The 114,196-nt window shown below is 55.3% G+C and carries 113 protein-coding genes, 2 tRNA genes, 1 other RNA gene and 1 other annotated feature (2 of these 117 cut by a window edge); of the genes, 64 read left to right on the plus strand and 52 right to left on the minus strand.

Annotation, left to right across the window (positions count from 1 at the left end; all coding sequences use genetic code 11):
• From BFV64_RS09075 to xthA, 6 genes are all read right to left on the minus strand, one after another.
• Positions 1–360 carry the 5' portion of a sulfurtransferase gene (locus BFV64_RS09075; protein ID WP_023338252.1) on the minus strand. Its footprint begins 948 nt before the window's first position, so the window shows 360 of its 1,308 coding nt (coding positions 1–360); its start codon is at positions 358–360; the stop codon falls past the left edge of the window.
• Between the two features lie 73 nt (positions 361–433).
• On the minus strand, positions 434–1,054 hold the full coding sequence (locus BFV64_RS09080) for an ATP-binding cassette domain-containing protein (RefSeq protein WP_023332753.1): 621 nt from the start codon (positions 1,052–1,054) through the stop codon (positions 434–436).
• Positions 1,054–2,583 carry an ABC transporter permease family protein gene (locus BFV64_RS09085; RefSeq protein ID WP_045281789.1) on the minus strand — a complete coding sequence of 510 codons (1,530 nt, stop codon included), beginning with the start codon at positions 2,581–2,583 and terminating at the stop codon, positions 1,054–1,056. Before BFV64_RS09085 ends, BFV64_RS09080 begins: the two co-directional genes overlap by 1 nt.
• Positions 2,556–3,716: an ABC transporter substrate-binding protein gene (locus BFV64_RS09090; RefSeq protein WP_121528309.1), complete on the minus strand. Its 1,161-nt coding sequence runs from the start codon at positions 3,714–3,716 to the stop codon at positions 2,556–2,558. The genes BFV64_RS09085 and BFV64_RS09090 overlap by 28 nt, the downstream gene beginning before the upstream one ends.
• Positions 3,717–3,731: 15 nt before the next feature.
• A complete protein-coding gene (locus BFV64_RS09095; protein WP_069601947.1) occupies positions 3,732–4,415 on the minus strand; it encodes a TVP38/TMEM64 family protein in 684 nt (227 codons plus the stop codon).
• Between the two features lie 6 nt (positions 4,416–4,421).
• Positions 4,422–5,228, minus strand: a complete 807-nt coding sequence (gene xthA / locus BFV64_RS09100) for an exodeoxyribonuclease III (RefSeq protein ID WP_045281792.1) — start codon at positions 5,226–5,228, stop codon at positions 4,422–4,424.
• 433 nt (positions 5,229–5,661) lie between these two features.
• Here xthA and astC point away from each other — a divergent pair, with 433 nt between their 5' ends.
• The 7 genes from astC (at position 5,662) to ves (ending at position 13,369) form a co-directional block, all read left to right on the plus strand.
• Positions 5,662–6,882 carry a succinylornithine/acetylornithine transaminase gene (gene astC / locus BFV64_RS09105; protein WP_023332757.1) on the plus strand — a complete coding sequence of 407 codons (1,221 nt, stop codon included), beginning with the start codon at positions 5,662–5,664 and terminating at the stop codon, positions 6,880–6,882.
• Positions 6,879–7,913, plus strand: coding sequence for an arginine N-succinyltransferase (astA, locus tag BFV64_RS09110; RefSeq protein WP_023332758.1), 1,035 nt, complete (start codon positions 6,879–6,881; stop codon positions 7,911–7,913). Before astC ends, astA begins: the two co-directional genes overlap by 4 nt.
• Positions 7,910–9,397, plus strand: a complete 1,488-nt coding sequence (gene astD / locus BFV64_RS09115; protein WP_069601948.1) for a succinylglutamate-semialdehyde dehydrogenase — start codon at positions 7,910–7,912, stop codon at positions 9,395–9,397. Before astA ends, astD begins: the two co-directional genes overlap by 4 nt.
• Positions 9,384–10,709 carry an N-succinylarginine dihydrolase gene (gene astB / locus BFV64_RS09120; protein ID WP_023332760.1) on the plus strand — a complete coding sequence of 442 codons (1,326 nt, stop codon included), beginning with the start codon at positions 9,384–9,386 and terminating at the stop codon, positions 10,707–10,709. The genes astD and astB overlap by 14 nt, the downstream gene beginning before the upstream one ends.
• A gap of 10 nt (positions 10,710–10,719) precedes the next feature.
• Positions 10,720–11,685 carry a succinylglutamate desuccinylase gene (gene astE / locus BFV64_RS09125; protein WP_069601949.1) on the plus strand — a complete coding sequence of 322 codons (966 nt, stop codon included), beginning with the start codon at positions 10,720–10,722 and terminating at the stop codon, positions 11,683–11,685.
• A gap of 337 nt (positions 11,686–12,022) precedes the next feature.
• Positions 12,023–12,514, plus strand: coding sequence for an ATP-independent periplasmic protein-refolding chaperone Spy (spy, locus tag BFV64_RS09130; RefSeq protein WP_014883470.1), 492 nt, complete (start codon positions 12,023–12,025; stop codon positions 12,512–12,514).
• Between the two features lie 297 nt (positions 12,515–12,811).
• Entirely contained in the window at positions 12,812–13,369 is a 558-nt protein-coding gene (ves, locus tag BFV64_RS09135) for an environmental stress-induced protein Ves (RefSeq protein WP_014883471.1), read from the plus strand.
• On the opposite strand, the gene cho is transcribed toward ves, so the two are convergent.
• Together cho and nadE are read right to left on the minus strand one after the other, a co-directional pair.
• Entirely contained in the window at positions 13,347–14,225 is an 879-nt protein-coding gene (gene cho, locus BFV64_RS09140) for an excinuclease Cho (RefSeq protein WP_014883472.1), read from the minus strand. The two genes, ves and cho, sit on opposite strands and share 23 nt — an antisense overlap.
• 179 nt (positions 14,226–14,404) lie before the next feature.
• Positions 14,405–15,229, minus strand: a complete 825-nt coding sequence (nadE, locus tag BFV64_RS09145) for an NAD(+) synthase (RefSeq protein ID WP_023332763.1) — start codon at positions 15,227–15,229, stop codon at positions 14,405–14,407.
• A gap of 232 nt (positions 15,230–15,461) precedes the next feature.
• Here nadE and osmE point away from each other — a divergent pair, with 232 nt between their 5' ends.
• The 7 genes from osmE (at position 15,462) to chbG (ending at position 21,313) form a co-directional block, all read left to right on the plus strand.
• Complete coding sequence (gene osmE, locus BFV64_RS09150) at positions 15,462–15,806, plus strand: osmotically-inducible lipoprotein OsmE (protein ID WP_010430142.1); 345 nt, start codon at positions 15,462–15,464, stop codon at positions 15,804–15,806.
• Positions 15,807–16,087: 281 nt separating this feature from the next.
• On the plus strand, positions 16,088–16,405 hold the full coding sequence (gene chbB / locus BFV64_RS09155) for a PTS N,N'-diacetylchitobiose transporter subunit IIB (protein WP_014883474.1): 318 nt from the start codon (positions 16,088–16,090) through the stop codon (positions 16,403–16,405).
• Between the two features lie 79 nt (positions 16,406–16,484).
• Positions 16,485–17,843: a PTS N,N'-diacetylchitobiose transporter subunit IIC gene (gene chbC, locus BFV64_RS09160; RefSeq protein WP_014883475.1), complete on the plus strand. Its 1,359-nt coding sequence runs from the start codon at positions 16,485–16,487 to the stop codon at positions 17,841–17,843.
• Between the two features lie 47 nt (positions 17,844–17,890).
• On the plus strand, positions 17,891–18,238 hold the full coding sequence (chbA, locus tag BFV64_RS09165; RefSeq protein WP_014883476.1) for a PTS N,N'-diacetylchitobiose transporter subunit IIA: 348 nt from the start codon (positions 17,891–17,893) through the stop codon (positions 18,236–18,238).
• A 5-nt stretch (positions 18,239–18,243) separates the two neighbouring features.
• Positions 18,244–19,086, plus strand: coding sequence for a transcriptional regulator ChbR (gene chbR / locus BFV64_RS09170; protein ID WP_071819744.1), 843 nt, complete (start codon positions 18,244–18,246; stop codon positions 19,084–19,086).
• 110 nt (positions 19,087–19,196) lie between these two features.
• Positions 19,197–20,552, plus strand: a complete 1,356-nt coding sequence (locus BFV64_RS09175) for a 6-phospho-beta-glucosidase (protein WP_023332765.1) — start codon at positions 19,197–19,199, stop codon at positions 20,550–20,552.
• A gap of 11 nt (positions 20,553–20,563) precedes the next feature.
• Complete coding sequence (chbG, locus tag BFV64_RS09180) at positions 20,564–21,313, plus strand: chitin disaccharide deacetylase (protein ID WP_023332766.1); 750 nt, start codon at positions 20,564–20,566, stop codon at positions 21,311–21,313.
• Between the two features lie 92 nt (positions 21,314–21,405).
• Here chbG and katE read toward each other — a convergent pair whose 3' ends face one another.
• On the minus strand, positions 21,406–23,655 hold the full coding sequence (katE, locus tag BFV64_RS09185) for a catalase HPII (RefSeq protein WP_069601950.1): 2,250 nt from the start codon (positions 23,653–23,655) through the stop codon (positions 21,406–21,408).
• Positions 23,656–23,822: 167 nt separating this feature from the next.
• On the opposite strand from katE, the gene cedA reads away from it, so the two are divergent.
• A complete protein-coding gene (gene cedA / locus BFV64_RS09190; RefSeq protein WP_226862265.1) occupies positions 23,823–24,098 on the plus strand; it encodes a cell division activator CedA in 276 nt (91 codons plus the stop codon).
• A gap of 47 nt (positions 24,099–24,145) precedes the next feature.
• On the opposite strand, the gene tcyP is transcribed toward cedA, so the two are convergent.
• The 3 genes from tcyP to hxpB form a co-directional block, all read right to left on the minus strand.
• A complete protein-coding gene (gene tcyP, locus BFV64_RS09195) occupies positions 24,146–25,537 on the minus strand; it encodes a cystine/sulfocysteine:cation symporter (protein ID WP_014883482.1) in 1,392 nt (463 codons plus the stop codon).
• A gap of 127 nt (positions 25,538–25,664) precedes the next feature.
• Positions 25,665–26,255, minus strand: a complete 591-nt coding sequence (locus BFV64_RS09200; RefSeq protein WP_014883483.1) for a metal-dependent hydrolase — start codon at positions 26,253–26,255, stop codon at positions 25,665–25,667.
• A gap of 100 nt (positions 26,256–26,355) precedes the next feature.
• Positions 26,356–27,027, minus strand: coding sequence for a hexitol phosphatase HxpB (gene hxpB, locus BFV64_RS09205; RefSeq protein ID WP_023332770.1), 672 nt, complete (start codon positions 27,025–27,027; stop codon positions 26,356–26,358).
• 148 nt (positions 27,028–27,175) lie between these two features.
• Here hxpB and BFV64_RS09210 point away from each other — a divergent pair, with 148 nt between their 5' ends.
• Positions 27,176–27,712: a YniB family protein gene (locus tag BFV64_RS09210; RefSeq protein ID WP_014883485.1), complete on the plus strand. Its 537-nt coding sequence runs from the start codon at positions 27,176–27,178 to the stop codon at positions 27,710–27,712.
• Positions 27,713–27,748: 36 nt separating this feature from the next.
• On the opposite strand, the gene BFV64_RS09215 is transcribed toward BFV64_RS09210, so the two are convergent.
• The 3 genes from BFV64_RS09215 to pfkB form a co-directional block, all read right to left on the minus strand.
• Positions 27,749–28,609, minus strand: coding sequence for a fructosamine kinase family protein (locus BFV64_RS09215; protein ID WP_014883486.1), 861 nt, complete (start codon positions 28,607–28,609; stop codon positions 27,749–27,751).
• A 105-nt stretch (positions 28,610–28,714) separates the two neighbouring features.
• Positions 28,715–29,005: a type V toxin-antitoxin system endoribonuclease antitoxin GhoS gene (gene ghoS, locus BFV64_RS09220; protein WP_014883487.1), complete on the minus strand. Its 291-nt coding sequence runs from the start codon at positions 29,003–29,005 to the stop codon at positions 28,715–28,717.
• 103 nt (positions 29,006–29,108) lie between these two features.
• Positions 29,109–30,041: a 6-phosphofructokinase II gene (gene pfkB, locus BFV64_RS09225; RefSeq protein WP_045281796.1), complete on the minus strand. Its 933-nt coding sequence runs from the start codon at positions 30,039–30,041 to the stop codon at positions 29,109–29,111.
• 296 nt (positions 30,042–30,337) lie between these two features.
• On the opposite strand from pfkB, the gene BFV64_RS09230 reads away from it, so the two are divergent.
• Positions 30,338–31,096, plus strand: a complete 759-nt coding sequence (locus BFV64_RS09230) for a DUF481 domain-containing protein (protein WP_045281797.1) — start codon at positions 30,338–30,340, stop codon at positions 31,094–31,096.
• Positions 31,097–31,157: 61 nt separating this feature from the next.
• On the opposite strand, the gene yniD is transcribed toward BFV64_RS09230, so the two are convergent.
• Positions 31,158–31,265, minus strand: a complete 108-nt coding sequence (gene yniD / locus BFV64_RS25300) for a small membrane protein YniD (RefSeq protein ID WP_008500658.1) — start codon at positions 31,263–31,265, stop codon at positions 31,158–31,160.
• A 98-nt stretch (positions 31,266–31,363) separates the two neighbouring features.
• On the minus strand, positions 31,364–31,456 hold the full coding sequence (gene yncL, locus BFV64_RS24140) for a stress response membrane protein YncL (RefSeq protein ID WP_071819746.1): 93 nt from the start codon (positions 31,454–31,456) through the stop codon (positions 31,364–31,366).
• A 321-nt stretch (positions 31,457–31,777) separates the two neighbouring features.
• Between yncL and thrS the strand changes: the two genes are divergently transcribed.
• The 15 genes from thrS to selO all read left to right on the plus strand — a co-directional run bounded on the left by thrS (position 31,778) and on the right by selO (position 45,625).
• Positions 31,778–33,706, plus strand: coding sequence for a threonine--tRNA ligase (gene thrS, locus BFV64_RS09235; RefSeq protein ID WP_014883490.1), 1,929 nt, complete (start codon positions 31,778–31,780; stop codon positions 33,704–33,706).
• A gap of 3 nt (positions 33,707–33,709) precedes the next feature.
• Entirely contained in the window at positions 33,710–34,252 is a 543-nt protein-coding gene (gene infC, locus BFV64_RS09240) for a translation initiation factor IF-3 (RefSeq protein WP_059287945.1), read from the plus strand.
• Between the two features lie 97 nt (positions 34,253–34,349).
• Complete coding sequence (gene rpmI, locus BFV64_RS09245; RefSeq protein WP_001124225.1) at positions 34,350–34,547, plus strand: 50S ribosomal protein L35; 198 nt, start codon at positions 34,350–34,352, stop codon at positions 34,545–34,547.
• 50 nt (positions 34,548–34,597) lie between these two features.
• Positions 34,598–34,954 (plus strand): 50S ribosomal protein L20, encoded by a 357-nt coding sequence (gene rplT / locus BFV64_RS09250; RefSeq protein WP_000124850.1) that lies wholly within the window; start codon positions 34,598–34,600, stop codon positions 34,952–34,954.
• Between the two features lie 117 nt (positions 34,955–35,071).
• Positions 35,072–35,196, plus strand: a sequence feature (Phe leader region).
• Positions 35,077–35,121, plus strand: a complete 45-nt coding sequence (pheM, locus tag BFV64_RS25640) for a pheST operon leader peptide PheM (RefSeq protein ID WP_001386830.1) — start codon at positions 35,077–35,079, stop codon at positions 35,119–35,121. It overlaps the preceding feature by 45 nt.
• Before the next feature lie 62 nt (positions 35,197–35,258).
• Positions 35,259–36,242 (plus strand): phenylalanine--tRNA ligase subunit alpha, encoded by a 984-nt coding sequence (gene pheS, locus BFV64_RS09255; protein ID WP_010426091.1) that lies wholly within the window; start codon positions 35,259–35,261, stop codon positions 36,240–36,242.
• Between the two features lie 15 nt (positions 36,243–36,257).
• The gene (pheT, locus tag BFV64_RS09260; RefSeq protein WP_014883491.1) at positions 36,258–38,645 is read left to right on the plus strand and encodes a phenylalanine--tRNA ligase subunit beta; all 2,388 of its coding nucleotides are present in this window, start codon (positions 36,258–36,260) and stop codon (positions 38,643–38,645) included.
• Between the two features lie 4 nt (positions 38,646–38,649).
• Entirely contained in the window at positions 38,650–38,949 is a 300-nt protein-coding gene (gene ihfA, locus BFV64_RS09265) for an integration host factor subunit alpha (RefSeq protein WP_003857805.1), read from the plus strand.
• A 103-nt stretch (positions 38,950–39,052) separates the two neighbouring features.
• Positions 39,053–40,033 (plus strand): vitamin B12 ABC transporter permease BtuC, encoded by a 981-nt coding sequence (btuC, locus tag BFV64_RS09270; protein ID WP_014883492.1) that lies wholly within the window; start codon positions 39,053–39,055, stop codon positions 40,031–40,033.
• A 33-nt stretch (positions 40,034–40,066) separates the two neighbouring features.
• Positions 40,067–40,618, plus strand: a complete 552-nt coding sequence (locus tag BFV64_RS09275) for a glutathione peroxidase (protein WP_014883493.1) — start codon at positions 40,067–40,069, stop codon at positions 40,616–40,618.
• Positions 40,618–41,373 (plus strand): vitamin B12 ABC transporter ATP-binding protein BtuD, encoded by a 756-nt coding sequence (gene btuD, locus BFV64_RS09280; RefSeq protein ID WP_023332773.1) that lies wholly within the window; start codon positions 40,618–40,620, stop codon positions 41,371–41,373. Before BFV64_RS09275 ends, btuD begins: the two co-directional genes overlap by 1 nt.
• Positions 41,374–41,447: 74 nt before the next feature.
• On the plus strand, positions 41,448–41,912 hold the full coding sequence (locus BFV64_RS09285; RefSeq protein ID WP_014883495.1) for a C40 family peptidase: 465 nt from the start codon (positions 41,448–41,450) through the stop codon (positions 41,910–41,912).
• Positions 41,913–42,288: 376 nt separating this feature from the next.
• The gene (locus BFV64_RS09290; RefSeq protein ID WP_000019445.1) at positions 42,289–43,269 is read left to right on the plus strand and encodes an IS5-like element ISKpn26 family transposase; all 981 of its coding nucleotides are present in this window, start codon (positions 42,289–42,291) and stop codon (positions 43,267–43,269) included.
• Between the two features lie 123 nt (positions 43,270–43,392).
• On the plus strand, positions 43,393–44,115 hold the full coding sequence (locus tag BFV64_RS09295) for an EAL domain-containing protein (RefSeq protein WP_069602475.1): 723 nt from the start codon (positions 43,393–43,395) through the stop codon (positions 44,113–44,115).
• A gap of 67 nt (positions 44,116–44,182) precedes the next feature.
• Entirely contained in the window at positions 44,183–45,625 is a 1,443-nt protein-coding gene (gene selO, locus BFV64_RS09300) for a protein adenylyltransferase SelO (protein ID WP_045281800.1), read from the plus strand.
• Between the two features lie 44 nt (positions 45,626–45,669).
• Here the strand turns inward: selO and BFV64_RS09305 are convergent, their stop codons facing one another.
• Genes BFV64_RS09305 through BFV64_RS09325 form a run of 5 tightly spaced genes read right to left on the minus strand, consistent with a single transcriptional unit; the run spans position 45,670 to position 50,444 of the window.
• Positions 45,670–46,440 (minus strand): 3-hydroxybutyrate dehydrogenase, encoded by a 771-nt coding sequence (locus BFV64_RS09305; RefSeq protein WP_023332776.1) that lies wholly within the window; start codon positions 46,438–46,440, stop codon positions 45,670–45,672.
• A 10-nt stretch (positions 46,441–46,450) separates the two neighbouring features.
• Positions 46,451–47,842 (minus strand): GntP family permease, encoded by a 1,392-nt coding sequence (locus BFV64_RS09310; RefSeq protein WP_069601951.1) that lies wholly within the window; start codon positions 47,840–47,842, stop codon positions 46,451–46,453.
• A gap of 44 nt (positions 47,843–47,886) precedes the next feature.
• Entirely contained in the window at positions 47,887–49,068 is a 1,182-nt protein-coding gene (locus BFV64_RS09315) for an acetyl-CoA C-acetyltransferase (protein ID WP_023332778.1), read from the minus strand.
• Positions 49,069–49,077: 9 nt separating this feature from the next.
• Complete coding sequence (locus BFV64_RS09320; protein ID WP_014883500.1) at positions 49,078–49,734, minus strand: 3-oxoacid CoA-transferase subunit B; 657 nt, start codon at positions 49,732–49,734, stop codon at positions 49,078–49,080.
• A 2-nt stretch (positions 49,735–49,736) separates the two neighbouring features.
• A complete protein-coding gene (locus BFV64_RS09325; RefSeq protein ID WP_014883501.1) occupies positions 49,737–50,444 on the minus strand; it encodes a CoA transferase subunit A in 708 nt (235 codons plus the stop codon).
• Between the two features lie 140 nt (positions 50,445–50,584).
• On the opposite strand from BFV64_RS09325, the gene BFV64_RS09330 reads away from it, so the two are divergent.
• Positions 50,585–51,508, plus strand: coding sequence for a LysR family transcriptional regulator (locus BFV64_RS09330; protein WP_023332779.1), 924 nt, complete (start codon positions 50,585–50,587; stop codon positions 51,506–51,508).
• Here BFV64_RS09330 and BFV64_RS09335 read toward each other — a convergent pair.
• The 8 genes from BFV64_RS09335 to ppsR all read right to left on the minus strand — a co-directional run bounded on the left by BFV64_RS09335 (position 51,475) and on the right by ppsR (position 59,605).
• On the minus strand, positions 51,475–52,254 hold the full coding sequence (locus BFV64_RS09335) for a heme ABC transporter ATP-binding protein (RefSeq protein ID WP_023332780.1): 780 nt from the start codon (positions 52,252–52,254) through the stop codon (positions 51,475–51,477). The genes BFV64_RS09330 and BFV64_RS09335 overlap by 34 nt on opposite strands.
• Positions 52,247–53,239 carry a FecCD family ABC transporter permease gene (locus BFV64_RS09340; RefSeq protein ID WP_023332781.1) on the minus strand — a complete coding sequence of 331 codons (993 nt, stop codon included), beginning with the start codon at positions 53,237–53,239 and terminating at the stop codon, positions 52,247–52,249. Before BFV64_RS09340 ends, BFV64_RS09335 begins: the two co-directional genes overlap by 8 nt.
• The gene (locus tag BFV64_RS09345; protein ID WP_045281801.1) at positions 53,239–54,060 is read right to left on the minus strand and encodes a heme/hemin ABC transporter substrate-binding protein; all 822 of its coding nucleotides are present in this window, start codon (positions 54,058–54,060) and stop codon (positions 53,239–53,241) included. Before BFV64_RS09345 ends, BFV64_RS09340 begins: the two co-directional genes overlap by 1 nt.
• Positions 54,057–55,085 carry a hemin-degrading factor gene (locus tag BFV64_RS09350; protein ID WP_069601952.1) on the minus strand — a complete coding sequence of 343 codons (1,029 nt, stop codon included), beginning with the start codon at positions 55,083–55,085 and terminating at the stop codon, positions 54,057–54,059. The genes BFV64_RS09345 and BFV64_RS09350 overlap by 4 nt, the downstream gene beginning before the upstream one ends.
• 35 nt (positions 55,086–55,120) lie before the next feature.
• Complete coding sequence (locus tag BFV64_RS09355; RefSeq protein ID WP_069601953.1) at positions 55,121–57,103, minus strand: TonB-dependent hemoglobin/transferrin/lactoferrin family receptor; 1,983 nt, start codon at positions 57,101–57,103, stop codon at positions 55,121–55,123.
• Between the two features lie 72 nt (positions 57,104–57,175).
• Positions 57,176–57,364 (minus strand): hemin uptake protein HemP, encoded by a 189-nt coding sequence (gene hemP / locus BFV64_RS09360; protein WP_032636863.1) that lies wholly within the window; start codon positions 57,362–57,364, stop codon positions 57,176–57,178.
• A gap of 208 nt (positions 57,365–57,572) precedes the next feature.
• Positions 57,573–58,619, minus strand: a complete 1,047-nt coding sequence (aroH, locus tag BFV64_RS09365) for a 3-deoxy-7-phosphoheptulonate synthase AroH (RefSeq protein WP_045281996.1) — start codon at positions 58,617–58,619, stop codon at positions 57,573–57,575.
• 152 nt (positions 58,620–58,771) lie between these two features.
• The gene (gene ppsR, locus BFV64_RS09370; RefSeq protein ID WP_014883510.1) at positions 58,772–59,605 is read right to left on the minus strand and encodes a posphoenolpyruvate synthetase regulatory kinase/phosphorylase PpsR; all 834 of its coding nucleotides are present in this window, start codon (positions 59,603–59,605) and stop codon (positions 58,772–58,774) included.
• Positions 59,606–59,940: 335 nt separating this feature from the next.
• Between ppsR and ppsA the strand changes: the two genes are divergently transcribed.
• From ppsA to BFV64_RS09385, 3 genes are all read left to right on the plus strand, one after another.
• Complete coding sequence (gene ppsA, locus BFV64_RS09375) at positions 59,941–62,319, plus strand: phosphoenolpyruvate synthase (RefSeq protein WP_014883511.1); 2,379 nt, start codon at positions 59,941–59,943, stop codon at positions 62,317–62,319.
• A 233-nt stretch (positions 62,320–62,552) separates the two neighbouring features.
• Positions 62,553–63,953 (plus strand): MFS transporter, encoded by a 1,401-nt coding sequence (locus BFV64_RS09380; RefSeq protein WP_069601954.1) that lies wholly within the window; start codon positions 62,553–62,555, stop codon positions 63,951–63,953.
• A 3-nt stretch (positions 63,954–63,956) separates the two neighbouring features.
• Positions 63,957–66,332, plus strand: a complete 2,376-nt coding sequence (locus tag BFV64_RS09385) for a glycoside hydrolase family 3 N-terminal domain-containing protein (RefSeq protein ID WP_069601955.1) — start codon at positions 63,957–63,959, stop codon at positions 66,330–66,332.
• A 5-nt stretch (positions 66,333–66,337) separates the two neighbouring features.
• Here the strand turns inward: BFV64_RS09385 and rprA are convergent.
• Both rprA and ydiK read right to left on the minus strand, forming a co-directional pair.
• Positions 66,338–66,445, minus strand: an RNA gene (gene rprA / locus BFV64_RS09390) — antisense sRNA RprA.
• Between the two features lie 209 nt (positions 66,446–66,654).
• Complete coding sequence (gene ydiK / locus BFV64_RS09395) at positions 66,655–67,770, minus strand: AI-2E family transporter YdiK (RefSeq protein ID WP_014883514.1); 1,116 nt, start codon at positions 67,768–67,770, stop codon at positions 66,655–66,657.
• 200 nt (positions 67,771–67,970) lie between these two features.
• Here ydiK and ydiJ point away from each other — a divergent pair, with 200 nt between their 5' ends.
• The 3 genes from ydiJ (at position 67,971) to BFV64_RS09410 (ending at position 71,714) form a co-directional block, all read left to right on the plus strand.
• Positions 67,971–71,027, plus strand: a complete 3,057-nt coding sequence (gene ydiJ / locus BFV64_RS09400) for a D-2-hydroxyglutarate dehydrogenase YdiJ (RefSeq protein ID WP_045281999.1) — start codon at positions 67,971–67,973, stop codon at positions 71,025–71,027.
• Complete coding sequence (menI, locus tag BFV64_RS09405; RefSeq protein ID WP_014883516.1) at positions 71,024–71,434, plus strand: 1,4-dihydroxy-2-naphthoyl-CoA hydrolase; 411 nt, start codon at positions 71,024–71,026, stop codon at positions 71,432–71,434. Before ydiJ ends, menI begins: the two co-directional genes overlap by 4 nt.
• Before the next feature lie 85 nt (positions 71,435–71,519).
• On the plus strand, positions 71,520–71,714 hold the full coding sequence (locus BFV64_RS09410; protein ID WP_003857766.1) for a YdiH family protein: 195 nt from the start codon (positions 71,520–71,522) through the stop codon (positions 71,712–71,714).
• A gap of 50 nt (positions 71,715–71,764) precedes the next feature.
• On the opposite strand, the gene BFV64_RS09415 is transcribed toward BFV64_RS09410, so the two are convergent.
• On the minus strand, positions 71,765–72,394 hold the full coding sequence (locus BFV64_RS09415) for a helix-turn-helix domain-containing protein (RefSeq protein ID WP_045282000.1): 630 nt from the start codon (positions 72,392–72,394) through the stop codon (positions 71,765–71,767).
• Between the two features lie 69 nt (positions 72,395–72,463).
• The gene (locus tag BFV64_RS09420) at positions 72,464–73,123 is read right to left on the minus strand and encodes a helix-turn-helix domain-containing protein (RefSeq protein WP_045282001.1); all 660 of its coding nucleotides are present in this window, start codon (positions 73,121–73,123) and stop codon (positions 72,464–72,466) included.
• 418 nt (positions 73,124–73,541) lie between these two features.
• Here BFV64_RS09420 and BFV64_RS09425 point away from each other — a divergent pair, with 418 nt between their 5' ends.
• The 6 genes from BFV64_RS09425 (at position 73,542) to BFV64_RS09450 (ending at position 79,528) form a co-directional block, all read left to right on the plus strand.
• A complete protein-coding gene (locus tag BFV64_RS09425; protein ID WP_069602476.1) occupies positions 73,542–74,072 on the plus strand; it encodes a fimbrial protein in 531 nt (176 codons plus the stop codon).
• Positions 74,073–74,150: 78 nt separating this feature from the next.
• Positions 74,151–74,828, plus strand: coding sequence for a fimbrial biogenesis chaperone (locus tag BFV64_RS09430; protein ID WP_069601956.1), 678 nt, complete (start codon positions 74,151–74,153; stop codon positions 74,826–74,828).
• A 45-nt stretch (positions 74,829–74,873) separates the two neighbouring features.
• Positions 74,874–77,402: a fimbria/pilus outer membrane usher protein gene (locus tag BFV64_RS09435; RefSeq protein ID WP_069601957.1), complete on the plus strand. Its 2,529-nt coding sequence runs from the start codon at positions 74,874–74,876 to the stop codon at positions 77,400–77,402.
• Positions 77,403–77,413: 11 nt separating this feature from the next.
• Positions 77,414–78,361, plus strand: coding sequence for a fimbrial protein (locus BFV64_RS09440; RefSeq protein WP_023332795.1), 948 nt, complete (start codon positions 77,414–77,416; stop codon positions 78,359–78,361).
• A gap of 11 nt (positions 78,362–78,372) precedes the next feature.
• Positions 78,373–78,885 carry a fimbrial protein gene (locus tag BFV64_RS09445; RefSeq protein ID WP_023332796.1) on the plus strand — a complete coding sequence of 171 codons (513 nt, stop codon included), beginning with the start codon at positions 78,373–78,375 and terminating at the stop codon, positions 78,883–78,885.
• Position 78,886: 1 nt separating this feature from the next.
• Complete coding sequence (locus BFV64_RS09450; RefSeq protein WP_069601958.1) at positions 78,887–79,528, plus strand: helix-turn-helix transcriptional regulator; 642 nt, start codon at positions 78,887–78,889, stop codon at positions 79,526–79,528.
• A gap of 94 nt (positions 79,529–79,622) precedes the next feature.
• Here the strand turns inward: BFV64_RS09450 and fdhF are convergent, their stop codons facing one another.
• From fdhF to ycgZ, 4 genes are all read right to left on the minus strand, one after another.
• Positions 79,623–81,773 carry a formate dehydrogenase subunit alpha gene (gene fdhF / locus BFV64_RS09455; RefSeq protein WP_069601959.1) on the minus strand — a complete coding sequence of 717 codons (2,151 nt, stop codon included), beginning with the start codon at positions 81,771–81,773 and terminating at the stop codon, positions 79,623–79,625.
• A 181-nt stretch (positions 81,774–81,954) separates the two neighbouring features.
• Positions 81,955–82,233, minus strand: a complete 279-nt coding sequence (locus BFV64_RS09460; protein WP_014883526.1) for a biofilm/acid-resistance regulator YmgB/AriR — start codon at positions 82,231–82,233, stop codon at positions 81,955–81,957.
• A 29-nt stretch (positions 82,234–82,262) separates the two neighbouring features.
• Positions 82,263–82,583 (minus strand): hypothetical protein, encoded by a 321-nt coding sequence (locus BFV64_RS09465; protein ID WP_045282005.1) that lies wholly within the window; start codon positions 82,581–82,583, stop codon positions 82,263–82,265.
• 4 nt (positions 82,584–82,587) lie between these two features.
• A complete protein-coding gene (ycgZ, locus tag BFV64_RS09470; protein WP_008500634.1) occupies positions 82,588–82,827 on the minus strand; it encodes a regulatory protein YcgZ in 240 nt (79 codons plus the stop codon).
• A 340-nt stretch (positions 82,828–83,167) separates the two neighbouring features.
• Here ycgZ and BFV64_RS09475 point away from each other — a divergent pair, with 340 nt between their 5' ends.
• From BFV64_RS09475 to ldtE, 9 genes are all read left to right on the plus strand, one after another.
• Positions 83,168–84,388 (plus strand): diguanylate phosphodiesterase, encoded by a 1,221-nt coding sequence (locus BFV64_RS09475; protein ID WP_014883528.1) that lies wholly within the window; start codon positions 83,168–83,170, stop codon positions 84,386–84,388.
• Positions 84,389–84,576: 188 nt separating this feature from the next.
• Positions 84,577–85,305, plus strand: a complete 729-nt coding sequence (locus BFV64_RS09480) for a MerR family transcriptional regulator (protein WP_014883529.1) — start codon at positions 84,577–84,579, stop codon at positions 85,303–85,305.
• Between the two features lie 314 nt (positions 85,306–85,619).
• The gene (gene sufA, locus BFV64_RS09485) at positions 85,620–85,988 is read left to right on the plus strand and encodes a Fe-S cluster assembly scaffold SufA (protein ID WP_008500631.1); all 369 of its coding nucleotides are present in this window, start codon (positions 85,620–85,622) and stop codon (positions 85,986–85,988) included.
• An 8-nt stretch (positions 85,989–85,996) separates the two neighbouring features.
• Positions 85,997–87,487, plus strand: a complete 1,491-nt coding sequence (gene sufB, locus BFV64_RS09490) for a Fe-S cluster assembly protein SufB (protein ID WP_069601960.1) — start codon at positions 85,997–85,999, stop codon at positions 87,485–87,487.
• 10 nt (positions 87,488–87,497) lie between these two features.
• Positions 87,498–88,244 (plus strand): Fe-S cluster assembly ATPase SufC, encoded by a 747-nt coding sequence (gene sufC, locus BFV64_RS09495; protein WP_063613970.1) that lies wholly within the window; start codon positions 87,498–87,500, stop codon positions 88,242–88,244.
• Positions 88,219–89,487, plus strand: coding sequence for a Fe-S cluster assembly protein SufD (gene sufD / locus BFV64_RS09500; protein ID WP_014883532.1), 1,269 nt, complete (start codon positions 88,219–88,221; stop codon positions 89,485–89,487). The genes sufC and sufD overlap by 26 nt, the downstream gene beginning before the upstream one ends.
• Positions 89,484–90,704, plus strand: a complete 1,221-nt coding sequence (sufS, locus tag BFV64_RS09505; RefSeq protein ID WP_045135082.1) for a cysteine desulfurase SufS — start codon at positions 89,484–89,486, stop codon at positions 90,702–90,704. The genes sufD and sufS overlap by 4 nt, the downstream gene beginning before the upstream one ends.
• Positions 90,705–90,718: 14 nt before the next feature.
• The gene (gene sufE / locus BFV64_RS09510; RefSeq protein WP_014883534.1) at positions 90,719–91,135 is read left to right on the plus strand and encodes a cysteine desulfuration protein SufE; all 417 of its coding nucleotides are present in this window, start codon (positions 90,719–90,721) and stop codon (positions 91,133–91,135) included.
• A gap of 97 nt (positions 91,136–91,232) precedes the next feature.
• Positions 91,233–92,246 (plus strand): L,D-transpeptidase LdtE, encoded by a 1,014-nt coding sequence (gene ldtE, locus BFV64_RS09515; protein WP_014883535.1) that lies wholly within the window; start codon positions 91,233–91,235, stop codon positions 92,244–92,246.
• A 62-nt stretch (positions 92,247–92,308) separates the two neighbouring features.
• Here the strand turns inward: ldtE and lpp are convergent, their stop codons facing one another.
• The 5 genes from lpp to BFV64_RS09535 all read right to left on the minus strand — a co-directional run bounded on the left by lpp (position 92,309) and on the right by BFV64_RS09535 (position 97,171).
• Positions 92,309–92,545: a murein lipoprotein Lpp gene (gene lpp / locus BFV64_RS09520; RefSeq protein ID WP_001082307.1), complete on the minus strand. Its 237-nt coding sequence runs from the start codon at positions 92,543–92,545 to the stop codon at positions 92,309–92,311.
• A gap of 309 nt (positions 92,546–92,854) precedes the next feature.
• Entirely contained in the window at positions 92,855–94,267 is a 1,413-nt protein-coding gene (pykF, locus tag BFV64_RS09525) for a pyruvate kinase PykF (protein WP_069601961.1), read from the minus strand.
• Between the two features lie 7 nt (positions 94,268–94,274).
• On the minus strand, positions 94,275–94,469 hold the full coding sequence (ynhH, locus tag BFV64_RS26120; protein ID WP_418251742.1) for a protein YnhH: 195 nt from the start codon (positions 94,467–94,469) through the stop codon (positions 94,275–94,277).
• A gap of 175 nt (positions 94,470–94,644) precedes the next feature.
• Complete coding sequence (locus BFV64_RS09530; RefSeq protein WP_069601962.1) at positions 94,645–95,790, minus strand: trans-sulfuration enzyme family protein; 1,146 nt, start codon at positions 95,788–95,790, stop codon at positions 94,645–94,647.
• A 10-nt stretch (positions 95,791–95,800) separates the two neighbouring features.
• The gene (locus BFV64_RS09535; protein ID WP_045269474.1) at positions 95,801–97,171 is read right to left on the minus strand and encodes a pyridoxal-phosphate dependent enzyme; all 1,371 of its coding nucleotides are present in this window, start codon (positions 97,169–97,171) and stop codon (positions 95,801–95,803) included.
• Positions 97,172–97,571: 400 nt separating this feature from the next.
• On the opposite strand from BFV64_RS09535, the gene BFV64_RS09540 reads away from it, so the two are divergent.
• From BFV64_RS09540 to BFV64_RS09565, 6 genes are all read left to right on the plus strand, one after another.
• Positions 97,572–98,594, plus strand: a complete 1,023-nt coding sequence (locus tag BFV64_RS09540; RefSeq protein WP_014883539.1) for a methionine ABC transporter ATP-binding protein — start codon at positions 97,572–97,574, stop codon at positions 98,592–98,594.
• Positions 98,587–99,255 (plus strand): methionine ABC transporter permease, encoded by a 669-nt coding sequence (locus tag BFV64_RS09545; protein ID WP_014883540.1) that lies wholly within the window; start codon positions 98,587–98,589, stop codon positions 99,253–99,255. Before BFV64_RS09540 ends, BFV64_RS09545 begins: the two co-directional genes overlap by 8 nt.
• Positions 99,256–99,278: 23 nt before the next feature.
• Complete coding sequence (locus BFV64_RS09550; protein ID WP_003857677.1) at positions 99,279–100,091, plus strand: MetQ/NlpA family ABC transporter substrate-binding protein; 813 nt, start codon at positions 99,279–99,281, stop codon at positions 100,089–100,091.
• 110 nt (positions 100,092–100,201) lie between these two features.
• Positions 100,202–100,411 (plus strand): fumarate hydratase FumD, encoded by a 210-nt coding sequence (fumD, locus tag BFV64_RS09555; protein WP_014883541.1) that lies wholly within the window; start codon positions 100,202–100,204, stop codon positions 100,409–100,411.
• Positions 100,412–100,528: 117 nt separating this feature from the next.
• The gene (locus tag BFV64_RS25730) at positions 100,529–100,696 is read left to right on the plus strand and encodes a hypothetical protein (protein ID WP_014883542.1); all 168 of its coding nucleotides are present in this window, start codon (positions 100,529–100,531) and stop codon (positions 100,694–100,696) included.
• A 145-nt stretch (positions 100,697–100,841) separates the two neighbouring features.
• Positions 100,842–102,248, plus strand: coding sequence for a DUF1996 domain-containing protein (locus tag BFV64_RS09565; protein ID WP_069601963.1), 1,407 nt, complete (start codon positions 100,842–100,844; stop codon positions 102,246–102,248).
• Positions 102,249–102,295: 47 nt separating this feature from the next.
• On the opposite strand, the gene BFV64_RS25310 is transcribed toward BFV64_RS09565, so the two are convergent.
• The gene (locus tag BFV64_RS25310; protein WP_003857665.1) at positions 102,296–102,436 is read right to left on the minus strand and encodes a hypothetical protein; all 141 of its coding nucleotides are present in this window, start codon (positions 102,434–102,436) and stop codon (positions 102,296–102,298) included.
• A gap of 125 nt (positions 102,437–102,561) precedes the next feature.
• Here BFV64_RS25310 and BFV64_RS09575 point away from each other — a divergent pair, with 125 nt between their 5' ends.
• Positions 102,562–103,344 carry an MBL fold metallo-hydrolase gene (locus tag BFV64_RS09575; RefSeq protein ID WP_069601964.1) on the plus strand — a complete coding sequence of 261 codons (783 nt, stop codon included), beginning with the start codon at positions 102,562–102,564 and terminating at the stop codon, positions 103,342–103,344.
• Between the two features lie 72 nt (positions 103,345–103,416).
• A complete protein-coding gene (locus tag BFV64_RS09580; RefSeq protein WP_014883545.1) occupies positions 103,417–104,052 on the plus strand; it encodes a carbonic anhydrase in 636 nt (211 codons plus the stop codon).
• A gap of 28 nt (positions 104,053–104,080) precedes the next feature.
• Here BFV64_RS09580 and BFV64_RS09585 read toward each other — a convergent pair whose 3' ends face one another.
• The 5 genes from BFV64_RS09585 to BFV64_RS09605 all read right to left on the minus strand — a co-directional run bounded on the left by BFV64_RS09585 (position 104,081) and on the right by BFV64_RS09605 (position 108,710).
• Positions 104,081–105,676 (minus strand): FAD-NAD(P)-binding protein, encoded by a 1,596-nt coding sequence (locus tag BFV64_RS09585; RefSeq protein WP_069601965.1) that lies wholly within the window; start codon positions 105,674–105,676, stop codon positions 104,081–104,083.
• 118 nt (positions 105,677–105,794) lie between these two features.
• Positions 105,795–105,871 (minus strand) — tRNA-Val (locus tag BFV64_RS09590).
• A gap of 4 nt (positions 105,872–105,875) precedes the next feature.
• A tRNA-Val gene (locus tag BFV64_RS09595) sits at positions 105,876–105,952 on the minus strand.
• A gap of 153 nt (positions 105,953–106,105) precedes the next feature.
• The gene (gene mdtK / locus BFV64_RS09600) at positions 106,106–107,479 is read right to left on the minus strand and encodes an MdtK family multidrug efflux MATE transporter (RefSeq protein ID WP_069601966.1); all 1,374 of its coding nucleotides are present in this window, start codon (positions 107,477–107,479) and stop codon (positions 106,106–106,108) included.
• 250 nt (positions 107,480–107,729) lie between these two features.
• Positions 107,730–108,710, minus strand: a complete 981-nt coding sequence (locus BFV64_RS09605; protein ID WP_000019445.1) for an IS5-like element ISKpn26 family transposase — start codon at positions 108,708–108,710, stop codon at positions 107,730–107,732.
• 193 nt (positions 108,711–108,903) lie between these two features.
• On the opposite strand from BFV64_RS09605, the gene BFV64_RS09610 reads away from it, so the two are divergent.
• Positions 108,904–109,545, plus strand: coding sequence for a riboflavin synthase (locus BFV64_RS09610; protein ID WP_014883548.1), 642 nt, complete (start codon positions 108,904–108,906; stop codon positions 109,543–109,545).
• A 31-nt stretch (positions 109,546–109,576) separates the two neighbouring features.
• Here the strand turns inward: BFV64_RS09610 and cfa are convergent, their stop codons facing one another.
• Entirely contained in the window at positions 109,577–110,725 is a 1,149-nt protein-coding gene (gene cfa, locus BFV64_RS09615) for a cyclopropane fatty acyl phospholipid synthase (protein ID WP_014883549.1), read from the minus strand.
• Between the two features lie 298 nt (positions 110,726–111,023).
• Complete coding sequence (gene punC / locus BFV64_RS09620) at positions 111,024–112,223, minus strand: purine nucleoside transporter PunC (protein WP_045135091.1); 1,200 nt, start codon at positions 112,221–112,223, stop codon at positions 111,024–111,026.
• 114 nt (positions 112,224–112,337) lie between these two features.
• Here punC and punR point away from each other — a divergent pair, with 114 nt between their 5' ends.
• Positions 112,338–113,249, plus strand: coding sequence for a DNA-binding transcriptional activator PunR (gene punR, locus BFV64_RS09625; protein ID WP_014883551.1), 912 nt, complete (start codon positions 112,338–112,340; stop codon positions 113,247–113,249).
• Positions 113,250–113,266: 17 nt separating this feature from the next.
• Here the strand turns inward: punR and purR are convergent, their stop codons facing one another.
• A protein-coding gene (gene purR, locus BFV64_RS09630; RefSeq protein WP_014883552.1) for an HTH-type transcriptional repressor PurR crosses the window boundary here: on the minus strand, positions 113,267–114,196 show its 3' portion. 96 nt of this gene lie beyond the right edge of the window; 930 of the gene's 1,026 nt are visible here — the last part of the coding sequence; its start codon lies beyond the right edge, outside the window — the gene reads right to left on this strand; its stop codon occupies positions 113,267–113,269.

Genomic DNA, 114,196 nt, shown 5'->3' on the forward strand with positions numbered 1-114,196 from the left:
ATATCCGGCTTTCTCCAGGCGCGCTTTCACCGCCTGGTTGGCGCTATCGTCGCCGTACAGCGCGACAGGCGTCGCAGGCGAAAGCTGATGCTGTTTAGCCCAGCGCGCCAGTTGTTCGTCGCTCATTGCGTCAAGCCAGCTGGCCGCAAGGTTGAGCGCTGCGGGTTCATGCCCGGAAGGACCGCTGAGGGTCTGCGGCCAGCCGTTGTAGAACGCGCTGGCGCGGGTGTCGACAGGCGTACCGTGCTGCGCCTGAAGCTGGGACAGCGTGAGTGAATTGGCCATTTCAGCCGCCTGAGAGGAAAACGAAGCGAGGCCGCAGAGCAGGGCCAGCGCGGTCAGTTGAGAAACACGTTTCATCGAATAACCTGACGTCAGTAAAAGAGGGGGGCATTGTCGTCTCTCCCGAAACGGAAAACATTGCGTTAGCACATTATTGCCAGCGAGAAATCTCAATCACCTCGCCGGCGGGCGGAATATCGTCCTCATCATGGGTGACCAGCACCACCGGAATATTGCGCGCCCGGACGGTGTCAAACACCCAGGCCCGAAACGTCGTGCGTAACGCTTTATCGAGGCGGCTGAAGGGCTCATCCAGCAGCAGTGCCTGCGGTTCAGCGAGCAGGGCGCGCAGCAGACTGACCCGGGCGCGCTCACCGCCGGAAAGGGTTGCCGGGTCGCTGGCGTAACGGTCGCCAAGCCCGGCGGAATTCAGCGCCAGCTCGACGGCTTCCCGACGTGCGCGTCCGGCGATCCGCTCAGGCAACGCCAGCAGCAAATTTTGTCCGACGCTGAACGCGTCAAACAGCAGCGCGTCCTGAAAGAGAATGCCCAGCCCGCGAGATTCGACGGGAAGGCCGTCGCAGCGACGCTCATCGAGCCACAGCTCGCCCCGTGCCTGAAAATCATCTGACAGCGCGCCGACCATCCAGGAAAAAAGGGTCGATTTTCCGCTGCCGGAGGGGCCCATCAGGGTGACGATCTCCCCGCGGGGAACGCAAAAATTGACCTCGCGGAAAAGCGGTTCGATGGTGAGATCCTTTACCTTCAACATTAACGTAATCCCTGACGATAGCGGCCCGCAAGGCGGGAGAAGAGTGAGGCCAGACCGAACACCGTGCCCGTGACCAGCAGTAAACCCAGCGCCCGGTTAGCGAGAACCGGGATGCTGCCCCCGCTGCTGAGCGCGACGGTCTCGGTGGTCAGCGTGGCGAAACGACCTGCGCCCAGCCACAGCGTCGGCATATATTGCGCCATGCTGACTGAAAAACCGGTGGCAAAGGCCAGCAGCGCAGGGCGCACCAGCAGAGGGCATTTCAGCAGGCAGAAGATTTTTGCCCGCCGCCAGCCGAGCGTCCTGGCGGTAAGAATAAGCCGGGGATCGAGCCTTTGCCAGGCCGGTTGCAGCACCAGCAGCATCCAGGGGAGTACCCAGAGCAGATGGCTCCAGAGCACGGCGGCATAGTGCCCGTCGAGGCCCAGATGTAACGCAATGGCATATTGCCCCGTGACCAGCGGTAGCGCCGTGAGCGCGAGCGGTAACCACACCCACGGAGCGCCTCGCTGCGGCCCCCATTCCAGCCAGAGAAAAATGACGATCAGGGCGACAAGGCTCGACAGCAGACCGAAAGAAAGGCTGGTACTCACCGGGCCAACATCGTCCCGTTGGGCCAGCATCAACAGCACCGCGGCGCAAAGTATCCCGCACGCGGGCAGAAATCCGCTGAATACACGCTCTGGCAGGGCGAGATGTGACCTGTGGCGTGCGCCCGTCGGATGTGCAAACGTGCGACGCCACACCTTCCGCAGCCCGTAGCCCAGCGCAGCAAGCGCGGCCAGCAGCAGAAGGAGAAGCAGGCACAGCAGCGTCCCTTTTGCCTGCTGCTGTACGTCTCCCTGGCTCAGCCACTGCCAGGCCAGCACGGCCAGCGTCGGCGGGTTACCGGGCCCGAGAACGATCGCCACGTCCACGACGGACAGCGACCACGCCAGCACCGCCAGCATCACCGCGCCGAGTACCGGCGCGATCGCCGGAAGGAGCAGCCAGTTAAGCGTCTGAAAACGCCCGTAGCCGAAGGTCTGCAGGACAATCTTCTGCGGTGCGAGCCGTTTTTCCGGCAGCACGGCGTAAATCGCCCACAGTACAAACGCGCTCTCTTTGACCGCGAGCGTCAGACCCAGCCCGATGCCGTAGCGGTCATACGGAGGTGAACAGACGGTGCAGACCTGATAAAACAGACCGCCTTCGGCAAACAGCAGCAACGCGCTGGAGGCGAAAGCCACATGGGGCACGGCCAGCAGCCACGGCAGGCGCGTACTGAGACGCCGCCAGCGTTTGCCGGGCCAGAAAAGGGCCACGAGAGAAAGGGCGATAAACAACGCCCCCAGCGTGGCGATAAGCGTTGAAACCAGGGTGGCGATGGCTGCCTGAGGCAATTGTGGGTCGTTCAGCAGCCGCTGCCAGTTAACGACAGAAAATGCCGGAGCAAGCAGCATGGCACCGGCGGGCAGGAGCGGCAGATAAATAATCGCCATCGCCAGCCAGACAAGCCAGCTTAACGGGTGCCGTAACGACGCAGCCATTCCTGCTCCAGCGCGTTAACCCAGGCGGACTGCGGCTCTGCCAGAACCTTCGGCAGCCCCTGCGGCGTATGAGCCAGCAGCTGTTTTGCTTCATCTTCGGGCAACGTTTTCACATCCAGCACGCTCGGGTCACCCCAGATGGCCGGGTCGGCCTTGCGGATTTGCGCCCGCGGTGACAGCAGGAAGTTGGCGACGACTTTTGCGCCAGCGCTTGCGCTGGCATTGGCCGGAATCGCCACAAAATGGACGTTGCCGAGCATCCCGTTGCGAAAACCAAAGCTGTAGCTGTCGGCAGGCAGTTCGCCGCTCGCCACTTTCTGCTGCCCATGCGCCGGGTTAAAGGTCAGCGACAGATTCAGGCTCCCGCTGGCAAGCAGGGTATCCATCCGGGCGGGCGAGGGAGGGAAGTCTTTCCCTTCACGCCACAGCAGCGGGTGCAATTTATCGAGATACGCCCAGAGCGGGGCGGTCACCTGAGCAAAGGTGTCATCGGGTGCTTTTTGCAACGCATCCGGATGAGCCGTGAGCGTCATCAGCAGCTGCTCAAGGAACGCGGTACCGGTAAAATCGGGCGGGCGGGGATAGCTGAGCTTGCCGGGGTTCTGCCTTGCGTAATCCAGCAACGCCTGCGGATCTTCTGGCGGCGTCGGCATGCTGGTTTTGCGGGCGATAAAGGTTAGCTGCGCGCCGCCCCACGGCGATTCCGCGCCGTCTGTGGGAATGGCGAAATCTTCGGTGACAGGTTTGCGGGTATCGACATAGCGCCAGTTGGGCAACCTCTGCGCCCACCCGGTTTGCAGGAGATTAGCCTCTTTTAGCGTGCGGAAGTTTTCGCCGTTGACCCACAGCAGGTCGACCGAGCCATTCGTTTTGCGCCCCGCGGCGGCTTCGGTCTGGATCCGTTTTACCGCATCGGCAGCGTCGGCCAGCGGGACGATTTTAAGGGTAATGGCGTAGTGCGTTTGCATCTCGCCGCTCACCCACTCAAGGTAGCGGTTGACCGCCGGATCGCCTCCCCAGGCGTTAAACCAGACAGTCTGCCCGTTGGCTTGTTGCTGGATACTTTGCCAGCTGTCGGCGGCATACAGGGGGGCGGCCAGCAGCAGGCCTGTCAGAAACGTGCAAAAACGCACACGGCGCATAATGCCTCACTTTTTGAACGAAGAGGTGTAACGGGAATACAGCCAGCGGGTAGCCAGCGGCAATAACCCCAATAGTGTAAAGGCGAAGACCATACCCGGCGACACAATATCGTGCAGCGATGTCACTTTTCCCAGCTCGCGCCCGGCGTTGAGGAAGACAACCGTGGCGGGCAGCATGGCGACCTGGCTAACCCACCAGTAGCGCCTCACCGTGATGCGGGTCACCCCCATCAGCAAATTCACCACAAAAAACGGGAACAGCGGCATCAGGCGCAGGGCAAAAAGATAGGCCGTACCCTCGCGCGCCATACCGGTATTCACCGTATTCATCTGTCGGGCAAAGCGCTGCTGAACCCAGTCGCGAAGGAGATAACGGCTGGCAAGCATGGCCAGCGTAGCCCCGAGCGTAGAGGCAAACGAGACCAGCACGGTGCCTTCCCACAGGGAAAACAGTGTCCCGCCCAGCAGGGTCAGGATCGCCGCGCCGGGAAGCGACAGGGCGGAGAGCGCTACGTAGAGTGCAAAAAAGATCGTTGCGCTCTGCAGCGGCGCGCGGTCGACATAGGAGAGTAACGTCTGCTGGTGAGTTTTAACCCCTTCCAGAGAGAGCGTGCCCGGTGGCAGCATGACAAACGTCAGAATAAATGCGCCCAGAAGGGCGCACAGGAAGAGTAATTTTCGACTGTTCACGCGCGATCAGAGCTTGAATTTAGCCCACACCGGCGCATGGTCCGATGGCTTTTCCATGCTGCGGATATCGTAGTCGATCCCGGTTTCGATGCAGCGCTCAGCCAGCGGCAAGCTGGCCAGCAGCAGGTCGATACGCAGGCCACGGTTGTCGTCAAAGCCTTTTGAGCGGTAGTCAAACCACGAGAAGCGATCCTGGGTTTCAGGGTTCGCATGGCGGAAGGTATCCACCAGGCCCCAGCCCAGCAGGCGTTCCATCCACTCGCGCTCTTCCGGCAGGAAGGAACATTTGCCGGTACGTAGCCAGCGCTTGCGGTTCTCTTCGCCTATGCCGATATCCCGATCCGTCGGGCTGATATTCATGTCGCCCATGATCAGCACCGGATTCTCTTTTTTCAGTTCGGTTGTCAGGTAGTTCTGCAGATCCTGATAAAACTTCGCTTTGGCGGGGAATTTTGTCTCGTGGTCACGGCTCTCACCCTGTGGGAAATAGCCGTTAATGACCGTGATATTGCCAAGTGCAGAGGGCACTTCCGCCATGATGATACGGCGCTGCGCTTCTTCATTGTCCCCGGGGAAGCCGCGACGCACGGAAACCGGGGTTTCTTTAGTGAGCAGCGCGACGCCATAGTGACCTTTCTGACCGTGGTAGAAGACGTTGTAACCCAGTTTCGCGACTTCTTCGAGGGGGAACATGTCGTCGTGAACCTTGGTCTCCTGCAGGCCGATAACATCGGGCTGATGTTGCTCAACAATGGCTTCCAGTTGATGAGGACGGGCGCGCAGGCCGTTGATATTAAAAGAGACAAATTTCATAGTCGCTGCCAGTGCAAGGTGAATAGTGCATGGATGGTAGCAGAATTTGCATCAACTGTTACCGGGTTCGACCAATAACTGCGACAGATAATGCCGGTGGTGCAATATTTGCACCATCCTGACGCGTTTTGCCCCCGGACAGGGCGTAAACGGCCGGGAAATTTCGCGAGCGATCACAATTCCAGAATTATATTTGGCCTTTGCATACTCTTTCTTATTTTCATGCGGCAAAGCGCCGCTTATCGTAAAAATATTCACTTTTTATGCAGTAACAGTGAATAACTCCATATCATAACTCATTGATATTCTGTTGCCTCAACCCGTTTATGCATTTTTATCGCTGGCTGGCACGAAGGCTGCAATCTACATTCACAGTGCAAACACTCAATTATTTAACATTCAAATAACCTTTTATTTACCGGATGAGGTCGCTATGTCTCTGTCAATTACGCGTGAAAATTTCGATGAATGGATGATGCCGGTATACGCGCCGGCGGCGTTTATTCCGGTTCGCGGGGAAGGCTCACGCCTGTGGGATCAGCAGGGGAAAGAGTACATCGACTTTGCCGGGGGGATTGCGGTGAATGCGCTGGGCCATGCGCATCCGGCGCTGCGTCAGGCGCTGAACGATCAGGCCGCGAAGTTCTGGCATACCGGTAACGGTTTTACCAACGAGCCTGCGCTTCGTCTGGCGAAAAAGCTCATTGACGCGACGTTTGCCGAAAAAGTCTTTTTCTGTAACTCCGGGGCGGAAGCCAACGAAGCGGCGCTGAAGCTGGCACGTAAATATGCCCACGACAAGTTCGGTACCCACAAGAGCGGGATTGTGGCATTTAAAAATGCCTTCCACGGACGCACGCTGTTTACCGTGAGCGCGGGCGGTCAGCCCTCTTATTCGCAGGATTTCGCACCGCTGCCGCCGGATATTCGCCACGGCATCTATAACGATCTGCAGTCTGCCAGCGAGCTGATTAACGACACCACCTGCGCGGTGATCGTCGAACCGATGCAGGGCGAGGGCGGCGTGCTTCCGGCGCAAAAAGCATTCCTTCAGGGGCTGCGCGAATTGTGCGATCGCCATAATGCGCTGCTGATTTTCGACGAAGTACAGACCGGCGTCGGCCGCACCGGCGAGCTGTATGCGTATATGCACTACGGCGTGACGCCGGATATTCTCTCAACCGCCAAAGCGCTGGGCGGCGGCTTCCCGATTGGGGCCACGTTGACGACCGATAAATTCGCCAGCGTGATGACCGTGGGCACCCATGGCACCACCTACGGCGGCAACCCGCTGGCGACCGCTGTGGCCGGACAGGTTCTCGACATCATTAACACCCCTGAGGTGCTGAAGGGCGTTAAGCAGCGTCACGACTGGTTTGTTGAACGCCTGAACGCCATCAATGGCAAGACCGGACTGTTCAAGGAAATTCGCGGCCTGGGGCTGTTAATTGGCTGCGAGCTCACCCCTGAGTTTGCCGGAAAAGCTAAACTTATTTCACAGGAAGCGGCAAAAATGGGCGTGATGGTGCTGATTGCCGGTGCCAACGTGGTGCGTTTTGCTCCCGCGCTGATTGTCAGCGAGGAAGAGGTGCAAACCGGTCTGGATCGATTTGCACTGGCGTGTGAAAAAGTGAAGTCCGGGGTGTCATCATGATGGTCATCCGTCCCGTTGAGCGCGGCGATATCGCCGGGCTCATGCAGCTTGCCGGTAAGACGGGAGGCGGGCTGACCTCGCTTCCTGCCGATGAAAAAACGCTGTCGGCGCGCATTGAGCGCGCCCTGCAAACCTGGCAGGGGACGTTGCCAAAAAGCGAACAGGGCTACGTGTTCGTGCTGGAAGATACCGAGACGGGGACGGTGGCCGGGATCTGCGCCATTGAAGTGGCCGTCGGTCTTAACGACCCGTGGTATAACTACCGCGTTGGCACCATGGTTCACGCGTCGAAAGAGCTGAACGTCTATAACGCGCTGCCGACGCTGTTTCTCTGTAATGACCACACGGGTGCCAGCGAACTCTGCACGCTGTTCCTCGACCCGGCGTGGCGCAAAGAGGGCAACGGTTATCTGCTCTCCAAATCGCGCTTTATGTTTATGGCTGCCTTCCGCGATCGCTTTAACGAAAAAGTGGTCGCCGAGATGCGCGGCGTGATTGATGACACCGGCTACTCGCCGTTCTGGGAGAGCCTGGGCGAGCGCTTCTTCTCTATGGAGTTCAGCCGTGCAGACTATCTCTGCGGCACAGGCCAGAAAGCCTTTATTGCCGAGCTGATGCCGAAGCATCCTATCTATACCCATTTCCTTAGCCCGGAAGCGCAGGCGGTGATCGGCGAAGTGCATCCGCAAACCGCGCCAGCTCGTGCAGTGCTGGAGAAAGAGGGCTTCCGCTACCGTAACTATGTCGACATCTTTGACGGCGGACCGACGCTTGAGTGCGATATCGACCGCGTTCGCGCGATCCGTAAAAGCCGCCTGGTAGAGGTCTCTGAAGGTCAGCCCGCGCCAGGCGACTGGCCGGCATGTCTGGTGGCGAACGAAAATTACACCCACTTCCGCGCCATGCTGGTGCGGACTAACCCGAAATGTGAACGTCTGGTGCTGACGGCTGCAGAACTGGATGCCCTGAAATGTAACGCCGGCGATACGGTTCGTCTGGTGCGTCTCTGCCCTGAGGAGAAAACAGCATGACATTATGGATTAACGGTGACTGGGTAACGGGCGAAGGCGAGCTGCGCGTAAAGACCAATCCGGTAGGTAATGAGGTGCTCTGGAAGGGAAATGACGCCAGCCCCAGCCAGGTGGAACAAGCCTGTCATGCCGCGCGTCGTGCGTTTCCGGCGTGGGCAAAACAGCCTTTCGCCACGCGCCAGGCCATTATTGAAACGTTTGCCGGGCTGCTGGAGGCGAATAAAGCTGAGCTCATGCGCATTATTGCTTTCGAAACCAGTAAGCCACGCTGGGAAGCAGCAACGGAAGTGACGGCGATGATCAACAAAATCGCCATTTCGGTAAAGGCATACCATACCCGCACCGGCGAGCAACACACCGAGATGCCGGACGGCGCGGCGACGCTGCGCCATCGTCCGCACGGCGTGCTGGCGGTATTTGGCCCGTACAACTTCCCGGGACATCTGCCGAACGGCCACATTGTTCCCGCACTGCTGGCGGGCAATACCGTTATTTTCAAGCCGAGCGAGTTAACCCCCTTAACCGGCGAGGCGGTGGTGAAGCTGTGGGAACAGGCCGGGTTGCCGCCGGGCGTGCTGAACCTGGTGCAGGGCGGTCGCGAAACCGGTCAGGCGCTCAGTGCGCTGAGCGATATTGACGGCCTGCTGTTCACCGGCAGCGCCGGAACGGGCTATCAGCTGCATCGCCAGCTGGCGGGACAGCCGGAAAAAATTCTGGCGCTGGAGATGGGGGGCAACAACCCGCTGATTGTTGAAGACCCCGATGATATTGACGCCGCGGTGCACCTGACGATCCAGTCCGCCTTTATCACCGCCGGACAGCGTTGCACCTGTGCCCGCCGCCTGCTGGTGAAACGAGGAGCACAAGGGGATGCCTTCCTGAAACGCCTGGTCGACGTCAGCGCACGTCTGGTCCCCGCCGCGTGGGATGCCGATCCGCAGCCGTTTATGGGGGGACTGATTTCCGAACAGGCCGCGCTGAATGTGCTTAATGCCTTGCAAAACCACGTTGCGCGCGGCGCGAAAACCCTGCTGGAACCCAGGCAGGTACAGCCGGGAACCTCGCTGCTTACGCCGGGTATTGTTGAGATGAGCGGCGCGAGCAACGTGCCGGATGAAGAGGTCTTTGGCCCGCTGCTGTGCGTCTGGCGTTACGACGATTTTGATGCGGCGATTGCGATGGCAAACAACACCCGCTATGGCCTGTCGAGCGGACTCATTTCGCCGCATCGCGAGAAGTTTGATCAACTGCTGCTGGAAGCGCGCGCCGGGATTGTAAACTGGAATAAACCGCTGACCGGTGCGGCGAGCACCGCGCCATTCGGCGGCGTGGGTGCGTCGGGTAACCATCGCGCCAGCGCGTGGTATGCCGCGGATTACTGTGCATGGCCGATGGCGAGCCTGGAAACCCCGGCGCTGAGGCTGCCGGAGACGCTCAGTCCGGGGCTGGATTTTAGCGAAGGGGATCGTCATGAAAGCGCGTGAAGTCAACTTTGACGGGCTGGTGGGGCTGACCCACCACTATGCCGGTCTCTCCTTTGGTAATGAAGCCTCGACGAAGCATCAGTTTCAGGTCTCCAACCCGAAACTGGCGGCGAAGCAGGGCCTGCAGAAAATGAAAGCGCTGGCAGATGCCGGGTTTCCACAGGCGGTGATCCCGCCGCAGGAACGGCCGAACGTGGCGGTGCTGCGCCAGCTCGGCTTTACCGGGAGTGATGAGCAGGTGGTCGAAAAAGCGGGCACGCAAACGCCACATCTGCTCTCGGCGGCGAGCTCCGCCTCCTCTATGTGGGTGGCGAACGCGGCGACCGTCGCACCGTCAGCCGATACGCTGGATGGCAAAGTCCATCTGACGGTGGCTAACCTGAACAACAAATTCCACCGCGCCACCGAAGCGGAAACCACCGAGCGCGTGCTGCGCGCTATTTTCAACCATGACGCCCATTTTGAGGTGCATCAGGCTCTGCCGCAGGTGGCGATGTTCGGCGACGAAGGCGCGGCCAACCATAACCGTCTCGGAGGCGACTATGGCGAGCCTGGCGTACAGGTGTTTATCTACGGGCGCGAGGAGGGCGGTCATTCTGCCCCCGTTCGCTATCCTGCCCGCCAGACGCTGGCCGCCAGCCAGGCGGTCGCTCGCCTGAACCAGGTCAATCCTTCACAGGTGATTTTTGCCCAGCAGAACCCACAGGTGATTGACCAGGGCGTGTTCCATAACGACGTGATTGCCGTTTCCAACCGTCAGGTGCTGTTCTGCCATGAGCAGGCGTTTGCGCATCAGGAGAAACTGCTCGCGACACTGCGCGAACGCGTACCCGGCTTTATGCCCATTCAGGTGCCCACGCAGGCCGTCAGCGTGCAGGACGCGGTTGAAACGTATCTGTTCAACAGCCAGCTGCTGAGCCGCGATGACGGCAGCATGATGCTGGTGCTACCGCAGGAGTCACAGGATCATAAAGGCGTCTGGCAATACCTGACGCAACTGGTTAAGGCCGATAACCCTATTGACGAACTGCGCGTGTTTGATCTGCGTGAAAGCATGGCTAACGGCGGCGGTCCTGCCTGCCTGCGTCTGCGCGTGGTATTAACGCCGAATGAAATGCAGGCCGTTAACCCGGCAGTCATGATGAACGAAGCGCTGTTTACCACCCTTAATGACTGGGTGGATCGCTACTATCGCGACCGGTTAACGCAGGCGGATCTGATTGACCCGCAGCTTCTGCGTGAAGGGCGCGAGGCGCTGGACGCGTTGACATCAATCCTGCAACTGGGATCGGTTTATCCGTTCCAGCGCTAAAGGAGTGGGTATGGAAAATTTACTGGCGCTGACCCTGGCCGATAAAATGCCGGAACAGAAAGAGGGGGATGGCCCCTCATTCCGCTGGCGATGGCTGGGGCGCGGGGTGCTTGAGCTGACGCCGACTACCGACAGCGAGCTATCGCTGCTGCTCTCAACGGGCATTCACGGCAATGAAACGGCGCCCGTTGAGATTGTCGATTTGCTACTGCGTGCGTTATATCGCGGAGATATCACCCTTACGTGTCGCGTACTGGTGGTGCTGGGCAATCCGCCTGCGCTGGCGCAAAACAAACGTTACCTGGTGAGTGACATTAACCGCATGTTTGGCGGTCGCTGGTCGCAGTTTCCGCAAAGTGAAGAAACGGCAAGGGCCGCGTGGCTTGAGAATGTCGTGACCGCGTTTTTCTCCACGGCGGGGCCAGTGCGCTGGCATCTTGATCTCCATACCGCGATCCGCGCGTCTTACCATGTGCGCTTTGGCGTGTTACCGCAGCGGAATCAGCCCTGGGATGAAGCTTTTCTGCGCTGGCTGGGGGACGCCGGGCTGGAGGCGCTGGTCTTTCATCAGTCGCCGGGCGGAACGTTTACCCATTTTACCTGCGAACATTTTGCTGCCCTGGCCTGTACGCTGGAACTGGGAAAAGCGCTTCCTTTCGGTGAGAACGATCTGACGCGTTTTGCTCCCACGCATCTCGCGCTGCGGGCTCTGCTCGGGGGAGAGGCTCCCGACCATGAGCATCCGCCCGTTGAGCGGTATCGCGTCGTACAGCAGATCACCCGCCGCAGCGATGCTTTCCAGCTTCATATGGCCGCGCACACCCTGAACTTCACGCCGTTTCGCAAAGGAGTGCTGCTGGCGGAAGATGGGGAAGAACGTTACGAAGTGCAGAAAACAACGGAATATGTGTTGTTCCCTAACCCTACCGTCGCGTTTGGCCTGCGAGCGGGTCTGATGCTGGAAAAAATATCATGAACCTTTCCCCTCTCATCATCCGGGAGGGGAAAATAAAAACGTTTCTTAACGTTTAAAGTGCTGGTCCTTGTTTTGCGGAATATTCCTGGTGAATTGCTTTATTATTCATCTTCACTTCGCTATACTTTTTCGAAATCGCTTTAAATTCATCGTTTTGAATATTTTTTGTTGCAACTCTCCACGCTTTATCCTTATTTCCTCCACATTTGGCGAAAAATTGTTTTGTACACTTTCATTGTTTTACTGTTGCTCTGACTAATTGACGATAAACCCCGTAAAGTTAATCTCGTCAACACGGCATAGCGCCGAAGAATAACTGAAAGAAAGGAAATAAATTATGCGTAAGTTTACTGCACTGTTTGTTGCTTCTACCCTGGCTCTGGGCGCTACCAGCATGGCGTTCGCCGCAGATACCGCAACCACGACTGCCGCACCGGCCGAAGGCAAAATGATGATGCATCATAAAGGCCCGGGTATGCACAACGAGATGATGATGTTTAAGGGGCTCAACCTGACGGATGCGCAGAAGCAGCAGATCCGCGACATCATGAAAAGCCAGCGCGACCAGATGAAGCGTCCTCCGCTGGAAGAGCGCCGCGCAATGCATGACATCATTGCCAGCGACACCTTCGATAAGGCGAAAGCCGAAGCGCAGATCGACAAAATGGCCGAGCAGCATAAAGCCCGCATGCTGGCCCACATGGAAACGCAGAACAAGATCTACAACATTCTGACCCCGGAACAGAAAAAACAGTTTAATGCCAATTTTGAGAAGCGTCTGACAGAACGTCCGGCGATGGAAGGTAAAATGCCAGCACCGACCGAATAATCGGTTCAACATCTTAAGACCGCCGGGATCCTGTCCACAAAAGCGCAACCGCTGTGGACAGGACCGGCGGTTTTTCTTTCCTGCCCTCTTGTCTGCCGCTGCCAGCGCGGTATTCTCCTGTAGTCGCTTCAGAGAATGTTTGTAGAGTCATGGCGTTAGCAATTTTTTTGACGTTCCGCTAAGGCCTGCCCGCTTTGCTGCCGATACTGTGTCTGTGAATACCTAATGATAACAAACAAGACTGCAAGGGTAGCGATATCCTTGCCCTGGCACGGGTTGTGCCATTCAGGAGTGGTGATGGAGTTCTTTGATATCCGTAAAATGCCGGTCAGCCTCTGGCGTAATGGTGCTGGCGAAACGCGAGAAATTTGTTGTATCCCTCCCGCAACGCGCGATTTTTGCTGGCGAGCCAGTATTGCGACGATCGCCAGCAACGGCGAATTCTCCGCTTTTCCCGGAGTTGACCGGGTCATTACCTTGCTGGAGGGCGGGGAGGTGACGCTGGATGCCGGACAGGCGTTCCGCCATACTCTTAAACCGCATCAACCTTACCATTTTGCCGGCGATTTGCCGGTAAAGGCATTGCTTTCCGATGGCAGGATGGCGATGGACTTCAACATCATGACCCGGCGTGACTGCTGCAAGGCGAAAGTGCGCGTTGCCGACCGTACCTTTACGACGTTTGGCTCGCGTGGCGGCGTGGTGTTTGTGCTAAGCGGGGCGTGGCAGCTGGGTGATAAACTGCTGACGGCCGATCAGGGCGCCAGCTGGGAGGAGGGGACCCATACTCTGCGTTTGCTGGAGTCTCAGGGTACCCTGCTGTTCAGTGAAATTAACTGGCTGCCGGGTCACTGAGCATAATGACCTCAAACTTGCCGGTTAAAACGGGCTTGCAGAGGATTTTATAGCCATCCTGATCGAACCCGGCGGGGGTGCGTAACAGGGTTGCCGCGTCGCTTAAATCATCGACAGCCCCCAGCCAGAGCCAGTTATTGACGATGTGATACTGCGTCATCGTTTCACCCACTTCTTTTAGCGCCACGGCGCCCTCCCACGGCCAGCAGTTGATGCTGATGGCCGCAAGACCGCTCAGGAGGCGGGCGTGATGCGCCTCAACGCTCTCTTTGCCGCAGCAGGCGCCTGCGCAGCGCTTCAGCGCGGAGCGAAAACAGGCGCGGCCACGCGTGGTGCCTTCTAAACCTAAAAGGCTGTAGCAAAGCTGTAGCTCGTCGGCCAGTGTTTGCAGAGCCTGAAGGGCCGCGCGTTTGTTGGCAAATAATCCAAAAAGGTTTGGCGCATGAGAAAAATCGACGTCGCGGGCGTAAACCACCTGCGGCTTACCGTCGCTGATCTGCAGGGAACAAAGCTGACGGTTACGGCGCAGGCGCTTATTAAAGAGCGGTTGTTGCTCTTTTATCAGCCGGGCCTCCAGCAACAGCGCACCCATTTCTCCCGCCGTCTGAAACCAGGTGATGCGCCGCGACTGGCGCAGCATGGCGGCCTCATCCGGGGTACGCAGGTGGGATAACACCCGGCTGCGAATATTGACGCTTTTGCCGATATAAAGCGGCAAGGTGTCGCTTTCACCGTGAAAAATGTACACGCCAGGCTGTTTTGGCAGCGCCTCAAGCCAGGGGCGAAGGTGCTCGGGATATTCGTAGATAGCCGCCGCTTCAAACTCAAGACGCGGGGCGGATTGACGCCTGCTCACATATTACTCCGTATACTGTTCAGGTATACAGTGTAGCAGGTGCGCTGTGGTTAAAAAAGAGCCGGGTGGCGGCTACGCCTTACCCGGCCACATTGTGCGGTCTGTTGCCCTCACCCCAACCCTCTCCCACGGGAGAGGGCGCAAACACTAAAAACGGCAACGGGGTTGCCGTTTTGCTTTTATTTCCAGAAGTCGTCAAACACCGTAATCGGCGTGTGGCGCTTGTGTTCGGTTTTCAGATACCAGCTTTCAATGATCTTCGCGGTACCTTCATCCAGCTGTTTGCCTTCCAGATAATCATCAATATTGTCATAGGTGACGCCAAGGGCCGCTTCATCCGGCAGGGAAGGGCGATCGTCTTCCAGATCCGCCGTCGGTGCCTTTTTATACAAGTGCTCAGGACAGCCCAGCGCGGCAAGCAGCTGTTTACCCTGACGCTTGTTCAGACGGAAAATCGGGTTAATGTCGGTGCCGCCATCGCCATATTTGGTGAAGAAACCGGTGATGGCTTCTGCCGCATGGTCGGTGCCGACAACCACGCCTTTGGTCATTCCGGCGATGCTGTACTGGGCTTTCATACGCTCGCGAGCTTTCTCGTTGCCGCGAACAAAATCGCTCAGCTCAATGCCCGCTTCGCGCAGTGCCTGCTCGCTTGCCAGCACCGCCCCTTTAATATTGACGGTGAGTACGCGATCGGGCTGGATGAACGCGATGGCATCCTGGCAATCCTGTTCATCGGCCTGCACGCCATAGGGAAGACGCACGGCGATAAACTGCAATTTCTCATCGCCCGTTTCTTCGCGAAGCTCTGAAATCGCCATCTGACAGAGTTTACCGGTCAGGGTGGAGTCCTGCCCGCCGCTGATGCCCAGCACCAGGGATTTCAGGAAAGCGTTCTTTCTTAAGTACGATTTTAAAAAATCCACGCTACGGCGGATCTCTTCATGTGCATCTACCGCGGGCTTCGCGCCCAGTGCCTGAATAATCTCGTGTTGCAGAGCCATCACGCCCTCCATATGCAGAACATAAACAGAATGTGTTAACTGTTAAAACTAACCCTTTGGACGAGAAACGACAAGGATCGCAGTTTCGAGTGCGCTAATTTGCGCCGATTTAGCAGGTTATCGTTGTTTTATTAGAATTTTCCGAAATTCGTCTGGCGTAATTCACAAAGTTGAACAATAGTACTTTTTATTCCATGCTTAGATAACACGCTGATAAACAAGAGGACGGAATATGAACAAGAACGTAGCAGGAATTCTTAGCGCAGCGGCAGTACTGACGATGCTGGCAGGGTGTACGGCTTACGATCGCACCAAGGATCAGTTTACACAGCCCGTGGTTAAAGACGTTAAAAAAGGGATGACCCGTTCGCAGGTCGCTGCGATCGCCGGTAAACCTTCTTCTGAAGTGACAATGATTCATGCGAAAGGGACCTGCCAGACCTATATCCTGGGTCAACGTGATGGTAAGGCAGAGACCTACTTTGTCGCCCTGGATGACACTGGTCATGTTATTAACTCCGGTTATCAGACCTGTGCTGAATACGACACCGATCCCCAGGCTCCAAAGGCTCAGTAACCCAGCTTGTCTGAAGATGTTAACGAACCGGCCCATGGGCCGGTTTTTTTGTGTATACGTAAATCTTATTTCTTTGCGCGAATTATTTGCCCGAAATGTGAAGGTAGTCAACAAGCCAGGTCAATGAGAGACAATTTCAACCTGTTCAGAATTATCCCCTGTCTGTACCATTGCGTATACTCACTCCAACAACAAACAACAGTATGCAAACTACCTGTCTGCCGGGACAGCAAGTCGAGTGATAGCGCGATGGCAGGTAGACCTACAAGAGGGAAATTACGATGGAAAAGAAACATATCTACCTGTTCTGCTCAGCGGGCATGTCAACCTCACTGCTGGTGTCAAAGATGCGTGCGCAGGCTGAAAAGTATGAAGTCCCTGTGGTGATTGAAGCGTTTCCAGAAACGCTGGCGGGCGAGAAAGGCCAGAAAGCCGATGTTGTTTTACTGGGGCCACAAATCGCCTATATGTTGCCCGAAATACAACGACTGCTACCCAACAAACCGGTCGAAGTGATCGACTCGGGGCTGTATGGCAAGATTGATGGTTTAGGTGTTCTGAAAGCTGCTGTGGCAGCCATTAAAAAAGCTGCTAATTAATTTTTATTTTTCCCGTCAAAGAGTTATTTCACACACAATACGCCGTAACACGAGTTACGGCATTTAAGGGTATTTACCTATGAGTAAAGTCATCGCTTCACTTGAAAAGGTACTCCTTCCTTTTGCTGTTAAAATAGGAAAGCAGCCTCACGTTAATGCCATTAAAAACGGCTTTATTAAATTAATGCCGTTGACGCTGGCCGGGGCCATGTTCGTTTTAATTAACAACGTTTTTCTGAGCTTTGGTGAAGGTTCCTTCTTTTATTCATTAGGCATTCGGTTAGACGCTTCCACAATTGAAACCCTTAATGGTTTTAAAGCCATCGGCGGCAACGTATATAACGGTACGTTAGGTATTATGTCGCTGATGGCGCCTTTCTTTATTGGCATGGCACTGGCAGAAGAGCGAAAAGTGGATCCGCTGGCTGCCGGGTTATTATCCGTTGCTGCATTTATGACCGTCACGCCTTACAGCGTAGGGGAGGCGTATGCCGTCGGCGCCAACTGGTTGGGTGGGGCGAACATCATCTCCGGTATTGTTATCGGTCTGGTGGTGGCGGAAATGTTCACCTTTATTATTCGTCGCAACTGGGTTATCCGCTTGCCGGATAGCGTACCGACGTCCGTTTCTCGTTCATTTTCCGCGTTGATTCCGGGCTTTATTATTCTCTCCATTATGGGGATTATTGCCTGGGCGCTCTCTCACTGGGGCACGAACTTCCACCAGATCATCATGGATTCTATCTCCACGCCGCTGGCGTCGATGGGTGGTGTGGTCGGTTGGGCGTATGTGATTTTCACCTCTCTGCTGTGGTTCTTCGGCGTACATGGTTCACTGGCACTGGCTGCGCTGGATAGCGGAATTATGACCCCGTGGGCACTGGAAAACGTGGCACTTTACCAGCAGTACGGCTCCGTTGACGCGGCGCTGGCAGCAGGTAAAACCTTCCATGTGTGGGCGAAGCCGATGCTTGACTCCTATATCTTCCTGGGTGGTACCGGGGCGACCTTGGGTCTGATCATCGCGGTCTTTATTGTCTCTCGTCGTGCTGACTATCGTCAGGTAGCTAAACTGGCGCTGCCATCAGGTATCTTCCAGATTAACGAACCGATTCTGTTTGGCCTGCCAATCATCATGAACCCGGTCATGTTCATTCCGTTCATCCTGGTTCAACCACTGCTGGCAGCCATCACCCTGACGGCTTACTACATGGGCATTATTCCGCCGGTGACCAACATTGCACCGTGGACCATGCCAGCGGGGCTGGGCGCGTTCTTCAATACCAACGGTAGCGTCGCGGCCTTCCTGCTGGCGATATTCAACCTCGGGATTGCGACCCTGCTCTACATGCCATTCGTGGCAATTGCGAACAAAGCTGCCACCATCATTGATGAAGAAGAGAGCGAAGAGGACATTGCCCTCTCACTGAAATTCTAAGATTGACCGACGCGGGGAAACCCGCGTCAGCCACAAGGAGCTTAAACATGTTAGATTTGGATAGTATCGTCGCAGACGACGCCGCAGAGAACGATCTTGAAGAAGTGGTGATGGGGCTTATCATCAACTCCGGGCAGGCCCGCAGCCTGGCGTATGCCGCACTGAAGCAGGCCAAGCAGGGTGATTTTGCCGCCGCGAAAACCATGATGGAACAGTCCCGTACCGCGCTGAACGAAGCGCACCTGGTGCAGACAAAGCTTATTGAAAGCGATCAGGGTGAAGGGAAGATGAAGGTCAGCCTGGTGCTGGTACACGCGCAGGATCACCTGATGACCTCCATGCTGGCGCGCGAGCTGGTGGCGGAGTTGATTGAGCTTCACGAGAAAATGCACTAAGTCGGATGTTGCAGCAGGAGGTCAGCACGATGGAAATTAAAACCGCACTTGAACAGCAGCTGTTTAATGGCAAAAATTTTCACGTGGTTATCTACAACAAGACGGAGAGCGCCAGTGGTCTGCACCAGCATGACTACTACGAGTTCACGATTGTTCTGACCGGCCGCTACTACCAGGAGATCAACGGTAAGCGCGTCCTGCTTGAGCGAGGGGATTTTGTCTTCCTGCCGATGGGGTCCTATCACCAGAGCTTTTACGAATTCGGTGCAACCCGCATTCTGAATGTCGGCGTCAGCAGGCGCTTCTTTGAAAAGCACTATCTGCCGCTGGTACCGTTCTGCTTTGTGGCGTCTCAGGTTTATCGCGTGAAAAACGAGTTCATGACCTGGATTGAAACGGTTATTGCCTCGCTTAACTTCCGTGAAAATGAATTTGACGAGTTTATTGAAACGGTGACTTTCTATGTGATGAACCGGCTGCGTCATCATCGTGAAGAGCAGCAGGTGACGGATGATATTCCACAGTGGCTGCGCAGCACTGTTGAACTGATGCACGATAAAGCCCAGTTCAGTGACAATGCGCTGGAGAATATGGTTTCCCTGTCGGGAAAATCCCAGGAATATCTGACCCGCGCGACGCAGCGGTATTATCGTAAAACACCTGTGCAAATTATTAATGACATTCGCATTAACTTTGCCAAAAAACAGCTGGAAATTACTAACTACTCGGTCACCGATATTGCTTACGAATCGGGATACAGTAGCCCCAGCCTGTTTATTAAAACGTTTAAGAAATTAACGTCATTCACCCCGAACAGTTACCGCAAAAGTTTGACGGTAATGAATTAACTTTCGGCGGTTTTATCCGCCACGAATATTGCTTTAATGGCTTGCCCAAATAGCGGGAAGAGTACGCTATACCTTGCAGGCGATTAACCTGATACGCAAAGGGAGATATTATGCAAAAGAAATTAAAAGTCGTAACCATTGGTGGCGGCAGCAGCTATACCCCGGAATTACTTGAAGGTTTTCTGAAACGTTATCATGAATTACCGGTCAGCGAATTATGGCTGGTGGACGTGGAGGAAGGTCAGGAGAAGCTGAATATTATTTTCGACCTGTGCCAACGCATGGTTGAGAAAGCGGGCGTACCTCTGACCGTGCATAAAACGCTGGATCGTCGACTGGCGCTGAAAGATGCAGATTTCGTAACCACCCAGCTGCGCGTTGGGCAGTTGAAAGCGCGTGAACTGGACGAGCGTATTCCGTTGAGCCACGGTTATCTCGGTCAGGAAACTAACGGTGCCGGTGGCCTGTTCAAAGGCCTGCGTACCATTCCGGTTATTTTCGACATCGTTAAAGACGTGGAGGAAATCTGTCCAGACGCGTGGGTGATTAACTTCACTAACCCGGCAGGGATGGTGACCGAAGCGGTCTATCGTCATACCGGTTTCAAGCGCTTTATTGGCGTCTGTAATATTCCAGTCGGCATGAAAATGTTTATCCGTGACGTGCTGGAACTGACCGATAATGACGATCTCTCTATCGATCTGTTCGGTTTGAACCATATGGTGTTCATTAAAGATGTCATCGTGAACGGAACATCGCGTTTTGCTGAACTGCTGGACGGGGTCGCCTCGGGTCGTCTGACCGCTGCGTCTGTGAAAAACATCTTTGACCTGCCGTTCAGCGAAGGGCTGATCCGCTCGTTGAATCTGCTGCCGTGCTCCTACCTGCTTTATTACTTCAAGCAGAAAGAGATGCTGGCCATCGAAATGGGCGAGTATTACAAGGGGGGCGCGCGGGCGCAAATCGTTCAGAAAGTTGAGAAGCAGCTGTTCGACTTGTATAAAGATCCGAACCTGAACGTCAAGCCGAAAGAGCTTGAGCAGCGCGGCGGGGCCTATTATTCCGATGCGGCGTGTGAAGTGATCAACGCCATCTACAACGACAAGCAGGCGGAGCACTATGTTAACGTGCCGCACCACGGCCACATCGACAATATCCCGGCTGACTGGGCCGTTGAGATGACCTGCATTCTGGGACGCGATGGCGCTAAACCGCATCCGCGCATTACTCATTTTGATGACAAAGTTATGGGTCTGATCCACACCATTAAAGGCTTTGAAGTGGCGGCAAGTCAGGCGGCGCTGAGCGGCGAGCTGAATGACGTGCTTCTGGCACTGAACCTCAGCCCGCTGGTGCATTCCGACCGCGATGCGGAGCAGCTTGCAGCAGAGATGATCCTGGCGCATGAAAAATGGTTGCCGAACTTCGCCGCCACGATCGAGAAGCTGAAGTTCAAACACCACTGAGAGGACGCACAATGGAAAACCTGCTGATCGTTAATGCTGATGATTTTGGCCTCTCGAAAGGTCAGAACTACGGCATTATTGAAGCCTGTCGCCGGGGGGTTGTGACATCCACTACGGCACTGGTTAATGGTGAAGCGGTTGAACATGCGGCGCAGCTAAGCCGCGACGTGCCTGAGCTGGGCGTCGGGATGCATTTTGTGCTGACGCTCGGTATGCCGCTTACGCCAATGCCGGGCCTGACCCGTGACGGACAGTTAGGTAAATGGATTTGGGAACAGGCGGAGCAGGACGCTCTGCCGCTGGAAGAGATTGCCCGCGAGCTGGACTGTCAGTTCAACCGCTTTGCTGATCTGTTTGGTGATCTGCCAACACACATCGACAGCCATCACCACGTGCATATGATCCCGGCAATTTTCCCGATCGTTGCGGCGTTTGCTCAACGCAAAGGCGTAGCGATGCGCGTGGATCGTGAGGTGCAAGGGTTGCCGGACAGTGCGGTGACAACCACCGCAGGGTTCAGCAGCGCGTTTTACGGCGAGGCGATCGACGAAGCGCTGTTCCTGAAGGTGCTGGATGATTCTGCAGCCCGGGGAGAAAAGTCACTGGAGGTCATGGCGCACCCCGCATTTGTCGATAATATCGTGCGCAAGAGCGCGTACTGCTGGCCGCGCCTGGCGGAGCTGGATGTGCTGACGTCGCCGTCGCTGAAATACGCGATTGCCGAACGTGGGTATCGGTTGGGGACATTCCGGGATCTGTGAGAAGTGCCGGGGGGCGGCTTCGCCTTACCCGGCCTACGAACGACCTGCAAACTGTTGTAGGCCGGGTAAGCGCAAGCGCCACCCGGCTTTTTTTACGCCGGGATCTGGTCAATCTTGCTGCTGCGTGACCAGACACGGTGCGCGGCGAGCAGGTCAAACAGCTTCGTCATAAAGGCGTCGTCCACGTTATCGCCCTCGACAATGCCGTCCTCACCTTGCTCGGCAACCTTCAGCTGGGATTTAAACTGACGCGCATCGCCGGACAACGCGATCGGTTTCAGGTGCTTATAAGCTTCCAGCAGGTAATAGACGGCGTCACCGTTGTTCAACAAGCTGGCAATATCCCCGCACGGAACAATCACCGCATCGACGGTCAGCGAGGGTGCCCCGGCAAAGGTCGCAGCCACCGGCAGCACGGAACCGTCATCAGCCGTCACTTCACCCATTCGGGAATAAAGCAGTTTGGCGTGTACGCCCTGGGTTTTCAGCGCCTGCATAATGCCCAGTACGTCACTGGCCCGGGTTTTATCGTTCAGCAGGATGGCGACCACGCGGCCTTTAATTGAGCCACCTGGCACCGCATACAGACTCAGCGACGGATCTTTCTTCACGCCGTTGACCTCTTTTGGCGGAGCAAGGTTGCGCTGCTCGTCGGTGAGGGTAATACCCAGGTTATCCGCCACGCTCTGGGCGAGCTGAATATCAATGTGCGCAAGCTGATCGACCACGCGCTCGCGGATGTAGGTGCGCACCACCTTACTTAACTCGAAGCTAAAGCCGCCGATGATGTGCTGCTGCTCAATCGGCGTCTGGCTGTTCCAGAACAGGCGAGGATGGGCGTAATACTCGCCGAAGGAAGGGCTGCGCTCGCGAATTTTGTTGCCATCGATACGCTCCTGGTACGACTCAAAACCTCCGCGTTTCGGGCCTGGCGGTGTTTCGCGCGGCCAGTTATCGTTGATCGAGTTAGGCTCGTAGTTAGCCGGATTGGTATCAATGTCCTGACGATGCATCCCGTCGCGCTGGAAATTGTGGTACGGGCAGGTCGGACGGTTAATTGGAATTTCGTGGAAGTTCGGCCCGCCAAGGCGGCTGATCTGCGTATCGGTGTACGAGAACAAACGTCCCTGTAAGAGCGGATCGTTGGTGAAATCCAGTCCCGGCACGATATGCCCCGGGTGGAACGCGGCCTGCTCGTTCTCGGCAAAGAAATTATCCGGGTTGCGGTTGAGCACCATTTTCCCCACCAGTTGAACCGGCACCAGCTCCTCGGGGATCAGTTTGGTCGGGTCAAGAAGGTCGAAATCAAACTTAAATTCATCCTCTTCCGGAATGAGCTGCAGGCCCAGTTCATATTCAGGGAAATCGCCGGCTTCAATGGACTCCCACAGCTCACGACGATGGAAGTCAGGATCGCGCCCGGTCAGCTTCTGCGCCTCATCCCACACCAGCGAGGCTTTGCCCGCCACCGGCTTCCAGTGGAACCGGACGAACGTGGCTTTTCCTTCCGCGTTAATCATACGGAAGGTGTGAATACCAAACCCCTCCATCGTGCGATAGCTGCGCGGAATACCCCGGTCAGACATCGCCCACATCACGTTGTGTAACGTTTCAGGTTGCAGAGAGATATAGTCCCAGAAGGTGTCGTGCGCACTTTGTCCCTGCGGTATGGCCCAGTGGGGCTCCGGTTTTACCGCATGGACAAAGTCAGGAAATTTATGCGCATCCTGAATGAAAAACACCGGGGTGTTATTGCCCACCAGATCAAAAATACCCTCTTCGGTATAAAACTTGGTGGCGAAACCGCGAATATCACGCACCGTGTCTGCCGAACCCGCGCCACCCTGTACGGTGGAGAATCGGACAAACACCGGGGTAATTTTATCCGGGTCGGAGAGGAAATCTGCTTTGGTGATCGCTTTCAGGCTCTTGTACGGCTGGAAGTAGCCATGCGCAGCCGAGCCGCGCGCGTGAACGATACGTTCCGGAATTCGCTCGTGGTCGAAATGGGTAATTTTTTCCCGCAGGATAAAGTCTTCCAGCAGTGTGGGGCCGCGCGAGCCGGCGCAAAGAGAGTTTTGATCGTCAGCAATGCGCACGCCCTGATTGGTCGTGAGTGCAAAACCTTCACCACCTTTACGGTGTGGCTCAAGCGATTTCAGCTTCTCGTTCCCGGTGTCCGGCGATTTCATGCTTCCCGGTGCGGTAGGCTGTTCGCCGGGGGCGGAAGGGCCTGGCGAGGGGCGGTGAGAGCCGTCAGCAGGGGCGAGAGAGTCCATACCCGGTTGAGATTCTTCAGTGCCATGAATCGGTGATTGATGTGTATTATCTTTGTTCGACATTGCACGCTTCTCCTTTATCCATTGCTAAAAACCCTATTAAGGATAGAACAATGTCGTGAGATAGCTCGCGAACTAAGAGTTTTCACATGCCGCCATTAACGAAAGGAGCCCTCTCAGCCATTAGGAGCGCGACGGAAGGGAGCAGAATCGGCTATCATAGAATTTTCCTGCTTCAAGAATTTGCTTTAGTGAACCCGTCGCTTATGAAACCTCTTCGTCAACAAAACCGCCAGGTTATTAGCTATGTGCCCCGCGTGGAACCCGCGCCGCCTGACCATGCCCTGAAAGTGGAGGGTTTTCGTGATGTCTGGCAGCTTCGTGGTAAATATGTGGCGTTTGTCCTGATGGGGGAGCATTTCCGTCGATCGCCGACGTTTTCCGTGCCGGAGTCTGCCCAGCGATGGGCGGTGCAAATCCGCCAGGATGAAGAGGTTGAAGAATAACAGCCATAAAAAAACCGCCATCAGGCGGTTTTTTTATTTCCCGGCGATTACCGGTGCGCCAGTTCGGCGTCGTCTTCACTTTCCAGAATGGCTTTGTCGGTCTGCTTCAGCCACTGGCTGGTCAGCGTACCGGCGGTCATGGAGCCGCTCACGTTCAGCGCGGTACGACCCATGTCGATCAGCGGTTCAACGGAGATCAGCAGCGCGACCAGCGTCACTGGCAGACCCAGTGCAGGCAGCACAATCAGCGCAGCGAAGGTTGCGCCGCCACCAACACCGGCAACACCGGCGGAACTGATGGTCACAATGCCGACCAGCGTGGCGATCCAGACCGGATCCAGCGGGTTGATACCCACGGTCGGGGCAACCATCACCGCCAGCATCGCCGGGTAGAGACCCGCACAGCCGTTCTGACCGATGGTGGCACCAAAGGACGCAGAGAAGCTGGCGATAGATTCTGGCACGCCCAGGCGACGGGTCTGCGCTTCAACGTTCAGAGGAATAGACGCGGCGCTGGAGCGGCTGGTGAAGGCAAAGGTCAGTACCGGCCAGACTTTGCGGAAGTATTTCAGCGGGCTGACGCCGTTCACGCCCAGCAGGATACCGTGGACCACGAACATGATGCCCAGGCCCAGATAAGAGGCGACGACAAAACTGCCCAGCTTAATGATGTCCTGCAGGTTAGAGCCCGCAACCACTTTGGTCATAAGCGCCAGCACGCCGTATGGCGTCAGCTGCATGACCAGACGCACCAGCTTCATCACCCAGCTTTGCAGGGTATCAATCGCCGTCAGCACACGCTCGCCTTTCGGCGCATCGTCTTTCAGCAGCTTCAGTGCGGCCACACCGAGGAATGCCGCGAAGATCACCACGCTGATGATGGACGTTGGGCTGGCGCCGGTCAGGTCAGCAAACGGGTTCTTCGGAATGAAGGAGAGCACCATCTGCGGAACCGTCAGATCGGCCACTTTACCCACGTAGTTGGTTTGAATCGCGGTCAGGCGTGCTGTTTCAGCCGTGCCCTGCACCAGACCTTCGGCCGTCAGGCCAAACAGGTTGGTTACCAGCACACCCACCAGCGCGGCGATCAGCGTGGTAAACAGCAGGGTACCAATGGTCAGAAAACTGATTTTACCCAGTTGAGTGGCGTTATGCAGGCGGGCAACGGCACTCAGAATAGAGGCGAACACCAGCGGCATCACGATCATCTGCAGCAGCTGGACATAGCCGTTGCCGACAATGTTGAACCACTGAATAGAGTCTTTCAGAACTGGATTATCGGAGCCATAAATCGCCTGCAACGCCAGACCAAATACGACACCCATGGCCAGACCAACCAGCACTTTTTTCGCCAGGCTCCACTGTTTGTGGCGCGTCTGCGCGAGAAGCAATAGCAATACAACGAACACAACAACGTTCGCGATGAGTGGAAAATTCATCCCCGTTCTCCTGATTTATTATGGGATCGGTTTTTGCCGATCCTGTTGGCGGAAGGTTAGCAGAAGTGTGATGTCGCGCTTATATCCAAATGGAATGGTTTATGACAAACGGAATGATTTTGTTGGTTTACTGTTCAATCTGGTGATGAATAAAGCGATTGAACTGAAATTGCAGCGAATTGATCATCTGCGAAGACCAGCGCACTGCACTGTTTTCGGGCAATGTCTGTGGCATCCAGACGGCGTAAGCGAAGAGCGCCATGCACAATACGCGCTCAAGCTGGTTCCCTTTCTGTGGCGCAAGGATGGGAAAACGAAAGCGCCAGCGACACGGCCAGAGAAGTGGAACGCCAGCGGGCGTCAGCATATCTGCAAGAATATGGCTTAAGTAGCCGAGCACCATCCCCTGAATGGCATCAGCAGGGACGATCCAGCTTTCGGGCACTTTTAAATAAAAAAGGGTAAGCAGCCCAAAAACGGCCAGCAGGCTGTGCGTAAACCCCCGGTGGCCGAACGCGCGGGCGATGGGTTTCGATACCCACTTCAGGCGTTGTCCAAGAAATGATTTGGGATGATCAATATCGGGCAGCAGACAGGTCAATACGGCGGAAGGGACAATATGCCACCAGTCCCCCTGTGCGAGCACGGGAGTGAGTTCAGCGTTTTTGGCAAATACTGCGCACGCTATGGAAAAAAGGAGGTGGCCTTCCGCCGTCATGATAAAACCCACGAAACTGTCAATTCATACAGTATAGGGTTTTTATACAGTAGGCGGAAGAGGTGACGGTGTAACTGTTTGTCACAAATGGAGCATGTTGTTAGCCGCCCTTAAGGTGATGCGCCGTGAGTTCTGTCAGCGAATTAAGCTTCACATCGGCAAGGGCAAAACGGGGATCGTGGCGGCCTTCCTCTGCCGGAACCACAATGGAGCGCATACGTGCGGCTTTGGACGCGATCATGCCGTTAACGGAATCTTCCAGCGCGACACAGGTAAGCGGATCAAGACCCAGCTTAGCGGCACAGTCCATATAGACCTGCGGGTGCGGTTTGCTGTAGGGCAATTTTTCAGCTGACGCCAGGGCGTCAAAACTGTCGCGCAGCTCAAACATAATGAGCACTTTTTCCAGCATATGCAGCGGTGAAGCGGAGGCCAGGCCCACCTTCAGCCCCTGAGCCTTACACAACGCGACCGCTTCACGCACGCCAGGCAATAGCGGCTTGTTCTCCTCCACCAGCGCGATGGCGCGGCTGATAATGCGCGCGGTGACTTCGTCGCGATCTGGGCCACTCCACGGCTGGTGGGCGTACCAGAGGTCTACGACCATATCAATGCGCAGGCCCAGCGTGTCGGGAAGTTCATTACGGCGGCTGATATCAACGCCCAGGCTGGCCATCACGTCCAGCTCGGCGCGATCCCACAACGGCTCGGAATCAATCAGTAATCCATCCATGTCAAAAATAGCGGCAAGTATCTGGCGCGGTGTCGACATCACAACGTCTCCTTATCCAGGGTGTTCGACAGACGATAAGTGCTAAGCACACTTAGCAATTTAGCATATTGCTTTCAAAGATCGGGCGAAAATGCTGTCCAGCAGGTAGACTTAGCCACAAATAACGCGTCTTTATGAAGAGGAACTGATGACGTATCAACAAGCTGGACGCATTGCTGTCTTAAAACGTATTGCTGGCTGGGTGATTTTTATTCCCGCCGTCATCTCTACGCTGATTTCTGTGCTCAAATTTATGTACGATCACAGCGAAAAACAGCCAGGCATTAATGCCGTCATGCTTGATTTTGCGCATGTCATGATTGAGATGATGCGGTTCAACACCCCGTTCCTGAATGTCTTCTGGTTCAACTCGCCAACGCCGGATTTTCACCAGCAGCTTAATATTGGGTTCTGGGTCATCTATGCGTTGATTTTTATTGCCATGGCGTTACAGGCATCCGGTGCGCGAATGAGTCGCCAGACCCGTTTTCTGCGCGAAGGCGTTGAGGATCAGTTAATTCTGGAACAGGCGAAAGGCCCGGAAGGAATGAGCCGGGAGCAGATTGAATCCCGCATTGTGGTACCGCGTCACACCATTTTCCTGCAAATTTTCCCGCTCTATATTTTCCCCATTATCATCATTGTGGCGGGATACTTCTTCTTCTCTCTGCTGGGTTTTCTCTGACAGATGAGGGTGGCGGCACGGCCACCCGATTTGTCCCTATGCCGCAAGTACGCGTTCAAGCGCACGCTGGGCGTTGACCAGATGCTGCCCGCCAAAAAGGATAGCGCGGTTCATCAGCGTATAAAGCTGATACACCGGTTGGCGCTCGAGAAAATCGGACGGCAGAGGGGAGACTGACTGATAGCCATCATATATTTGCGGGGGCTGCTCTGGATGCAGGGGCAGCATGGCCAGATCGCACTCTCTGTCACCCCAGTAGCAGGCCGGGTCGAAGATATAGGGGCCGTTGGGACCCAGCGCGCAGTTGTCGGACCATAAATCGCCGTGCAGTAGAGATGCCTGCGGCTGATGGGAGGCCAGGCGCTGTTGTACATGCTCAACGATGGCATCAATATTGCCAAATTCCAGCCCTTTTTCGGCGGCCAGTTCAAGCTGCCATCCGATGCGCTGTTCGGCAAAAAACGTCGACCACCGACGCTGCCAGGCGTTGGGCTGTGGGGTAGTGGAAAGGTCGTTGTCAAAATCGAGCCCAAACTGGGGCTGGTCGCTCCACTGGTGCAGGCGCGCGAGCTGTTGTCCAAGAATGAAGGCGTTATGGGCATCCAGCGGGCGGGGAGGGAGATAGTCCATGACCAGGAAACTGTAGTCCCGGTCGCTGCCCAGAGCCAGCACCTGCGGTACTGTCACCGTTTTACTGCGAGACAACAGTTCCAGCTGGTCGGCTTCAGCGGTGAATATCGGGAGCAGTTCTCGCTCATCACACTTCACGAAAAGATCGCGTCCTGCGTAGCGTAAATGCCACGCGGCGTGGATCTCTCCGCCTGGCAGTTCGTTACGCAGTTCAATTTCACCTTCACCCAGTTGCTCACTTAAAAGATGACTGATAGCCTGCCACATGTTGACTCTCCCATGTTGTCTGCCAGATCATAAAGTTAGCGCATAATTGCGGTAAAAAAATACGAACTAACGCACACCTGAGCGGTTTAAATTCATGCAGCGCACTTATTGTTCTTTTTTGTGCCAGCTTTCCCACGTTTCCACGGTGATGTCGGCGGGCTTGTCGGTCACACTTTCCACCAGGCTGGCGGCCAGGGCGTGAACGTCTTCTTCACTCAGGGCCGCGATCAAACCAAATGTCAGCGTGCCTAAATCATGAATATGGCCGTCATCGTCCGTCAGCGTGAGCAGAAAATTCGCGCGAGTAAAGGCGTTATTGAGCTCGTTCAGCTCGGTCAGTGACGCTTCACGAAGATTGATGGTTGCGACATAGCGGGTGATATCACCACTGCTCATAATTCACCTCGTTGTTATTCTGAAAGTTTTTTTAGCATAGTCGATATGCCATATTTGGCGACTTTAAGGTAAATTCCCCTTCGATTGGGAAGGGGAATAGAGGTCAGTCTTTTGAAAGGTAATCGACGATTTTCTGCGTATCGGCAAGCGAACACAGCCGCGTCCCCTGATTAATGGTGGCGGCACTCCCCGCCGCGACGCCATAACGCGTCATTTCCAGAAGAGAAGCACCCTGCGCCAGTTTTAGCGCCATCGCGCCGACCATGCTGTCGCCCGCACCCACGGTACTCTGGCTTTTCATGGGCGGCGGCACAACCTGCACAAAGCCCGTCTTGTCGACAGCCAGTGCCCCCTGAGGACCGAGAGAGACGACCACGCGGTGCGCTTTGCCGCTGCGAACCAGTTCTTCTGCGGCGGTACGCACGTCATCAGGCTGGTTAAGTTCGCGATTCACAAGCGCGCTAAGCTCTTTCTGGTTAGGTTTAACGAGTTCAAGATGCCCGGGGACTAACGCTGCCTGCAGGGCTTCACCTGAGCTGTCGACGATGCAGCGGATACCACGCTGAAGCACTGCCTTAACCAGCGCCGTCAGCTTTTCCGTTTTGACGCCTGGCGGTAGACTACCGCTGATAACCAGCAGTGAGCCGCTTTCAATGGTCAGTACCTTCTCTTCAAGTTGACGAAACTCATCATCGCTCAGTCTGGCGCCCGGCATCACGAAACGATACTGCTCCCCGCTGGATTCGACGTGGACATGCAGATTCTGCCGGGTCCAGTCCTGAGCCGCTACGGTGTCTACGGCAACCTGTTCATCCGCCAGCAAAGAGACCAGATGTTCCCCCGTGGCACCCCCGGCAGGGAATATGGCGGTGGCTTTACCGCCAAGATGGGTAATTGCGCGCGCCACGTTAATGCCGCCGCCGCCCGGCTCAAACACAGGGGCGCTACAGCGTAGTTTACCTTCAGGGTAAATGTGCGGGGTGATAGTCGCGGAGTCGAGGGAAGGGGAGAGTGTCAGCGTATAAATAGAAGCCATCATAACCTCCTTTTAGTATGGGTTCTTTTAAGCCTGGCACCGATCGACAGGAAGGCAATGTAAATAACAGTATGATTTTAAAAATGAATGCTTAAACAAGCGTGATAAAAGATATATAAAATAAAACGCGCTTTGGGATCGTTCTTATTCAAAAAATGAAATAAGAAAATATTGCTATGTTATTTGCGCCTTTTTATAATTTGTTACCTTTCTCTGGACGCCTTGTCATTGATCCTCAAGAAAGTTTCCGAGACCGTGGTGGTCTCTTTTTTTGTTGTACGGACTCCTTAAATAAAATGAAGCTTTTGAAGACAGTACCCGCAGCACTGATGCTGGCGGGTGGCGTATTTGCATCACTGAATGCAACCGCCGATGACACCGTTTTTACTGTCATGGACGATCCCTCCACTGCCAAAAAACCCTTCGAAGGTAATCTGAATGCCGGGTATCTCGCGCAATCAGGTAACACAAAAAGCTCTTCTCTGACGGCGGACAGCACCCTGACCTGGTACGGTAATACCACAGCATGGTCGCTGTGGGGGAATGCCAGCAACACGTCCGCTAACGATGAACGCTCTTCCGAGAAATATGCGGTAGGTGGACGTAGCCGTTACAACATGACCGACTATGACTACATATTCGGTCAGGCAAGCTGGTTAACCGACCGTTATAATGGCTATCGCCAGCGTGATGTATTCACGACGGGTTATGGTCGTCAGTTCCTGAATGGGCCTGTACACAGCTTCCGTTTTGAATTCGGTCCTGGTGTTCGCTACGACGAGTACACCAACGGCGAAGATGAAACCCAGCCGCTGGGTTATGCGTCAGGTACCTACGCATGGCAGATGACCGATAACACCAAATTCACTCAGGGTGTGTCTGTGTTTGGTGCCGAGGATACGACGCTGAACTCTGAAAGTGCCCTAAACGTGGCTATCAATGAACACTTCGGTTTGAAAGTGGCCTACAACGTGACCTGGAACTCTTCACCACCAGCAAGCGCGCCTGAACATACCGATCGCAGAACCACCGTTTCACTGGGTTATAGAATGTAATCATGGCGGGCCGAAAATATCGGCCCGTTTCTCATCTCTGCCAGACGTCCCTTCTGATTCTCTAACCCCAAATCATTGCCGCCCAACGAAGTAGCAGCATCGCGCCGCAGATGGCAATCAGCACCAGCACCATTTTCCAGTGTTTTACGGCAAATCGTTTTGTTGGCATAACCTAATCCTTGTCCGTTGATACGCATAGTCTATCAAACGGGGCCGAAATATGCCCCTTCCCGGAAGCAATCGGGTTATGCCGGTATGGGGTTCAGCTCAGAACCAGTGGAATCGATCGGCGAGAATCAACAATAAACCGGTTGCTGACAGGATATTTAATATCACTACCGTTCTACTGGATACGTTCATGGTAAGCACCTGTGGATTTTAAAGGCCTGTTCAAAGTTAGCTCAGCATCGGCGAAATGCGAGGGCCAGAGAGACGCAATCTGCAAATATCTGCAACATGCCAGTCCTTCATTGTGGCAGCAGAGGGTGCAATCCCCTTGCTGTTAGTGTTAACATTAAGTCCCTTGCCGTAAACCCGCATTTATCTGAATTCGGCAGGTGCAGGATAACGAACCAATTTGACGATTGTTGGTCAGATGTTTCGTAATCTACTGTTTAATCACGATTATTTTCTTTGTATATGCTCTTATGTGTGGGGCATCACTGCAAATAAGGATATAAAATGCCTGTAATTACTCTTCCTGATGGCAGCCAACGCCATTTCGACCGCGCTGTTAGCCCAATGGATGTTGCCCTGGATATCGGTCCTGGCCTCGCGAAAGCGACCATCGCCGGCCGTGTGAACGGTGAGCTGGTTGATGCGTCCGATCTGATTGAAAACGATGCGACGCTTGCAATCATCACCGCGAAAGACGAAGAAGGTCTGGAGATCATTCGTCACTCCTGTGCGCACCTGTTAGGTCATGCTATCAAGCAGCTGTGGCCAAACACCAAAATGGCGATTGGTCCGGTTATCGACAACGGTTTCTACTATGACGTTGACCTTGACCACACCCTGACCCAGGAAGATATCGACGCGCTCGAAAAACGTATGCACGAGCTCGCCGAAACGAACTATGACGTCATCAAGAAGAAAGTCAGCTGGCACGAAGCGCGTGAAACCTTCGTCAAGCGTGGCGAGAGCTATAAAGTCTCTATTCTTGACGAGAACATCTCTCATGATGACAAGCCAGGCTTGTACCATCACGAAGAATACATCGACATGTGCCGTGGACCGCACGTGCCGAATATGCGTTTCTGTCATCACTTTAAACTGATGAAGATCGCAGGCGCCTACTGGCGTGGCGACAGCAACAACAAAATGTTGCAGCGTATTTATGGTACCGCATGGGCCGATAAAAAAGCCCTGAACGCCTATCTGCAGCGCCTGGAAGAAGCGGCGAAGCGTGACCACCGTAAAATCGGTAAACAGCTTGACCTGTATCACATGCAGGAAGAAGCGCCGGGTATGGTATTCTGGCATAACGACGGCTGGACCATCTTCCGTGAACTGGAAACGTTCGTACGCTCCAAGCTGAAAGAGTACCAGTACCAGGAAGTAAAAGGCCCGTTCATGATGGACCGTGTGCTGTGGGAAAAAACCGGCCACTGGGACAACTACAAAGATGCGATGTTCACCACCTCGTCCGAGAACCGTGAATACTGCATTAAGCCAATGAACTGCCCGGGCCACGTTCAGATCTTCAACCAGGGTCTGAAATCCTACCGTGACCTGCCGCTGCGTATGGCGGAGTTCGGTAGCTGCCACCGTAACGAGCCATCAGGTGCGCTTCACGGTCTGATGCGTGTTCGTGGCTTTACTCAGGATGATGCGCATATCTTCTGTACTGAAGATCAGGTTCGTGATGAAGTTAACGCCTGTATTCGTATGGTCTACGATATGTACAGCACCTTTGGCTTTGAGAAGATCGTGGTCAAACTCTCAACGCGTCCGGAAAAACGTATCGGTAGCGATGAGACATGGGATCGCGCAGAAGCGGATCTCGCCGTGGCGCTGGAAGAGAACGGTATTCCGTTCGAATACCAGCTGGGCGAGGGCGCATTCTACGGTCCGAAAATTGAATTTACCCTGTATGACTGTCTCGACAGAGCTTGGCAGTGCGGTACTGTACAGCTGGACTTCTCCCTGCCGCAGCGTTTAAGCGCCTCTTATGTTGGCGAAGACAACGAACGTCAGGTACCGGTTATGATTCACCGTGCAATCCTCGGTTCACTGGAGCGCTTCATCGGCATCCTGACCGAAGAGTTCGCGGGCTTCTTCCCAACCTGGCTTGCGCCAGTGCAGGTAGTGGTGATGAACATTACCGATTCTCAGGCAGATTACGTTAAAGAATTGACGCAGAAACTACAAAATGCGGGCATTCGCGTAAAAGCAGACTTGAGAAATGAGAAGATTGGCTTTAAAATCCGCGAGCACACTTTACGTCGTGTCCCGTATATGTTGGTCTGTGGTGATAAAGAGGTGGAAGCAGGCAAAGTTGCCGTTCGCACCCGCCGTGGTAAAGACCTGGGCAGCCTGGACGTAAGTGAAGTGATTGAGAAGCTGCAACAAGAGATTCGCAGCCGCAGTCTTCAACAACTGGAGGAATAAGGTATTAAAGGCGGAAAACGAGTTCAAACGGCACGTCCGAATCGTATCAATGGCGAGATTCGCGCCCAGGAAGTTCGCTTAACAGGTCTGGAAGGCGAGCAGCTGGGGATTGTGAGTCTGAGAGAAGCAATCGAAAAGGCTGAAGAAGCTGGAGTAGATTTAGTTGAAATCAGCCCTAACGCCGAACCGCCAGTTTGTCGTATCATGGACTACGGCAAGTTCCTTTATGAAAAGAGTAAGTCTTCTAAGGAACAGAAGAAGAAGCAAAAAGTTATCCAGGTTAAGGAAATCAAATTCCGTCCTGGTACCGACGATGGCGATTATCAGGTAAAACTCCGCAGCCTGATTCGCTTTCTGGAAGATGGCGATAAGGCCAAGATCACACTGCGTTTCCGCGGTCGTGAAATGGCCCACCAACAGATCGGTATGGAAGTGCTTAACCGCGTCCGTGAAGATCTGAGTGAACTGGCAGTAGTCGAATCCTTCCCTACGAAGATCGAAGGCCGCCAGATGATCATGGTGCTCGCTCCTAAGAAGAAACAGTAAGGCCTTCAAGCAGCAAAATCTGTGGAGCCTTCGGGTTTCATAGGTTTTGTTCGCCTATGTTTCGTTTATTTAACAATGCGAAGTGGAAGTTATTAAAATGCCAAAAATTAAGACCGTACGCGGTGCTGCTAAGCGCTTCAAAAAAACCGGTAAAGGTGGTTTTAAGCACAAGCACGCTAACCTGCGTCACATTCTGACTAAGAAAGCTACCAAGCGTAAACGTCACCTGCGTCCAAAAGCCATGGTTTCTAAAGGCGATCTGGGCCTGGTAATCGCGTGCCTGCCGTACGCATAAGTCGTTAACGTTTAACTTTTTTAACTTAGAATAGATACAGGAGAGCACACATGGCTCGCGTAAAACGTGGTGTAATTGCACGTGCACGTCACAAGAAAATTTTGAAACAAGCTAAAGGCTACTACGGTGCGCGTTCACGCGTATACCGCGTTGCCTTCCAGGCTGTTATCAAAGCAGGTCAGTACGCTTACCGTGACCGTCGTCAGCGTAAGCGTCAGTTCCGTCAACTGTGGATTGCGCGTATCAACGCAGCAGCACGTCAGAACGGTATTTCTTACAGCAAATTCATCAACGGCCTGAAAAAAGCCTCTGTTGAAATCGACCGTAAGATCCTGGCTGACATCGCAGTATTCGACAAAGTAGCGTTCACCGCTCTGGTCGAAAAAGCGAAAGCAGCACTGGCATAAGCCAGTTGAGAGAGGGGGCTTTGCCTCCTCTTTTCATTTAACACCATCAGAAGATTGACATTTATCCGTGCAGGCTTTTCAATAAGTTCTCAACGGTTTTTACCCAACAAGGTAACGCAAGCATGAATGCTGCTATTTTCCGCTTCTTCTTTTACTTTAGCACCTGACTCCAGGAGGCTAGCGCGTGAAAGATGAAACGAAAAACAGCGCCAGATAAGCCTCCCGATGGAGGCTTTTTTTGTATCTGAATTTGAGAGAATAACTCCACCAAATCGGTGTCTGCACCGACATAATGAGGAAAATCATGTCACATCTCGCAGAGCTGGTTGCCAGTGCAACAGCCGCCATTAATCAGGCCTCAGATGTTGCCGCGTTAGACAATGTCCGCGTCGAATATCTTGGGAAGAAAGGGCACCTGACCCTTCAAATGACAACCCTGCGTGAACTGCCGCCAGAAGAACGCCCGGCAGCGGGTGCGGTGATTAACGAAGCTAAAGAGCAGGTGCAGCAGGCACTGAACGCGCGTAAAGCCGAACTGGAAAGCGCGGTGCTGAATGCGCGCCTGGCCGCAGAGACGATCGACGTTTCTCTGCCGGGTCGCCGTATCGAAAACGGGGGGCTGCATCCGGTTACCCGTACCATCGATCGCATTGAAAGTTTCTTCGGTGAGCTCGGCTTTACCGTGGCGACTGGCCCGGAAATTGAAGATGATTATCACAACTTCGATGCCCTGAATATTCCTGGCCATCATCCGGCACGCGCTGACCACGACACTTTCTGGTTTGACGCCACGCGTCTGCTGCGTACCCAGACCTCTGGCGTACAGATCCGTACCATGAAGGATCAGGAACCGCCAATCCGCATCATCGCGCCGGGTCGCGTCTATCGTAACGATTACGATCAGACCCATACCCCAATGTTCCACCAGATGGAAGGTCTGATTGTTGATAAAAACATCAGCTTCACCAACCTGAAGGGCACTTTGCACGATTTCCTGAACAACTTCTTCGAGGAAGACCTGCAGGTTCGTTTCCGTCCATCCTACTTCCCGTTCACTGAACCGTCTGCGGAAGTTGACGTGATGGGCAAAAACGGCAAATGGCTGGAAGTGCTGGGTTGCGGCATGGTGCATCCAAATGTACTGCGCAACGTCGGTATCGATCCGGAAGTGTACTCCGGCTTTGCCTTCGGTATGGGCATGGAGCGTCTGACCATGCTGCGTTACGGTGTGACCGATTTACGTGCATTCTTCGAAAACGATCTGCGTTTCCTCAAACAGTTTAAATAAGGGCAGGACAGAACAATGAAATTCAGTGAACTGTGGTTACGCGAATGGGTCAATACCACGCTGGACAGCGACGCGCTGTCTGACCAGATCACCATGGCGGGCCTGGAAGTTGACGGCGTTGAGCCGGTTTCCGGTGCCTTCACCGGCGTCGTGGTCGGTGAAGTGGTCGAGTGCGGCCAGCATCCGAACGCCGACAAACTGCGCGTGACAAAAGTGAATGTCGGCGGCGACCGCCTGCTGGACATCGTTTGCGGTGCGCCAAACTGCCGTCAGGGCCTGAAAGTCGCCGTGGCAACCGTGGGTGCGGTACTGCCGGGTGATTTCAAAATTAAAGCGGCTAAACTGCGCGGTGAGCCTTCTGAAGGTATGCTGTGCTCCTTCTCCGAGCTGGGTATTTCCGACGATCACAACGGCATCATTGAGCTGCCGCTGGATGCGCCAATTGGCACCGATATCCGCGAATACCTGAAGCTTGATGACAACACCATCGAGATCAGCGTTACGCCAAACCGCGCTGATTGCTTAGGTATCATCGGCGTGGCGCGCGACGTGGCCGTGCTGAACCAGACCGAACTGAACGCCCCGGAGATCGTACCGGTAGAAGCGACCATCAGTGACGTACTGCCTATTCAGGTTGACGCCGCAGATGCTTGCCCACGCTACCTCGGCCGCGTGGTAAAAGGCATCAACGTGAAAGCGCCAACACCACTGTGGATGAAAGAGAAACTGCGCCGCTGCGGCATTCGCTCTATCGACGCGGTGGTTGACGTCACCAACTACGTTCTGCTGGAACTGGGTCAGCCAATGCATGCGTTCGATAAAGATCGTATCGAAGGCGGTATTGTTGTCCGTATGGCAAAAGAGGGCGAAACCCTGGTTCTGCTTGATGGCACCGAAGCGAAGCTGAACGCGGATACGCTGGTGATTGCTGACCACAGCAAAGCGCTGGCGATGGGCGGTATTTTCGGTGGCGAACACTCTGGAGTAAATGACGAAACGCAAAACGTCCTGCTGGAATGCGCCTTCTTCAGCCCGCTCTCTATCACCGGTCGCGCACGCCGTCATGGCCTGCACACCGATGCGTCTCACCGCTACGAGCGTGGCGTTGACCCTGCGCTGCAGTACAAAGCGATGGAGCGAGCGACTCGCCTGCTGATCGACATCTGCGGCGGTGAAGCCGGTCCGGTTATCGATGTCACTCACGAAGCGACGCTGCCGAAACGCGCAACCATTACCCTGCGCCGCAGCAAGCTCGATCGCCTGATTGGTCATCATGTTGCCGATGCCCAGGTGACCGACATTCTGACGCGTCTGGGCTGTGAAGTGACCGAAGGTCAGGACGAGTGGAAAGCCGTTGCGCCATCCTGGCGTTTTGACATGGAAATCGAAGAAGATCTGGTGGAAGAAGTGGCCCGCGTATACGGCTACAACAACATCCCGGACGAGCCCGTTCAGGCCGGTCTGGTGATGGGTACCCATCGTGAAGCCGACCTGTCCCTGAAGCGTGTGAAAACCATGCTTAACGACAAAGGCTACCAGGAAGTGATCACCTACAGCTTTGTTGATCCTAAGCTGCAGCAACTGATCCACCCGGGCGAGGAGGCGTTGATCCTGCCAAGCCCAATCTCCAGCGAAATGTCCGCAATGCGTCTGTCCCTGTGGACCGGGCTGCTGGGCACTATCGTTTACAACCAGAATCGCCAGCAAAACCGCGTGCGAATTTTCGAAAGCGGTTTGCGCTTTGTACCGGATAATCAGGCAAATTTAGGCATCCGTCAGGATCTCATGCTGGCTGGTGCTATCAGTGGCAACCGTTATGAAGAGCACTGGGACCTGGCAAAAGGTACGGTTGATTTCTACGATATGAAAGGCGATCTGGAAGCCATTCTGGATCTGACCGGTAAATTATCTGAAATTGAATTCCGTGCAGAAGCGATTCCAGCCCTGCATCCGGGCCAGAGTGCGGCGATCTATTTAGACGGCAAACGCATTGGTTTCATTGGTGTTGTTCATCCTGAGCTGGAGCGTAAGCTGGACCTGAACGGCCGTACCATCGTGTTTGAGCTGGAGTGGAGCCCGGTTGCAGACCGCGTCATTCCTCAGGCGCAGGACGTCTCCCGCTTCCCGGCGAACCGCCGTGATATCGCGGTTGTGGTCGCGGAAAACGTTCCCGCAGCAGATATTTTGGCCGAATGTAAGAAAGTTGGCGTAAATCAGGTAGTTGGCGTAAACTTATTTGACGTGTACCGCGGCAAGGGCGTAGCAGAAGGTTTCAAGAGCCTCGCTATCAGCCTTATCCTTCAGGATACCAGCCGTACACTCGAAGAAGAGGAGATTGCCGCTACCGTCGCCAAATGTGTAGAGGCATTAAAAGAGCGATTCCAGGCATCATTGAGGGATTGAACCTATGGCGCTTACAAAAGCTGAAATGTCAGAATATCTGTTTGATAAGCTTGGGCTTAGCAAACGGGATGCCAAAGAGCTGGTAGAGCTGTTTTTCGAAGAGATCCGTCGTGCTCTGGAAAATGGTGAGCAGGTAAAACTCTCCGGTTTTGGCAATTTTGATTTGCGAGACAAAAACCAACGTCCGGGCCGTAACCCGAAGACGGGGGAAGATATTCCCATTACAGCCCGCCGCGTGGTGACCTTCAGACCCGGCCAGAAGTTAAAAAGCCGTGTCGAAAACGCAACGCCCAAAGCAGAGTAATATGAACTAACCAAAAAGGCCGCCCACGCGGCCTTTTTTCTTTGCGCTCTCTGGCAAACCGACCGTAAAATCAAAGACATCACACGCTAATAAAACCACGCTCATGCTTGATTATGCTCATCGCCAACACCGTTCCGACCGACGTCGCCTGCTATTGCTGGCGCTGTTGCTGATTGTCGCCGCGGGTATCAGCCTCTGCGCGGGCGACAGCTGGATTGGGCCCGAACGCTGGCTGGGGCCTGACGGGCAACTCTTCGTCTGGCAAATTCGTCTGCCGCGCACCGTGGCGGTGATGCTGGTCGGTGCTGCACTGGCGCTGTCAGGTACCGTTATGCAGGCGCTGTTTGAAAACCCGCTGGCGGAACCCGGGCTGCTCGGGGTGTCGAACGGTGCAGGCGTCGGGCTGATTGCGGCGGTAATGCTGGGCGGAGGAGAACTCTCCGGATGGAGTATTAGCCTCAGCGCCATTTTCGGCGCATTACTGATCACCATCATCCTGCTTCGCTTTGCCAGACGCCACTTGTCGACCAGCCGCCTGCTGCTTGCCGGGGTTGCGCTGGGGATCATCTGCAGCGCGCTAATGACCTGGGCGGTATACTTCTCGACCTCCTTTGACTTGCGTCAGCTGATGTACTGGATGATGGGCGGCTTTGGTGGCGTTGACTGGCATCAGGGCTGGCTGATGGCACTTCTGGTGCCTGGAATTGTATGGGCAGCCCTGCAGGCGCAGCCGCTGAACATGCTCGCGCTGGGGGAGATCTCAGCACGTCAGCTCGGCATGCCGATGGCGTTCTGGCGTAACGTGCTGGTCATTGCCATCGGTTGGCTGGTGGGCGTGAGCGTGGCGCTGGCGGGAGCGATTGGTTTTATCGGGTTGGTTATCCCGCATATGCTGCGTCTGTGTGGCTTCACGGACCATCGAACCTTGCTTCCGGCTTCGGCCGTGGCCGGAGCCGTCACGCTGCTGGTGGCTGATATCATCGCTCGTCTTGCCCTGACAGCCGCGGAGTTACCGATTGGTGTGGTAACCGCCACGCTGGGCGCGCCAGTCTTTATCTGGCTACTATTAAAATCCGGACGTTAAAAAACGACCCATAAGACAACCTGAGGGAATGCTATGCAGACTGATATCCTGAATACCGAAGTGACGACCATTGATGGCGAGAAAACCACGCTGGAAAGCTACAAAGGCAACGTGTTGCTTATCGTCAACGTGGCGTCCAAATGCGGCCTGACGCCACAGTACGAACAGCTGGAGAACATTCAGAAAGCCTGGGAGAAAGACGGTTTCACCGTGCTGGGCTTCCCGTGCAACCAGTTCCTGGGCCAGGAGCCGGGCAGCGAAGAAGAGATCAAAACCTTCTGCAGCACCACCTATGGCGTAACGTTCCCGATGTTCAGCAAAATTGATGTTAACGGCGAAGATCGCCATCCGCTGTACGCGAAGCTGATTGCTGCCGCGCCGAAGGCCGTTGCGCCTGAGGGCAGTGGTTTTTACGAGCGTATGGCCAGCAAAGGCCGCGCGCCGCTCTATCCGGACGATATTCTGTGGAACTTCGAAAAATTCCTGATCGGTCGCGACGGCCAGGTCGTTCAGCGCTTCTCGCCGGATATGACGCCTGAGGATCCGATTGTCATGGAATCGATCAAGCTGGCGCTGGCAAAATAATGTCACTGCTGATGCAGCTCACGGACGTCGCCGAGAAGGGGCGTCTGGAGCCGATGACCGGCGCTATCAATGCGGGGGAAATCCTGCATCTGGTTGGGCCAAACGGCGCGGGAAAAAGCACGCTGCTGGCGCGGATGGCAGGGCTGACCACCGGGCCCGGGCAGATCACACTGCTGGAACATCCTCTTGCTGACTGGTCTCCCGGCTCGCTGGCCCACCGGCGCAGCTATCTGGTGCAGCAGCAGGTGCCGCCGTTTGCGATGCCGGTCTGGCATTATCTGATGCTGCATTTGCACGACAAACAGAATACGGCACTGCTTACGGAGGTGGCGGCGGCGTTAGGACTGGAAGATAAACTGCCCCGCCATGCCAGCCAGCTTTCCGGCGGTGAATGGCAGCGAGTGCGTCTGGCGGCGGTCATTCTGCAGATCCACCCCGCAGGCAACCCTCACGGGCGGATGTTGCTCCTGGACGAACCCATGAGTGGTCTGGATGTCGCCCAGCAGGCGGCGCTGGATTCGCTGTTAAGCGCGTTGAGCCGGAAAGGTATTGCCGTGGTGATGAGCAGCCACGACCTTAACCATACGTTGCGCCATGCCCATCGGGTGTGGCTACTGTCGCGCGGCAGGATGATTGCCAGCGGCGCGCGGGACCAGGTTCTTACGCCGCCACATCTGGCACGTGCCTATAACATGTCGTTCCGCAGGCTGGATATCGAGGGACATAAGATGCTGATTTCTACGGGGCAGGAGTAACCGTTTCTTGCCTGTTAACGCACTTGCGCGCTAAATTACCGAAAGAACAATAAAAGCAGAGGATTCGTCTGAAAATGCGATTCTGGTTTATCCTGGTGGCGGCACTCTTTCTTGCGGGATGCAGCAGCCATCGTGCACCGCCGCCTAATCCGCGGCTTTCAGATTCTATCACCGTCATTGCCAGTCTGAACGACCAGCTGAGCAACTGGCGCGGGACGCCTTATCGCTACGGCGGTATGAGTCGCGGCGGGGTGGACTGCTCTGGTTTTGTGCTGATGACGTTTCGTGACAAGTTTGATTTACAGCTTCCGCGCGAAACGCGCAAGCAGGCTGAAATTGGGACTGAAATTGATAAAGACGATCTGCTGCCGGGAGACCTGGTCTTTTTCAAAACCGGTTCGGGAGAAAGTGGCCTGCATGTCGGCATTTATGACACGGACAACCAGTTTATTCATGCCTCAACAAGCCGTGGTGTGATGCGCTCTTCTCTGGATAATGTTTACTGGCGTAAAAATTTCTGGCAGGCACGACGTATTTAATCTGCCCGAACACGTCTCACTGCCGGCAGGGTAACTATTAAATCATGCCGGTTTTTCTTGAATAAGCTGATTAAAGTTAAATTTACCTAAAATTAGCGTCATCCTTATGTGTCTGTTTTATCTAAAACTGGCTATTACTCTGTAACCAGGATAAGATTATTTTAGATTCAGGGATAAATCTGAAAATTAATACGGAACTAATGAAATTAAACTTATTAAAATCAAGACAGTGGAATTGTGTCGGCAATTGCTCCAGGATGTCCTCTCTCATCTTTAATGCGGGGCGAGTGCAATGATGATTACGCTAGGGAAGGTGCGAACAAGTTCCTGATATGAGATCATCATATTCATCCGGAGCGCATCCCAGAGGGACATCATGAGCCATCAACTCACCTTCGCCGATAGTGAATTCAGCACTAAGCGCCGTCAGACCCGAAAAGAGATTTTCCTCTCCCGCATGGAGCAGATTCTGCCATGGCAGAATATGACCGCTGTCATCGAGCCGTTTTATCCCAAGGCGGGCAATGGCCGACGGCCCTATCCGCTGGAGACCATGCTGCGTATTCACTGCATGCAGCATTGGTACAACCTGAGCGACGGTGCCATGGAAGATGCCCTGTACGAAATCGCCTCCATGCGCCTGTTTGCCCGATTATCCCTGGATAGCGCCCTGCCGGATCGCACCACCATCATGAATTTCCGCCACCTGCTCGAGCAGCATCAACTGGCCCGTCAATTGTTCAAGACCATCAATCGCTGGCTGGCCGAAGCAGGCGTCATGATGACCCAAGGCACTTTGGTGGATGCCACCATCATTGAGGCACCCAGCTCTACCAAGAACAAAGAGCAGCAACGCGATCCGGAGATGCATCAGACCAAGAAAGGCAATCAGTGGCACTTTGGCATGAAGGCCCACATTGGTGTCGATGCCAAGAGTGGCCTGACCCACAGCCTGGTCACCACCGCGGCCAACGAGCATGACCTCAATCAGCTGGGTAATCTGCTTCATGGAGAGGAGCAATTTGTCTCAGCCGATGCCGGCTACCAAGGAGCGCCACAGCGCGAGGAGCTGGCCGAGGTGGATGTGGACTGGCTGATCGCCGAGCGTCCCGGCAAGGTAAAAACCTTGAAGCAGCATCCGCGCAAGAACAAAACGGCCATCAACATCGAATACATGAAAGCCAGCATCCGTGCCAGGGTGGAGCACCCGTTTCGCATCATCAAGCGGCAGTTCGGCTTCGTGAAAGCCAGATACAAAGGGCTGCTGAAAAACGATAACCAACTGGCGATGTTATTCACCCTGGCCAACCTGTTTCGGGTGGACCAAATGATACGTCAGTGGGAGAGATCTCAGTAAAAACCGGAAATAACGCCAGAAATGGTGGAAAAAATAGCCTAAATAGGCTGATTCGATGTGTTTGCGGGAAAAAAATCGGCCCAGATCCGCGAAATTTTAATCAGCGAGTCAGCTTGGGAAGAAATGACCTGCTTATTCGCACCTTCCCTAGATAATGCATACCAGTCTGAACTGATGCTTTTGCCTGCACGTAATAGTGCTGGCGAGCTTAAAGGTTTAGAGGTTCTGGTTAACTTTACTGGCGTCGGCACCGATGTGAGGATCCCCACTGAGCTCGTTATCCCCCGGCTTTCAGCGGCAGAAGAGTTAGCGCTGTTTAACGAAAAACTGCAATTGCTTGATACCTGTAAACTGTTTTTTATTCAGCATCAGTTAATTGCATGGATCAATATTACACCGGCTATTGTTGAATTTTTATTAAGTAATGGGAATGCTGTTTCAATTCTTGAGCGGTATCCTTTTCTTGAGTTTACTGTTAATGAGAATTATCCAGGTTTAAATAACGGAAAGGATGATCTGCAACTGGCGAGAATGGCGATCCATTTCCCCCTGGTCCTCGCAAACTTTGGTGCAGGCGCGGCATCGCTCAAAGCTGTCTATGATGGATTATTTAAACGGGTGATTCTCGATAAAGGTTTCATCCAGCAGCGGGCTTCGGAGCTCTCTTTCGAACCTTTTATGCGCGCTATCCTCTGGCAAATAACGCCGCACTGCCAGTCGGTGATCGTCTCCGGTATTGACGACCACGGTCTGCTGCAACGCGTCTTGTCCTTCAATTTTGGCGCCATGCAGGGCACGCTGTGGCCCGCTGTCCCGGCGGAGCACGTCACGACGCTGGTTCAGTAGCGATAACCCTGTCTTTCGCCCGTGTTTAAGTTCGGGCAAACCCTCTACACTAAAAGCAGGAGGACTTATGACCCTGTCTTTTACTGCTCACTGGCATGACGAGTTGCCTGGCTTTTACACCGCACTCAAACCCACACCGTTACACAATTCACGTCTTATCTGGCACAACGACCGGCTGGCCGATGAACTGGCCGTTCCGCCTGAGATGTTTAAGCCTTCCGGGGGCGCGGGCGTCTGGGGAGGCGAAACGCTTCTGCCCGGTATGCAACCCCTTGCCCAGGTCTATAGCGGACACCAGTTTGGCGTCTGGGCGGGACAGCTGGGCGACGGCAGGGGGATCCTGCTGGGTGAACAACAGCTTTCCAACGGAGAGACGGTTGACTGGCATCTGAAAGGTGCAGGTCTTACCCCTTATTCTCGGATGGGCGATGGCCGCGCAGTATTACGTTCAACAATACGTGAATGCCTGTCCTCTGAAGCCATGCATGCTCTGGGGATCCCCACCACGCGCGCGCTGTCGATTGTCACCAGCGACACGCCGGTTATGCGCGAAACGGTAGAAAAAGGGGCGATGCTGATGCGTATCGCACAAAGCCATCTGCGCTTTGGCCATTTTGAGCACTTTTACTATCGTCGTGAGACGGACAAGGTTCGTCAGCTCGCGGACTACGCTATTCGTCGCCATTGGGCGCATTTGCAGGATGAGGCTGATAAATACGTTCTCTGGTTCCGGGACGTGGTCGCCCGTACCGCCAGGATGATTGCTCGCTGGCAAACGGTGGGCTTTGCTCATGGGGTAATGAACACTGACAATATGTCGCTCCTCGGGCTGACCTTTGATTATGGGCCGTTTGGTTTTCTGGATGATTATCAGCCGGGTTATATCTGCAACCACTCTGACTATCAGGGACGTTACAGTTTTGACAACCAGCCAGCGGTTGGGCTATGGAACCTGCAGCGGTTTGCGCAAACATTGTCGCCGTTTATGGATGTCGATGCCCTGAATGATGCACTCGACAGCTATCAGGACGTTTTGCTGCGAGAATATGGCACGCTGATGCGCAACAAGCTGGGGCTGATGACCCAGGAGAAAGGGGATAACGAGATCCTGAACGATCTGTTTGCACTGATGGCGCGTGAGGGGAGTGATTATACCCGCACTTTCCGGATGCTGGGCCAGACGGAGCAGCACAGTGCTGCATCGCCGCTGCGCGACGAGTTTATTGACAGGCAGGCCTTTGACGACTGGTTTGCACGTTACCGCTCCCGCTTGCAGCAGGAACAGGTCGATGACGCCGCCCGTCAGACGCAGATGAACGCGACGAATCCCGCGATGGTGTTGCGCAACTGGCTGGCGCAGCGGGCGATTGAACAGGCAGAGCAGGGAGAGTATGACGAGTTGCACCGTCTGCACCTGGCGTTGCGCACGCCGTTTGCCGACCGGGATGATGACTATATCAGCCGCCCGCCAGACTGGGGCAAACGGCTGGAAGTGAGTTGCTCAAGTTAAACATTTCTGGCCGGGTAGCGGCTTCGCCTTACCCGGCCAGAAACTCACTGTGCCACCCAGCCGCCATCCATATTCCACGCGGCGCCGCGAACGTTAACGGCGCTGTCGCTGCATAAAAACAGCGCCAGTTCGCCCAACTGCTCCGGGGTGACAAATTCACCTGAAGGCTGCTTTTCCCCGAGAAGCTGGTCTTGCGCCAGTTCCGGCGGGACGCCATCCGCGATGCGCTTATCGATTTGCTGTTGTACCAGCGGGGTCAGCACCCACCCCGGGCAGAGGGCATTGGCGGTCACGCCGGTGCGTGCGGTTTCCAGCGCCAGGGATTTGGTAAAGCCCACCACGCCATGCTTGGCGGCAACGTAGGCGGACTTCTCTTTCGACGCAACCAGCCCGTGAACGGAGGCGATATTAATGATGCGTCCCCAGTTTTGTTCACGCATGGCGGGCAACGCCAGCCGGCTGGTGTGAAACACCGCAGAAAGGTTAATGGCGATAATGTCGTTCCATTTCTCCACCGGGAAGGTCTCCACCGGAGCCACATGCTGTATCCCGGCATTGTTAACAAGAATATCCACGCCGCCAAACTGCGATTCGGCGTAGCGCATCATGGCTTCAATCTGCAACACGTCACGCAGGTCGGCATCGTGGTAGCCCGGCTTTTTGCCCAGTTGTGCAATTTCTTCTCGCGCTGATCCGCTGTCACCGAAACCGTTGAGAATCAACTGCGCCCCTGATTTCGCCAGCACGCGAGCGATCCCCAGGCCAATGCCGCTTGTCGAGCCGGTCACCAGGGCGATTTTACCGTTCAGATTCATTTTTCTCTCCTTACACAATGCCGGTCAGATAGAACACGGCAATGACAAAAAGCACTGCCAGGCTTTTAATGATAGTGATAGCGAAAATGCCGCCGTAGGCCTGACGATGGCTCAGGCCGGTGATGGCCAGCAAGGTAATCACCGCCCCGTTATGGGGAAGCGTATCCATCCCGCCGCTTGCCATTGACGCCACGCGGTGCAACACCTCAAGCGGGATTTTGGCCGCGTGGGCGGCAGCAACAAAGGTGTCCGCCATGGCCGCAAGGGCAATACTCATTCCGCCGGACGCTGAGCCGGTGATCCCGGCGAGAACGGTCACGCTGATGGCTTCGTTCAGCAACGGGTTCGGGATGGCAGACAGCGCTTTAGATAACACCAGAAAACCGGGCAGGGCGGCGATAACCGCGCCGAAACCGTATTCCGAGGCGGTATTCATCGCCGCGAGGATGGAGCCGCTCACCGCCGTTCGGCTGCCTTCTGCCAGACGTCCCCGGATATTGCGAAAACCAAAAATCAACACCAGCACAATACCGGAGATCAGCGCCGCCTCCACGGCCCAGATGGCGGTGATCTTGCTCACCTCGGTCACAATCGGTTTCACCAGTCCTGGCAGGGTAAGCTCATGACTCGTACCGTACCAGCCGGGGATCCAGCGGGTAAACAGCAGGTTCAGTATGCCCACGACCAGCAGCGGGGAGAGAGCAATCAGCGGATGCGGGAGATGAATATTGTCCGGCGTTTCAGGTTCGTTTTTCAGGTCCGCGCCATAACCTTCATTGTTATTGATCGCCTTACGCCGCTGCCGCTCCAGCCAGAGCAGGCCAAAGAAGATAATAAACAGAGAGCCGATAAGACCCAGCCACGGGGCCGCCCAGGCGTTAGTGCCAAAGAAGCTGGTGGGAATAATGTTCTGGATTTGCGGTGTGCCGGGCAGGGCGTCCATGGTAAACGAGAACGCCCCCAGCGCCACGGTAGCGGGGATTAACCGTTTAGGAATGCCGCTCTGGCGGAACAGTTCGGCGGCAAACGGGTACACCGCAAATGCCACCACGAACAGCGACACGCCGCCGTAGGTTAACAGCGCACACACCAGGACTATCACGGGGATAGCGTGCCGACGACCGAGGATCTGGATCGCGGCGGCAACGATGGATCGTGAAAAACCGGAAAGCTCAATCAGCTTGCCAAACACCGCCCCCAGCAGGAACACCGGGAAATAGAGTTTAACGAAGCCGACCATCTTTTCCATAAACAGGCCAGTAAACGTCGGGCCGACGGCACCCGGATCGGTCAGCAGCACGGCACCAAGCGCCGCAATCGGCGCAAACAAAATCACGCTGTATCCGCGGTAGGCCGCCAGCATCAGTAATCCCAGCGCCGCCAGGGCTATTAACACACTCATTACGACTCCTTACTTTAATTATTATTCGGGTACCAACGAGAGGTTTAACGCTCAACGGTCAGGGCAATGCCTTGTCCGCCGCCAACGCACAGGGTGGCAAGTCCCTTTGTTACCCCCCGGCGCTGCATTTCATGGAGCAGGGTCACCAGGATGCGACAGCCGGATGCGCCAATCGGATGGCCCAGGGCGATGGCGCCACCGTTAACGTTGACGTTCTGTTCATCCCAGCCAAGCTCTTTGCCCACCGCCAGTGCCTGTGCGGCAAAGGCTTCGTTGGCTTCAATGAGATCGACGTCGTCGAGCGTCCAGCCCGCCCGCGCCAGCGCCGTCCGACAGGCGCTGACCGGGCCGATGCCCATCATCGACGGATCAACGCCCGTCACGGCGTAACTCACAATGTGGCCAAGGACAGGTAACCCGCTTTCCCGCGCCTTTTCCTCGCTCATCAGCAGTACCGCGGCGGCCCCATCGTTAAGGGTGGAGGCGTTCCCCGCCGTGATCGTGCCCTCGTCATGCAAAAATGCGGGGCGGAGCTGTGCAAGCTGCCCGGCGGTGGTTTCCGGGCGTGGCTGTTCATCATGGCGGACAATCTGTGGCGCACGTTTGCCCTGTTTCACCGTCACTGGCGCTATCTCGGCGTCAAACCGACCAGTCTCAATGGCGGACGCCGCCTTTTGCTGTGACCGGAAGGCGAAGGCATCCTGTTGCTCGCGGGAAATGCCGTACTCACGGGCGACGTTTTCCGCGGTGATGCCCATGTGGTAATCGTTGAATGCGTCCCACAGGCCGTCGGTAATCATGCTGTCCTGCAGGCCCGTATGCCCAAAACGCAGCCCTGAACGTGCGCCATCCAGCAGATACGGGGCGTTACTCATGCTCTCCTGACCGCCAGCGATAACCACGTCTGCGTCACCGCAGCGGATTGCCTGGGCGGCGAGCTGTACCGCTTTCAACCCCGCGCCGCACACCAGATTGACCGTTGTCGCCGGGGTGCTGACGGGTAATCCGGCAGTGATGGCCGTCTGGCGGGCGGGGTTTTGCCCGCACCCGGCCGTCAGCACCTGACCGAAAACCAGTTCGTCTATTTGCTCTGGGTGAAGGCCGCTGCTCTCCAGCAGACGCTGTACCGTGACGGCACCCAGCTCAACGGCTGAAAGGGGCGAGAGCGATCCGCGAAAACTGCCAATGGGGGTTCGCGTTGCCCCGACAATCATGACCTTTTTCATGTTGAGTCCTCAGTTGAAGCGCATCTCGCGAACGTCGTCCGCCACAATGATTTTTCCGGCCGTTTTACGGACAATCTCGTCGATACCGACACCCGGGGCGTACTCCCGCAGGATGAACGCGCCGTCCGCTATCTCCAGCAACGCGAGATCGGTCAGGACCCGACGGATGCAGCCCACACCGGTGAGCGGCAGCGTGCAGCGCGGCAGCAGTTTGGAGTCACCGTTTTTTGCAGCGTGGGTCATCACCACAATGATGTTCTGCGCCCCGGCAACGAGATCCATCGCGCCACCCATCCCTTTCACCATCTTTCCGGGGATCATCCACGAGGCAATGTTGCCCTCGACATCGACTTCAAATGCGCCCAGCACGGTCAGATCCACATGGCCGCCGCGGATCATGGCAAACGACTGGGCCGAGTCGAAAATGGCCGCGCCGGTCCGCGCAGTGACCGTCTGTTTACCGGCGTTGATCATGTCGGCATCAAGGCTCTGCTCATCGGGAAAAGCCCCCATTCCGAGCAGACCGTTTTCCGACTGCAGCATCACGTCCATTTCCGGGGGAATATAATTCGCCACCAGCGTAGGGATGCCGATCCCCAGGTTGACGTAATACCCGTCGCGCAGTTCGCGGGCAACGCGCATCGCCATCTGTTCTCGGGTTAACATCGTCAGACTCCTTGCGCGCGCAGCGTGCGCTGTTCAATGCGTTTTTCAAACTGGCCGACAATCAGCCTGTCGACGTAAATTCCCGGCGTATGAATAGCCGACGGAGGCAGTTCACCCGGCGGAACAATCTCTTCCACCTCCACAACCGTGATTCGGCCCGCCGTTGCCATCAGTGGATTAAAATTTTGCGCGGTATGGCGATAGATAACGTTGCCGTACCAGTCCGCTTTCCAGCCCTTAACCAGCGCGAAATCACCGGTAATGGCCTCTTCAAGAATGTAATTTTTACCGCCAAACTGGCGCACATCTTTGCCCGCTGCCACGGGGGTGCCATAACCGGTAGCCGTATAAAACGCCGGAATACCGGCCCCGCCCGCGCGGACCTTTTCTGCCAGCGTCCCCTGCGGAGTAAGTTCGATTGCCAGTTCCCCGCTCAGTACCTGCTGCTCAAACAGCGCGTTCTCGCCGACGTAAGACGCCACCACTTTGCGAACCTGGCGCGTTTCGAGCAGTATCCCCAGACCGAAACCATCCACGCCGCAGTTGTTCGACACGACCGTCAGATCTTTCACCTGACGGCGTCGAACCTCTGCAATCAGGTTCTCAGGAATACCGCACAGCCCGAAGCCGCCCGCCAGCAAGGTCATGCCGTCCGTCAGCCCATCCAGCGCCTGCGCATAGCTGCTGACGCGCTTATCCAGTCCTGCCATAGTCATCCCTCCCGTTAACCGTGCCGGTATCATTAGGGGTGGCGACTCATTTGTTAATTTTGAATTTGTGACCCACTCATTTGGATTTCTTATTAATTTCCTGTTAACTAAATTTTTTCAATTAGTTAACAGGATGAAAAATGAGAATGAGTGTCAAACAGTTACGCGCGTTTTTAGCGGTAGCTCACACTCTCAATTTCGCGCACGCCAGCGAACGCTTAAATCTTTCCCAGCCAGCGCTGAGCCTGACGATTAAAAGCCTGGAAGATGCGCTCGGTGGGCCGCTGTTGCAGCGGAGCACGCGCAAGGTTGCCCTCACGCAGGAGGGAGAAACATTTCTGCCGATGGCGCGGCAGCTGCTGGCCGACTGGGATAACGTGGAAGAGGCAATGCACCAGTGCTTTACGCTCCAGCGCGGCAAAATCTCGGTCGCGGCGATGCCGTCGTTTGCCGCCAACGTTTTACCGGAAGTGCTGAAAGCGTTTCGCGATCGCCATGCCGGGGTCAACGTCACCGTGCATGATGTCATCAACGAGCAGGTGATTGAGATGGTGCGGGAAGGGCGGGTTGAGATGGGGATTGCCTTTGAGCCGGCACCCACGCATAACCTGCTGTTTACGCCGCTGGGGCTGGACAGGTTTGTCGCCATTGTGCCGAAAGATTCCGCGCTTGCGGGAAAAAAGCGCCTGGCATGGGAGGAGTTGCTGACGCTGGATTTCATCACCCTGCAGCGCCCTTCGGCGGTACGTCTGATGATGGAGGAGGAGCTGGCGCGGAGCGGCAGAAAGCTGGACGTGGCGCTGGAGAGTCATCAACTGGTGACGGTAGGGCGCATGGTCGCCAGCGGGCTGGGTGGCAGCGCCGTGCCGGCGCTCTGCGAGGCGCAGATGGCTTCCCTGGGCGCGGTCTGTATTCCGCTGGATAACCCGCCCATTGAAAAGTGCATCGGGGTGATCCATCCCGGGCACACGCAGCTCTCTAAAGCGGCGCATGCCCTGCTGGAAACGCTGAAGGATTTTTATCACCCCACTCAGGGAGCGAGGAACACCTGCGGCACGGCATGAGCCGGATGGCTGCCGACCAGCACCTGCGCGCCATACCAGCGCGCCAGCGTCCCGGCCTGCAAAACGTCCTCCGGTGCCCCCCGGGAGACCAGCCTCCCGTTATGCAGCAGCAGGATACGATCCGCCCACAGTGCCGCCAGATTAAGATCGTGCAGAACCACGCAGACGTGGAGATGCCCCCGACGGGTCAGAGTTTTCATCAGGCGCAGCAGATGTTGCTGGTGGAAGAGATCCAGTGCGGAGGTCGGTTCATCAAGAAACAGCCAGCCGCGTGGGGCGCCGTCGCACCAGAGTTGGGCCAGTGCCCGAGTGAGCTGGATCCGTTGCTGCTCGCCTCCGGAGAGTGCCGAATAGCGTCTGCCCGCCAGGGGTAAACAGCCTGTGATCGCCATGACCTCCTCAACCACTGACGCCTCAGGGGAGCGCGTCCAGGGGGCGCGCCCCATACCGACCACGGCTTCCACCGGCCAGTCGAATCCGGGCTGCGTATTTTGACGCATCACTGCCCGGTAGCAGGCGAGGGTCTCCGTTGGCCAGTCCGCAAGCGGCGTGCCTGCCAGACTGCACCGCCCGCTTGCGGGTGTGAGATAGCCGGTCAGCAGCCGTAATAATGTCGATTTCCCGGCACCGTTAGGGCCAATCAACGCGACCAGCTCACCCTGAGATAAGGTCAGTGATACATCGTCGATCAGCGTCCGTTGCCCGGCGTGAAAGACCAGGTTTTCCGCACAATAGCGTTCAGCCATGCGCACCTCCACGACGAAAGATAAGCCACAGGAACCACGGCGCACCGAGAAGGCTGGTCAACAACCCAACGGGCATTTCCGCCGGGGTGACCAGAGTGCGCGCCAGCGTATCGGCAGCCAGCAGCAGTAACGCTCCGGCCAGCACCGAGCCGGGGATCGCGGCCCGGTGGTCGGCCCCTAGCCACATACGCATCAGGTGTGGGACCACAAGGCCAACAAAGCCAATCACGCCGCTGATGGCCACCGCCGCAGCGACCAGCAGGGCGCTGCACAGCAGCAGGATCCGCTGTACCCGGGCAACATCCACCCCGAGATAGTGCGCCTCTTCATCACCCAGCTGCAGCAAATTGAGTGGGCCAGCCAGCCGCCAGATAATCAGAACCGCAGGCACCATCAGCGAGGTCACCGCAAGCAGGGTGGACCACTGCGCCTGCCCGAGGCTGCCCATTCCCCAGAGCGAAAGCTGGCGAAGCTGCGCATCGTTGCTAAGCCAGGAAAGGAGACCGACGGCCGCGCCGCACAGGGCGTTGATGGCGATCCCCACCAGCAGTAAACGGGACAGGGAACCGTGACGCTGCTGGCTGAGCAGGAAGATCACAACGGTTGCAGCCAGCGCGCCGAGGAATGCCGCAACCATCGGGGCGTAAAGCATCATCAGGGCCGGCAACGTGACAGGAATAACCACCCACAGCGCGACCGCCAGCGCCGCGCCGCTGCTGATCCCAAGCAAACCCGGGTCTGCCAGCGGGTTGCGGAACAGTCCCTGCATCACGCACCCGGCCAGCGCCAGCGCGCCGCCAATCACCAGCGCCAGCAGCACGCGGGGCAGGCGAATGGTCAGCCAGATCTGACGCATCGCCTCATCGCTGCCGTTCCACAGCAGGCTGACCGGCAGAGGCAATGCTCCAAAGCCTGTTGCCGTAAGGGTCATGATGCTCAGAATTGCGGCCAGCATCCACAGCGACAGTGCGATCCGCCGGGACATCAGGGCAGTTGCTCCGCTTTAACACGCAACTGCCGGATGGCTTCCGGCGTGCGCACGCTGAAACCCAGCAGCGCCATGTCATCAATCGCCAGCAGCTGTTTGTGCCGTCCCGCCGGGGTTTGCGCCAGTCCGGGCAGCTTCCACAGATTCGCCTCGCCACCCAGCGCGTTCACGCCGTCCTGCGAAATCACCACCAGGTCGGGCTGGCTGGCAATAATCCCTTCCTGCGACAGTGGCTGATACCGCGTGAAACCCTGCATCGCGTTCTGCAACCCGGCGGCACGAATGGCGGCATCGGCGCCGGTTTGCTGTCCGGCGGCCATGGCGGTCATTCCCCCGTGGTTGAGGATAAACAGCACCCGCTTGTTGAGCGGTTCTGCGGGCAGAGCCGCCACCGCCTGACGTAGCGAGCGGCGCAGGCTCTCTCCCTGCGCTTCACGGTGGGTGGCCTCGGCAATAATGCGGATCTTTTCGTCAATGACGCTCAGATCGTTGCGGCCAGGAACGGTAATCACCCTGACGTGACTGCGTTCAACCTGCTTTAACGCCAGAGACGGCTGCGCCTGGTCGCTGGCCAGCACCAGCGTGGGACGCATGGACAAAATCCCTTCGGCGTTAAGCTGGCGCAAATAGCCCACGTCCGGGAGCGCGTTCGCTGCCTGCGGCCACTGGCTGGTACTGTCGCGTGCGACCAGCGAAGAGTCCGCGCCAAGCGCATAAACAATCTCCGTGACGTCGCCGCCAAGGGTGACAATTTTCTCCTGCGCGGCGGCAAACGCCACCAGCGGCAGGGCGGTCAGCAGGGCAAACCACGTTTTCATGCGGCCAGCCCTTTTGGCGTCAGGGCATCAATCTGGCTACGCCACTGGCTCTGCTCCGGCTCGCCTTCCGTACGCTGACCATAGAGTTGGGCAATTTGCGTGCCGTCTGCGGCAAACAGTTCCAGGCTGGTGACGTGACCGTCTGCAGTCGGTTTGCGCGTGACCCAGCTCTCCGCAATCGTTTCCTCCAGCAGATGCAGGGTAAAGGTGGGGTTAAAGATGTTCAGCCAGCCTTTCAACGGCACGACTTTCTCCACCGCGCCGGTGAAGATCTGCACGCAGCCGCGGTTACCCACGAAGATCATGATTTCGTTGCCGTGCTGGCGCGCGGTTTCCAGCAGCAGTGCCAGCGCATTGTTTTCAACCTGGCAGGCGAGGTCGTCGCCCACCAGGCGAAATGCCTGCTGGCGGCTGAGGTTGTGGCGTTTCAGCAGGCCGAAGAACTGGTGCACGTCAGTCATCGCACGCCACGCTTTGTCCACGAGGGCGGCATCTGCATTTTCGGCATACAGCGGGGTCTCGGCAACCTTCAGCTCAAGCGGCGGGTTATCGGCAAAGATAAAGCGGGTCAACACGTCAGCCCAGGCGGCGAGGTCGGTGTTGTCCGTGGTGTAAACTTTCAGTACGGCATCACCCTGATGATCAAAAAACTGAATGCTCTGCCGCTCGCCGCGTGCGGTGGTTTCGCTGAGATGAAACGCGCTTGCCCACTGGTTGAGGAACAGGCGCAGATCCAGTCCGCGCGGGTTCAACACCAGCCCGGCGTGGCCGTTCAGGTGCTGATGGGTGAAGCTGCCTGACTGTTCGTGAACGGCGTAGTCGTTGCGGCAGATGCATTTTGTTTCCCCTACGGCTTCAAGCGCGCCTAAGATCTCGCGAATTTCACCGCGCAGTCGCCAGGCATCATGACCCATGCGCGCAAAGGTCAGTTCTGCTTCACTGAGGTTCATTAACCCTGCAATATCGCGCGCATACTTACCCGGGTTTTCTTCTTTTAGCGCCAGCCAGCGCGTGTAGTGATCCATTGTCTTTTCCTTCTGAATAGTTTCCCCGCGGGGAATTACCACTGATAACTCACAAAAATCTTGCCGTTACGACCGTCCTGCGGAATACCCTGAGGAGACCAGTACTCCTTGTCGAAGGCGTTACCCAGCACCAGCGTGGTGGTGATGCCCTTTAGCTGCTCCTGGCCCTTATAGCTGATGTAGATGTCGTTGACCGCATAGCCCGGCTGTTTGCTGTAACTGCTGCTGACATGGGTTGAACGATCGACAAAGGTGCCGATCCAGCCCACGGAGAAGCCGCTTTGCGCCACCGGAATATCCAGCCTGCTGGTGACGGTGTCCGGGTTGATGCTGGAGATGTACTCGCCGGTATCGGTATCTTTTCCGCGCGTGCGGTTATAGGCCAGATCGAGGTTAAACAGGTCGGCCGAGTATTTTGCCATCACGTCCCAGCCCCAGATTTTGGCGTTCGGAACGTTGTACGACATGGTGGTCGCCGCGGCAAAATTGACGGTGGTGGAGATGTAATCTTTGGCTTTGGTATCGAAATAGCTGGCCTTGAACTCCAGCCCGTCGTTGGCGAGCATCAGGTCGTCAAAGCGCAGGCCAAAACCAAACTCCTGCGTTTCGTTGGTTTCCGGGCGCAGGTTCGGGTTAGGCACCCAGTAGTTAGTGTAGAAACTGCCGATGGAGAAGTGTTTGGCGTCGTTATACATCTCGCCCATGGTCGGGGCGCGGAAGGCCTGAGCGTAAGAGCCAAACAGCATCAGCCAGTCGGTAGGGCTGACGGTTAACCCGGCGCGGGAGGACCACTTGTCGGCATCCACGTCGTCGTAGCCCTCGCTGCTACCCCGATAGTTGTCATAGCGCGTGCCGCCCAGCAGGGTAACAGGCAGATCGCGCAGGGTGATTTCATCCTGCAGCCAGCCGGAGCTAAAGTCGATTTTCGCCTCCGGGAAGCCGGTGGTGGTGCCACCCGGACGTTGTTCCTGACGATAATATTCCCCGCCGTAGGTCAAAAGGTGAGAGGCAAAGGTGTCGCCGAACAGGCGGGTACGGTTTTCTACTTTGCCGCCTTTGGTGGTCTGCTTGCGGAACTCACCGGTGCTGTCGATGTTCTGGGCATTTATGCGCACCTCTGACCAGTAAACTTTTGCATCGGCGTTCAGCCAGTCGTTCCCTTCCGGCGCCAGACGGTAACCCAGCTGTGCATCACGCTGGATGGTGGAGCGGTCGGTGATGGGGTTGCTGCTGGTGGCATCGGGGGTTTGCGGGTTTTTCGGCTCCTGCGCGGCGTTGTTGTAGTAGCGCAGGGAGCCGCTTAACGTCTGAGCCGGGTCGATTTTCCAGCTGCCTTTCGCCAGCATGTTATTAATGGATTCGTCGTTTGGGGCACGCTTGCCGTCGCTCTGGCGGATATCGCCGCGGTCACGGCTGGACCATGACACCAGACCGTCAAGCGTATCGGTGCGGCCATAGGCGCTGGCCCCCATCCCGAGGCTATGATCGCCTGTCGCACCGGTACCAAATACGCGGTAACCGCTGTTTTTGCCCGGTTCCAGGAGATCTCTGGCGTCAACGGTGTCATAGGAAATCACGCCACCCAGCGCACCGCTGCCGTAGAGCAGCGCCGACGGACCGCGCACAACTTCGATACGTTTGATCAGCGCCGGGTCGAGGAACGTGCTGTTGAGGTGTCCGGTGTCGATACCCTGACGCACGCCGTCAACTAGCACCAGCACGCCGCGTCGGTCATAACCGCGCAGATTAACGTCCTGACCGTTGGTGCGGCCGGTGCCGTCCAGCGTCAGGCCTGGCACGTTACGCAGCAGGTCGGCGGCAGAGCTGGCGGTCTGTTTTTCCGGGGCAGCGGCGTCAATCACGCTCACCATCATTGGGGCTTCGAAGGCGCTACGGGCGTTGCCGGTAGCGGTGACGGTTATTTCATCTGCGGCAGCAAACGCGACGCCCGGCAGGGTACTGACAATCGCCAGCGCCAGAAGTGACGGGCGTAAACATGCGGTATGCAGGTGTGGCATAGCAACTCTCCATAAAGAATCGAAAGCGCTGGCTGCCTGGGGATCACCTGGGTGGCTGGCGAATGTTTTGGTTTATTTTGTGAGGATCAATTTTCCGGCATTCGTCTGGCGCAGCAGGTAGTGCTGGCCGGCATGCTCGATAATCACCCGCCCCTCATCACCCAGCAGGCTTTTGCTGTCGATGCGACGATCGGTGGAGGCAGGGGCGGGCGCTGTGTGTGTTTTTGCTGGCGTTGCCGCGCGGTTATCCGTAGGTGACATAATGTTTATAAATAACAATCAATGTAACAATGATAATCATTATCAATAAACTGCAATTTCACGGCAAGCGTTTTTGTGAAAATAATGTGACGGGATCAAATTTTGGGGGAAGGTGCGGTCTGATGCCCTCACCCCGACCCTCTCCCACAGGGAGAGGGAGAAGGGCACGAACCGTAGGCCGGGTAAGCGCAGCGCCACCCGGCGGGGGTCAGAAGCGCGTATCTATCGCAGACGCCAGCTTTTCCAGCAGCAGTTCGCTGTCTTCCCAGCTCAGGCACGGATCGGTGATTGACTGGCCGTACACCATCTGCTGTCCGGCAACGATTTTCTGCGTGCCTTCCTTGATAAAGCTTTCGGCCATAATACCCGCGATGGCGGTTGAACCGCTGCGGATCTGCTGGCAAATTTCATCGCAAACGTCCAGCTGGCGGCGGTGCTGCTTCTGGCAGTTACCGTGGCTAAAGTCCACCACCAGATGTTCCGGCAGATCGAATTCGGCCAGTGTTTCGCACGCGGCGGCGATATCGTCGGCATGGTAATTGGGTTTCTTCCCGCCACGCATAATGATGTGCCCGTAAGGGTTACCGCTGGTCTGGTAGATAGTCATATGACCACTTTTATCCGGCGACAGGAACATGTGGCTGGCACGCGAGGCGCGGATCGCGTCAACAGCGATACGGGTGTTGCCATCGGTCCCGTTTTTAAAGCCGACCGGACAGGAGAGGGCGGAGGCCATCTCGCGGTGGATCTGGCTTTCAGTGGTGCGTGCGCCGATCGCGCCCCAGCTGATCAAATCGGCAATAAATTGCCCGGTCACCATATCGAGAAATTCAGTCGCCGTTGGGACGCCCAGCTCGTTGACCTGGAGCAGCAGCTTGCGTGCCAGTTCGATACCGTGATTCACACGATAGCTGCCGTTGAGATCGGGATCGGAAATCAGCCCTTTCCAGCCCACCACGGTACGCGGTTTTTCAAAGTAGGTGCGCATCACAATTTCAAGGCGATGCTGATACTTATCCCGCAGTCCCTGAAGGCGTTTGGCATAATCCAGTGCTGCATCCAAATCGTGGATAGAGCAAGGGCCAATCACGACCAGAAGACGCTTGTCTTCACCGTTCAGGATTTTTTCAATACGTCGGCGGGAGGCCGTAACATATTCCGCAACCGCGGCGGAAACGGGGTGCCGCTGAGCCAGTTCAGCCGGAGTGACCAGGCTGTCAATGCGCGCCGTGCGGAGTTCGTCGGTTTTATTCATGATTTGTCTCAGAAAATTTTTGCTTCATCGGCAGACTACCGGGAAGTGATGGGCATCACATTAAACCAATCCCTGCTGATTTCAAGTTCGGGGCGATACCGCCCCGTTGTTGCAGAGGATGATACCCGAATCTGAGTTAATGTACTAGCATATTAGTACATGCGACGATTAAGTCCCATGATGTCGAGAATTTTGGTGGCGATCTCTTCTACCGAATAGTTAGTGCTGTTCAGCCACGGGATCTGGTTTTTGCGGTACAGCGCTTCCACTTCGGAGACCTCCATGCGGCACTGGCGCATGGAGGCGTAGCGGCTGTTCTCGCGGCGCTCTTCGCGGATCGCGGCCAGACGCTCCGGGTTAATCGTTAGTCCGAACAGTTTGTGCTGCAGCGGCTTGAGCGCAGCAGGCAGCACCAGGTTATCCATGTCGTCGGCAATAAAGGGGTAGTTGGCGGCGCGAATGCCGAACTGCATCGCCAGATAGAGGCTGGTCGGCGTTTTACCGCAACGCGACACGCCAAGTAAAATCACCTGTGCCTGGTCGAGATTGCGCAGAGAAATACCATCATCATGCGCCAGGGTGTAGTCGATGGCGGCAATACGCGCATCGTATTTGGTCAGGTTGCCAGGGTTCAGCCCATGGGTACGGTGGGCGATAGGCGTCGGGTCAAGCTTCAGCTCGCTCTGGAGCGGGGCCACCAGCGCCTGGACGATATCCTGGCAGAAGCCCTCGCTTTGCAAAATGATGTGGCGAATTTCGGGGATAACGATGGAGTAGAACACCAGCGGACGGACGCCGGTCTGCTGGTAGATGGCGTCGATCTGGTCCTTCACCGCTTTGGCGCGGCTCTCATTTTCCACGAACGGCAGCGTGATGCTGTTAATCGATACGGGGAACTGCGACATGACCGCGTGGCCCAGCACCTCGGCGGTGATCGCCGTACCATCAGAAATATAAAAAACGTGACGATCGACAGCATTATCCATTTTACCCACCCTGAATATCATACGTAATTGTCTGAAAGCATAAATTAAAAAAGTAATTTACACAGCAAAGAACTTATCCTAATTATGAATGAAACACTGTTTTTGATTTTCCTGAAAAGTGGATTTCATTTTTCAAATGGCGACTTTATTTTTGTGGTTAACGGCTGAATATAGAGGAATCATCGGGTTAATCGCTGGTGGGAAACTATCCGAAAAGTTGAAAATTTAAATTGCTTACACGATTCACCGTTTTTTTAGCGCAAATAAATATGCCAGTATAAATACGTAGTCAGGTGTTACTTACTCCGATCAAATATCACAAAAGGATTGTTTCGATGTCCAACAATGGCTCGTCACCGCTGGTGCTTTGGTATAACCAACTCGGCATGAATGATGTAGACAGAGTTGGGGGCAAAAATGCCTCCCTGGGTGAAATGATTACAAATCTGTCCGGTATGGGTGTTTCCGTACCAAACGGGTTTGCCACAACCGCCGATGCGTTTAACCTGTTTTTAGACCAGAGCGGTGTAAACCAGCGCATTTACGACCTGCTGGATAAAACGGATATTGATGATGTGACCGAGCTTGCTAAAGCCGGGGCGCAGATCCGCCAGTGGATCATCGACACACCTTTCCAGCCGGAACTGGAAAAAGCCATTCACGATGCTTACAACCAGCTCTCCGCTGACGATGCGCAGGCCTCCTTTGCCGTGCGTTCTTCCGCAACCGCAGAAGATATGCCGGACGCGTCGTTCGCCGGGCAGCAGGAAACCTTCCTGAACGTTCAGGGCTATGATGCGGTGCTGGTGGCCGTGAAGCACGTATTTGCTTCCCTGTTCAACGACCGCGCCATCTCCTATCGCGTGCACCAGGGCTACGACCATCGCGGCGTCGCGCTCTCCGCTGGCGTCCAGCGCATGGTGCGTTCAGACGTAGGCTCATCCGGCGTGATGTTCTCCATCGATACCGAATCGGGGTTCGACCAGGTGGTGTTCATCACCTCTGCATGGGGCCTGGGTGAGATGGTGGTGCAGGGCGCGGTGAACCCTGACGAATTTTATGTACACAAGCCTACGCTGGCCGCGGGTCGCCCGGCGGTGGTGCGCCGCACCATGGGCTCGAAAAAAATCCGCATGATCTATGCCCCAACTCAGGAGCATGGCAAGCAGGTTAAGATTGAAGATGTGCCGCAGGAGCAGCGCGACCGCTTCTCCCTGACCGACGCCGAAGTGCAGGAACTGGCGAAGCAGGCGGTGCAGATTGAAAAACACTACGGCCGTCCGATGGATATCGAATGGGCGAAAGACGGGAACACCGGCAAGCTGTTTATCGTCCAGGCGCGTCCGGAGACCGTCCGTTCTCGCGGTCAGGTGATGGAGCGTTATACGCTGCACGCCCAGGGCAAAATTGTGGCGGAAGGTCGCGCGATTGGTCACCGCATCGGTGCCGGTCCGGTGAAAGTGATCCACGACATCAGCGAGATGAACCGTATTGAGCCAGGCGACGTACTGGTGACCGACATGACCGACCCGGACTGGGAACCGATCATGAAGAAAGCGGCGGCCATCGTCACCAACCGCGGCGGTCGTACCTGCCATGCGGCGATCATTGCCCGCGAACTGGGTATTCCTGCGGTTGTCGGCTGCGGTGACGCAACCGAACGCATGAAGGACGGACAGAACGTAACCGTCTCCTGTGCCGAAGGCGATACGGGCTACGTGTATGCCGATATCCTCGACTTCAGCGTGAAGAGCTCCAGCGTGGATACCATGCCGGATCTGCCGCTGAAAATTATGATGAACGTCGGTAACCCGGATCGTGCGTTTGACTTCGCCTGCCTGCCGAACGAAGGCGTTGGCCTGGCGCGTCTGGAATTTATCATCAACCGCATGATCGGCGTGCACCCGCGTGCGCTGCTGGAGTTTGACGACCAGGACGCGAAACTGCAGAACGAAATCCGCGAGATGATGAAAGGCTACGACTCGCCGAAAGAGTTCTACGTTGGCCGTCTGACCGAAGGGATCGCCACGCTGGGCGCGGCGTTCTACCCGAAACGCGTGATCGTGCGTCTGTCTGACTTTAAGTCAAACGAATACGCCAACCTGGTCGGCGGTGAGCGCTACGAGCCGGAAGAAGAGAACCCAATGCTGGGCTTCCGCGGCGCCGGACGCTACGTGTCCGACAGCTTCCGCGACTGCTTCGCGCTGGAGTGTGAAGCGGTGAAACGCGTGCGCAACGACATGGGGCTGACCAACGTCGAAATCATGATCCCGTTCGTGCGTACGGTGGATCAGGCGAAAGCGGTAGTGGACGAGCTGGCGCGTCAGGGGCTCAAGCGCGGTGAAAACGGACTGAAGATCATCATGATGTGTGAGATCCCGTCCAACGCCCTGCTGGCCGAGCAGTTCCTCGAGCACTTTGACGGCTTCTCTATCGGCTCGAACGACATGACGCAGCTGACGCTGGGTCTGGACCGTGACTCCGGCGTGGTCTCTGAGCTGTTCGATGAGCGTAACGAGGCGGTGAAAGCGCTGCTCTCCATGTCCATCCGTGCGGCGAAGAAACAGGGTAAATACGTCGGGATTTGTGGTCAGGGTCCTTCTGACCATGAAGACTTTGCCGCCTGGCTGATGGAGGAGGGGATTGATAGCCTGTCCCTGAACCCGGACACCGTGGTGCAAACCTGGCTGAGCCTGGCGGAACTGAACAAGTAACGCCAGCATGACCCGAAAAGGCGAGGATATTATTCCTCGCCTTTTTTATTTCATTTCATATTTGCTCCCCATCACAAATAAAGTAAAAAACCAAATATCATAATTTGTCTGTTAATTTAGACAATTGTTAGCGCGCAAAGCGTTGCTAATACTTGAGCCTTACTGCGCATTTCTCTTCAGAAGATGCGCAACTGGTTGAAATACGTTTTAACCTGATAAAAAGGCAAATAACAATGACACTTTCCTCTGTATTGCGTACCAAAGATAAAATAGGTTATGGCTTAGGTGATATGGCCAGCGCGCTGGTCTGGCAAACGGCCACGTTATTTCTTGCTTACTTCTATACGGATGTTTTTGGTTTACCCGCGGCCATTATGGGGACCATGTTTTTAGTGGTGCGCGTGGTTGATGCGTTTGTCGACCCGTGCATTGGCGCACTGGTTGACCGCACCCAGACGCGTCATGGTCGTTTCCGTCCCTGGCTGCTGTGGTTTGCCATTCCTTTTGGCGTGAGCTGCCTTATCACCTTCTATGTACCGGACGTCGGGCCGACGGCTAAAATCGTTTATGCCTGCCTGACCTACGCTATCCTGAGCCTGATTTACTCCGCGATTAACGTGCCTTACTGCGCCATGCCGGGCGCACTGACGCTGGACCCGCGCGAGCGTCACTCCCTGCAGTCATGGCGCTTTGGTCTGTCATTTATTGGCGGGTTGATTGTGACGGTTATCGCATTGCCGCTGGTCTCACTGCTGGGCCAGGGCAACGTGCAGAAAGGCTATTTCTATGCCATGAGCCTGATGGGGCTGCTGGGCATTGTGCTGTTCTTCTGTTGCTTCCTGATGACCCGCGAGCGGTATTCTCCGCGCAATGATACCTCCGGCTCCATGCTCACCGATTTAAAACTGCTGGGCCGCAACAGCCAGTGGCTTATTGTGTTCCTGTTTAATATTTTGCTGCTGACCGCGGTGGTAACGCGCGGCTCCGCCACGATGTATTACGTGAACTACGTGCTGTTGCGCCCGGATCTGGTATTTGCCTTTATTGTTTCCGGAATGGTGGCCTCCTTAAGCGGCGCATTATTATCTGAACGGCTGCTGGGGAAATTTGACCGCGTTCGTGCTTACCAGTGGACGATTATTTCCTTCGTCATTTTCGGCGCGCTGATTTTCTTCCTGCCGCCTTCGCAGGTCTGGCTGATCTTCGGCCTTAACATTGTCTTTAGCTTTATTCAAAACCTCACCACACCGCTCCAGTGGACCATGTTCTCCGATGTGGTCGACTACGAAGAGCATCGCAGCGGCCGTCGCCTGGACGGGCTGGTCTTCTCCACCGCGCTGTTTGCCATCAAATTTGGCCTGGCGCTCGGCGGGGCGGTGGTGGGCTGGGTACTGGGCATGGTGGATTATACGCCGGGCCAGGCAGCCCAGACGCCGCACGTGCTGTCGACCATTAACGCGCTTTTCACCCTTATCCCATGCGCGCTGTTCCTCTGCATGGTGGCGCTACTTTCCATCTACAAGCTTAACAGCCGGCTGGTGGATTCCATCGCCCGTGAGCTGGCCAGCAAGCGTGAGGTCAGACCCGAAGCGGGGCAGCTCAGCCCGGCAACCCCTTCCGCACTACAGGAGTAAAACATGACAGCTATCTATAAGGACGCGGGACGTCCCGTGCACGAGCGCGTCGCCGATTTACTGGCGCGTATGACCCCGGAAGAGAAGTTCGCCCAGATGCATGCCTACTGGCTGATCCTCGACGAAAACGGTAACCACCGCGAGAGAAGCGATCTGAGCGACGAATTCGCCGGTGTGAGCGAGCAGGCGTCGCTCGGGGAACGGCTAAAACTGGGCGTCGGGCAGATCACCCGCCCGCTGGGCACCCATATTGTTGACGCAAAAACCGGCGTGCGCGCGGCGAACCGCCTGCAACGTATGATGATGGAAGAGACCCGTCTCGGCATTCCTGCGCTGTTCCACGAGGAGTGTCTGGTAGGACTGCTGTGCAAAGACGCAACGCTGTTCCCGTCCTCGCTGAATTACGGTTCCACCTGGAACCCTGAACTTGTGCAGCGTGCAGCAGAGCAGATTGGCAAAGAGGCGCGCTCTGTGGGCTGCCAGCAGGGGCTGGCCCCGGTACTGGACGTTTCCCGCGACGTGCGCTGGGGCCGCACCGAAGAGACCTTCGGGGAAGATCCGTGGCTGGTGGGGGTGATGGCGACGGCATACGTCAAAGGGTTGCAGAGCGACAAGCGCGATCTGCTGGCGACGCTTAAGCATTACGTGGGTCACTCGTTCAGCGAAGGGGCGCGCAACCATGCTCCGGTCCACCTGGGCTTTAGCGAGCTGAACGACACCTTCCTGCTGCCGTTTGAAATGGCGGTCAAGCTGGCCAATGCCGGTTCGGTGATGCCCGCCTATCATGATATTGATAATCAGCCGGGACACAGTGACAGCTTCCTGTTGACCACCGTGTTGCGTGAGCACTGGGGTTTCGATGGCATCATTGTCGCGGATTATGGCGGCGTCAGCCTGCTGCATCAGCACCATGGCATTTCCCACGATGCGGCGGAATCGGCCGCACTGGCATTTAACGCCGGGCTTGATGTTGAACTGCCGAAAGATGACTGCGCACGACACCTCGCAGAGGCCGTTGAGCGTGGGCTGATTTCCATGGACAAAGTCGATGAAATCGTGGGGCGCGTGCTGACCGAAAAATTCCGGCTGGGGCTGTTTGAACACCCGTATGCCGACGAAAACGGGATCGATCTGCAAAACGAGGCAACCCGCCAGGTCGCGCGGGACGTGGCGACGCAATCTGTCACGCTTCTGGAAAACAACGGCATTTTGCCCCTCGGTGGAAAACCGCGCGTGGCGCTGGTGGGCCCGACCGCAGACGATCCGCTGGCCCTGCTCAGCGGCTACAGTTTCCCGGTTCACCTGATTATCAGCGATATGGTGGAGGAGACTTCGCAGGTGACGACTCCGCGCGCGGCGCTGGAACATTACCTGGGCACAGCGAACGTGCGCTACGCCAAAGGGTGTCACATTATCGAAAAACGCATGGCGGGTGCACCTGTCTTCCCTGGCGACAGCGGCGGTAAACCGATGCAGCAGTCACCGGTTTCGCAGAGTACCGCCTTGATCCCCGAGGCGGTAAACACTGCGCAGCAGAGTGATGTGGTGGTGGCCTGCGTCGGCGACCTCGCAGGGCTGTTCCAGAGCGGCACGGTAGGGGAAGGCTCCGATACCGACTCGCTAAACCTGCCCGGCGTGCAGCAACAGCTACTGGACGCGCTGGTGGCAACCGGAAAACCGGTCATCGTTGTCATGACCGGCGGGCGTCCCTACAACCTGCAGGGGATGGAGGATAAGGTCGCGGCGTTGATGATGGCATGGGCGCCAGGGCAGGAAGGTGGCTGGGCGATTGCGGACGTGCTAACCGGTCGCGCCGAGCCGCAGGGGCGCCTGGTGGTGAGCATGCCGAAAAGCGCCGGCGCGATGCCGTATTACTACAATCACAAGCTGAAAAGCGGCGGGACGCCGTTCGCGTTCCACTTCGGTGCACGTTATCCGTTTGGTTTCGGTCTCGGCTGGACGCAATTTAGCTGGGGAGCCGCGAAGGTAGCGGCAGCGAGCGTGCCAGTCGACGGCGAGGTGGTCATCAGTCTGGATGTCACCAATAACGGCGAACGCAGCGGCAGCGAAGTGGTGCAGGTTTACGTCAGGGATAAGGTCGCCACGCAGGTACGACCGCTCCAGGAGCTGAAGGCCTTCCAGCGCGTCACGCTCTCGCCGGGGGAGACCGCCACGCTGAACTTTACGCTGCCGGTGGAGATGTTTAACTTCACCCGTCGTGATGGCAAGCGCATTGTTGAGCCGGGTGAGTTTGAACTGCAGATTGGCGCATCGTCGGCGGACATCCGTGAGATCGTGTCGGTCAACGTCACCGGGGAGACGCGGGTTGTACCTGCTGAATGGCGGATGATCAGTACCTGTGAAGTGACACGCGCGTAGTCAGGATAAAAAAAAGCCCATCGTGGGAGATGGGCAAAGACTACACACAGCAATTCGTTGTTTCACTCAGGGGATTTCCATGCTTATAAATCAAGGTGTTGATCTATAACCGTGAGCTAATAGTAGGCATGTGCGCTTTTAGCGTCGATCAGATTCGTCTCAATAGTTAAAGAGAAGTAAAGATTTCTTGAGGTTTATAGCAGACTTACTGTTGAAAGGGCGGGTCTGACCAGTGTACAACGAATAAATACTTTAGCAGCGTTTAAGTATTATGGGGAAGAATGTAGGCCGGGTAAGCGTTAGCGCCACCCGGCAACAAAACTTAATGCGTGTTCTTCTCTTCCAGCTCTTCCAGTTCGCCCAGAATCACGTCCGGGTCAGTTTCCGGCGGTGGAATTTCATGCACCCAGGCGGAGAACAGACGCCAGGTCACGGCGAGCAGTACCGGGCCAATAAACAGGCCAATCATTCCGAAGGCAATCAACCCACCGATCACCCCGGAGAGGATCAGAATCAGCGGCAGGTCTGCGCCCATGCGGATGAGGATGGGGCGAATCACGTTATCCATGGTGCCGACCACGCAGCTCCACACCAGCAGAACCGTTCCCCACGTGGTGTCACCTGTCCAGTAAAGCCAGATAATGCTGGGAACCAGCACCAGTAAGGGGCCCAGTTGCGCAAGACAGGTCATCAGCATGACAACGGTAAAGACGGTCGCGTACGGGACACCGGAAATCGCCAGGCCGATACCGCCCAGCACCGCCTGTACCAGGGCCGTTACCACCACGCCAAGCGCCACGGCGCGCACGGCCTGTGCCGCCAGCAGCACGGCGGCATCGCCGCGTTTGCCCGCCAGTCGGGTGGCAAAGTGACGAACGCCTAACGCCACCTGCTCGCCGCGCCAGTAGAGCAGGGCGCTGAACAGCAGCATCAGGGTACAGTGCATCATAAAGCGACCAATATGGGCCGCCTGACCCACAAACCAGGTGGTGGTGGTGCCAATATACGGACGCACTTTCGCCATCAGCGCGCTGCCGCCCATCTCCAGCAGGCTGTGCCAGCCGCTATAGAGTTTGGCACCCACAACAGGGATGCTGTTCAGCCAGGCGAGATCCGGCAGCGTCAAATCGCCACTGGTAACGGCACGAATCACCGGACCACTGGAGTCCACAAGGCTATTAACCAGCAAGGCAATCGGAATAATAAACAGCAGGAACAACAGCAGCGTCATCACCAGTACGGCGAGACCGCGACGGCCGAACAGCAGTTTCTGCAAACGCAGCAGCAAAGGCCAGGTAGCCACCACAACGGTTCCGGCCCAGGCGAAGCCGAGAATAAAGGGTTGAACGATCCACAAGCATGCAATAATCATGAGGGCCAGGAACAGCACCGACAGCAAAATTTGCGCAACATCCCTGGGCTGGCGAACATTGACCATAAATAAAACTTTCCTTAAAAGAACGCCAGTATGGCTGGCGGGAACGGAAAACCGCGTCTCTCTAATCATTAATGATCTCAGCGGTTTTTGACAGGCGGATTTTGCCCGTAATTCTACGAAGCACATAAGAAAAAAATGTGATAAAACTTTCCAGACACAACGCAAACGATTTCACATTACTCTAATTAGGGTCGACAGTAATGATCCCACAGATTTCTCAGGCACCTGGCGTCGTTCAACTGGTGCTTAATTTTTTGCAGGCACTGGAGCAACAGGGTTTTACAGGTGATACCGCCACGAACTATGCCGACAGGCTGACGATGGCCACCGATAACAGTATCTACCAGCTTCTTCCCGATGCCGTCGTTTTCCCTCGTTCAACCGCCGACGTAGCGCTGATTGCCCGGCTGGCCACGCAAGAGCGGTTCGCCTCTCTGGTCTTTACGCCGCGTGGCGGCGGCACCGGGACCAATGGTCAGGCGCTGAACCAGGGCATTATTATTGACATGTCGCGCTATATGAACCGCATCATTGAGATCAATCCTGAAGAGGGATGGGTGCGGGTTGAAGCGGGCGTCATCAAAGATCAGCTAAATCAGTATCTCAAGCCTTACGGTTACTTCTTCGCGCCGGAACTCTCCACCAGTAACCGTGCGACCCTTGGGGGCATGATCAATACCGATGCGTCCGGTCAGGGGTCACTGGTCTACGGAAAAACCTCCGATCACGTCCTGGGCGTGCGTGCGGTTCTGCTGGGTGGCGATATTCTTGATACCCAGCCGATGCCGGTCGAACTGGCGGAAACGCTGGGTAAAGACAACACCACCATCGGGCGTGTTTATCGCACGGTGCTGGAGCGCTGTCGTGACAACCGCCAGCTGATCCTCGATAAATTCCCCAAACTGAACCGCTTCTTAACGGGCTACGACTTGCGTCACGTCTTTAACGACGATCTGACGCAGTTCGATTTAACCCGGGTGTTGACCGGCTCTGAAGGCACGCTGGCGTTTATCACCGAGGCGCGGCTGGATATCACCCGTTTACCGAAGGTGCGTCGCCTGGTGAACGTCAAATATGACTCCTTCGACTCCGCGCTGCGTAATGCACCGTTTATGGTTGAGGCGCAGGCGCTGTCGGTAGAAACCGTCGACTCTAAAGTGCTGAATCTGGCGCGGGAGGACATTGTCTGGCACTCCGTGCGGGAGCTCATTACCGACGTGCCGGATAAAGAGATGCTGGGTCTCAATATCGTGGAGTTTGCTGGCGATGACGCGGAACTGATTGAGAGCCAGGTGACGACGCTCTGCCAGCGTCTGGATGATCTTATTGCGCAGGGTGAAGGCGGCGTGATTGGCTGGCAGCTCTGTAACGATCTGGCCGGTATTGAGCGTATCTATGCGATGCGCAAAAAAGCCGTGGGCCTGCTCGGCAATGCAAAAGGCGCAGCGAAGCCGATTCCGTTTGCCGAAGACACCTGCGTGCCGCCTGAGCATCTGGCGGATTATATCGTTGAGTTTCGCGCGTTGCTGGACAGCCACGGCCTGAGCTACGGCATGTTCGGCCACGTCGATGCCGGGGTGCTGCACGTGCGCCCGGCGCTGGACATGTGCGACCCGCAGCAGGAGATCCTGATGAAGCAGATCTCTGACGATGTGGTGGCCTTGACCGCCAAATATGGCGGTCTGCTGTGGGGGGAGCACGGGAAAGGGTTCCGCGCGGAATACAGCCCGGCCTTCTTCGGCGAACAGCTCTATGCGGAATTACGCAAGGTCAAAGCGGCCTTCGACCCGCATAACCGCCTCAATCCCGGAAAGATCTGCCCGCCTGAAGGCGTGGATGCGCCAATGCGCCAGGTGGATGCCGTAAAACGCGGGACTTACGACAGGCAGATCCCAATTGCGGTACGTGCCTCCTGGCGCGGCGCGTTGGAGTGTAACGGCAATGGTCTGTGCTTTAACTTCGATGTGAAAAGCCCGATGTGTCCGTCGATGAAAATCACCAGCAACCGTATCCATTCTCCGAAAGGGCGGGCGACCCTGGTGCGCGAATGGCTGCGCCTGCTGGCCGATCGCGGCGTTGATCCGCTCAGGCTGGAGCAGCAGATACCGGAAAAACGGGCCAGCCTGCGCTCGCTGATTGAGCGCACCCGCAATAGCTGGCATGCCAGTAAGGGCGAGTATGATTTCTCCCATGAGGTGAAAGAGGCGATGTCCGGCTGTCTGGCCTGTAAAGCCTGCTCGACGCAATGCCCGATTAAGATCGATGTGCCGGAATTCCGCTCGCGCTTCCTGCAGCTCTACCACACGCGCTATCTGCGCCCGGTGCGAGACCATCTGGTGGCAACCGTGGAAAGTTACGCACCGCTGATGGCGCGCGCGCCTAAGACCTTTAACTTCTTTATCAACCAGCCGCTGGTGCGCAAGCTCTCCGAAAAGCATATCGGTATGGTCGATCTGCCGCTGCTGTCGGTGCCGTCTCTGCAGCGCCAGCTTGTCGGGCATCGCTCGGCAAACATGACCCTGGAACAGCTTGAGGCGCTCACCCCCGAGCAAAAAGCGAATGTCGTGCTGGTGGTGCAGGATCCGTTCACCAGCTACTACGACGCCCAGGTGGTCGCGGACTTCATCCGCCTGACCGAAAAACTGGGGTATCAGCCCGTGGTTCTGCCGTTCTCGCCCAACGGCAAGGCGCAGCACATTAAAGGCTTCCTGACGCGTTTTGCGAAGACCGCGCGGAAAACCGCTGACTTCTTAAACCGTGTGGCGCAACTGGGTATACCCATGGTCGGCGTCGATCCGGCGCTGGTGCTTTGCTATCGCGATGAATATAAACAGACGCTGGGTGATAAGCGCGGCGAATTCCACGTCATGCTGGTGCATGAGTGGCTGCCGGCAGCCCTGGAAGCGCGCGCGATTCAGGATGTCAGCGGTGAACCGTGGTATCTGTTCGGCCACTGCACGGAAGTGACGGCGCTGCCCGGCGCCCCGGCGCAATGGGCATCCATTTTTGCCCGGTTCGGGGCGAAGCTGGAGAGCGTTAACGTGGGCTGCTGTGGGATGGCCGGTACGTACGGTCATGAAGTGAAAAACCACGCCAGTTCGCTCGGCATCTATGAGCTGTCCTGGCACCAGGCCATGCAGCGTTTGCCGCGAAACCGCTGTCTGGCGACGGGCTACTCCTGTCGCAGCCAGGTGAAACGGGTAGAAGGTAACGGCGTACGCCACCCATTACAGGCTTTACTGGAGATAATTGGATGATCTGGAAACGTGCCGTCACGCTGCAGGCGCTGAATGCCATGGGAGAGGGGAATATGGTGGGGCTGCTGGATATCCAGTTTACCCGCATTGGCGACGATGATATTGAGGCCACAATGCCTGTCGATCATCGGACTCATCAGCCGTTTGGTTTATTGCACGGCGGTGCGTCCGTGGTGCTGGCCGAAACGCTGGGCTCGGTTGCAGGGTATCTCTGCACCGAAGGGGAACAGAAGGTGGTCGGGCTTGAGGTGAATGCCAACCACATTCGCTCAGTGCGCAGCGGACGCGTACGCGGTATTTGCCGCGCGCTCCATGCCGGCAGCCGTCACCAGGTGTGGCAGATTGATATCCTCGATGAGCAGGATCGCCTATGCTGCTCGTCGCGTCTGACGACGGCGGTCGTGTAAAGTTTTCAGATGAATTGCCTTTGGTCAAAAACTAGCCAGCAGGTTGTGATATACTGGTCAGGATTTGTACATAAGCGAGGACATCATGGATACTGAAATAACCCCAACACAGCTGGCAATTGAATATTTACGTCGCGATAAGAGCAACCTGTCTCCGGCGCAGTACCTGAAAAAGCTGAAACAGCTTGAGCTGGAATTTACAGATTTGCTGGCGCTCTCTTCGAATGAACTGAAAGAAGAGATCTACTTTGCCTGGCGGTTGGGCGTTCACGTCCATTGAGTGAGTGTTGTTGAAAAGGCCGCAATTGCGGCCTTTTTTGTGCCTGACATTCAGTATCTGGCAGGAAGTTTGTTGATTTTAAGGAGACGGCCTTCTTCCATTTCGATAAACCCGCCGGTTTTTAAATCGGCCAGAATACGCATGACCCCGCTTCGGGAGAGCTGGGTTTTCTCCCTGATATACCTTTCCGCCGTCACGCTGCCGCGATAGCTCTCATCTTCCTCCATCAGCTTTATGAGCTGCTGGCGAATCATCTCATACGCCGTCGGTGCCCCCTGAGGCATCACGTTGTTATAAAGACGGCTATAAACAAACATGAGCTGTTTTGAAAGCAGCCCCCACAAGGCCTTTTCTTTGATGATGTCATTAACCCGCTTGGCGGTGAGCGTGCCTATCAGGCAAGGGCTTACGGTCTTGAGGTAGTCATTAAAATAAATGTCGGTCAGATTAGCGAGGCCGAAGAGGGCGGGGCTGCGGGCCGTGGAGAGCATCATATCGTCGCTTCTTCTGTAGATAGCGACCGTCCCCTCAAGAATTAAATAGCACATTCCCTGACCATCGATCTGAAGGTCAAGTCGCTCGCCGCGAGCGGTTTGTCGTGTCGTACAGTCAGGCAATAAGTGAGAAATAAGCTCTTGCGCGTAGGGTGAGCCACGTTGAGGCTTTTCTGGAAGGGACATGGTCGCTGCTAACCTTTAAATAAACCTGGCTAAGTATAGCGTCTATCGTCTCTGGCGGCACGGCGGCGGTCAATATTTTCGTGGCAGATGATGAATGTCGAGCAACACGCCACGCTCCATGGTGATGTACTTCCCGGTGCGCAGTTCCGAGAGGATACGCATAATTCCGCTGCGTGAAAGATAGGTCCGGCTTTTGATGTAGGCTGCCGCCGTCGTATTTAACCGGATTGCGTCGGGTTCCTGCATCAGTTCTACAAGCTGGAAGCGGATAATATCGTAGGCCGACATTTGCGATATTTGTGCGCAATGTTCGTAGACCCGCGAGGCGGTATAAATAAGCAGCTTAGAAAAGTGCTCCCATAAATTATGTTGCGACACAATTTGATTGAAGCTCTCCAGCGGCACGCGGGCGATCTCTGCGGTCTCCAGCGCCCGGACATACAGGTGCTCAGAGGAAAACTGACTGCTGACACCGAGAATAAAAGGGGCCGATTCAGAGTTTAAAACAATGCCGTCGCCGCGCCGATGAAGCGCCACGCTCCCCTGGAGAAGCAAAAAGCATTGCCGAATATCATCTTTATAATAATGTACCGTTTCGCCACGGCCGATGATCATTCTGTTGGCCACGGGCAAAACATGTTTAATCAGCGTGTCTATATGGGCGAACGGTTTTAAATCCAGAACTGAGGACTGGTGATTATTCAGTTGGGTGGTTAAACGCGTATTCATAAGATACCTCACAGCGACGCTTTGTATGATCAATTTTTGATCTGCGAATGGAATTATCTTAAAAATGAAGAACTCAGGGAATATTCCCCGCAGGTCTAAAAGTAGACCGGGGGATCTCAGGCGTCTAACGTTCTGAATCAAAGGAGAAAGTGTGTCGGGTCTACAATTAGACTCGCTCACTATTCGATAATTTTCTGCGGTGATAAATGTTGTTTTTTCGTTAAATCACAGTCTACAGCTAGACCATCAAAAAGTTGTTTTCAGGAAAATGATTATATAAATTTTATCCAGTCAGTCAGAAAGACCTTATGCCATCGATTGGGAAATAAAAGAATGTTAACTGATTCTTTTATCTGCTTTCTGCTACGTGAATTTCAATAATAAATAAAGTTATCCAGTAAACAGGAACATGATGATGATGAAAAAGAATATTATTTTAGCAATGGTAGCGGCAGGTTCCGCCTTAATGATGGGCAATGCCTTTGCGGCTGCGGGCACCGTAAACTTTAATGGCAACATCCTGGATTCAGCCTGCGATGTTGCGGTGGCCTCTCAAAACCAGGTGGTGGTATTAGGTGATTATTATAAAACAGAATTTCCAACCACCGGCTCAAGAACGGCGGCAACGAAATTCCATATTATTCTGAAGAATTGCCCGGTAACCGTGACCAGTGCCAAAGTCCGTTTTGACGGCACACCCGATATGACCAATACGGATCTGCTGGCGATTGATACGTCCGTCGCCGGTGCCGCAACCGGGGTTGCCATCAATTTGATGACTGCTGATAAAGCCGACCTGCCGCTGCATAGCAGCAATAGCTACAACTATTCGTTAAGCAGCAGTGCTGACAATACGTTGGATTTCTATGCGCAGTATATTTCAACGGCGGCAGCGGTAACATCCGGTCCTGCAAACTCCGTCGCTAACTTCTCTGTTGTTTATAACTAATTACTCAGCAGCAAAAAGTCCGCTCCGCAAGGTGTTGTGTGGGGGCAGTCATTGCCCCCTTGTATCAAGAGGTTCAAAATGAATGTTATTAGCAAAGCCCTGCTGAGCGCGGCTGTTATTATAGCGTCGCTGTCACAGGCTTCTGCCGGGGTTATTATTGGCGGTACCCGCGTTATTTTTGATGGTGGAAAAAAAGAAGCCTCCATCAGCATCAATAATGCGGATGAAGCCCCTTACTTAATCCAGTCCTGGATTGAGATGCCAGAAGGTAATGCTAATAAAGCGCCTTTTATCATCACCCCACCGCTCTACAGGCTTAACGGTGGTCAGCAGAATATTGAACGTATTTTGCTCACCGGCTCGTTGCCGCAAGATAAGGAAAGTCTGTTCTGGCTGAACATTAAAGCGATACCGTCAGCCACGAAACAGGTTAATTCATTGCAGATTGCCGTGAAGACACGCATCAAGCTTATTTATCGTCCGGAAAAGCTGAAGGCGTCAACGCCGGAGGATCAGGTAAATAAATTAACCTGGTCCCGCAGCGGAAATAAAATCCAGGTCTCTAATCCTACACCCTATGTCATTAACTTTAATGACATAAACGTCGGGGGTAAAAAACTGGAGGAGGCCTCCTGGGTGGCACCGGGCGCAGTGGCTGCATTTAGCTTACCGCCCGGCATTTCTGGCAATCAGATCCAGTTCAGCGTGATTAACGATTATGGCAGCCAGGGAATAAGACACCAGGCCAGTTTTTAATAGTTGAAAAACGGGCGCTCTCATTAGTGGGTCAGGTTTATGATGATGGCAACGAAAAATATAAAAATGCAACCCGCGCGTCTGGCTGTTTATATCACCTTCGCGCTGACGCATGCTGTATCTGTGGCGCATGCCCGGGAAACCTTTAACGCCGAGCTGGTGGAGCTGGATAATCCCGGGATGGCAAAAGCCGATTTATCTGCGTTTGAATCCGGTTCGCAGGCACCAGGGAAATACCATGTTGATATCATTCTTGACGACCAGCTTATTGAGACGGGCGATATTGATTTTATTGCAGTAAACGATGAGAAGGGAAATGACAGCCTGCTGCCTTGTCTGAGTATTGCACAGCTAAAAAGCTGGGGCGTCAAAACCGCACTGTTCCCCGGCCTGACGAGCGAAACGACATCCTGTGTCAACCTGCAGGCAATCCCGCATGCCAGTACCGATTTTCAGTTCGGCGCGCAGCGGCTGGTCATCAGTATTCCTCAGGCCGCGATCGATCTGCCTGCACGAGGGTATGTTTCCCCGGAACAATGGGATGAAGGGATCACCGCCGCGATGCTCAACTACAGCCTGAGCGGGGCGAACAGCCGGGCAAAACAGGCCGGCATTAAGAACAGTAACAGTCAATACGCCAACTTACGCCCGGGCATTAACGTTGGGCCGTGGCGGCTGCGCAACTACACCACCTGGTCGCGGGATGAGACGGGCCAGGACACGTGGGATACCGTCTACACCTACGCACAGCGGGCCATTATCCCGCTCAACGCACAGCTCACCCTGGGCGATAGCGCCGCGCCCGCAGACGTGTTCGACAGTATGCCGTTTCGCGGCGGACAACTGGCTTCCGACGACTACATGCTGCCGGATTCGCTGAAAGGCTATGCACCCGTAGTTCGCGGTATCGCGCGGACCAATGCCCAGGTGGTGGTGCGGCAAAATGGCTATCAGATTTATCAGACCTATGTTGCGCCTGGTGCATTTGAAATTACGGATATGTACCCCACGGGCGGCGCGGGCGATCTGGATGTCACCATTAAGGAAGCTGACGGCAGTGAGCAACATTTCACTCTACCGTATGCCTCGTTGCCGGTATTGCAGCGCGAGGGGCGCCTGAAATATGCGCTGACCGGGGGCCAGTACCGCTCTTATAACCATAACGTTGATAAGACGCCGTTTGGGCAAATCACCGGGATCTATGGTCTTTCGCGGGGCGTCACGCTCTACGGTGGGTTGCAGGCGTCGAGCAAATACCAGTCTGTCGCAGCCGGGCTCGGGAAAAACATGGGCGATTTGGGTGCGATTTCTGCGGACGTGACCCAGGCCTGGTCCACCCCGCAGGACGGCAAAAAATCCAACGGGCAATCCTGGCGCGCGCGTTACAGCAAGAACTTTGTGAGGACCGGAACCCAGTTTTCGATTGCAGGCTACCGCTACTCGACCCGCGGTTACTACGGCATGCAGGAGATCCTCGATTCCTGGGGTGACAGCGCTGCGCTTCAGGACCGGCGTCGCAACCGGGCCGAACTGACGATGAGCCAGACGTTGGGCAACAATCTGGGTTCGCTGACCCTGAGCGCGGCCCGTGAAGACTACTGGAATTCGGGTAAAACGATGGCGTCATACAGCCTGGGTTACAACAACTACTGGCACAACATCAGTTACGGACTGACCTGGACTTACAGTAAAAACGGCAGTGCGGGTTCATACGATGGTAATAAACGATACGACAGCGATCGGCTCGTGGCTTTCAACGTCAGTATTCCCCTTGAGAAATTTTTGCCGCAAACCTGGGCTAACTATGGCGTGAGCGCCAGTCAGCATAACGGCACCACACACAACATCGGTCTGAACGGGGTGGCGCTGGAAAACCATGCGCTGAACTGGAACGTGCAGCAGGGGTACGGGTCGGATGGCGTGGGCTACACGGGCAACCTGAATGGTGATTATAAAGGAACCTACGCTGAACTGACGGCGGGCTACAGCTACGACAAAAACAGCGAGCGCCTTAACTATGGCCTGCAGGGAGGCGTTCTCGCTCACCGGGAAGGGATCACCTTCTCACAGCCTCTCGGTGAGACCAATGTGCTGGTTAGCGCCCCGGGTGCGCACGATGTTGATATCCGTAATCAGGCGGGGGTCAAAACGGATTACCGGGGCTATACGGTGGTCAGTAATCTCTCCGTTTACCGTAAAAATGAGATCGCCCTTGCTCCGGAAAGTATGCCGGATGATGTTGAGCTGGAGATTAATACCCGCACAGTGACCCCGACGCGTGGGGCGATCGTGGTGGCTGATTATCAGGCGAAGGTGGGGCGCCGGGTGTTGTTTAATTTAACGCATAACGGCCAATTTGTTCCCTTCGGGGCAATGGCGAGCCTGAACGGTGTCGATAACAGCAGCGTTATCGTTGGCGATAAAGGACAGGTCTATCTCACCGGTCTGGATGCGCGGGGAACGGTCGTTGTGACCTGGGGGACGGAAAGCGACCGGCAATGCCGCGCACCGTTCGTCCTCCCTCCGCCATCATCGGCAGGCGGAATTACCGAACTCAACGTCAATTGTCTTTAGGGTTTTTTAAAATGCGCTTAATTACGATGATATGTCTGCTGTGTATCGCAGCAGGCTGGAGCAGTGCCCATGCAGGCACCTGCACGACGATTACGCCCCAGGAATCTACGTTGTCCATCGGCACCATTACGGTGCAGCGCGATGTGGCCGTTGGTACCGTTTTATTTTCGCGTAATGCGTCAATCACCAGCGCCTATTTAACGGGATGCACGAGTCCGGTAATGCTGGGATTTAGCATGCGATATCTGAATGCAACCCAGAGCGCTTTCGGAAATCACGTCTATGACACAAACGTAAGTGGAATTGGTATTCGTTTTTCATCTGGGGGATATTTTGAAAATCCGACCAATACCTTTTCCTATACCGCGCAGGCCAGCTATGTCGAATGGTGGGGCGGTAAAATAGAACTTATCGTGACCGGACCGGTCGCGTCAGGTTCACTCACGCCGGGAGTACTGGGCGTGGTGATGCTGCAGGGGAGCGATGGCATTTACCGTGATGCTCTGACGACCACGCTGCTGGGGGGAACGGTTAACGTGCTGGCCTGCAGCATCACCACCCCGCAGCTGACGTTCCCTATCGGCGATATTTCTGCGGCGACGTTTGGCTCGACGGTGGGCACCACACCGGCGGGCGCCCGGAATACGCAAAATCTTGGACTTAACTGCGATCCTGGCGCCAACGTGAATGTTTCGATCAGCGGTATTCAGAACCCGGACGTTGCGACGACGAGCGTGCTGGCACTTACGGGGCAAGGGAATACCGGCACGGCGAAAGGGGTTGGCGTTCAGTTGCTCTATAACGGCACGCCGCTGGCGTTAAATACGCGCCTGCCGTTAACCGTTGCCGCGGGCGGTCAGCAGACATTTCCGTTAACGGCGCGTTATTACCAGACAAAAACGACGGTTGAGCCCGGCACGGCCAATGCCTCTGCGACCTTAAATTTGACGTATCAGTGATGGATAAAGCGATGAATATTTTGCGCACGGCCGCGCTCGCCGCCACAGTAATAAGCAGCAATATCTTTGCGGCGGACAGCGTTAATGTCAGCGTTACCGGCAATATTATTGCCGCTCCGTGTATATTCAATGGAGGGAATGCCAGTCTGAATATTAATCTTGGCAATATACAGGCATCAAATATGGCTACGCCGGGATCTTCATCCGATCCTGTGCCCTTTAACCTGTTATTTACCCAGTGCCCGACGGGGACGCGCAGCGTGACGGTCTCCTTTACCGGCACTCCCGATCCGGATGCGGGAGCGGATTATTACATGAACAGCGGTTCGGCCACGCACGTTGCGATTGCGATGAGTGAGGCCGCGACAGGCGTGCTGAAAGGAACGGGTGCAAGCCTCACTCAACCTGTTTCAGCAGACAGAACGGCAACGATAGCCATGCTGGCATCGGTCAGATCCTTCACCGGCGGTGCGACGCCGGGGAGCATCAGTGCCGTCGTGGTCATGACGATGCAGTACAACTGATATGCTGAATATTGTGATTAAAGAGACCGACGCATTTTTCAGAGCGGGATTGCAGTGTTTTCTTGAGGATTTCTTCTTTCATAATTTCAAACATCTGCTTCACTTTGACGGCGAACTTTCTCATGAAAATGTCAGTGCCGCCGATATTATTTTTCTCTCTTTATGTCAGGGGGAAACCCTGACCTGTTATCCCGAATTACAGGCGCGGAAAAAAGGAATTGTGGTTGGGCTGGTGGATGATGAACACCGTTTCTCAACATATCCGTCCTGTTTTCAGGATATGATTTTTATCTCGCGCCGCGCGTCGCTGGACAGGATCACCGAGGCGCTGTTTATCGCATGGTACCGCACACAGCTCTCAAGTTTTCACTGGAGGAAGAGAAGCTGCAGCGAATGCCAGCATAAAATATTATCGCCACAGCAAATTCGCGTTATGGTAAGTTTTTACAAAGGATTATCGGTAGGGCAGATCGCGAATAAGCTTAAAACAAGTGATAAAACTATTTTTACCCATAAATATTTGCTGATGCAAAAATTCAACCTGCGCAGTGATTTTGAGCTGGTGGCTTTGATTCACAGGATGGTGGAGAAGAATACCCCTGGAAACCGGTTGCGAGACTATCTGACTCACCATCATGGTTAACCAGTATTCCCAATATCATACCAGGGGCGCAATAGTGTCATTCATTATCGCGCCCCTGTTTCTGCGAATTACAAAACCGTTAAGCCTCTTTTCCTTACACGTTCACGGCATTGATCAACCGCGTTTTCATCGTCTGGTAAGACGATGCCGCAAAATCCTCCGCCCAGCGCTGGTCCTCAATGGCTTCCAGCGTTACCGCGCAGTACTTGGTTTCCGGCGTTTTAGAGACAGGGTCAAGGTTGTCCTGCGTTAACTCGTTGCAGGCGCCAATCCACCACTGGTAGGTCATATAGACCGCACCGGCGTTGATACGCTCACTGATGCTGGCGCGGGTGATGACCTTGCCCCTGCGTGAACGAACCCACACCAGCTGGCCGTCACGGATGCCCAGCTTATCCGCATCGGCTGGATGCATCTGTACCCGGCCAGGTTCGTCGGCCAGGCTTTGCAGCGCGGCGCAGTTCCCGGTCATTGATCGGCACGAATAATGTCCCACTTCACGCACCGTGCAGAGCACAAGAGGGTAGTCATCATCAGGGGTTTCTGCCGGTGCGCGCCACGGTGCAGCAAAGAGCTGCCCCTTGCCGGTTGGGGTGTCGAATTGATTGTCTTTGTACAGGTATGGCGTTCCCGGATGATCCAGCGTCGGGCACGGCCACTGCACGTGGCCCATTTCGCCCATTTTTTCATAGGTCACGCCATAGAAAAGAGGGCACAACGCGCGCATCTCGTCCCAGATCTGCTGGTTATCGTCGTAGTGCATCGGATAGCCCATTTCGGTGGCGAGCAGGCTGATGATCTCCCAGTCACGCTTAACGTTGCCGCTGGCCTGAATGGCCTGGCCAAAACGCTGGAACCCCCGGTCGGCACAGGTAAAGACGCCGCCGTGTTCCCCCCAGGAGGTGGCAGGGAGCAGCACGTCAGCCACTTCCGCCGTTTTGGTCATAAAGATGTCCTGAACCACGACAAAATCGAGAGCGTCAAAACCGCTGCGGACCAGGCCGAGATCGGCTTCCGTCTGGAGCGGATCTTCCCCCATGATGAAATAGGCTTTGACCTTGCCTTCCAGCGCCAGGTGAGGCACTTCGGTAATGCGCGTCCCGACGCGATCGTCCATCTTGTTGACGTCAATTCCCCAGGCATCGGCGAACTTCTGTCTGACGGCGGGATCGGTCACATCCTGATAGCCGGGGAACATATTCGGCAGCACGCCCATGTCACAGGCACCCTGAACATTGTTTTGTCCACGCACGGGACCGACGCCGACGGCAGGACGGCCGAGGTTGCCGGTCAGCAACGCCAGGCTGGAAAGTCCTTTAACCACATCCACAGCCTGACCAAACTGGGTCACGCCCATTCCCCACATCACGGTGGCGGAAGGGGCCGCCGCGAACGTACGCATTGCCTGACGAACATCACTGGCGGGAATGCCGGTGAGGTGTTCAACCCGCTCTGGGGCATACTCTTTGACCGTCTGCCGATAGGCTTCAAGCCCTTCAGTAAAGCGTGCGACGTAGTTTTTGTCGTACAGCTCCTCTTCCAGCAGCACATAGCCAAAAGCGTTGACCAGCGCCATGTTACTGCCGTTTTTCAACTGCAGATGCTGGTCGGCAATGCGCGCCGTTTCGATGCGGCGCGGATCGCAGACGATGATTTTTGCACCGTTTTCCCGGGCTTTCAGCACGCGACGGGCGACGATAGGGTGGGAGTCTGCGCAGTTGTAGCCAAATACCAGCAGACATTTTGAGTTTTCAATATCGTTGATTGAATTACTCATTGCGCCGTTGCCAAGTGTCTCTTGTAAACCGGCCACGGAAGGGCCGTGACAAACGCGCGCACAGCAGTCTACGTTGTTCGTGTTCAACACCGCACGGGCAAATTTTTGCATCACGTAGTTGGTTTCATTACCGGTGCCGCGTGATGAACCGGTGGTCATGATCGCGCGCGGACCGAATTGCGCTTTGATACTGCTGAGCTTGTGGGCGGTGTAGCGGATAGCCTCTTCCCAGGTTACGGGGGTGAATACCTCTCCCTTATGATAACGGATCATCGGTTGGGTCAGGCGGGGAGTGAGCAGACGGGTGTCGTTGAGGAAGTCCCAGCCGTAAAATCCTTTCAGGCACAAGGTCCCCTGGTTTGTGACCCCCTCTGCCGCTTCGGCGCGGAGGATACGGTTATTTTCAACAACAAGGTTTAATTTGCAGCCTGCACCACAGTAAGGGCAGACGCTGGCGATTTTTTTCATCAATAACAGACCTGTTAAGAAATGAAGCAAAATGACTGGTAAGCCCAGTCCCGTAAAAGGGATTAAGCAGAAACCATGCCATATTTAAAGTGCTTGTTTTACAGGGTGTTATGAGGGCGGGGGCGTGTCATCGTCAAATGTTCGTCAGTTTTGACGATGACACGAGAGCAGCGGCTGGGAATTAAAGGTCGTCCATGGTGTAACCCACGACGATTTCAAGCGTCTTACGAATAACATCCGCCTGAACAACATCATGGGTGGCTTCCAGCGTCTGGATGAGCCACAGAATGATGGCTTTATTTGACAGATGGCCTTCGGAAGCCAGAACACAGCGTACTGCAGTAGAAAAAACAGCGGACTCTTCAGCAAAACGATCGCCTGCGTGACGGAAATACTCCGACAGCGCGCTTTCTAAAAAAGCAGAATGGTATTCGGGTTGAAGCTGAATATTTTGTCTCATTTGTTCTCACCGTAGCTGTTAAATTGCAGTCAATGTATTTTTTTGGGATCGGACGGTTTTCCATTTCCAAATAACGGCACTACATTGTCTCGGTTATCATTGAGAGGTCCCTCTCTTGTTATTCGTCCTTGCGCGGTTCTGCGACGTTTTAATGGCAAGCTGTTTGAGCCGATTTCGGCAATTACCTTCGCCAGTGTCTCCCGCCGCCGGGGATCCTTTTCATGTACTTTCATATCCCGCAGACGCTGTACAAGAGCCTCAGTGGTGATCGGGCCGTGCTCTTTCAACAGTGAAAGAACGGCTTCCCCAATCAACTGGTCAGTCAGCTTATCTGCGTCACTGCTATTCATAACCTTACCGTTCGAAGAGCAGACCAAGCAGCATGTGATAGTGCTCTTCCTCTTCAGGGCCATCGGCTTTTTCGAGGCGGCTTAACAGCTTGGTACAGAGCGATTTGCGATTAAGGTTTCGCCCGTCGCTCAGGATTTCAACCACAACTTGTCCCAGCGTTTCCTGTTGAGTGGGAAGCGCGGCTTTTTCGAAGTACTGTGCGATCGCTGCTGCGGAATCTGCGACGTAACCTTTCTGCTGCATGTTTCGCTCCTGTAAAATTTTGTAATCAGTAACGTTACATTTAAGGTATACACAATTTCCAAATCTGTACATAAAAAATGTACAGATTTTTAATAAAATCAGGATATATTTTATAAATTCTTTATTTTTCAATTTGTTGTGTGTTGTTCATGAAACGGTAATGTTACAGAATATATTGTACAAATTGACGAGCCACTGTTAAGTTGTACAGCGCCCCATAAATGCACCATTAACGGCCGTAAATGATTGAGATGTAAATTATTTGTCAGGCAATTAATGTGCTATAAAAAGAAGTCTCCCCACATGTTTTTGTGGTAAACCTTAACCCCCCAGGACTCGCATGCTTACAACCATCATTTACCGCAGTCACATCTGCGAGGACGTGCCAGTGAAAGCGCTGGAAAATATGGTCGCTGCTGCAAATAGTAAAAACCGACAATCCAGCGTCACGGGGATCTTGCTGTTCAACGGCACACATTTTTTTCAATTGCTTGAAGGGCCTGCGGAAAACGTAACGTCCATCTACGAACAGATCTGCTCTGATACGCGCCACCATAATGTGGTCGAGCTGATGCGCGATCACGGGCCTTCACGGCGTTTCGGTAAAGCGGGTATGGAACTCTTTGATTTGCGCCAGTACGACAGGGAAGAGGTGCTCCAGCAGGTGCTTGATAAAGGCACAACCCGCTACCAGTTGACCTACAACGACCGTGCGCTGCAGTTTTTCCGCACCTTTGTCGAGGCCACAGAGAAAGCCAACTATTTTGAGCTGCCGCCTGCGGATTCCTGGGATTTCGTCCCGGAAGAAACGCGCTTATCTGCGCAGCCTGAAGTCGTGGCAAAAGGGGCGGACTGTAGCTTTGCGTTTCAGCCTATCGTCGATCCTTTCATGCAGCAGGTTGTCTCCTGGGAAGCGCTTCTGCGCACTCCATCCGGTGACTCACCGGGAGCGTATTTCGCCAATCGCACGCGTGAAGAAGTGCATGCTTCTGATTTGCAAAGCAAACAGGTGGCTCTCTCCATGGCCAGCGCGCTGGGGTTACAGGATCAGACTTTATCCATCAACCTGCTGCCTATGACGCTGGTCAACGTGCCCAATGCCGTGGACTTTCTGCTCACCGCTATTGATGCAAATGGCTTTGTGCCGGAGCAAATTGTGGTGGAGTTTACCGAAAGTGAAGCCATTTCCCGTTTCGATGAGTTTACGCATTCGGTCAGACAGCTAAAAAGTGCGGGTATCAGCGTAACCATCGATCACTTCGGTGCCGGTTTTGCCGGGTTGCAGCTCCTGGCGCAATTCCAGCCGGACAGAATTAAGATTAATCGCGATCTGGTCGCGAACGTGCATAAAAGTGGCCCACGGCAGGCCATTATTCAGGCGATAATCAAATGCTGTGCCTCACTGGAAATACAATTTTGCGCGGTGGGCGTGGAGAAGGCGGAAGAGTGGATGTGGCTCGAGTCTGCGGGCATTTCTCAGTTCCAGGGGCATCTTTTTGCCAGCCCCCGACACGGCGGTATCCCGGCTATCGCATGGCCAGAGAAAAAATACGATTTCTGACGAAGCTGTACAAAAACCTGCAGACTTGACTGTACGGCAGGCAAGATTTGTACAACAATGTATTAACAGCTGGATGGCCTTGCAGGCCATTCACCCGTGCAAAATGAGGTCTGAATTCTACAAATGGTTTGTACAATCTGATAAGGTTGGTGTAGTTAGGTATGGAAGTTCTGAGCGTGAGGGAGTTAATGGCCTATTACAGTATCGGCGAAGTGGCCGAACGATGCGGTATCAACCCCGTTACGCTGCGTGCCTGGCAGCGCCGTTATGGATTGTTGAAGCCGCAGCGCAGCGAAGGGGGTCATCGTCAGTTTGACGACGAAGATATCCTGCGTATCGAAGAGATCAAGCGCCTGATGAAAAGCGGCGTTTCGGTCGGAAAAGTAAAATCCTTGCTGGAAAATAAGGAAGTGATGACTCAGGGTAACTGGGCTTCTTTCCAGGAAGAGATGATGACCGTTCTGCGTTACGCCAGCCCGGCAAAGCTGCGCGCCAAAATCGGTGAATTCCGCCGCGATCACGCGATGGATGCGCTGATCGATAACATCATTTCACCCGTCCGTCAGCGAATGAATCAGGATCAAAACACCGTACGCCATATGGCGAGTCTGTTTGACGGTGTCCTGATTGAATTTGCGATTGCAAGCCTCGCGGAATCGCGCAAGAAAGCGGGTAAAGACGCACTGCTGATTGGCTGGGAATGCGATGACCGTACACATCTTTGGCTTGAAGCCGCGCGTTTAGCCCAGAAAGGCTGGCATATTGACGTGCTGGCGGAACCCATTGATTCGCCGCGTCCTGAACTGTTCCCCGGGCAAAAAATCTTCGTCTGGACGGGAACATCACCAACGCCCCGTCAACAGGAACAGCTCGATCACTGGCGTGAGCAGGGATTTAGCGTTTCATTTCACCACTGATTATCTGAGGCCTTGCGGCCTTTTTTTTGTTTTTTCTCCTTTCCAGAGCAAAAGCTATCTTAAAAATAGGCATTTCCGATGCATATTTTACGTCCCCGTTTTGCGCTTTCTCGCTGATTAAATAAGCCATTATTTTTCAAAGTATTGAACAATTACATCCATCCCGCCCGCATCTTCAGACAGGGTCTATGCTTAATAAAAGTAGACAAAAAGGGCGGTTTAGCCGAATGCCCCTGCTGACAGAGGGTTGAAGTGATAATCGTTATCACTAACATGGTGTTATGCCCTGATGGCTAATCAGATGAGGTGGACCTATGGAACTGCATTCAGAAACCTTCAATCCTGCCGATTTTGCCTGGCGCGGTTTGACGCTCACGCCTGCGGCGGCAGCGCATATCCACGAGCTGGTGGCGAAAAAGCCCGAGATCCTCGGCGTACGTTTAGGCGTTAAGCAGACCGGTTGCGCGGGCTTTGGCTACGTGCTGGATACTGTCACCGAACCCGAAAAAGATGATCTGGTCTTTGAAACCGACGGTGCGAAGCTGTACGTCGCGCTGCAGGCCATGCCGTTTATCGACGGCACGGAAGTGGATTATGTACGGGAAGGTTTAAACCAGTTATTCAAATTTCATAACCCGAAAGCCCAGAACGAATGCGGCTGCGGCGAAAGCTTTGGGGTATAGGCGGTACTATGTCTCGTAATACTGAAGCAACGAGTGATGTAAATACCTGGAGCGGCGGGCACCTTAATTATAAAGAAGGGTTCTTCACGCAGCTGCAGACCGATGAGCTGGCGAAAGGCATCAACGAAGATGTCGTGCGCGCCATCTCGGCCAAACGCAACGAACCCGAGTGGATGCTGGAATTCCGCCTGAGCGCTTACCGTGCCTGGCTGGAGATGGAAGAACCGCACTGGCTGAAAGCCCATTATGACAAGCTGAATTATCAGGATTACAGCTACTACTCTGCGCCATCCTGCGGCAGCTGCGATGATACGTGTGCTTCGCAGCCCGGTGCAGTACAGCAGACCGGTGCGGAGAACAGCTTCCTCAGTAAAGAGGTGGAAGAAGCGTTCAATCAGCTCGGCGTCCCCGTGCGCGAGGGGAAAGAGGTCGCCGTAGACGCTATTTTTGACTCCGTTTCGGTGGCGACCACCTATCGTGAAAAGCTGGCGGAGCAGGGGATTATTTTCTGCTCCTTTGGCGAAGCGATTCATGACCATCCTGAGCTGGTGAAAAAGTACATCGGCACCGTGGTACCGAGTAACGATAATTTCTTCGCCGCGCTCAACGCGGCGGTGGCGTCGGACGGGACCTTTATCTACGTGCCGAAAGGCGTGCGCTGTCCGATGGAGCTCTCCACCTATTTCCGCATTAACGCCGAAAAAACCGGACAGTTCGAACGCACTATTCTGGTGGCGGATGAAGGCAGCTACGTCAGCTATATCGAAGGGTGCTCCGCCCCGGTACGCGACAGCTATCAGCTGCACGCGGCGGTCGTTGAAGTCATTATTCAAAAAGACGCTGAGGTCAAATACTCAACGGTGCAGAACTGGTTCCCCGGCGACGGCAATACCGGTGGGATCCTGAACTTCGTCACCAAGCGTGCGCTGTGTGAAGGTGAAAACAGCAAAATGTCCTGGACGCAGTCGGAAACCGGCTCAGCCATTACCTGGAAGTACCCGAGCTGCATTCTGCGCGGGGATAACTCCATCGGTGAGTTTTATTCTGTGGCGCTGACCAGCGGTCATCAGCAGGCCGATACCGGCACCAAGATGATCCACATCGGTAAAAACACCAAATCAACCATCATCTCGAAAGGGATCTCCGCCGGGCACAGCCAGAACAGCTATCGCGGGCTGGTGAAAATCATGCCAACGGCTACCAACGCCCGTAACTTCACCCAGTGTGACTCGATGCTTATCGGGGCCGACTGCGGAGCGCATACCTTCCCGTACGTCGAGTGCCGTAATAATTCAGCACAGCTGGAGCATGAGGCGACGACGTCGCGTATTGGGGAAGATCAGCTCTTCTACTGCCTGCAGCGCGGGATCAGTGAAGAAGATGCCATTTCGATGATTGTGAACGGCTTCTGTAAGGACGTGTTCTCTGAACTGCCGCTGGAATTCGCCGTTGAAGCACAAAAACTCCTCGCCATCAGTCTTGAACACAGCGTCGGTTAAGGGAAAGCACATGTTACGTATTAAAGATTTACAGGTTAGCGTGGAAGATAAAGCGATCCTGCGTGGCCTCAATTTTGACGTCAAGCCGGGTGAAGTTCATGCCATCATGGGGCCTAACGGCTCCGGGAAAAGTACGCTTTCAGCGACGCTGGCGGGACGTGAAGATTACGAAGTGACGCACGGCTCGGTCGAATTTAACGGCAAAGATCTTCTGGAGATGTCGCCGGAAGATCGCGCGGGTGAAGGTATCTTCATGGCCTTCCAGTATCCGGTCGAAATTCCGGGCGTCAGCAACCAGTTCTTCCTTCAGACGGCGCTGAATGCGGTGCGCAAGTACCGCGGATTTGAGGCCCTGGATCGCTTCGACTTCCAGGATCTGATGGAAGAGAAGATCAAACTGCTGAAAATGCCGGAAGACCTGCTGACCCGTTCGGTCAACGTTGGTTTTTCCGGTGGCGAGAAAAAGCGTAACGATATTCTGCAGATGGCGGTGCTGGAGCCACAGCTGTGCATTCTGGATGAGACCGACTCCGGTCTGGATATCGACGCCCTGAAGATTGTCGCTGACGGGGTGAACGCCCTGCGTGACGGCAAGCGTTCGTTCATCATCGTCACTCACTACCAGCGTATTCTCGACTACATCAAGCCGGATTACGTCCACGTGCTTTACCAGGGACGCATTGTGAAATCCGGTGATTTCACGCTGGTTAAACAACTGGAGGAGCAGGGTTATGGCTGGCTTACCGAACAGCAGTAATGCTCTCCAGCAGTGGCACCGGCTGTTTGAGGCGCAGGGGAATCGCTCTGAGCTGGCGCAGCAGCACCTGCAGCAGATGCTGCGCCTCGGCCTGCCGACGCGTAAACATGAAAACTGGAAATATACCCCGCTCGATGGCCTGCTGAGCGGCGAGTTTGTGGCGCGTCCGGCGGCGATCGGTCCGGAGCGACGAGATGCCCTGGCGCTGACCGTGGATGCGGTACGGCTGGTCTTTGTCGACGGCGTTTATCACCCTGAACTGAGCGATGACACCCGGGAGAGCGGTTACGGGATTGTGATTAACGACGAACGCCAGAGTCTGGGCGCCCCGGTTCAGCCGGAGGTTTTCCTGCATTTGACCGAGAGCCTCGCCCGCAGCGTGACGCATATCCAGGTTAAGCGTAACCAGCGTCCGGCCAGGCCGTTGCTTCTGATGCATATCACCCAGGGCGTAGAGGGCGATGAAATCAACACCGCCCACTATCGCCACCATCTTGAACTGGCCGAAGGGGCCGACGCGACGGTGATTGAGCATTACGTGAGTCTCAATGACACCCGCCACTTTACCGGGTCGCGTCTGACGATGAACGTTGCCGCCAATGCGCAGCTCCACCACATTAAGCTGGCGTTTGAGAACCCCCAGAGCCACCACTTCGCGCATAACGATATCCTGCTGGGACCGGATGCCGCGGCGTACAGCCATAGCTTCCTGCTCGGCGGTGCGGTGCTGCGCCATAACACCAGTACCCAGCTTAACGGTGAAAATACCACGCTGCGTATCAACAGCCTGGCGATGCCGGTCAAATCAGAAGTGTGCGATACGCGCACGTGGCTTGAGCACAACAAAGGTTACTGCAACAGCCGCCAGCTGCACAAAACCATCGTCAGCGATAAAGGACGCGCGGTATTTAATGGTCTGATTAACGTCGCGCAACACGCCATCAAGACTGACGGGCAGATGACCAACAACAATCTCCTGCTGGGACGCCTGGCGGAGGTCGATACGAAGCCGCAGCTGGAGATTTACGCCGACGACGTAAAATGCAGCCACGGCGCCACGGTCGGGCGGATCGACGACGAACAGATGTTCTACCTGCGTTCCCGCGGTATCGACCAGCAGGCGGCGCAGAAAATGATTATCTATGCCTTTGCGGCGGAGCTTACGGAAGCGCTGCATGATGGCGTACTGAAGCAGCAGGTGTTGGCCCGTATTGGTCAGCGTCTGCCCGGAGGCGAAGCATGAGTTTTCCCGTAGAGAAAGTACGGGCAGATTTCCCGGTTCTGACCCGTGAAGTGAACGGTCTGCCGCTGGCTTATCTCGACAGCGCGGCCAGCGCGCAGAAACCGAATCAGGTGGTGGATGCGGAAGCCGAGTTCTACCGCCACGGTTATGCAGCAGTACATCGGGGGATCCATACCCTGAGCGCGGAAGCCACCCAGCGCATGGAGAACGTGCGCACGCAGGTGGCTGCCTTCCTCAATGCGCGATCGCCGGAAGAGCTGGTGTTTGTGCGCGGCACCACCGAGGGGATTAACCTCGTCGCTAACAGTTGGGGTAACGCTCAGGTCCATGCCGGGGATAACATCATCATTACCCAGATGGAGCACCACGCTAATATCGTACCGTGGCAAATGCTGTGTGAGCGCGTTGGCGCGCAATTACGCGTCATCCCGTTGAACCTCGACGGAACGTTACAGCTTGAGCAGCTTGACGCCTTGCTGGACGATAAAACGCGGCTCGTGGCGGTCACCCAGGTCTCTAACGTTCTGGGTACTGAAAACCCGGTTGCGGAGATTGTCGATAAGGCCCATCAGGCCGGGGCGAAAGTGCTGATTGACGGTGCACAGGCGGTAATGCACCACGCGGTGGATGTCCAGGCGCTGGACTGCGACTTCTACGTGTTCTCTGGACACAAGCTTTATGGCCCAACCGGTATCGGCGTGCTGTATGTGAAAGAGGACATCCTGCAGGCGATGCCGCCGTGGGAGGGGGGCGGGTCAATGATCGCTACCGTTAGCCTCTCGGAAGGGACCACCTACGCCCGTGCGCCGTGGCGTTTTGAGGCGGGCACGCCCAACACCGGTGGGATCATCGGGCTGGGGGCGGCGGTGTCTTACGTTTCCGGAATTGGTCTTGATGCCATTCACGAGTACGAACAGCTGCTGATGCATTACGCGCTGCAGGAGCTGGCCAGCGTGCCGGACCTGACCTTGTACGGGCCGGCTGACCGACAGGGTGTGATTGCCTTTAATCTGGGACAACACCACGCCTATGACGTGGGCAGCTTCCTCGACAATTACGGCGTGGCCGTGCGCACCGGGCACCACTGCGCCATGCCGCTCATGGCCTTTTACCAGGTTCCGGCAATGTGCCGCGCATCGCTGGTGATGTATAACACAATGGAAGAGGTCGACAGGCTGGTGGCGGGACTAAAACGCATTCACCAGTTGCTGGGCTGACAAAGAGGCGAACGATGGCAGAACTGCCGGATAAAGAGAAATTGCTGCGCAACTTTGGGCGTTGCGCAAACTGGGAAGAGAAATACCTCTACATCATTGAGCTGGGGCAGCGTCTGCCGCCGCTTAGTGAAGAGGCGCATACCCCGGAGAACAGTATTCAGGGCTGTCAAAGCCAGGTGTGGATTGTGATGGCGCAGTCTGACGATGGCACGATAACCCTGCAGGGTGACAGCGATGCGGCAATAGTAAAAGGGCTGATTGCGGTGGTCTTTATTCTTTATCACCAGATGTCAGCGCAGGATATTGTCGCCTTCGATGTCCGCCCGTGGTTTGAAAAAATGGCCCTCACCCAACACCTCACCCCGTCTCGTTCCCAGGGACTGGAAGCGATGATTCGCGCCATTCGCGCCAAAGCGGCAATCCTTAGCTAGACTTACAGAACAGCATTCATTCTGTTTCGCGAGGTGGTTCCCGCCTCGCTGGTTTTTCAGCTTTCTGGCATTCTGCCAGTGAATAAGGAATCTCAGCATGAAGCGCGCGTCTCTCATCACTCTATTACTCCTCAGTTCGCTCGGTGCACTTAATTCGGCCCGCGCGATGGACTATCCGTTGCCGCCCGCAGGCAGTCGCCTGATTGGGCAAAATCAAACCTACACCATACAGGAAGGGGATAATAAGCTGCAGACCATCGCCCGCCGGTTTAATACCGCGGCGCAGGTGATCCTCGAAACGAACAATACGATTGCGCCGGTCAACCCTGCACCGGGAACCGTTATCACGATCCCGTCGCAGATGCTGCTACCCGACACGCCGCGCGAGGGTATTGTTGTGAACCTCGCTGAGCTGCGGCTTTACTATTTCCCGCCGGGAGAGAACATTGTCCAGGTTTTCCCACTTGGCATCGGGCAACTGGGGCTGGAAACACCGGTGAGCACGACCCGCGTCAGTCAAAAAATCCCGAACCCAACCTGGACGCCGACGGCCGGTATCAGAGCCCGTTCACTTGCGCAGGGAATTAAACTGCCTCCTGTGGTTCCCGCAGGGCCAAATAACCCGCTGGGACGCTATGCCCTGCGTTTGGGTATTGGTAATGGGGAATATCTTATCCACGGAACCAGTGCGCCAGACAGCGTTGGCTTGCGCGTCAGTTCCGGCTGTATGCGAATGAACGCCCCGGATATTAAAGCCCTGTTCGAACAGGTACGGGTTGGCACCCGGGTACAAATCATCAATGAGCCAGTGAAATTCGCGGTCGAGCCGGATGGTAAACGCTATATTGAGGTCCATCGTCCGCTGGCGCAGGTGGAAGGTGAAAACCCACAGATTTCGCCCATTACGCACTCCGCCGACTTTGCGACCTTTGTTTCACAGTCCGGAAGCGATAAGGCGCTGATCGATAAAGCCCTGGCGCGCCGTGCGGGGATCCCGGTTGTGGTTTCTGCGGGAAGCGGCCCGTCGGCCAGTAACAGCGTATTGTCAGTGCAGAACAGTCGTGTGTCCGCGGCGGTAGCGGAAGAGGCAGGGGAGAAGATGACGCAGTAGAGCCGTTTGACGCAGGCAAAAAAAATGGCGCACAATGTGCGCCATTTTATTAACAGGTACTATTACTTACGGTATTTAGTAGCCTGGTTGTCCAGACGCTGGTTAGCGCGAGCTGCGTCGTCTTTAGCAGCCTGAACGTCGGAACGCATTGCGTTCACGTCGTTGCTCAGCTGGTCAACTTTAGCGTTCAGAGTCTGAACGTCAGAAGACAGCTGATCGATTTTAGCGTTGCTGGAGCAACCAGCCAGCAGAGTAGAACCCAGGATTACCGCGCCCAGTACCAGTTTAGTACGATTCATTATTAATACCCTCTAGATTGAGTTAATCTCCATGTAGCGTTACAAGTATTACACAAAGTTTTTTGGGTTGAGAATATTTTTTTGATGGGAATACGCCTATTTTTGATCGTTCGCTCAAAGAAGCATCGAATCGGCCCTTTTTGAGTAAAAAGCTATGTAAAAAAAGGCATTTTTCATCGGATTCATCTTAGATAATTCGCAATTAAATAGAAAAACCCGATTTGCTTTTTGAATGAGTTTGGCTAATGACTGGAATAAAAAAAGCGCCCATTGGGCGCTTTTTATCAAAATTAATTCGTTCGTGAATTATTACAGCACGTGAACGGATGCAGTATTGGTCGTTCCGCTTGGTACCAGCGCACCAGAAACCATAACCACAACGTCGCCTTTCTGTGCCAGACCGCTTTCCAGAGCCATGGCTTTACCCTGAATGTAGAAATCGTCAGTAGAGGCAATCTCTTTAACCAGGTGTGCAACGACGCCTTTGCTCAGCACCAGCTGACGCGCGGTGGTTTCGTTGGTGGTCAGGGCCAGGATAGTGGCATCCGGGAAGTATTTACGCACTGCACGCGCAGATTTACCGCCCTGGGTCGCAACCACAATCAGTGGCGCTTCCAGTTTCTCAGCAGTTTCTACCGCACCGCGGCAAACGGCTTCGGTGATGCGCAGCTTGCGGCTGTCGTTATTGAAGTCCAGACGGCTGGTCATCACGCGGTCAGTACGTTCACAGATGGTCGCCATAATGCCAACCGCTTCCAGAGGATATTTCCCTTTTGCGGATTCGCCGGACAGCATAACAGCATCGGTACCGTCGAGGATGGCGTTAGCCACGTCGCCTGCTTCAGCGCGGGTTGGGCGTGGGTTTTTGATCATAGAGTCCAGCATCTGCGTCGCGGTAATAACCACTTTACGCGCGCGAACACATTTTTCGATCATCATCTTCTGCGCGAAGATCACTTCTTCAACCGGGATTTCAACGCCCAGGTCGCCACGTGCAACCATGATGCCGTCAGACGCTTCGAGGATTTCGTCGAAGTTGTTCAGGCCTTCCTGGTTTTCGATTTTGGAGATGATCTGGATCTTCTCGCCGCCGTGCGCTTTCAGGTGCTCGCGAATTTCGACCACGTCAGAACGCTTACGGATGAAGGACGCTGCAACGAAGTCAACGCCTTGTTCGCAGCCGAAGATCAGGTCTTGCTTGTCTTTTTCAGCCAGTGCTGGCAGTGCGATAGAAACGCCCGGCAGGTTAACGCCTTTGTTTTCGCCCAGGTCGCCGTTGTTCAGCACTTTACAGATAACCTTGTTACCTTCAATCGCGGTCACTTCCATACCGATCAGACCATCGTCGACCAGGACGGTGTTACCGACGGACAGATCGCTGGTGAAGCCTTCATAGGTGACCGCAACGATTTCGCTGTTACCGACTAAGGATTTGTCGGTGGTGAAGGTAAAGGTCTGGCCCGCTTTCAGAGAGACGTCGTTGCCGCCTTCCAGTTTGATGGTACGGATTTCCGGACCTTTAGTGTCGAGCAGGATAGCCGCTTTTTTACCGGTTTTGCTCATCACGTTGCGCAAGTTCTGGATACGCTGACCGTGTTCTGCATAGTCACCGTGAGAGAAGTTCAGACGCATCACGTTCATGCCGGCGTCCAGCATTTTGCTCAGCATCTCTTCGGATTCGGTTTTCGGGCCGATAGTACAAACAATTTTCGTCTTTTTCATGACAGTCTTAGTCTTTAAGTTGGGAAGGATATGGAAATCTCGCTCCGGGGGCGCACCGCCGCAGAGTCAAACCTGTGTTGCAAAAGAGTATATGACACGCACTAAGGATAGGAGACATCAAATGAGCGTGCAGAAGAAAGTGTGCCTGAGTGACAGCCCAACGAAGGAGAGGAGAAGTTGTACGTTGTTTTTTGTATTCCAAGCGCTGAAACCATTCACCAGGGATTTGGCGCGCATTATACGCTGATTTTAAGATAAAAGGAAAATGGAAACGGTGTTTCAGAAATAATCAATGCCGTTTTACATAATATTGTTATCAACGCGTTAAGCCATGATGACAACTTATCGCGGCAGGTGATTGACCTGCCGCATTTTGCTTATTTTTGCAGCGCCTGACTGAGGTCGGCGATGAGGTCTTTAGGATCTTCAATCCCCACCGACAGGCGAATCAGCTGTGGCACAATACCGTTTGCCAGCCGTTGCGCCAGCGGAATCGAGGCGTGCGTCATGCTGTAAGGCTGGCTCACCAGACTCTCCACGCCGCCCAGGCTTTCCGCAAGGGTGAATAACGTCAGGTTGCGAATCAACTCTGTGGCGCGTTGCGCATCACCTTTCACCACGACAGAAATCATCCCGCCGGGCAGCGCCATCTGCGTGCGGGCAAGCTGATATTGCGGGTGCGACTCCAGTCCGGGATAAAAGACCCGTTCAACCAGCGGATGCTGTTCCAGCCATTGCGCAATCGCCAGCGCGTTGCTGCTGTGTCTCTCTATGCGGAGCGAAAGGGTACGAATACCGCGCAGGGTCAGGAAGCTGCTAAACGGGTCCAGTACGCCGCCGACCGCGTTCTGCAGGTAGCCAAGCCTGTCCGCCAGCGCCGGATTATCACCCACCACCGCCAGCCCGGCCACCACGTCAGAGTGGCCGTTAAGGTATTTGGTTGCTGAGTGCACCACGATGTCGAAACCCGACGCCAGCGGACGGTGAATGACCGGCGATGCGAAGGTGTTATCCGCCACGCTGATAACGTTATGACGACGGGCGATGTCAGCGATAGCCGCTAAATCCGCCAGCTTCAGCAGAGGGTTGGTAGGTGTTTCAACCCAGATCATGCGGGTGTCCGGGCGAATAGCCGCCTCAAGCCCGGCTAAATCGTCCGGCTTAACCCAGCTGACCTGCAGACCGGTGCTGCGTTTGCGGACATTTTCAATCAGGCGATATGTGCCGCCGTAGACGTCATCAATGGCGACAATATGGCTGTCTTTATCCAGCAGTTCAAGCACGGTGGAGATGGCGGCAAGACCGGATGCAAAGGCGTAGCCGCGCGTTCCGCCTTCCAGTTCGGCGATGGCGGTTTCGAGCGCATGGCGCGTCGGATTGCCGCTGCGGGAATACTCATAGCCGGTATGCTCCCCGGGAGAGGGTTGCGCAAACGTCGAGGTGGCGTAAATCGGCGGCATAACGGCGCCATGCTGATCATTGAACGCGCCGCTGTGGACGCTCAGGGTTGCCAGGTTTTTCATCATCTGTTCCTTATGGCTGAAGACGGTTGCGCCACGCGGTCAGCACGTCGCTGCGCGTAATCAAACCGAGAAAACGGTCGTTGTCATTAATGACGGCCACCAGACCGCGGTCGAAGATGGCGTGCAGGGCGCTTTCCGGGGCGCGTTTATCGAGAAATTCCACCTGACGCGTCATGGCCTCTGTCACGGGAAGGGCGAAGCGGTCAGCTTCACCGCCGATATGCCGCAACAGATCCCACTCGTCGATAATGCCGACGACCTGACCGTTTTCCAGTACCGGCAGCTGGGAGATGTCGTACAGGCGCATGCGCGCCAGAACGGTGGAGAGCGTGTCATCCGGGGCGGCGGTGACGGTAGCGCCTTCATCGTGGCGCAGGGCAATGTAGTCAGAGAGATCGCCTGCCTGAGGGCGCGTGATGAGCCCCTGCTGGCGCATCCAGTCGTCGTTGAACATCTTCGAGAGATATTTATTGCCGCTGTCGCAGGCGAAGGTCACCACGCGTTTCGGCGTGGCTTGCGCCTGGCAATATTTCAGCGCCGCCGCCAGCAGGGTGCCGCTGGAAGAGCCCGCCAGAATGCCTTCCGTTTTCAGCAGTTCACGCGCGGTGGCAAACGCTTCGCGGTCGGTAATGCGCCAGGCGCGGTTTACGCTTTCAATGTGGGCCAGCGGCGGAATAAAGTCCTCGCCAATGCCCTCAACCAGCCAGGCGCCCGCATCGTGGTAGCGACCGGTCTCGACCTGATCGGCGAGCACAGACCCGGCCGGGTCGGCCAGCACAAACTCCGTATGCGGAGAATGCTCGGCAAACCACGCCTGCAGGCCGCCCAGCGTGCCGCCTGAGCCGACGCCGACCACGATGGCGTCAATTCTGCCGTCAAGCTGCTCATACAGTTCCGGTGCCGTGGTAGTGCGATGTGCCAGCGGGTTAGCGTCGTTATTGAACTGGTCGATATAAAACGCGCCCGGCAGTTCATCGGCCAGGCGCTGGGCGTAATCCTGGTAATAGGCCGGATGCCCCTTATTGACGTCGGAACGGGTCAGTATCACCTGGGCACCCAGCGCGCGCAGGTGGAAAATCTTCTCGCGGCTCATTTTGTCCGGCACCACCAGGATAAGCGTATAGCCTTTCTGGGCGGCGATCAGCGCCAGCCCGAGGCCGGTATTCCCCGCCGTTGCTTCAATAATCGTGCCACCCGGCCGTAGCTGGCCGGTACGCTCCGCGTCGTTAATCATCGATAACGCCACGCGATCTTTAATGGAGCCGCCGGGGTTTTGGTTCTCCAGCTTCAGAAACAGCGAGCAGGGACCGGTATCAAGCTTGTGCAGCTGGATCAGCGGTGTCCGGCCAATCAGTTCGGTGACGGAGTGGTAAATCGTCATGAGGTTTTCCTTTCTGGGTGTCATGACGGGATGATAGGGCGGTGAAATTTTCGCAATAAAGAACACTTCACTGCTTTTTATAACAGACGGGAATATCAGTGCTGTTTTTGGATGTCAGGACAGCAAGACGTAAAGTTGTCTGGAAGTGAGGATGGCTATCTCGGCATAAAATGCTGCAATAATGACCGTTTTTTTCGCATATCAGTTAAGCGTTATGCGTCTGGCAGATAATCATTGCTGAAATCAATCTAAATACTTCCCGCCGTGTAGCGTCGTTGTTTATTACTGAAAGTTATAACACATGCTTTTTTGTTCATTTAAAAACTGATAACGCCTGTTTACTATCGTTTGGACATCCATACTTCTAAACCGCCATTGGCGGATCGGATAATGAATTAGAATGATTGTACTCAGAAATATTTCGAAGGTTTTTGACAACGGTAAGGCGGCGCTCACAGCCGTTGATAACGTCAATTTGACGATTGAGCAGGGACAGGTTTACGGCATTATCGGCTACAGCGGCGCCGGGAAAAGCACGCTGATTCGTCTGCTGAATGGTCTGGAGAAACCCAGCGCTGGCAGCGTCACGATTAACGGGCAGGACATCTCCGCCGCAAAAGGTGAAGCCCTGCGTCAGGCACGCCTGAAAATCAGTATGGTGTTCCAGCACTTCAACCTGCTGTGGTCGCGCACGGTAAGTGAGAATATCGCGTTCTCCATGCAGATCGCCGGTGTGCCAAAAGCCAGAATCAAGGCTCGCGTGGCGGAACTGGTGGCGCTGGTTGGGCTGAAAGGGCGTGAGAATGCCTACCCGTCACAGCTGAGCGGCGGACAAAAACAGCGCGTGGGGATTGCGCGCGCGCTGGCCAATAACCCGGACGTTTTGCTGTGTGATGAAGCCACGTCCGCACTCGACCCGCAGACCACCGATCAGATCCTCGATCTGCTGCTGGATATCAACCGTCGTTTCAAGCTGACCATCGTGCTGATCACCCACGAAATGCATGTGGTGCGCAAGATCTGCGACCGCGTGGCGGTGATGGAAAACGGTAAGGTAGTGGAAGAGGGGGATGTGCTGAGTGTATTCACCCATCCGCAGCAGCCGATTACGCAGCAGTTTGTCCGCCAGGTAAGTCAGTACGCCGAGGAAGAAACCTTCAATACCGAACTGGCAAACGATCTGGAAGGCACGGTCATCCGTCTGACCTTTACCGGCCACAGCACGCACAAGCCGGTCGTGGGTGAGCTGACCCTGCGCTACGGTCTGCCGTTTAATATCCTGCACGGGAAAATGACGCAAACCGCCCACGGCGTTTTCGGCCAGCTCTGGGTCCACGTCGTGGCATCTGATGAACAACTGAACAATATCCTCGCCGACCTGAAGCACAGCGATATTGAAGGCGAGGTCATTAAACATGGCTGAGAATCTCTTCCCGCACCTCAAATGGGATCAGCTCTGGGCGGCGACGCAGGAGACGCTGTACATGACCGCGCTTTCCGGGGTGGCGACCTTTGTGCTGGGGATCGTGCTGGGCCTGGCGCTGTTCTTAACCGCGCGCGGCGGGCTGTTTCAAAACCGCACGGTCTACAGCGTGATTTCGATTGTGGTAAACGTGTTTCGCTCAATACCGTTCATCATTCTGATTGTCCTGTTGATCCCGTTCACCAAGACCATCGTCGGTACCATTCTTGGTGCCAACGCGGCGCTGCCGGCCCTGATTGTGGGGGCCGCGCCGTTCTACGCACGCCTGGTGGAGATTGCCCTGCGCGAAGTGGACAAAGGGGTAATCGAAGCAACGCGCTCTATGGGCGCACGACTGAGCACGCTCGTGTTTCGGGTTTTACTGCCGGAATCATCACCTGCACTGGTATCAGGGATAACGGTAACGCTGATTGCGCTGGTGAGTTACAGCGCCATGGCGGGGGTGATTGGCGCCGGCGGTTTGGGAAATCTGGCTTATCTGGAAGGATTCCAGCGCAACCATGGTGACGTCACGCTGGTGGCAACGGTGACCATTCTGATCATCGTTTTCATTATCCAGTTCTGCGGCGACGCTATGACTTCTCTGTTAGATAAACGCTAATAAATACACACAGGAACCACATCATGAAAAAAACGCTGACACTGATCGCCGCAGCCACCCTGAGCGCCCTGAGCTTCGCCTCCTGGGCGGATACGCTGACTGTGGGCGCATCCAACACGCCGCACGCCGAAATTCTGGAGCAGGCCAAGCCGATTCTGGCGAAGCAGGGGATTGACCTGGAGATTAAACCGTTCCAGGACTACATTCTGCCCAACACCGCGCTGGCGGGTCATGACATTGACGCCAACTATTTCCAGCATATTCCTTACCTGAACAGCGTGCTGAAAGATCACGCGGGCGATAAGGATTACGATTTTGTCAGTGCGGGTGCTATCCACATTGAGCCAATCGGTATCTACTCCAAAAAGTACAAGTCGCTGAAGGACCTGCCGGAAGGCGGTAAGATCATTATGCGTGATGCCGTTTCCGAAGAAGGCCGTATTCTCTCCATCTTTGAAAAAGAGGGCGTGATCAAGCTGAAGCCTGGCATCGACAAAGTGACGGCGCGTATCAGCGACATCGTTGAGAACCCGAAGAAGCTGCAGTTCACGCCTAACGTCGAAGCCTCTCTGCTGCCGCAGATGTACAACAACGATGAAGGCGCTGCGGTCGTGATTAACGCCAACTATGCGATTGACGCCGGTCTGGACCCGGTGCACGACCCGATTGCGGTAGAGAGCGGTGAAAATAACCCGTACGCCAACATCATTACCGTGCATCGCGGTGACGAGAAGAAGAAGGACATCGTCGCACTGGTGAACGTGCTGCACTCCAAAGAGATTCAGGACTGGATCCGCACCAAATACAAAGGTGCTGTGATTCCGGTTAATAACTAATTAGCTGATTTTACAGATGAAGCCCGGCGAGATCCTCGCCGGGCTTCTTTTTTGTATCCGGCAGGAGAATCATTTAAGCTCAACGTTTAAAAGGCAACGGAGTGATGACGATGGGTAACGTGACCAAAGATGAAGCGCTGTACCAGGAGATGTGCCGGGTGGTCGGTAAGGTGGTGCTTGAGATGCGTGATTTAGGGCAGGAGCCGAAGCATATTGTCATTGCGGGTGTGCTGCGCACGGCGCTGGCGAACCAGCGCATCAAGCGCAGCGAATTGACAACCGAAGCGATGGAGACAGTGGTTAAAGCGCTGGCCGGGTGATGCGCCCGCGTTTCGCGCGTTTCTCAGATCCCGCATATCAACAGTCGTTATTGTTATTTCCCCTCCATTGTTAATGGGTGTTTTACTGAACGCAGGTGAAGCAAGAGGGGCAAGACGATGAAAAAATGGATCAGCACGTTACGGCGGTTTTTTGCCACCCGACCTGTGAATGCGGAGAACAGCGCGCAACGTGTTCTTGAGTCAATACTGCCTGCCGCCAGCCTGTACGGCGTGGACGTTGCTAACATAGACCCGGAGTGGTTCCATGATAAAACGTCACGCTGAACTGCGCCGCACGCGCGAAATGTACTGGAATGAGCTGTGCGTTACGTCTGTAAAGCCGCAATGAGGAGAAAAGTACGCGGTGAATCATTCGGTTAATTAACCCGTTGTTTGTTACCTATAGGTCCTTTCATTAATGGAGATAATGATGAAACGGACCACCTTAACCACGGCTCTTTCAGCCCCTGCGTTACTTCTCGCCATGCATGCGGCACATGCTGCGCCACAGGCTCATGTCGTCTGCGGCTACTCCCATACCCTTGGCGATGATGCCATTATGATGTTTGGCAGACCCAACGAGGCCATGCTGCATGACTTCTTCGGCAACACGCACACCGATGCCAGCTCGACCAGGGTAACCCTGCGCACGCTGGAAGAAACCACCTGCGATAATAAAGCGGATAGCTCGGCATACTGGGCACCTTCGCTGCGGCTGCCTGATGGCACTATCGTAAAACCCGCGTATCAAAAAACCTATTATCAGGCCTCGAATGTGGAAACCTGGCCGCTGCAGCCTTTCCCGGCGGGGCTATCACTGCTGGCGGGGGATCACCATGGATCTGCGCCTAACCCGCATATCACGTTCTTATGTGCTAACGGCAAAGGTTACACGACAAAAACAGGCGAAGTGTGCGGGCTACGCAAGGCGGGAGACGCCGTGCAGTTTAATATCGGTATTCAGTTTCCCAACTGCTGGGATGGCGTGAATCTCAAGCCCGCTCACGGCGTTGCCAATGCGACGTACGATACGAAAGGGCAATGCCCGACCGCGTTTCCGGTGAAAATTCCGACCGTGAACATGAACATCGCTTATGTGCTTCCGACAATTTCATCCCTTGATACCAGCAAAGTACAGCTTTCCCTCGATCCCATTATGCATGGTGACGAACGCGAAGAACGCTGGGGAAGTCTCTACACTGCGCATGCTGATTTCATGAATGGCTGGACGGAAGAGGGGGCGCGCTTTATGACCGAACTGTGTATGAATCGCGGGCTGGACTGTGGCACGACCGTGCCATATGCCTATTCAAAAGCGCAGGCAAACGTCTGGCTAAGCAGCCTTGAGCCGGGGCTCTCCCAGCCTCAGCCGCAGGCTTTGCTGGTGCAGGATAACTGGCAGAATGGAGGCCGAACGCAAAACAGTGAAACCCTCTCACTGGTGAAGTTTACGATCCCGCCGCTGCCAGCGGGACAGGATCCTTCTCTGTTTAAATATCGCGTTCGCATATACGGCGGTAAGGTAGAAACTGACGGCGCCGATCAGATCTTCTTCTATCCGGCCAGCAACGACTGGGATCCTGCAACGGTGAACTGGGCTGACCGCCCGGCCTGCAGCTATCGATCCGATGCTGTGCTGTATCTCAACCACTCGCGCGAGTACAGAATGGTGGATGTCGACAAAGCCGTGCGCAAGGCGCTGGCGGAAGGGAAAACCGAAATCTCGTGGTATATCGGCGGCGACCGCCAGGGAAACAATTACCAGTTTGAACCGGCTTCGTCGGCGCAAAGCCTTGTACTGATGCTGACGGGGTTTAAAAAGACGCCTGAACTGTAGCTCTCCGTTGAGTGCCAAAAAAAGCACCGGCTGACCGGTGCTTTTTATCAGATCTTGCAGGCATCACCGCAGTCGTCGTCGGCGACAATCGCCTGGGCTTTTTTGTCCGCGTCATCCAGACGTTCCGCGTTGCGTTCTTCCGCTTCATCCAGTCCGTTAAAAACCAGGTTATCGAGATCAATTTCCATGTTGCACCTGCTATGTTCAGTTATTGATACGAGCACAGTATAGGGCAAAAAAAGCCAGCAATGTACCACGCAGCACATAAGGATAATCCCTGCCATACTCAGTGCTTTATCACTGAGGAGCGCTCATGATTACACTCTGTAAAACCTGCGGTACCTCCTACTATGCACAGCCGGAAAGATGCCCGATTTGCGAGGATGAACGTCAGTATGTCCCGGCCAGCGGCCAGGCGTGGATCGAGTATGAGACGGTAACGGCCACGCACGCGAATAAATGGCAGCAGCTGGAGCCGCAGTTGTACAGCATCAAAACGGTACCGTCTTTTGCGATTAACCAGCGCGCGTTGCTGCTGCGTACCCCACACGGCAATATTTTGTGGGACTGCATCGCCAACCTTAACCCGGCCACCCACGCTATCATCACCGCGCTCGGCGGCCTCCGCGCCATTGCGATTTCCCATCCGCACTATTACACCACCATGCAGGAGTGGGCCGCGGCGTTTGATGCGCCGGTCTATCTGCACGCCAGCGATCGCGAGTGGGTGATGCGCGCCAGTCCGGCGATTGTTTACTGGGAGGGCGATGCGCTGGAGATCGTGCCATCGGTTACTTTGCTGCGTCTCGGCGGCCATTTCGCGGGCGGCACGGTGCTGCACTGGCAGGAAGGCGAGGGCGTTTTGCTGGCGGGGGATATTCTGCAGGTCACCCCCGGGAAGGATGCGGTGTCGTTTATGTGGAGCTACCCGAATATGCTTCCGTTGCCTGCCCGCAAGGTTGAGGAGGTCACCCGGCGCCTGGTGGGCAAATCTTTCGCCCGTCTTTACGGCGCGTTCGAAGGGCAGAACATTCCGGCGAATGCCGACGCTATCGTACAGCGGTCGGGCCAGAAATATATTGCTTGTCTGAAGTGAAGCGCGATGGGTAAACTTTACGAGTGTGATCGCGATCATACCTAAACTAAAACAGATAAAAGAGAAATTGCTATGCAACATATCATTGAAGGTTTTCTCAGCTTTCAAAAAGAGATTTTCCCGCAACGTAAAGAGCTCTTTCGCAGTTTAGCGTCCAGCCAGAATCCCAAAGCGCTGTTCATCTCATGCTCCGACAGCCGTCTGGTCCCGGAACTGGTTACTCAGCAAGAGCCGGGACAACTCTTTGTCATTCGTAATGCTGGTAATATTGTGCCGCCGTTCGGGCCTGAGCCTGGCGGTGTCTCTGCCACTATCGAATACGCGGTTGTGGCGCTGGGCGTGACGGATATCGTCATCTGCGGCCACTCCAACTGTGGCGCGATGAAGGCGATTGCCGATAACGCGAACCTGGAGCCGATGCCTGCTGTTTCACACTGGCTGCGCTATTCCGATGCGGCCAAAGCCGTGGTTGAGAAGAAAACCTGGGATAAGCCGCTCGATAAAGTGAATGCGATGGTGCAGGAGAACGTGTTTGCGCAACTGAGCAACATTAAGACTCACCCGTCCGTCGCGGTGGGGCTGCGTAACAACTCCCTTCGCCTGCACGGCTGGGTCTATGACATTGAAAGCGGCGAAATTCGTGCCCTGGATAAAGCGACGAAAACCTTTGTCTCGCTGTCTGAAAACCCGGACGTCTTCTTCGAGTAATATCGCGTTGCAGGGCATGGAAGCCCTGTCAGTTCTCTACGTACGGTAATCGACGCCGTAAACCTGTGGCCGGTTTTTCAGCCGCCCTGGCCATCGCCTCTGCAATCTCTGCACACTCCGCCAGCCCCTGAACAAAGGGATGATCGTGCATCAGCCACGGTATCGCGCCAAACGCGATGCGCCCGCGAACCGTTTCAGGTGCATTTAGCGTGTAATCTTCACCGACATCGGGTATCTCATCGCCGGTCGTTTCCAGCGCTCTGCGCAGTGAGGGGAAAGGCAGATCTTTGGTTTTGAGCGGCTTTTGCCCGCGTGCATCGATGAAAACGTCAAAGCGGTAAACGGTCTCTTTTGTGGACACCACCGTGCGGTCGCTGCCAACATCCAGCGTATAGTCGTCGCCCAGGGCCGCCACGCTGATGATGCCAGCCTCGCGAAGCGCAAGCAGTCTGCGGATAGACTGCGGAGGGATCGCCGCATAGTTGTCGATAAACACGCGGGCCAGCCCGTTTTTGAAGCGCTCTCTGTCCTGATCGCTAAGATGGGGAACAATCTCCTGAACGACCTCATGCAGCCGAAGGACGGTATAGCGCCAGGCGACGGTGCGCTGTTCGCGTTTGTTCCGTTCAACTTCATTGAGGTTCTCTTCCGCCCAGCTAAACGGACCGTGCTGTTGACGATCCTCAAACCAGGCGTCACGCAGGCTGTCGGCGTTGTGGCGTTGCAGAGAAATTTTCTCGCACCATGCCGGGTCGGCACGTTGAAGCTCTTTCACCATCAGGGCAAAAATGCGGTCAAGCAGGCCATCCGATCCTTTGGCTATCTCGCCTTCAACCACGGATGCGGTTAAAACGGACAGCGGTTCGTAAGGGATAGGGCAGTAAAAATCGGCTTCCGGCAGAATGCCTGTCCGCGACATCAGCGTAATGTTTAACGCTCCACTGCCTTCGTCCAGGATGAATTTACCGTCACGGAACTCACCGTGCTGCATCACCACCGCCATCGCCGCATCCAGACCGCTTAACGATGTTCCCATAATGCCAACGCGGCAAGGGGGAATGCGGGCGTCCATCAGACCGGACCACGGGCTTGGGAAGAATGTGCGCGTGGCTTCGTCCTCGTCTGGCCAGACGTGACCGGTGGCGATAACCGCAAGGTCAAAGCGTTCAGGAAAGACGTTGCCATTGACGGAAAGCGTGACGCCGGTTGAGGAGGGAATGACGTCGGTAACTGCGGCGGATTCATGGATGTTAACCTCGAACCCCTGCTTTTTAGCTTCTTTGACGATGGTTCGAAAGCTGTCGCGAAAATATTCACCCAGCAGGATCCGGGGCAGGAACTGCCGATCGTGGAGCGTGGTTTTATCTACCTTAAAACGCGCCAGGTGCGCTTCACTCTGTCCCTTCAGCCAGTCGAGGTAGGTCATAAAAATGGGCGGGATTTCAATGCTCGCAATGTTCGCCAGCATCAGGCGAGAATTATCGTCGTCGTTATAAGGCATGCCCACGCCAGCGTCATCGGCCTGTTCAAAGACGGAAACTGAGAGCGGGGTGCTGTTTTTAAGCAGATGATAAAAGGTGTAAATCCCTGTGGGGCCGGAGCCGATAATGGCGATACTCTTCATCAACGCGCTTCCTGTATTTTTTCCATAAGAAAAGCGTAGCAGGAGAATAATGATGAAAATAAGGGATTAAGAAAAATCAGGATATCTGAAGAGGATTTGCACCATTTCAGGACTGAAATGGTGCGTCCGAGTGGACTCGAACCACCGACCCCCACCATGTCAAGGTGGTGCTCTAACCAACTGAGCTACGGACGCAGAATGGTGCGTTCAATTGGACTCGAACCAACGACCCCCACCATGTCAAGGTGGTGCTCTAACCAACTGAGCTATGAACGCAACGTGTTGTCGGTGACAACGGGGACGAATATTAGCGGCACAGCATCAAGGTGGCAAGAGGGAAAATGCATTTTTCTCTCTGATTTCACGCGATTGCTTCATTACCGCGCAAAGTGAAGAGAAAGTAGCCGCCAGCAGACGGCTACTGCGTATTTAACGCGCAGCGCGTTCCAAAATCACGGTTGATGGCTGGCGCTGCAGGAAGCGCATGCGCATCATCATCATGATCGCGGCTGACGTCAGACCAATGATAAAGCCCATCCAGAACCCGGCGGGTCCCATGCGGTCAACCACCAGATCGGTCAGGGCCAGGATGTAGCCGCACGGCAGTCCCAGTACCCAGTAGGCGATGAAGGTGATAAAGAAGATGGAGCGCGTATCTTTGTATCCGCGAAGCACGCCGCTGCCAATCACCTGGATAGAGTCTGAAATCTGGTACACCGCGGCGAGCAGCATCAGGTGCGAGGCCAGTGCCACCACTTCCGGGTTGTCGTTATAGAGCAGGGCAATTTGCTCGCGTAATGCAACGGTAAAGAGCGCCGTACAGACCGCCATGCAGACACCGACGCCCAGCCCGGTCCGTGCGGCCGTTTGCGCATCCAGCGTCGAGCCCTGGCCCAGGCGGAAGCCGACGCGAATCGTCACCGCCGCCGCCAGCGACATCGGCAGAACGAACATCAGGGAGCTGAAGTTGAGCGCAATCTGGTGCCCGGCCACGTTAACGATCCCCAGTGGGGAGACCAGCAGGGCGACGACGGCAAAGAGCGTCACTTCAAAAAACAGGGCCAGCGCAATCGGCAAGCCTAACTGCATCAGGCGCGTCATGATGCTCCAGTCCGGCGTACTGAATGTTTTCTCATTACGAATATCGCGCATAGAGCGGGCGTGTTTCACAAAGGTAAGCATACAGAAGAACATCACCCAATAAACCGCGGCGGTTGCCACGCCGCAGCCGACGCCGCCCAGCTCTGGCATCCCGAAATGACCGTAAATAAAGATATAGTTCACCGGAATATTCACCAGCAGGCCGATAAAGCCCATCACCATCCCGGGCTTGGTTTTCGCCAGGCCTTCGCACTGGTTACGCGCCACCTGGAAGAAGAGGTAGCCCGGTGCCCCCCAGAGCAGGGCACGCAGATAGCCCACGGCTTTGTCAGCCAGTGCCGGGTCAATGTTATCCATCGCGCGAATGATATGACCGGCGTTCCAGAGCACGACCATAATCAGCACGGAGACAAATCCGGCCAGCCAGAACCCCTGGCGGACCTGATGGGCAATGCGTTCGCGACGTCCCGAACCATTAAGTTGAGCAATAACCGGCGTCAGCGCGAGCAGCAGACCATGGCCGAACAGGATGGCCGGAAGCCAGATTGATGTACCGATGGCGACGGCCGCCATATCAGTGGCGCTATAGCCACCTGCCATGACGGTATCCACAAATCCCATTGCGGTCTGGGCCACTTGCGCGATGATCACTGGTATCGCCAGTGCCAATAACTGCCGCGCTTCATTCATGTACTTCTGCACGTGAACACCTTTATTTTGTAGTTATAAGAGAGACTAAAAAAGCCGCCGTAACGGGCAGCAAGAAGAAAATGCGGGGGGTGCCAGCTATTGTAGCGGGCTTTAGGGAAGGTGCGAATAAGCAGGTCATTTCTTCCCAAGCTGACTCGCTGATTAAAATTTCGCGGATCTGGGCCGATTTTTTTCCCGCAAACACATCGAATCAGCCTATTTAGGCTATTTTTTCCACCATTTCTGGCGTTATTTCCGGTTTTTACTGAGATCTCTCCCACTGACGTATCATTTGGTCCACCCGAAACAGGTTGGCCAGGGTGAATAACATCGCCAGTTGGTTATCGTTTTTCAGCAGCCCTTTGTATCTGGCTTTCACGAAGCCGAACTGCCGCTTGATGATGCGAAACGGGTGCTCCACCCTGGCACGGATGCTGGCTTTCATGTATTCGATGTTGATGGCCGTTTTGTTCTTGCGCGGATGCTGCTTCAAGGTTTTTACCTTGCCGGGACGCTCGGCGATCAGCCAGTCCACATCCACCTCGGCCAGCTCCTCGCGCTGTGGCGCTCCTTGGTAGCCGGCATCGGCTGAGACAAATTGCTCCTCTCCATGAAGCAGATTACCCAGCTGATTGAGGTCATGCTCGTTGGCCGCGGTGGTGACCAGGCTGTGGGTCAGGCCACTCTTGGCATCGACACCAATGTGGGCCTTCATGCCAAAGTGCCACTGATTGCCTTTCTTGGTCTGATGCATCTCCGGATCGCGTTGCTGCTCTTTGTTCTTGGTAGAGCTGGGTGCCTCAATGATGGTGGCATCCACCAAAGTGCCTTGGGTCATCATGACGCCTGCTTCGGCCAGCCAGCGATTGATGGTCTTGAACAATTGACGGGCCAGTTGATGCTGCTCGAGCAGGTGGCGGAAATTCATGATGGTGGTGCGATCCGGCAGGGCGCTATCCAGGGATAATCGGGCAAACAGGCGCATGGAGGCGATTTCGTACAGGGCATCTTCCATGGCACCGTCGCTCAGGTTGTACCAATGCTGCATGCAGTGAATACGCAGCATGGTCTCCAGCGGATAGGGCCGTCGGCCATTGCCCGCCTTGGGATAAAACGGCTCGATGACAGCGGTCATATTCTGCCATGGCAGAATCTGCTCCATGCGGGAGAGGAAAATCTCTTTTCGGGTCTGACGGCGCTTAGTGCTGAATTCACTATCGGCGAAGGTGAGTTGATGGCTCATGATGTCCCTCTGGGATGCGCTCCGGATGAATATGATGATCTCATATCAGGAACTTGTTCGCACCTTCCTTAGCTATTTATCTAGTGAAAAAATCGCCAGAAAATGCGCTCCGCTGGCAACCTCTTTTTCCAACTGTTATTGTGGTGGGATTAAACGGTGTAACCACCGTCCGGAGAAAACAGGAGTTGTAAGCATGTTTACTGGTATTGTGCAGGGCACTGCCAAAGTGGTGTCCATTGATGAAAAACCTAATTTTCGTACGCATGTTGTAGAGCTGCCGGAATATATGCTTGATGGCATCGAAACCGGCGCCTCGATTGCTCATAACGGCTGCTGTCTGACCGTCACCGAAATTAATGGCAACAAGATCAGCTTTGATTTAATGAAAGAGACCCTGCGTATTACTAATCTGGGCGAGCTGGCTGTAGGTGATACCGTCAACGTTGAGCGTGCGGCGAAGTTCAGTGATGAGATTGGCGGCCATCTGATGTCGGGGCACATCATGACCACGGCTGAAGTGGCGAAAATCGTGACATCGGAAAATAACCGTCAAATCTGGTTCAAAATGCAGGATCCGTCATTAATGAAATACATCCTCTATAAAGGATTTATTGGCATTGATGGGATTAGCCTGACGGTTGGAGAAGTGACGGCAACGCGTTTTTGCGTGCATTTAATTCCTGAAACGCTGCAACGCACCACGCTGGGTTCGAAAAAACTCGGGCATCGCGTGAATATCGAAATCGATCCGCAAACCCAGGCGGTAGTGGATACGGTTGAGCGCGTGCTGGCGGCAAAAGAAGCGGCAATAATAACGAGCACAGAAGACGAATAAAAAATAACCCCGGGTAACCGGGGTTATTTTTTTAGCGGGCGACCCGCAAGCCGTGCTCAATCCCTCGGCTGAAAACAACCTGCCAGAGCTGAATATCTCGCGCGCGAAACGCCCCCGCGCAGGCATTCAGATAATAGCTAAACATCCGCTTGAATCGTTCAGAGTAGTTGTCCGCAATCTCCGGCCAGGCTTCCTGAAAACGTGCATGCCATGCCATCAATGTGGTGTCGTAATCCGCGCCAAAGTTATGCCAGTCTTCCATCACGAAATGGGACTCGCTGGCGTTGGCAATCTGGCGCACGGACGGTAAACAGCCATTCGGGAAGATGTATTTGTTGATCCACGGGTCGACGTTGTTGTCGGTGCGCTTAGACCCGATGGTGTGCAGCAGGAAAATGCCGTCTGGTTTCAAATTGCGATCCACGACGTCAAAATAGGTGTCGTAGTTTTTCGGGCCAACATGTTCGAACATACCCACGGAGACAATACGATCAAACTGTTCGTTCAGGTCACGGTAATCCTGCAGCCGGATGTCAACATCAAGACCCTGGCAGCGTTCTCGCGCCAGCTTTTGCTGTTCTGCTGAAATCGTGACGCCGACGACGCTGACGCCATAGTGCTTCGCCATAAAATACGCCAGCCCACCCCAGCCGCAGCCGATATCCAGCACACGCATTCCGGGCTCAAGCTGCAGTTTCTCGCTAATCAGACGCAGCTTGGCCTGTTGCGCCTCTTCAAGCGTCGATGCCTCTTTCCAGTAGGCGCAGGAATATTGCATGAAGGGGTCCAGCATACGGCTGAACAGGTCGTTGCCAAGGTCGTAGTGCTCTTTGCCGACGATCCAGGCGCGTTTTTTACTTTGCAGGTTAAACAGGCGGGCTGAGGCGACGCGCAGGGTGTCTTTCAGATGGCGAGGGAGTTGATTTTCCAGACCAGCACGCAAAACGCGGGTGAAAAATATATCCAGCCGTTCGCATTCCCACCAGCCATCCATATAACTTTCTCCCAGGCCTAACGATCCCTCTCGTAACACGCGTTTAAAAAAGTCGGGATGTTTAACCTGAGGATCGGATGGCGATGATCCATTAATCGTGATGCCTGCTCGACCTAACAGTTCACTGACGATCCGGGACCAGTTATCGTCCGGAACGCTGACTTCTTCTATACACGATGAACTCATAGCTTCTCCATCACCCTACTGTGATCAGAACCTTCAAACAGCGTAGACGCTTTTTTTGGTTTGTGAGAAATCTCACGGTATATACCGCGAGGCTAGTATCCGACGTAGAACAGAGGAAGGGAGATAACCCTTGCCGAAATGCCTTCCATGGTAAAACGGGAGCACTCCGGCTCCCGTTAACACTTAATATTTATCGTATTTAATCGAACCAAATTTAGTATAGGCCGCAAAATTTGGTGATTCAATAGAAAATTGTTAGCAACCTAATCACCGAAAAGTTACATAATTTTTGCAGTAATTACGCATGTGACGTTTCTGCCTGCGCGCGGTTATCCTGCGCACGCTGCGCGGCTGCCTGCATACGATAGCCCATGCCGGCCAGCGCAACGGTAACCAGCATCACGCTGGTGGTGGTCAGGAGCGGTGTGGCAATCAGCGCCGAGACCACCAGACTGGCCAGGAAGCACAGCCCCAGTTGCAGCGTATTCTGAAGTGCGGCCGCACGGCCTGTCGCCTGCGGGAAGGGACGAAGCGCCTGCGCCACAACGATAGGGTATATCGCGCCGTTCGCGATGGCCATTACGCAGAATGGAATCAAAATTTCAGCCAGACCGACGCCGGGAATAAAGCCGACGGCCCAGGTCCCGATAACGCTCAACGCATACAGCACCAGCAACCACGGCAGCATCTGCTGGCCTTCCCATTTTTGCAGCGCCGCGCGACAGCCGTACCCGCCAACTAGGAACGCGATGGTCTGCGGAACATAGCTCAGACCGATGGCCGCCGGGCTGTAGCCCATATCGTGCAGAATAAAGGGTGAACCGGTCAGCCATGCGAAGAAGCTCGCCGAGCAGGCAGCATAAATCAGCACATTACCGCGATACGCTTTGGCGCTCAGCAGGGAGGCAAAGGTAATTGGGCTGGCGTCGGCATGCGCCTCTTTTTTATGCGCGGGCTTAAGGGCAAACGCCGGCAGCATCAGTACCAGCGTGATGGCAAACAGCGTGGCAAAGATGGCCTGCCAGTCGAAATGCGCGAGGATCCAGCTACCCAGCAGCGGGGCGAGGGCAGGGGAAAGCCCCACCAGCGGCATAATGGTCGCGAAAATTCGGTTTGTACGGTTCGCCGGATAGTAGTCGGTGACCAGCGCCTGCCAGGTGACGGCTGCGGCGCAGACGCCGACTGCCTGAATAAACCGCAGTACCAGCAGCCAGGTGGCGTCGCGAACCCATAGCATCCCCAGACAGCCCACGGCAAAAATGGCCAGACCCAGCAACAGTACCGGCTTGCGGCCAAAGCGATCCGAGAGCGGTCCCCAGAGCAGCTGCGCGAAGGCAAAACCGGCGAGGAACAAACTCAGGCTGGCGCTGATCGCGGCGGCAGGGGTTTGCAGATCTTCCTGCATGGCGGCGAAAGCCGGCAGGTACATATCGGTGGCTAAAAAGCCCAGCACGCTTAAGCCGCCGAGCCAGACTAAAAAACCTTTCCTGGGTTGCATTATTTTCTTCTCCTGAGGAGGCAGGTGTACATTGGCGCAGAGTGTAGGGAGTGCAAAGCGGCTTGTGAAACGCTAATATTTGGCGGGTGCATTCAAATTTTTTGCAGGCAGAAAATGTGGTCAGATTATTCTCTTGAAGTGGTCGATGCTGTCGCGCGTAACGGCAGCTTTAGCGGAGCAGCGCAGGAACTGCACCGCGTCCCGTCGGCAATCAGCTATACGGTGCGTCAGCTAGAAGAGTGGCTGGCCGTTCCGCTGTTCGAACGGCGACATCGTGATGTGGAATTAACGCCTGCCGGGGCGTGGTTTTTGAAAGAAGGGCGTTCTGTTATCAAAAAAATGCAGATCACCCGCGAACAGTGTCAGCAGATCGCTAACGGCTGGCGGGGGCATCTTTCCATCGCGGTCGATAATATCGTGAAGCCGGAACGCACCCGGCAAATGATCGTCGATTTCTATCGTCATTTTTCTGACGTTGAGTTGCGTGTTTCGCAGGAAGTGTTCAACGGCGTGTGGGACGCGCTGTCGGACGGCAGGGTAGAAATGGCGATTGGGGCGACGCAGGCGATTCCGGTTGGGGGACGCTATGCCTTTCGCGATATGGGGATGCTGAGCTGGAAATGCGTAGTGGCACGCGATCATCCCCTGGCGGCCATGGAGGGGCCGTTAAGCGACGATACCCTGCGTAACTGGCCGTCGCTGGTGCTGGAGGACACCTCCCGCTCGCTGCCCAAGCGTATCACCTGGCTGCTGGATAACCAGCGTCGCGTGGTCGCCCCGGACTGGGAATCGTCGGCGACCTGCCTCAGTGCAGGGCTGTGCGTCGCGATGGTGCCCGTTCATTTTGCGCGCCCGCGAATCGACACCGGCGAGTGGGTTGAACTGACGCTGGAGAATCCGTTCCCGGATGCGGCTTGCTGTCTGACCTGGCAACAAAATGATGTTTCACCTGCTATGGCCTGGCTGCTGGATTATCTGGGGGACAGCGAAACGCTTAACCGGGAATGGTTACGGGAGCCAGTGTGACTGGCTCCGTAAAGCGATTAACGACGGTAGTCGCGGAACGGACCATCCGCAACGGAACGGCGTTCGATGAGGCGCGGGTGGACTTCAATGGACTGCGACTCTTCACGTTTGTTGACGATCCTGTCGAGCAGCATGTTGAAGGCCGTTTCACCCAGCGAATCTTTCGGCTGGTGAATGGTGGTCAGCGCAGGGGTAAAGAAGCGCGCGTTGCGCACGTTGTCATAGCCGATCACGGAAATGTCCTGCGGGACGCGCAGACCCAGCTCATCGGCCGCACAGAGCGCGCCCATCGCCATGATGTCGCCCCCGCAGAAAACGGCGGTAGGACGATGTTGCTGGGAGACAATCTGCTGCATCGCGCGGTAGCCTGATTCCGGCTCAAAGTCACCCTGTACGATCCAGTTTTCTGGCACGGTGATCAGTGCTTCTTCCATCGCTTTCATAAAGCCAGCCAGACGACCTGCGCCGGTGTTACGCTCAAGCGGACCCGGGATCACGCCAATCTCACGATGACCGCGTTCGATCAAATAACGGCCCGCCATATAGCCGCCTTCAAAGGCGTTGTCGATAACGGAATCCGTGAAATCCGCACGGGCTTCACCCCAGTCCATCACCACCATCGGGATATGGCGATACTCTTCAAGCATCGACAGTACGGATTCCGGGTACTCGGAACACATCACCAGCAGGCCATCCACGCGCTTCTGCGCCATCATGGAGAGATAGGCTCGCTGTTTTTCAATGCTGTTCCACGCGTTGCCCAGAATCAGGGTATAGCCTTTCTGGAAGCAGTTTTTCTCTACCGCCTCAATGATCTCAGCAAAATAGGCCGCTTCGCTGCTGGTCGCCAGCAGACCAATCGATTTGGTGTGATTCACCTTGAGGCTGCGCGCAACCGCACTTGGCGAGTAGTGCAGCTCTTTGATTGCTGCCCAGACGGCGTTGCG

This window comes from Enterobacter kobei (assembly GCF_001729765.1).
GTDB lineage: Bacteria > Pseudomonadota > Gammaproteobacteria > Enterobacterales > Enterobacteriaceae > Enterobacter > Enterobacter kobei.

Bases quoted from the DNA above. Each gene is read 5' to 3' on its own strand.
- osmE (WP_010430142.1), top strand. From the start codon at position 15,462: ATGAACAAGAACGTAGCAGGAATTCTTAGCGCAGCGGCAGTACTGACG.
- xthA (WP_045281792.1), bottom strand. From the start codon at position 5,228: ATGAAATTTGTCTCTTTTAATATCAACGGCCTGCGCGCCCGTCCTCAT.
- BFV64_RS09585 (WP_069601965.1), bottom strand. From the start codon at position 105,676: ATGAAGAGTATCGCCATTATCGGCTCCGGCCCCACAGGGATTTACACC.
- BFV64_RS09210 (WP_014883485.1), top strand. From the start codon at position 27,176: ATGACGTATCAACAAGCTGGACGCATTGCTGTCTTAAAACGTATTGCT.
- BFV64_RS09610 (WP_014883548.1), top strand. From the start codon at position 108,904: ATGTTTACTGGTATTGTGCAGGGCACTGCCAAAGTGGTGTCCATTGAT.
- selO (WP_045281800.1), top strand. From the start codon at position 44,183: ATGACCCTGTCTTTTACTGCTCACTGGCATGACGAGTTGCCTGGCTTT.
- ydiK (WP_014883514.1), bottom strand. From the start codon at position 67,770: ATGGTCAATGTTCGCCAGCCCAGGGATGTTGCGCAAATTTTGCTGTCG.
- lpp (WP_001082307.1), bottom strand. From the start codon at position 92,545: ATGAATCGTACTAAACTGGTACTGGGCGCGGTAATCCTGGGTTCTACT.
- sufB (WP_069601960.1), top strand. From the start codon at position 85,997: ATGTCTCGTAATACTGAAGCAACGAGTGATGTAAATACCTGGAGCGGC.
- BFV64_RS09545 (WP_014883540.1), top strand. From the start codon at position 98,587: ATGGCTGAGAATCTCTTCCCGCACCTCAAATGGGATCAGCTCTGGGCG.
- chbA (WP_014883476.1), top strand. From the start codon at position 17,891: ATGTTAGATTTGGATAGTATCGTCGCAGACGACGCCGCAGAGAACGAT.
- astD (WP_069601948.1), top strand. From the start codon at position 7,910: ATGACATTATGGATTAACGGTGACTGGGTAACGGGCGAAGGCGAGCTG.
- BFV64_RS09200 (WP_014883483.1), bottom strand. From the start codon at position 26,255: ATGACGGCGGAAGGCCACCTCCTTTTTTCCATAGCGTGCGCAGTATTT.
- yncL (WP_071819746.1), bottom strand. From the start codon at position 31,456: ATGAACGTATCCAGTAGAACGGTAGTGATATTAAATATCCTGTCAGCA.
- sufD (WP_014883532.1), top strand. From the start codon at position 88,219: ATGGCTGGCTTACCGAACAGCAGTAATGCTCTCCAGCAGTGGCACCGG.
- BFV64_RS09385 (WP_069601955.1), top strand. From the start codon at position 63,957: ATGACAGCTATCTATAAGGACGCGGGACGTCCCGTGCACGAGCGCGTC.
- fdhF (WP_069601959.1), bottom strand. From the start codon at position 81,773: ATGAAAAAAATCGCCAGCGTCTGCCCTTACTGTGGTGCAGGCTGCAAA.
- BFV64_RS09335 (WP_023332780.1), bottom strand. From the start codon at position 52,254: ATGGCTGAACGCTATTGTGCGGAAAACCTGGTCTTTCACGCCGGGCAA.
- BFV64_RS09325 (WP_014883501.1), bottom strand. From the start codon at position 50,444: ATGGCAGGACTGGATAAGCGCGTCAGCAGCTATGCGCAGGCGCTGGAT.
- BFV64_RS09290 (WP_000019445.1), top strand. From the start codon at position 42,289: ATGAGCCATCAACTCACCTTCGCCGATAGTGAATTCAGCACTAAGCGC.
- BFV64_RS09380 (WP_069601954.1), top strand. From the start codon at position 62,553: ATGACACTTTCCTCTGTATTGCGTACCAAAGATAAAATAGGTTATGGC.
- BFV64_RS09415 (WP_045282000.1), bottom strand. From the start codon at position 72,394: ATGTCCCTTCCAGAAAAGCCTCAACGTGGCTCACCCTACGCGCAAGAG.
- pheT (WP_014883491.1), top strand. From the start codon at position 36,258: ATGAAATTCAGTGAACTGTGGTTACGCGAATGGGTCAATACCACGCTG.
- BFV64_RS09420 (WP_045282001.1), bottom strand. From the start codon at position 73,123: ATGAATACGCGTTTAACCACCCAACTGAATAATCACCAGTCCTCAGTT.
- rpmI (WP_001124225.1), top strand. From the start codon at position 34,350: ATGCCAAAAATTAAGACCGTACGCGGTGCTGCTAAGCGCTTCAAAAAA.
- BFV64_RS09320 (WP_014883500.1), bottom strand. From the start codon at position 49,734: ATGTTAACCCGAGAACAGATGGCGATGCGCGTTGCCCGCGAACTGCGC.
- chbC (WP_014883475.1), top strand. From the start codon at position 16,485: ATGAGTAAAGTCATCGCTTCACTTGAAAAGGTACTCCTTCCTTTTGCT.
- ycgZ (WP_008500634.1), bottom strand. From the start codon at position 82,827: ATGCAGCAGAAAGGTTACGTCGCAGATTCCGCAGCAGCGATCGCACAG.
- sufC (WP_063613970.1), top strand. From the start codon at position 87,498: ATGTTACGTATTAAAGATTTACAGGTTAGCGTGGAAGATAAAGCGATC.
- chbR (WP_071819744.1), top strand. From the start codon at position 18,244: ATGTTGCAGCAGGAGGTCAGCACGATGGAAATTAAAACCGCACTTGAA.
- ydiJ (WP_045281999.1), top strand. From the start codon at position 67,971: ATGATCCCACAGATTTCTCAGGCACCTGGCGTCGTTCAACTGGTGCTT.
- sufE (WP_014883534.1), top strand. From the start codon at position 90,719: ATGGCAGAACTGCCGGATAAAGAGAAATTGCTGCGCAACTTTGGGCGT.
- BFV64_RS09550 (WP_003857677.1), top strand. From the start codon at position 99,279: ATGAAAAAAACGCTGACACTGATCGCCGCAGCCACCCTGAGCGCCCTG.
- BFV64_RS09440 (WP_023332795.1), top strand. From the start codon at position 77,414: ATGCGCTTAATTACGATGATATGTCTGCTGTGTATCGCAGCAGGCTGG.
- hemP (WP_032636863.1), bottom strand. From the start codon at position 57,364: ATGTCACCTACGGATAACCGCGCGGCAACGCCAGCAAAAACACACACA.
- BFV64_RS09330 (WP_023332779.1), top strand. From the start codon at position 50,585: ATGAGAATGAGTGTCAAACAGTTACGCGCGTTTTTAGCGGTAGCTCAC.
- ihfA (WP_003857805.1), top strand. From the start codon at position 38,650: ATGGCGCTTACAAAAGCTGAAATGTCAGAATATCTGTTTGATAAGCTT.
- BFV64_RS09425 (WP_069602476.1), top strand. From the start codon at position 73,542: ATGAAAAAGAATATTATTTTAGCAATGGTAGCGGCAGGTTCCGCCTTA.
- BFV64_RS09460 (WP_014883526.1), bottom strand. From the start codon at position 82,233: ATGAGACAAAATATTCAGCTTCAACCCGAATACCATTCTGCTTTTTTA.
- ves (WP_014883471.1), top strand. From the start codon at position 12,812: ATGGAGTTCTTTGATATCCGTAAAATGCCGGTCAGCCTCTGGCGTAAT.
- BFV64_RS09355 (WP_069601953.1), bottom strand. From the start codon at position 57,103: ATGCCACACCTGCATACCGCATGTTTACGCCCGTCACTTCTGGCGCTG.
- btuD (WP_023332773.1), top strand. From the start codon at position 40,618: ATGTCACTGCTGATGCAGCTCACGGACGTCGCCGAGAAGGGGCGTCTG.
- rplT (WP_000124850.1), top strand. From the start codon at position 34,598: ATGGCTCGCGTAAAACGTGGTGTAATTGCACGTGCACGTCACAAGAAA.
- nadE (WP_023332763.1), bottom strand. From the start codon at position 15,229: ATGGCTCTGCAACACGAGATTATTCAGGCACTGGGCGCGAAGCCCGCG.
- BFV64_RS09410 (WP_003857766.1), top strand. From the start codon at position 71,520: ATGGATACTGAAATAACCCCAACACAGCTGGCAATTGAATATTTACGT.
- pheS (WP_010426091.1), top strand. From the start codon at position 35,259: ATGTCACATCTCGCAGAGCTGGTTGCCAGTGCAACAGCCGCCATTAAT.
- BFV64_RS09535 (WP_045269474.1), bottom strand. From the start codon at position 97,171: ATGACGATTTACCACTCCGTCACCGAACTGATTGGCCGGACACCGCTG.
- cfa (WP_014883549.1), bottom strand. From the start codon at position 110,725: ATGAGTTCATCGTGTATAGAAGAAGTCAGCGTTCCGGACGATAACTGG.
- BFV64_RS09340 (WP_023332781.1), bottom strand. From the start codon at position 53,239: ATGTCCCGGCGGATCGCACTGTCGCTGTGGATGCTGGCCGCAATTCTG.
- BFV64_RS09465 (WP_045282005.1), bottom strand. From the start codon at position 82,583: ATGAATAGCAGTGACGCAGATAAGCTGACTGACCAGTTGATTGGGGAA.
- spy (WP_014883470.1), top strand. From the start codon at position 12,023: ATGCGTAAGTTTACTGCACTGTTTGTTGCTTCTACCCTGGCTCTGGGC.
- BFV64_RS09285 (WP_014883495.1), top strand. From the start codon at position 41,448: ATGCGATTCTGGTTTATCCTGGTGGCGGCACTCTTTCTTGCGGGATGC.
- BFV64_RS09445 (WP_023332796.1), top strand. From the start codon at position 78,373: ATGAATATTTTGCGCACGGCCGCGCTCGCCGCCACAGTAATAAGCAGC.
- thrS (WP_014883490.1), top strand. From the start codon at position 31,778: ATGCCTGTAATTACTCTTCCTGATGGCAGCCAACGCCATTTCGACCGC.
- BFV64_RS09085 (WP_045281789.1), bottom strand. From the start codon at position 2,583: ATGGCTGCGTCGTTACGGCACCCGTTAAGCTGGCTTGTCTGGCTGGCG.
- BFV64_RS09305 (WP_023332776.1), bottom strand. From the start codon at position 46,440: ATGAATCTGAACGGTAAAATCGCCCTGGTGACCGGCTCGACAAGCGGC.
- sufS (WP_045135082.1), top strand. From the start codon at position 89,484: ATGAGTTTTCCCGTAGAGAAAGTACGGGCAGATTTCCCGGTTCTGACC.
- astC (WP_023332757.1), top strand. From the start codon at position 5,662: ATGTCTCTGTCAATTACGCGTGAAAATTTCGATGAATGGATGATGCCG.
- hxpB (WP_023332770.1), bottom strand. From the start codon at position 27,027: ATGTCGACACCGCGCCAGATACTTGCCGCTATTTTTGACATGGATGGA.
- BFV64_RS09480 (WP_014883529.1), top strand. From the start codon at position 84,577: ATGGCCTATTACAGTATCGGCGAAGTGGCCGAACGATGCGGTATCAAC.
- yniD (WP_008500658.1), bottom strand. From the start codon at position 31,265: ATGCCAACAAAACGATTTGCCGTAAAACACTGGAAAATGGTGCTGGTG.
- BFV64_RS25730 (WP_014883542.1), top strand. From the start codon at position 100,529: ATGAAAAAATGGATCAGCACGTTACGGCGGTTTTTTGCCACCCGACCT.
- BFV64_RS09450 (WP_069601958.1), top strand. From the start codon at position 78,887: ATGCTGAATATTGTGATTAAAGAGACCGACGCATTTTTCAGAGCGGGA.
- ppsA (WP_014883511.1), top strand. From the start codon at position 59,941: ATGTCCAACAATGGCTCGTCACCGCTGGTGCTTTGGTATAACCAACTC.
- BFV64_RS09295 (WP_069602475.1), top strand. From the start codon at position 43,393: ATGACCTGCTTATTCGCACCTTCCCTAGATAATGCATACCAGTCTGAA.
- astA (WP_023332758.1), top strand. From the start codon at position 6,879: ATGATGGTCATCCGTCCCGTTGAGCGCGGCGATATCGCCGGGCTCATG.
- astE (WP_069601949.1), top strand. From the start codon at position 10,720: ATGGAAAATTTACTGGCGCTGACCCTGGCCGATAAAATGCCGGAACAG.
- BFV64_RS09530 (WP_069601962.1), bottom strand. From the start codon at position 95,790: ATGAAAAACCTGGCAACCCTGAGCGTCCACAGCGGCGCGTTCAATGAT.
- katE (WP_069601950.1), bottom strand. From the start codon at position 23,655: ATGTCGAACAAAGATAATACACATCAATCACCGATTCATGGCACTGAA.
- BFV64_RS25310 (WP_003857665.1), bottom strand. From the start codon at position 102,436: ATGGAAATTGATCTCGATAACCTGGTTTTTAACGGACTGGATGAAGCG.
- BFV64_RS09350 (WP_069601952.1), bottom strand. From the start codon at position 55,085: ATGGATCACTACACGCGCTGGCTGGCGCTAAAAGAAGAAAACCCGGGT.
- pfkB (WP_045281796.1), bottom strand. From the start codon at position 30,041: ATGGCTTCTATTTATACGCTGACACTCTCCCCTTCCCTCGACTCCGCG.
- BFV64_RS09310 (WP_069601951.1), bottom strand. From the start codon at position 47,842: ATGAGTGTGTTAATAGCCCTGGCGGCGCTGGGATTACTGATGCTGGCG.
- aroH (WP_045281996.1), bottom strand. From the start codon at position 58,619: ATGAATAAAACCGACGAACTCCGCACGGCGCGCATTGACAGCCTGGTC.
- sufA (WP_008500631.1), top strand. From the start codon at position 85,620: ATGGAACTGCATTCAGAAACCTTCAATCCTGCCGATTTTGCCTGGCGC.
- BFV64_RS09540 (WP_014883539.1), top strand. From the start codon at position 97,572: ATGATTGTACTCAGAAATATTTCGAAGGTTTTTGACAACGGTAAGGCG.
- pykF (WP_069601961.1), bottom strand. From the start codon at position 94,267: ATGAAAAAGACGAAAATTGTTTGTACTATCGGCCCGAAAACCGAATCC.
- tcyP (WP_014883482.1), bottom strand. From the start codon at position 25,537: ATGAATTTTCCACTCATCGCGAACGTTGTTGTGTTCGTTGTATTGCTA.
- punR (WP_014883551.1), top strand. From the start codon at position 112,338: ATGTGGTCAGATTATTCTCTTGAAGTGGTCGATGCTGTCGCGCGTAAC.
- chbG (WP_023332766.1), top strand. From the start codon at position 20,564: ATGGAAAACCTGCTGATCGTTAATGCTGATGATTTTGGCCTCTCGAAA.
- BFV64_RS09605 (WP_000019445.1), bottom strand. From the start codon at position 108,710: ATGAGCCATCAACTCACCTTCGCCGATAGTGAATTCAGCACTAAGCGC.
- BFV64_RS09230 (WP_045281797.1), top strand. From the start codon at position 30,338: ATGAAGCTTTTGAAGACAGTACCCGCAGCACTGATGCTGGCGGGTGGC.
- menI (WP_014883516.1), top strand. From the start codon at position 71,024: ATGATCTGGAAACGTGCCGTCACGCTGCAGGCGCTGAATGCCATGGGA.
- btuC (WP_014883492.1), top strand. From the start codon at position 39,053: ATGCTTGATTATGCTCATCGCCAACACCGTTCCGACCGACGTCGCCTG.
- BFV64_RS09175 (WP_023332765.1), top strand. From the start codon at position 19,197: ATGCAAAAGAAATTAAAAGTCGTAACCATTGGTGGCGGCAGCAGCTAT.
- BFV64_RS09580 (WP_014883545.1), top strand. From the start codon at position 103,417: ATGCAACATATCATTGAAGGTTTTCTCAGCTTTCAAAAAGAGATTTTC.
- BFV64_RS09430 (WP_069601956.1), top strand. From the start codon at position 74,151: ATGAATGTTATTAGCAAAGCCCTGCTGAGCGCGGCTGTTATTATAGCG.
- BFV64_RS09575 (WP_069601964.1), top strand. From the start codon at position 102,562: ATGATTACACTCTGTAAAACCTGCGGTACCTCCTACTATGCACAGCCG.
- BFV64_RS09345 (WP_045281801.1), bottom strand. From the start codon at position 54,060: ATGAAAACGTGGTTTGCCCTGCTGACCGCCCTGCCGCTGGTGGCGTTT.
- fumD (WP_014883541.1), top strand. From the start codon at position 100,202: ATGGGTAACGTGACCAAAGATGAAGCGCTGTACCAGGAGATGTGCCGG.
- BFV64_RS09475 (WP_014883528.1), top strand. From the start codon at position 83,168: ATGCTTACAACCATCATTTACCGCAGTCACATCTGCGAGGACGTGCCA.
- punC (WP_045135091.1), bottom strand. From the start codon at position 112,223: ATGCAACCCAGGAAAGGTTTTTTAGTCTGGCTCGGCGGCTTAAGCGTG.
- BFV64_RS09080 (WP_023332753.1), bottom strand. From the start codon at position 1,054: ATGTTGAAGGTAAAGGATCTCACCATCGAACCGCTTTTCCGCGAGGTC.
- BFV64_RS09215 (WP_014883486.1), bottom strand. From the start codon at position 28,609: ATGTGGCAGGCTATCAGTCATCTTTTAAGTGAGCAACTGGGTGAAGGT.
- BFV64_RS09565 (WP_069601963.1), top strand. From the start codon at position 100,842: ATGAAACGGACCACCTTAACCACGGCTCTTTCAGCCCCTGCGTTACTT.
- BFV64_RS09315 (WP_023332778.1), bottom strand. From the start codon at position 49,068: ATGAAAAAGGTCATGATTGTCGGGGCAACGCGAACCCCCATTGGCAGT.
- ldtE (WP_014883535.1), top strand. From the start codon at position 91,233: ATGAAGCGCGCGTCTCTCATCACTCTATTACTCCTCAGTTCGCTCGGT.
- astB (WP_023332760.1), top strand. From the start codon at position 9,384: ATGAAAGCGCGTGAAGTCAACTTTGACGGGCTGGTGGGGCTGACCCAC.
- BFV64_RS09435 (WP_069601957.1), top strand. From the start codon at position 74,874: ATGGCAACGAAAAATATAAAAATGCAACCCGCGCGTCTGGCTGTTTAT.
- ppsR (WP_014883510.1), bottom strand. From the start codon at position 59,605: ATGGATAATGCTGTCGATCGTCACGTTTTTTATATTTCTGATGGTACG.
- chbB (WP_014883474.1), top strand. From the start codon at position 16,088: ATGGAAAAGAAACATATCTACCTGTTCTGCTCAGCGGGCATGTCAACC.
- ghoS (WP_014883487.1), bottom strand. From the start codon at position 29,005: ATGAGCAGTGGTGATATCACCCGCTATGTCGCAACCATCAATCTTCGT.
- BFV64_RS09275 (WP_014883493.1), top strand. From the start codon at position 40,067: ATGCAGACTGATATCCTGAATACCGAAGTGACGACCATTGATGGCGAG.